The organism is Neptuniibacter sp. UBA6509, from assembly GCA_002435145.1.
Taxonomy (GTDB): Bacteria; Pseudomonadota; Gammaproteobacteria; order Pseudomonadales; family Balneatricaceae; genus Neptuniibacter.
This window is the reverse complement of record DJLT01000115.1, coordinates 1-87,555: the sequence shown is the minus strand read 5'-3', so window position 1 is coordinate 87,555 and position 87,555 is coordinate 1. Positions and strand designations below refer to the sequence as shown.

Sequence of the window (87,555 nt, the reverse complement as noted above, 5' to 3'; positions counted from 1 at the left end):
GATTCAAGAGCACTAGCGATTCAACAACGCATCATTTGTGGGGTACTTTTCCAGCAACTCAACTAGCTTTCTTGCACCGTCAACCGGCTTCAAATCGGTTAAACCACGACGTAACGCCCTAACCTTTTCAAGATCTTTTGCATTAATCAGCAACTCTTCTCGGCGGGTGCTGCTTTTTGCAATATCGATGGCAGGAAATATACGACGATCCGCTGCTTCCCTCGATAAAACCACCTCCATATTGCCCGTGCCCTTGAACTCCTCAAAGATCACTTGGTCCATCCGGCTGCCGGTATCCACCAGCACCGTAGCTAAAATTGTTAACGAACCTTCATTTTCGATCTTTCGTGCTGCGCCAAAAAGCTTACGCGGGATCTCTAAAGCCCTCGCATCAACACCACCCGACATTGTACGGCCACTGCTTTTGCGCTCAGCATTATGTACCCGTGAAAGCCTTGTAAGGGAATCGATCACAATCATCACATTATGACCTTCCCCTGCTTCTTTACGTGCTTTATCAAGCAACTGATCCGCCACACGAACATGGTGCGCGTAGCTTTCATCTGAAGAAGAAGCGTGCACCTCGGCCGACACACTTCGCTTAAAATCAGTGACCTCTTCCGGGCGTTCATCAATCAGCAAAGCATAAAGTTTTATCTCAGGGTACGCTTTCCCCACAGCCTGACAAATATGCTTTAACAGCGTTGATTTACCCGACCCCGGTGGCGCAACAATCAAACCACGCTGCCCCATTCCGATGGGCGCAATAAGATCAAGTGCGCGAATAGAGTACTGCGAAGAACCTCGTTCTAAAGGAATACCCGGCGTGGGATGTATTGCCACACCATGCATAAAGCGCTTTCGAGGATCATCATCTACTTGAGCGACAGCCTCATTTTTAGGCTTTATCTCTTTCTTTCTTTTAACTTTCAGCGACAAAATCTTTCGGGTCATTTGATTAATCTATAGCTCAGGTAAATTAAGTATTGTTCGACGCTACATCGCTGCCGAATAACATTTAAGCATTTCAGTTAAAAAGTGGAATTCAGACGAGTATAAACGATACAAAGCACAGACGGTGTTCTAAAAGAATTTAACCCAAAAAGAAAACAGTTCACTGATCAATATATTTCTAACAGGATATAAGAATAAAGGTTTTCTGTGAATCAAACTAAGCCTTGAATGTTATTAAATAATTTATTTCTTAAATTACTCTTAAGAAACCCTTAAGAAAGCAACGTTAATGTAGTCGCCATCAATAAATGGAGGCGGTATATGAGTGTTGCAACGCTTACGAGAAACGAACTTTCGACTCCCGAGTCAGATGTTTTGTTGGTGACCAACCCACAAAACAAAGAGAGAGTTAGACAGTTTGCTGAAGCACGTTTTAAAGCTGCATATGGCGCTGAAGTTAATGATTTTCTACCCAACGTTCTGGCGTTACTCGATAGTCAGCATGCGATAAAAGCATCAGCGGGTTATCAATCTGCTGATGCTTCAAGGCTGTATTTAGAGCATTACTTAAATCAGTCAGTAGAGGAAAGTATCGCTCATAGTTTAAATATCAAAGCCCCCCAGCGCAGCGAGATTTTAGAAGTAGGCAACCTTGCATCTTCTTCCCCTGGATCCACCCGTCGCTTAATTCTAAATCTTGCCTGCCACTTTGAGAAACTAGGTTACCGATGGCTTGCCATTACAGCTACTCCTCATGTTCGTAACAGTTTTGAAAAGCTAAATATTGGTTTTAATCTTTATCCTATTGCTAAAGCTGAAGCAGAGGCCGTAAAACACACCGATTCGTCTTGGGGGAACTATTACGATCACAACCCAGAAGTGTATGTAGGTGATATTCGCTTGGGTATTAATACACTCAGAAGCAATCCTATTTTATCAAAGTTACTGCAACGTCAAGGCCTCCCTCTTAGTGATCAGGGCATTTCCATTCAAACCTTGGAGAGTAAAAAATGAGCGAGCTATTATCGCGAATTAAGGCTTATTCTACTTCTAGGCCTACCAAAATCGCTTTAAGCAGTGAGCTGACTCAGCTCAGTTATTCAGAATTACAAAGTAAAATAGATAATCTGTCCTCTTCGCTTGAGACTATTAATTGTCATTCCGTAGGAATTTGGCTGGATAATTCAGTGGATTGGGCTGTCATACAATTGGCAGCGATGCATTTACATATCACTGTTATCCCTATTCCAACGTTCTTCAGCTCCTCGCAAATAGAGCATCTAATTTCATCTACACAGATGGATCTGATCATTGCGACATTTGAGTACGCAGAGCAAAATACCGATTTTCAATCGGTTGACTTAGAATTTCCAAATGCTCCACGTTGTAAAAAACTCTACAGTTGTTTACGTACAAGGCGGGGTAAAAACGAACACTTATTACCCGCTAACACGTCACTCATTACTTTTACATCGGGTAGCACAGGCACACCGAAAGGCGTTTGTATTAGTGATGATCTAATCGATCAAATGTGCTGTTCGCTCAATTCGGTTACCCAAACATTAGATATAAAAAAACACTTATCTCTATTACCTCTGGCGGTAATGTTAGAAAATATCGCTGGGGTTTTTCTACCTTTATTTGTTGGAGAAGAAGTCACAATCGATGCATCTACAAGTACGGGTTTAACTGGTTCATCAACACCGGATCTGCAAACGTTAGCCACCTATTTAGAAAAACACGATTTTAACAGCCTGATCCTGACACCCGAATTACTCAAGCTTCTTATTCTTTTAAAGCAGCAAGGTCTCTCACTTGAACATCTCAAATACGTTGCTGTTGGCGGAGGCAAAGTTTCACCAGCATTGCTTCAACATGCTCATGCACTGGAAATACCCGTTTATGAAGGTTATGGCTTAAGTGAATGTGGCTCTGTCGTTGCCCTAAATACCCCCGATGCTTGCAAACCAGGAAGTGCTGGCCAGCCCCTGCCCCATTGTAAGATAAACATATCAACACAAGGAGAGATACAGGTACAAGGTCCAAAAATGCTGGGTTACCTAGATAACAGCTTGCTCAACGATGCCTACATCGCTACAGGGGACCTTGGGTATTTAGACGATGATGGTTTTTTGTACATAACAGGCCGCCGTAAGAACGTTCAAATTAATAGTTTTGGTCGAAATTTCAGTCCGGAATGGGTTGAATCTGAAATTAACGGGTTGCCTGGCGTTATTCGTTCTGCCGTCTATGGTGACGATAAGCCTTTCATCACTGCAGTGATACAGATGTTACCTACGCTAAGTCATAACATGCTTTGGCAACGGTTAGCACACCTCAATGAGACCTTACCTGATTATGTGCAAATACAGCACGTCGTGCAGATGCACGATTCTGATATTGCCAATGAAGAATTACTAACTCCGAATGGGCGAATCAAACGCGACAACATTCAGAATTTCTATGGCCCCAAAATAGAGGCGGGTTACCTCGCTGAAGCATGTAACGATTAAGGGATAAATATGAGTTTTTTTAACACGCTACTTCAAGACACAATTCCGGCTCAACAAACATTGTTAAGTCGGCCAGTTATTCAGGAAACCTTATCCGGCGATATCTCTTTAGCCCGTTACCAAGCATTTTTGATTGAGGCTTATCATCACGTAAAACACACAGTACCGTTGTTAATGGCTTGTGGTTCTCGTTTACCTGAAGAGTATAACTGGCTTCAACAAGCGATTGCTGAATACATTGAAGAAGAGATCGGCCATGAAAAATGGATCCTGAATGACTTGGAACAAACAGGCCTTGATCCCTTAACAGTTAAATCTAGCTGCCCTTCCTTTGCAACAGAGTTAATGGTTTCCTATGCCTATGATCAGATCGATCGTATCAATCCACTTGCTTTTTTTGGCATGGTTCATGTTCTTGAAGGAACGAGTACCGCACTTGCAACACAGATTGCAGAATTAGTTCAAGCGAGCTTAGGCCTACCTGATAGTGCATTTAGCTACCTAACGTCTCATGGTTCTCTTGACTTGGAGCATGTGAAATTTTTTGAAGAATTAATGAATAAAATCGACAATCCGAGTTCGCAGGAAACTATTGTCCATTCTGCTAATGTGTTTTACTACCTATACGGCGAAGTACTTTCGTCTGTGGAAGGTGCTGAATGATAAGTTCGGACAAAAAAGTACTTGTCATAGGGGCTTCAGGAGGAATTGGCAGGACAGTGTCTCGACTTCTATCGCTTCAAGGTAGATCGTTAGTATTATCAGGGCGCAATTCAGCTTCTCTACAGAAAACTGTTGATGATTTGCATAATCCTGATGCACACGAAATTCTGGTCGCGGATATCACAACTGATATCGGAAGAATCGCACTCGCTTGTAGAATGGAGCAAGGTGATATTGAGCATCTCATCAATATTTCGGGAATCAACGAGCTCTCAGCTTTTACGGATCAAACAGCAAACTCAATTGAACAGATCATTAATACTAATCTAACCTCTATGATGTTGCTGACTCGTGAGATTTTAGTACGAGTAAATCATGAGAAACCATTGTCGATCACCTACGTCGGATCGACATTGGGCGCTATTGGAATACCAGGATACGCAACATATTGCGCTTCAAAATTTGCCCTGCGAGGTTTTTGTGAAGCACTCTCTCGTGAACTCTCAGACTGCGCGATAAAAATTAAGTACTTTGCCCCAAGATCGACTCAAACCACAATGAACTCAGACGTAGCAAGCGCAATGAATACTGAGCTTGGTAATAAAGTCGACAGTGTAAATCTAGTGGCGAGGGAGCTATTGAAATTTATAGATAGTTCTGCAGAGAGTTTACATATCGGGTGGCCGGAAAAGCTGTTTGTCAAAATTAACGGGGCCTTCCCTTTACTGGTAAGTAACAACTTAAAAAAACAACTCCCTATTGTCCGTAAATATATTGGTTAAGTGAGCTCCCTATGAAAAAAATTGTAACCGTACTATCCCTAGTTTTTTTTAGCTTCAATCTTTTTGCCGCACCAATGGATAAGGCAATAGTGTCCATGCAAACAGAATGGGCGCACATAAAATATGAAGTAGAGAAAGATCAGCAAGAATCAATGTTTGAGGCGCTGGTCGACTCTACAGAAGACACCTTAAAGAAATACCCCGATTCTGCTGAGGTGCTTATCTGGCGTGCCATTATTTTAAGTACTTACGCAGGGGAAAAAGGTGGACTGGGAGCATTGGGCCTTGTGAAAGAAGCCAAACGTTTGCTTGAATTATCGATCGAACTTGATCCTTTAGCGCTTCAGGGCTCCGCTTATACTAGTTTAGGCAGCCTTTATTACCAAGTTCCTGGTTGGCCAATTGGTTTTGGCAGTGATAAGAAAGCAAAGCAGTATCTTGCCAAGTCTCTTGAGATAAACCCCGACGGGATCGATAGTAACTTCTTTAATGCCGATTTTTTAATCGAACAAAACCAGAATGCTGAAGCGAAACAAATGCTTGAGCATGCACTCGAAGCAAAACCTAGACCTGGCCGTGAGATAGCGGATAATGGACGTCGTAAAGAGATCCAAGAATTATTAAGTAAGCTTTAATCTAGATAAGCGATTTTATGAAAACATTGTTAGTAGAAGACGACCCCTTGCTAGGGCAAGGGATCGCAGATGCTCTGGACCACCATAACCATGTCGTTGAATGGGTGCGCACGGGTAAAGAGGCCCTTAGCTTTGTCACAGCCAGTCAATATGATGTAATTGTCTTAGATCTTGGATTGCCAGATATAGATGGTCTAAATGTTCTTAAACAGTTTCGCAACAGTAAAATTACGACCCCCGTTTTGATACTTACAGCACGAAACGCTTCTGGTGAGAAAGTCCTTGGGCTAGATTATGGTGCCGATGACTATATGATCAAACCCTTCGACTTGCCTGAGCTAATGGCACGTTTAAGAGCCTTGCAACGCCGTGATTCACTTCAAAAAACTCAGATTATCTCTCATACAGATATAGAGTTAAATCCAGCTAACAATTCCGTCTTAAAAAGTGGTGTACCGATCGACCTCTCCCGACACGAGTATGATCTTTTACAGCATTTAATGAATAGACCTGAACAAGTATTTAGTCGAGAAATTCTTGTCGACAAACTCTATAACTGGGACAACGATGTAAGTAGTAATACGATTGAAGTTTATGTACATCACTTACGCAAAAAGCTCGGAAAAAACATAATTAAAACGGTCAGGGGAATTGGATACAGGCTAGGGGATGCAACTGTATGAATTCAATTCGTTCTTACTTAACTTATACGCTTGTGATCGGAATAGGTCTTGCGATAGCGATATCTATTGCAATGAGTTATCAACGAATAACCCATGAAACCGAAGAACTCTATGATGCCGAACTGGCTCAGGTTACACGTATTCTCGAAGCAGTGTTAAGTATTGAGTTTGAGTTCACCGGCGTTCAGATTTCCGATACTGTAAGCGAAAAACAAAAGCTCGTCATTCCACCTAACATTATTACCGATGGTGATTACGATAAGAGCGGCCATAAGTATGAAAAAAAACTCGCTTTCCAAGTCTGGAGCCGAAAAGGGGTCCCTCTTCTTGGAAGTAATGCAAACGATACCCTGCTGACCTTTAGCGACCAAGAGGGTTACAGCTATGAAACTATTCAAGGAAAAGAATGGCGCACGTTTGTACTTTATAGTGATTACCTATCAATTTGGATTAAAGTCTCTCAGTTGGTTGAAATCAGAGAAGAAGTCACTCACGAAATCGCATCGATAAACGCATCAATCTTGCTTATTTCGCTGCCCGTGATTTTTTTGCTGATTACATTCATTGTGCGAAGAGGCCTCGCGCCCCTTAATGAGATAAACCAACAAATATCTATCCGGAATAACAGTAATTTAAGCCCGCTCAGTTTTTCCAAAGTCCCCAATGAATTAAAACAAGTCGTAGATTCTGTGAACCGACTCATGTCTTCACTAGATAGCGCATTAGAAAGGCAAAAACGTTTTACCGGTAATGCTGCCCACGAATTAAGAACCCCGTTAGCTGCGATTAAAGTGCATGCCCAAAATATCTATCCCGACAATGAACGATTAACCAAAATTCAGGGACATATTGTGTCTGGTATTGATAAGTTAACACACCTATTTAATCAGCTAATTACGCTCAGTCAGGCCGAATGTAACCAAGACGAAGAAAAGAAAGAAACTATCAACCTTCTCTCATTTATCAGCGAGTTGATAACCGAGCTAGCCCCCACAATTGAAGAAAAATCGATAAACGTAGTACTCAAGATAGACAACCAAATCACGCTAGACGCGAACAGAGGTACCTTATCTATATTGCTACGAAACCTGATCGACAATGCGGTTAAGTATGTCTTACAAAACGGAAATATTGAGATTGAAGTGAGTAAGACCGACGATAGAATTAATATAGCGATATCTGATGATGGTCCCGGCTTAACCACAGAACAAAAAAAACAGGCTTTTGAACGATTTTATAGAGCCGCAAGCCAAGATACCTTCGGTTGTGGTATTGGTTTATCTATTGTTAAAGAAATATGCGAAGGCAGTCATTTTCGAATTGATCTTTCTGATTCCTGTATTGCTGAAACAGGCTTAACTGTCAGACTGTCAGGGTAGTAAAAAAAGCTACAGATGAGGAAAACTTCTCAGTTTTTTGTAAAAGCCTACGCATAAACTTTGATCTATCTACGCCGTCAATCTAATAACTTTATGACTGCATTTATCTTTAAATTTTTGGGTATTCGAAATACTTGGTTGGAATTCACAGTTAGGGGAATAGGACTACCTTGGACACAGTATAAACGAAAAAGTCAGCAATTACGCTGACTTCAGGACGGTATAAGATAAATTAAGACTTGGATATGGTGGAGCCTAGCGGGATCGAACCGCTGACCTGTTCGCTGCCAGCGACTTCAGGACAAAAACTTAACCACTTGAATTTAAATAGTTTATTTAGACTTAAGCGTACCTCACCTCTACCCCTTTATTTAACAATAAACCAGACTAATGAACCAGCATGTCGGATACAAGCAGCACCGTCATACCATCTATTATCTTATACGAGCAGCTGCGCTCACGATCTAAAGACCACGCCGACGCTGATTGCCGCATTTTTTTGCCAGTTAGGATTTCGCCTGAACTATCCTGCAACTCACCAATACCCAAGCGAGGCGCTAAGGCGCTGAGATATGTCCGGGCGTAACCCGGCTTGCTATATGTGCCATGTTTTGCATATTAAATTTCCTGAATTGCAGGCATAAAAAACCCGCTGGGTAGCGGGTTTAAGAATTTGAAATTACAAATCAATTAGTTATTGATACAACTGCTCTTGACATAGCAGCCGTCATATCGGGGGAATGACCATTAAAACGATAATCCAACTTCCCAAGATTGAAAAATTCCTTATCTAGCAAAACTTTTAACATAACCGCACCAGCCTTTTCACTGGAGTCAAAGCTTTCATCATAAGCATAAATATAGAGACACATAAAAACTTTCAGATCATTTGTTAGCGTACTTACTATAATCGACAGCAAGCGCTCATCCCCTTCCGACAAAATAATCTGCACAACAAGTTTATCTATCCACTCTTGCCAAAACCACTTTTCATCAAATAATAAAACAATACAATCCCGCTCTATCTCACCATCTATCAACATTAACCCGTTAAAAAAATGCGTCGTAGGCTTCAAATTTACACCGAACGACCCACGAGCTTTCATTTGGACCGAAAAATCAGAATAAGCCTTAAAATGCTCAAAAAAAGCATAGGCCCGCTGCTGTGACTCTTGCGTTGCAACTAATTCCAGCTGAGCATTTTTAGAACCCTCTAACTCATCACGCGTTAGCCTCATCTCATCTACACTAAGCTGAACCTGATCCTTAGTAAGCTCGAGCATTTCAACTGATTGATTAACAGAATCCCGTGTTGCATTTACCCCGTCCTGCGCTATCTGGTTTGTTTTTTGGGTTAACCGTATCGTCAGAATCAGCAAAACAATCGTAATAAAAGCCAACAACGGGTTAAGCAAACCACCGACCACATCACCTAGCGCACCCAGATTAGCCCGAACTTCTGCCTCATCCGTTTCACAATAACCAAAACAATTAACGACCTCTAAAGGCGAAGGCAATATAGAACCTGCCACAAACCAAACAACTGACAACACTAGCGCCAAGGCACCCGCAGAAAACCAAACCGGCCACCACGCTTTAAAATGATCCTTCATTAATAACCTCCCATGATTTAGGAGGCCATTATATTAGAGATCATATTTATTGATAGCTAAGCATCTTAATATTAAGGGCGAACCGTCGAGCCAACAAAACGCCAAAGTTTAGGAAAAAATGTGGTTTAAATACAAAGAGTAGGCTAGATCTAGAGTGAAAAAATCTAAAGAAATAATAAGTGAAATCAGTTTTTGTCCGGTGGACACAAATAATTCTTGTCCGATTAGTGATCACTAACCGTAGAAACCCCGTAGTATGGTGGAGCCTAGCGGGATCGAACCGCTGACCTGTTCGCTGCCAGCGTCTTCAGGACAAAAACTTAACTCATTGATATAATTATAAAAAACCATCTTGGAGCGTACTCTCTATTTAAGCCCCTATTACTCCTAGTTGGACATCACCTCTATACCCGGTAATATCAAATCAAACCTCAACGGAAAAGGACTTCAGTATGAGCAAAAAAGAAATGAAGAAAACAGAAGCTAGGTCTTGGATTAATAAAATTCAGCAGAGCCAATCTGAAGAATATCGCCAACTTTGCGCGAAGAAACTAGTTTCAGCAACATCACATCTAGCCTTCAGGTATACACAAAATACAGCCTTTAGAGCCTGTATCGTTGACACTCCTCCTCTAGAAGTAAGCAGAGTAAGCTATCCCCCAACAGATATAGTTCAGACATCTCTTGGAAGATGCAATAGAGCCGGTTCAGCTGTCTTCTACTGTACCCCACAACCCTATGTGGCAATCTTAGAAGTAAGGCCCCAAAAGGGTGATTTAGTGGCTGTATCCCAATGGGACATAAAAATACCTTTTGCAGCCAAACCAATAGGCTATTCAAACGAAGAGCTAATGATACGAGATCGAGGCATACCTGAAAGAATCGCTAGAAGGCAAGCAGCATACACCCCAACTTTTAGCTACATAAACAACCAATTTCGTAAATGGTTCACATGCACATCTGATGAAAAATACCACCTGTCATCTTTAATTTCCGAGGAAATGATGAGAGAGAACCTATCAACCCCTCGCACCCCAGATGACCACGATCGTTTTGCTATTATGTACCCTTCAATATGTTTCGATAAAATTCCAAACAGCATCGGACCTCAAGATAATTTTGCATTTTCTACCAAAGCAGTTGACGACGGAGTCCTTGAACTCTCACGAGTCTACATGGTCCACATTACAAATGTCATCGAGCAATTTAGCATCATTGAATATGAGACCGTGGCGCGATCAATCGGAATGCAGAATGGAAAAATTATTTGGATGCAAATAAAGCAAGGAGATAAAACTCTTGGCTATTGGAATGGTGGAAACCTAAATTCATATTCTAAATTAAAATAAACTCCTCTCTATCGAATGTAATAACCCCACCGCATCACCACTTCACTCCAGCACCAAACCAACGCATACATAACCCAGCGCCTAACCACATCTATCTGCAGTTCTTCCATCACGTCTAGGAACGCAGTATCAGCCACATGCCTATTACCAGGGTGCAGTTCTAGCATCCGGTCATGGATAACTGCAGCGACAAAGTAACGCCCATCAGGCGGGAACCATACAACACCCAGCGCTAAGCCAACGCCTAACCAGATCCACCAATCAGACCCAAACGCCGGAGCAAGCAAGATTAAGATAGCACCGATCAGGGACAAAAAACGGGGCACCGTGGCCCCGTCTGTTTCAAACCCTGCAGGGGCGGCATACCCCAATATAATCACCGGCTCTCTTAGCCTATACTTGCTACGCTTTAACCAGTGATCAGACCTAATAATATCGACAGCTATCGATTCCATATAACCTCACTTAATCGGCTTCACAAACATCACCCACCGCTTGTTCGGCGTGCGATGACCGTAAAACCAATAATAGTTAAATCCATTTTTTATTTTGTTAATTGTGTACGGTGGGTTTGCATATGTTGAAGCCTGATCATCAATATCACACAGCACATGCTTATAACCGAACTTCAAACGCGCCCCTGTTCGATACCACAGCGGGATCATAATAAACTCACCCAAGCCAATCTGAGGAACCTGTTGATAATTGGCGTGCTGCCCCGTGGTATAACTCCCCACATCAAGCATTGAAGGCGTATCTGTTGGTACATCGTAATACCACCAATAATAATTATCTGGCGTGCCGTATGAGCTTGCATTCACATGCGGTTGGTTAATCCAAAGCGTTGTATTAAATGAATCATACTTTTGTGCGTTTAACCGCTCACGGCCTGAATCAAACACCAGATCTTGAGCCGCGTTATATACCCGCATAGCAAACCTATCATTGCTTGGGCCTGCATGTTTATCTGATATAAACGCATGAACACAGCCAGCGGGTGGCGTGTAGTTAATCGTTGCAGCAACAACAACGCGATAGGAACCGTCACCGTTATCACTCAGTGAATAAATCCCAAGCGCTGGCCCCAACAAACTATCATCAGATGTATTTGGGATCTTTAAAAAGACAATGGGCATCGCAGGCGCGTCAATGTCGACATACCACATCTTTCTATAGTCCCAGCCACTACACCCAGGCACGTTGATTTTCTGAACGCTAAATTTACCCAACGCAACAAAACCGGGGTATTCATCATCAATTAGCGCAATGCCGTTTTCATTCACTGCTTTAATTCCATAACTCATAACGGCGCACCACTCACCCAAATCATCAAAATGCTTTTCCCCTTATTATATGACTCAGTCAACCATGTCCCTGTTGGGGCTTGGTATGCACCATATTCAGGATAGAAGTATCGAATTTTAGGCTCATCAGTTAACTGATCTTCTGCAGTGACCATGTGAAAAACCTTATGCTTCGATATATTGTCGAGTCCGCCAACAGGATAACTTACCGGCATAATCACCCGGCCCGCCAGCTCAGGAAATTTCAACACCCCAGACGATCCCGCGCTCAGTGTAATTTGCTTGAAAAAAAATGAGGTAGTTGCCTCTGTACCAAATACCTCATCACCCTCTTCATCAAAAATAGACAAGCCATAATTCACGCGTCTCTATCTCCTATCTGCACACGCAAGTTGCCATTATCATCAAAGACCTTAATTACATCATCTGTGATTTCAGTACGGGCCCCCGTGTCTGATGACTTAACCGCCAACTTACCTTTAAAGACTAAATCACCGCTGTCTTTATCCAGGTAAAGTAAACCGTTATCGGCATTTTTATTACCTTGGCCAATCCAAAACGGGTAAGTACCTGAGCTGTTCAGCTCTACACGCACACCATTAATTGTTGATGTTGTATAAGATCCGCTGGTTACCGCGCCCAAATTTGCACTGATTGCAGCAAGACTTCCCACACTCATTACATCAGCAGTGACAGCATCCGCAGCTAGATGAGGTGTTTTGATACTCCCTGGCGCAATCTCTGTTTCTGTTATTAAAGACTTCTTAACAGAAAACGCAGATGACACTTGCATTCCATCAGTACCCCACAGATCAAATGCAGCTACACGCACCCAGCGCTCAACATCATCATTAGGAAGCGCGATCATGATTAAGCGTTCATCAGCTTCACCCACTGCAATCAAATCATCTGCAGGCGTGAAGGTTTCAGAATCACCCAGCCAAACCCTAAAACCAGCAAAGTCGGTTTCAGTTGGGGCCGTCACTTGAATCATTGCAGTACGCTGCACAACATCCACAACAACAGAACCAAGCGCACCCATCTGGGTATTTGATACACTTATTTCAGCCGGATTTAACGAGGTATCACCAAACTCACTCACACCCCAAACCCGCACATCAAACACACGGCCAACACCATCATTCCGAGCATCCAAATAGGTATATTCAAACCCTAATGAATCAACCTCAGTTGCACGCACAATCGTCCCATCAGGTTTAATAACCTCAATAAGATAACGCTCAGCGCCTTCAGCTGCAGACCAAGAAAGCTTGAGCACCGGCCCCTCAAATGCTTCAACCAATGCCAAATCAACCACATCATCAGGCCGCGGACTGATAGAACCAATGGTGAATTCCTGTTCAAACCAAGGCCCAACTGAAACAGCCATTGCAGCAATACGCAGATCAAATTCACCCGATGGGACATCAAGCCGCGCCCACACCTCAACAGTGCTTTCCAATGTTCGCCAGCTCACACGGTCATCAGTGCTGATTTGGATAATGTAACGCTCTGCATTCAGAACAGGGTTCCAACTTAAATTCAGCTCTGGAACTTGCGCAGTACCACCCCACTCCCAACGCAAACCGCTTACCTGTCCCAACGGTTTTTTGATGACATCTGCAGGCACAGGCACAGGCAATGAACCTGAATCTATTTGCTGATCAAATGTATGAACAATAGAGTTATCAATGACGGCCTGAACTTGGAAATCATGGCCACCACTATGCTCAACACCACGCACAATAAACTGCTTTGCAAACTTACTTGCAGGCCCCGCAACATATTGGGTTTTATTTCTTCGCCAGCCCGTATATAAATCAGCATTATGCGTTGAGCTAATCAAAACATGGTGTTCATCAGGCCCCGCAGTAATAACAAACGGGCCTTCTGACTTACCCTGCTTATTTCTGAAAACAATATGCCAATCTTCATCTTCTGAAACTTGTAGGGGCTCACTTAACTGCAGTAACTGATTTGAATCATCACCCACGACAACATCAAGCAGATCACCACCCACGCCCCACTCTGCAAGCCCATGACTTAAATGAATAGCATCACCGTATAGCGGCAACGCGCCATCCAACTCAGTTTTAAAGCGAGCTGCACGATTGCGATAAACCATATCAGCCAACATAAAGACACCTTCACGGAACGCCTGCAAGCGGTTAGTAATACCTTCTTTCTTGATACGCTTCGGGCGCACAGAATCACAACCAGGTAACACACAAAGCACCGTTGTATATTGCCAAGTAAGATCATCCATATACTCCAATTCAATAGAGTCATAATCATCTTGCTCAACATTGGTCCAACCAAGGCTAAACGATCCTGCCTTCATGTTTCGCATACTAAAAGGATATTGCGCCGTGCGCGGCTCATCACGCACCATACCGAACTTCGGCAACTGCACAGGCTTAGCCCGCCCAACTGCACAAATGATTTCCAGCGCTCGCCAGAAGCTGCCACGGGTATCAAACTCATAATCAAAGTGATCACCGCGGTCATAAAACACATCAGCAAGGCGCTTAAGCTCAAACAAATCTAGATGACTATCATCATAAGCACCGCCCCACTCACCCTTTACCACATCGCAAAACGCCCAAGCCGGGTTTCTTGTTGGCACTGGATCGGTCCACTCTATACCCGTCCACGTTGGCAACAATCGCTGACGCATTACATTAATTTTTCGTTCTGAACGGGTAGAGATCTGATCTGTAACTTTAATTTTTACAGCCCAAACAGATTCATCATAAGTTTGATCAGTTGCCATATGCGATCGCAATTCAGCCCATACAATGTGATCTTGATGACGCACGGAATCGGCCAAAGGAGTTGCTGAAGTTCTACGCATTCGCACTTGATAGCGATCTTCATCAAGCCCTACCTGATATGTACGACGAACAGGATCAACGGTTTTCTCTGATACGGTAAAAGTTCCACCCGAAACCCAACCGCCCACAGGTGCATCCAAGTCATCAATCACTTGGTACTGCAGCTCAACCGTCACCGAAACAGAGGAAAGCGCCCCCGTTGTTTCGCTTTGATGATACATACCACCACGGCTTACTAAATCGAACTCAACACCATCAACCGTTCGACCTGCATCACACAGCACATGCGCAGCTGTCCAGCCGTCATACTCTGTTTCATTGGGCGCAAACAGCTCAATATTCCCTACCGTATCAACCGTTGTAATATCAACAGGGAAAAGATCAACACGCTCACCAGGGCCATAAAGCTGATGTTCTATACCCTCAAAATTCCCAAAGCCAGTATCACCCACTTGCGGATCACTCAGCTCATACAACCCCTCACCTATCGAGAGAATATGGAAAAGGTATTGATCACCCCCGATATAACGCCGAAAAGGCTGGCTGGCAAAGCTAGGCCAAACACGATGCAACCCATAACCGACTGATACAGGCTGCCCAAGGCGTGCCGTATTACCCTGAATTTCAGCATTATAGGTAGGTGATTGATCAGGCAGATCAAAGAAATTAGGCGCGGAAGGCACCGCAGGCTGCATCATAGACGCCATATAAGACGCCGCAGCAATGGATACAACCGCGATCGCAATTGTAAATGGATCAAAACCAAACGGACGCGGGACCACAACCAAATGATCAGCCGCTTTTAACTGATAACGCCCCCATGCTTCAGGCTTAAATTCAGCACCGTTAAGCAGCACATAAATAGGCTGAAGTTCACCAGGTAAATACCCCTGAACCGCTTCAGCCAAATACTCTTCAAACGTTATGCTATTAATGATCTGCTCTGCAGCTGAAGAACGGTCATAAATAGAACTCTGCATTACTAATACTGTCATCGCACCGGCAACCAATATTCAAATTTCTTCATACCTTGCAACTGCAGTCGATGGATATTCTCCAACACAACCCCAGCACCCCGCCGCGAATGCAATACACACCCACCATTATGCGGCACCCATAGCCCAACATGATGAAACATTCGCGCCTTACTCATTAACACCACAGCACCCGGAACCGGCCCCTGCAGCTGCCGCCAATTACCGCTTTCCTGCTCTGCTAGCACCGTATTATGAAAAAGCGCCCAATCATCACCATCAACCTCCAAATGACGATCAGGCAAGCAACCCAAGTGACCTAAACCCTTATAAACAACACCAAAGCAATCATAAGAATGCGGCCCCGTGGCGTATTTCTCCCAGGGTAAATACAAGTATTCCTGAACCCATTCAAAACCTTCTAGCGGCTCCATGATTTCACCTATTCAATAAGACCGGGATGCGTTGATATGTCATACAAACGGCGCGGGAACTGCATATTTACAGGATCTAAAAATACGGCAGAAGCCGTCACTTCCTGCGAATTGGCTTGAGGCTTAGATATCACCAATTCCTCAACCTCTGCCGGGTAACTTAAATCAGTGCTGGCATACTTTCGCAGAATGCAGCGGATCGGCACCCGCGGCGGTGGCATATCAGCAACACGCTCAAGCTGTTCAATCACCTTGCGAGACACCGCACTTATCACCAACCGAGCATCACGCCGCCCCTGCACACCTTTCTTTGGCCAACGTACTGACCAAGGACCGGGCTCAAAAACAGCCGTATCACCCGTTTCAAGCGTTACCTGTAAAGAATCAACACTTTCACGCACCATACGCCAGCTTCCATACACCCCGTCATCAGTCAGAAAGGCCGGATGCTTTAGCTCTAACAGCTCATAAACGATAGAGCCTTCAGGATTACTCGCGTAAATCTCACGCAACAACTCTTCTGCAGTTGGCATCACTCACCCTCGACAATCTCAAACCAGTTGCCATCACCATCGCCCAAACGCAGAAACTGATAACCCGAATCAATCAGCTCAGTATTGGCCACCACTTCAGCGCAACGGTTATCAAGAATCCAACCTTCAACCGACAACACCAAATGACCAACACGGTTTTCAGTAAAGCAATAGATAAGATCAGACTTAACGCCTTGCGTGTTCAAATATTCACGACACCACAGTGCAAAGTCTTCACAATCACCCATTAGCCCAGGCTCCCAATGCTCAGCTTTTCCATACTGCTCAGCATCGGACACATATACATGGCGTTTTTTCGCTTCTGAAAAGACTTGCTTTAATAGATCTACATTAACCATTAGCAATGCCCTCCACGTTTTCTAAGCTCCACACACCCCGGCAACGGCTCAACCTTCACGCCTGTTTTAAAGGGCACCGGTTCATAAGATGCAGGCTGTTCTTCAACAGCACTACAACCACTCATCGGCACTAAAATCAAAGCAAAAAAAAGGGCAGCTAATAGCCACCCTGTTGCTCCGCCCAAATGCTCAATCTCAAACGGTTTCATCAAGTACCACCTCAATTTCAGGAGGATCAAGTTCTAACAGCAACCGAGCCTTTTCATCTTCTAATGATTTACGGCGATCAACTGAACCTAAACCCTCACCTTCAACATAGGCTTTCAATAAATCATCCGTGGGCAATATGCGAATCACCGCAATGCTTAGCTCAATCGCATCTTCAATCACCGCACCCGATGACCGTTGAGCAAGCAAACGCCAATCTTCAGCGGTCATCGCTGTTAATTGACCCAGGCTTTCATCAAGCACCGCCACCGCTGCACCATAGGCAGGGCTTGGAATGGTTATCTCAATCCCCTCATCATCTAAAGACTGCACCGTCTCAGGCAATGGATTTTCACCATTCAGCAAACCATCCATTTTAACAAACAGCCGCAGCGCATCTTGATGAGCAATCGCCACAATCAGCTTTTCATTGGCTGTTTTCATTTGTGCAGCAAGATCACCACCCGCAATTGCTCGCGGTAAATACTGCTCATTACGAAACGTCCGCTCGCCTTCTGTTAATGGACGCAAGCCCAGCAGCTCAGCATCATTAACACGCGCCAGCATGGTTTCATCACCATGCACTTGCTCTTGCTGTATAAACAGCTCTGCACGCTTTCTGATCTGGTTACGTGTCCAAGGCTTTTGATCTGTTATTAAATTAATCATGGGCTATACCTCCACCGCATCACAATCGATATCAAAAGACCCCGGCGCAACAGCAAAGCGGATAAACCAACGATAACCGTCATATTGAGCCGTCCAATCATCCTGTGAACCTTGACGTTTTTTAATGCCGCCAATGTAGGCACGCACAGGCTTCCACCCATATGAGAGATAGAAGTCTGTTTGTACTGAATCGCCTTCACCCAGCTCAAAAGGCTGTACTGACTTACCCGATTTAACAACCGGAGCACGCAAGTTCTTTTCAGGCTGCTTAACCCAAACACCTGCAGAGCCACCCACGGTAATCTCACCATCATCAACGGCTATACTTGAGATATCACCCACACCCGGATCAACAACGATCGACTCTTCAAACGTAGTACCCCGCTGAGTTAAACGATGCAATTGACCGTCATCACATGCAACCCAATCATCACCCCGCGCAGCATCATGCGCTAACGCTTTAACTGAGTCAGTTAGCATTGAAGGCTTTTTAAGCTTGTTGAGCATATCGCGGTGCATGTCACGTATTTGGTCGGGCGATGGGGCAGAGTATGACGCAACCACCATCGCCAAATCCCTAGAATGAGTACCCGTGTAAAAACCCGAACCAATTGTCAGATCTGCCGCTGAAAAAGACTTACCCGTAATATCAATCTCTTTAACTTTTTGACAATCAACCCAAATCTCAAACACATCCACCCGCACAACCAAACTTAGAGCCTGCGCATCACCAATTGGCAGAACCCCAATTATATCGTCATTGTTATACGTGACCCCATCGAGACTCAACTTAACTCTTTCACCATTCAACCACGCGTGCAGAATACCTGCACCGCCCGCAGACGATGTATCACCTACTGTGAAAAGCTCTCTGTCTCCCGTACCACCAGATTGCACAGTTGTCGTTAATGAAAACCCAGACTGAGAGGCATTAAAATCAGGAATAACCAAATAATTACTAACGTCAAACCCACTCCAAACCGCAATATCAGAGCCAGCAGGCTTGGAACGGTTGAGAGTGCCATGAATAATGGCATGATTGTTTCGACCTGAGTGATCATCCGTCTCTATGCCCGCCGACACATTAGAAATGGCAGCGTCAGCCCCTGCTGCATTCATAACCCACAACAAACTACTCGTGGCTGAGGCCGCAACAAAACTTAAAATAACTTCTTCATCTACAACCATTGAGCCTGATGCTGCAAGGGTACTTCCAGTCCCACCACCCAATGAACGGGCATACATAATTACCGATGCGTCATTACTATCTAATGTGCTTTTTACAAAATAACGCTGCCCAACTATCGTGGAAATATTAACCGTCGCCCGCGTCTGATCACTTAATTGACCATCCATTGTAAAACTCGATAAAGATACCTCGTTTACTACAGTGTCATATGAAGCTGGCGCAGCGTACCCGCCAATCACCAGCTCACCACCGACAATCACCCCTTCTTCTGCATCACACATCACTGCGGATTGAACATCGCCTGCAAGGAAAGGGGTTGTGTAATCTTCAGAAACAGAAGCAATCATGCCTGCATCTAGCTCTGAAGGATTCTCCGCAAGCACCGAAACACCATTAGACCCCGCGACTAGAGCAGAAGAAATCACAGTTCCACCCGTTAACGGCTTGACAACAACCTCTGTTGAATAAGTGGTATTAGAGCTAGTTAAAAGCACACCGGCTGATATTCCACCTAAATCGTAAATCCGCCCCTCATAGTCTCGCTTCGCCAGTAACCGCCCATCTTTTGTGTAAGCAACCCCATATACAAAGCCCGTCGAAGGCCAATTACTTACCAACCACACCCCCTCATTATTCGGCACCAGTTCTGAAACACCACCATCAGTCGCAACAGCAATACGCGGCATTGGCAAGCCAGATACTGGGTGCATAGGAGCATCGTCGGCAATGCGAGCAGCTATAGCATTAACAAACTCATCTACAATAACCACGGAATGCGATAATAAACTTTTACTAAAATCTATCTCCCCTAAGTAACCGCCATGCGCCGTATTGGCCGCTACTCTTCGCTGAGAATTAGAAGCATAATCCAAAACAATTAACCCTGACGCTCCATCAGTAGTCCCATCCCTCAAGCTTACAGCGATACACAAACTACCGCCGACTAGAGCAATAGCGTCCGTAGTCCGACCACCTCGCCACACGTTGCGCTCCCACTCTGCTATTGTTTCATTAACATGCTCCCTCCAAATAGGCAGGCCAGGCTTAGTCAGATCATGCAACACAACCTTCATATCCAACGCCACAACCATCACCCGCTTAGGCGCTCCCCACTTATAAGAATGTTCAGCCCAGATATCATCACTTACCGCTATATCCACAACATCGGTATAAGTATCAAGCAGCGCAGTAACAGCAGGAATTACATAATCCTCATCCCCTATTAATGTTGCCGTTACGCTGTCTTTATCCGTGGCAACCTGCGCTGCCAGCGCTTGCACTTGGCTTAGCTCATCTGTAATAGCCCCTTGCGCCGCAACTGCACGATCAGCATCCGCTTTGGATGCACCCGCCGATACAGCTGCACCTGATTCTGCAGCAACAGCACCGGCTTCAGCTGTTTCAGCCGCGAGCATGTTGGCTTCTGAATTGTTATTGGGTATACGGATATGCTCTTCTAGCTCACCCTCTAAGGATTTACGGGGGCCGTTGTCAGTTTCAAAGGTTGCATCTTTATCACCTGCAATGAACGTATCCCATTTTTCATCATTCGCAACGATGCGCTCTACCGCTTGTTTAATATCAGTCATTTACTCAACCGCCTTATTTAACTGTTCATCTATGTATTGAAGTTCGTATGCACCAAACTCCAACATATCGTTGATCTGTTCTTCAGAAAGATTCACCACCGGATTACCCCGCGTCACCACCTGCACGGCAATACGAAACCCGGCACCATCCACCCGTGATTCACCCAGCTTTACAAACTTGCAAGGTTGTTCAGCACGCCCGCCCCCGGTTCTTAATTCCATCTTGAACCAGCCATGCCCGCGGTTGATGGTGTTATGCACCCACCACCTGAAATAACCTTCTTGCTCCAAGGAGAAACGCAAAGTAAACCAGTGATCAACCAGCACATCCAAACTTGTGATTCTTGATGAGGGGAGCCCCGCTTCCATTTTGGTTGTCACGCTAAAATCACGGGGCTTAGATCGATAGTTCGCCAGTAAACCCAGCGGTAAATGCTCTCGCGGCCATGCCGGGAGAGCTTCATTAGTTTCTGCCATGAATTTACCTATCTAATATGAATTTACCTAAGCGATTGCCGCTGTAAGCCAAAGGCACCTTCAACTGCATCTGATGTGGAATTACCACCTTCAACAACTCGCCGCTCTAGCTCATCCATTGCAGCACCCACGTAGATATGCAGATCACCGCTTTCATCTGTTTGCTGCTCTGTTTGTTCAGTTGTGTGGATATGAATGACAGGCTGGGCAGCTGCAGCAACACCGGAACCGCCTTTTAAGTTGTTGCGATGCCGTGGGTCGCTTTGAGTGATAACCTCTTCCCCTACAATAAGCTTGGAATACATCTCTCCTTGCTTCAGCCGATCGCCATAGTTATCAGAGGGCTGACCCGCTATACCGCCCGTGTGATAGGACGGCATTTCTGTACCTGAGATTGTCGAAACAATACCCGCCGTGGCACTGATCACCGTGCCGATGGCCGGTATATTTGTGGGAAAAGGCAGGCTTGCAGCTTCTGCAATACCTTGTTGAATTTTGATAATGGATTGAGCAATTGCGAAGGCTTTACTTGCAGCGAACATTATCCGGTAGATACCCGACTGTTCACCGGCTGCAGACTTCATTACACCGGCAATACCATCAAATAAATTCTCATAGTTTTGCAAACGTTCTAGCTGTTGTTTTTGCTCTTGTTGCTGAAGGTCTTTTTGATATTTTTCCCAGTTTTTCAGGCTGGCCGCACGGTAGGCATCCTCACTAATGGCACGTACTGACAGCGCATTATCGAGTTTTTCTTGACGCTCTAACCATGCTTGGTCTTCAAGCTGTGCTTTGGTCATAAATTCCTGCATGACCAATTCATAATCTGTTAGGGCTTCCTCTTCACGCTTAAGCCTTTGCTCTTCAAGTTTGGCTTGGCGATCCTGCTCTGCTTTATCAGCATAAGCAGCCCGCAGCGTTTCAATATCTTCAAAACCTCGGCTTTCTATTTCAGCCTGGGAAAGCTGCAGTGCTTCAATTTTTTGAAGACGCGCAGCGTGCTGAAGATCAAGCTTCTGCAGCTCAGAAGCAAACTGCATATCTAACTGCGAAAGGTATACAACTCCGGCCTCTCTTGCCTGTTCTAGCTCTGCCGTTTTATGGGGGGAACTACTGGGCAATGTTGGCGGCTCATAATCACTCACCAGCGCACCGGAAGTACCTGAAGCAATGGCTTCCTCTATTTCTGCAATCTCTGCTTTGATGATACGAATGCGGGACTTACGCCGCGCTACACGCTCACCTTTGGTGCCAGTTTCACCCATAAGGGCATCCATCATGCCCGTAAAACCGCCGCCGTACTTTTTACCGTTTTCCTCAAGATCAACTATCTCTTCAGATAGACCACCCATCTCCTCCCTGAGTTCTTTCAAACGCTCTGTTCGCGTTGTCCCCAACAACGACTGCATATATTGAGCACCATCAGCAAGCACACCCACAAAAGGGATTACAGTGTTGCGCGTTAGGTCATCCCAAACTGCCTGCAGGTCTTTAATATCTTGATCGTATTCTTTAAATTTTTGTAATTGTGAATCTGTGAGCGCAACGTCCATTTCACGGTAGCGCTCTACCATTTGGCGAAACTGCTCACCGTTATTAGCAAGCAGAGGTGATAGCTTTGATGCATCATCCGCTAGAGATTCCAGATAGAAAACCTGCCGATCGGCGCTAACATTGGCATCGTCCATTGCCTTTTTAACTGCGATTAGAGCATCAGGGCCGGACATTCTTGCCAGCTCATCAGCTGTTAGGCCAACTTTGTCGCCTACTTGCTCAAAGAAATCAGCAAATTCACCCGCCCCAGTTGAGCGGAAATCACCAAGTTTGTCTTGCCAATCTTTAAATATATCTGCAGCTTTCTCAGCGTCGATCCCTACCTGCTCAGATGCATAGCCGATTTCTTGAAGGGTTTGAATAGAGAGCCTAGCGGCTACCGCTTGGGCTTCTAACTCACGCCCCAACCTTGCCGTATTCACCGCAACCAAATGCGTACCTGCAGCAGCAATAGCCGCCCCCGCCGATACAGCACCCATGCCACCTGCTACTAATGTAAGCCTACCTGCAGCCCCGGTCATCGGTAGATCGGTAGAGTCGAATCCATCAGCCATTAACTGAAGCATTCCGGTCATCCGCGTCCCGTGCTTTTCAGTTTTGCCAGCTTCCTTGCCAAATTGCCGCGTTTTCCCTCGCGACTTATCCATCCGAACATCGTAGTTATTACTGATTAAATCCAGATCAACCGACAGCGTTTGAAGCTTACGCTTCTTACTCATAACCTTCCCCCACAACAGCCTTGATATAGGCTATTTCCTCTTCTACCGATTTCGCTTGCACAGAAGATTTTTGAACCGGCAAACCATCTGGATGCATGGATTCCAAGCGCTCAACATCGTACTGATACCACTCGAATAATTCTGAAAGTGACATTTCAGCCAGTACGCGATGAATCACCGGAATCCCCCAGCGATCAGCTAATCCGCGGACGTATCTTCTGTTAGGGAGCCCTTTCCCCGCAAAAGCTCCAAGCGCTCAGCTATGCCGTTTACTTGATCTGCAGCTTCAAACAGCTCAACAATCAATGCCGCAGGAAGCTCTCTTATTTCCTTATAGAGTTCATCAAACGGCCGATCAGCACCGGGCTCAATGGAAGCAGCACTCACACGCGAGAAATAATCATAATTTGATGATGTGATTTCCTTTTGGTTGCGATCCTTCTCAACCGGATTATCACGCATCACCTTCTCAATCCACGCCAAGGAAGAGATCTCATGGAACGTGTATTCCTGACCTCTTACCTTCAGTGTCTCTTTTTTAATTAGCCCCTGAAACATTAGGTCCAATTCCCCCAAACAGGTTCGCCAGACCAATCAAGCGTGACATTGGCATAAATCTTTTCACCCACCTCATGCGTGATTTCAAAGCCTGACACAATGGCATCTGATTCCACTTGAGTTTTAGCAGCATCCGGCCAGTTGAACCCAAACTTGCGCGGATCATCGCTATTAAAATCAGCTTGCAAATCAGTGTGGTAGCCTTCTGAACGATCAAACTCCATTTTGAATGTAGATTGACCGCCATCACGCATACCACCAGTTTTCTTTTTCCAGTTGGTATCATCGCTGTAGCGGTTATCGTCCCTTACCTCTTTTGAAGGCGCGAATGAACCAAGCTCTACAATGGCACCGCCGATATCAACCATCACTTGCGGGTCAGAATCATCACCACGTACAAACCGTGTTCCATTACCAAATGACATAGTTTTTCTCCTAGTTAATCATCATATTTAAGCTGATACGCCAGCTCTAACGCCGAGTAAGTACCCGATGGGGAATCTGAATATGCAAAGCTTTCCATGAAGCTGTAGTACACCAAACCATCTAATAAGCGCTGCTCTTCCATAGCGGCTTCAATCCAGCTTGAAATTTTATCTAAGCGGTCATCCGCTCTTTGTGCTGGCGCTTTGGTATTGATGCGGATAATCAACGGAGCATCAGCTTGTGCGCCGTTGTTGACGTGTTCCCGCTCACCTGTTTCAAAATAGATATTGATAAAGTCTTCAGCTTTTTCAGCCTCTCCACGCGCTGTAAAAACATGGTGATGCGGTAGTTCTTTAACCGCACCGCAGACAATATCTTTCACTTTGTGACGGATAGCCTTGCGCCGTGCTGCAGATGTGTTTTCTAGTGGCATTACTTAACCCTTAATTTTGTTAATCTATGATTAATTTCATGCTGCAGAAGGCCATCAAAGCGCGAATTCATTAAGCGTCGAACGGTACGCGGGGCAATATCCTCAAGGGTTTTATCAATAGCAATACGCACTACATCAACATGGTGATAATTTTTGCCATCGCGCCTTGATACCTTGCCTGTACGCTCAAACACATGATCTTGAGCATTTCTACCCTTTGCGATAAACGCATTAGGAAAATGATGACCACCCCTTGCTTTGACACCCTTACCTTTGCGCATTGACCACCCACCACGCCCAGTATCACGGGGCTTTAAGCGGATAGCCGATAACCCCCTGACATATGCAGCAATCGATGCCACTTGCCGCCTTGGCGTAGCACGCCGGACGTAAATGCGTTTTCTGATGGACTTCTGTTTAATTGATAGCTGTTTAGAAACACCACGAATAATGCGCGTTCTACTGAGTGAAGCCGTTTTGTTAAGGGCAGATGCCGCCGATCGCGGGAGCACCTTGCGGCTTATATCCCGCATTAACAGATCCAACCTCACTATCTCTCTATCAAAACCCGACATCAGATATCCTCATGCACAACACGATGAAACGAATCGTTAACCTGCTCGATCATTTCGTGGTCTTCACTGACTAACGGCGTCACCAAATAATTAACCAATAAGCCATCATCAGAAACGGGCTTTACAATCCGCCAGCGCTCATCAACAGTCCAAATTTCATTACCAGGAACAACACCTTCAACCCGTGGTATTTTTATATAAGTCACCACGTCCTGAACATCACCGCCCAGCGTTAATACCTCAACATCACGTGTGATTAACGCCACCACTTCGATCAGCTCACCGGCTGGCTTCATGCCAACCAGCTCGCCAAAGTCATCAGCGTCAAAGAAGGTATCCAGATCTTCTTTAATCAGTTTCCGACTCATCAGATTCTTCCTCTTCAGAATCAGAACCTTCTCCGTCTTCAGAATCAGAAGCTTCTTCAACCGGATATGCTGCCTGCCCCGTACCCACTAATGTTTTTGAATCAGACTCCGATAATCCAACAGACTCACCCTCTTCAATCAGCTCACCACCGGCCCAAAAGTCCGACTTTGCAACTACTTCAACCAACTTAGCCATAATCAAAACCCTTAAAAAATTTACGTTGTTTGCACAAAAAAGGAGGGCCGAAGCCCTCCCTTTTTCTATAAAGCCGGTTTAAACCGTTTTACGTCCAACAGTGAAGGATTCAGGACGACGAACACCTCCATCACAATCTTGGAATACACGAAGGATCAAGCCATCAGAAGCGGCCTTGGTAGATGTATCCACTTTAAGATCCAACACACCCCAAAGCGCGATCATCAACTGACTCCAATCACCAAACGCCCAAGTATCCGCAGGCATTTGGCCTGTTGCGTGTGCCATATAGCCGTTTACTTCATTGTTCTGCCATAGGCGCTCGCCAGTGCCATCAAACACTTGTTTGGTCTTAGCCGCACCACGCTGAACCGCATTGGTCAGATAAGCCATGTTCTGAATATCTGCATTGTAGGTAGCAATCTTTGTTTCCATGGAAACTGCAGAATTAAAGTCCATACCCCCTGCAGGGTAGGTCACCGCATTTGTACCCACTGCATTAAGGATACCTAACGGCTCTTTAACACCATCACCCAGCAGTAATGCCAGATCGATAGCAACGCCGATGCCCGTTATGAGGTCTTCACGGATCAAGTTTTCCACATTCAATGATGATTGCTTGCGTAGCTTACGCGTCACAGGAATTGCACCTGCAATACACTTAGGCGAAAGCGGTAGTGTGGTGAAATCAAAATCACTATCAGACACGTCTTCATCTTCAGACAACCAATAGAAGTTACCTGAAGAGGTCTTTTTAGGAATATCAACATCACCTACCAAGCCGCTCATAATTTTAGCGCCTAGCTGTGCCACCATCGCTTTATTACGCAGGACATCAATAAACTCATTGCCCATCAGCTCAGTGGCTACCAATTCACCGCCTTTGCCTGATGTTTGTTTTTCAAGCTGACGCTGAACCATGACCTCTGCAGGCATGAAGAAACCACGCGCTTCTTTGCCACTTGCATCAGCAATAGCCAAACTAACTTCACGCTCTAAACCAGCCTTGGACCAATCATTATTGGCTGCAGCGTTAATTGCACGCATCAATGAGTAATCACCTAGTTCTTTCTCATCAATACCAATTTCACGGGCTGAATGCAGACCGCCTTTGTCACCTTCTTTTTCATAAGTAGGTGGTGCAACAGGCTTAACACGCTCCATCACTAGCGCACGGAACTGATCAACCGTATGGCCACCGGACACAGATTCTTGAGCTAAGGAACGCTGACCGAATTGACGACCAATTTCATTGATCTCCATGATTCGTTTACGCTCACCTGCAGCAATATCTTCTGCACTTGGACCTTGCGGCTCAGCACCGGAACGCTGTGAACCCTCTGCACCAGCAGCTGGCGCTTTTACTTCTTCCTTCTTTTCTGGCTTAGCCATTTTTTCACTCCTGATAGTGATATTGCTTACTGCATGAGAGCGACCAACACCCACCGTTGGATCTGCCGCAACTGATACAAAACTGATTTCATAGGGCTCCCAGTCCGTGACGCGGTAAACCTCACCGCTTTCATCTTGAGACTGAAGAACCATTTCAAAAATTTGATACCCAACCGAAACATTCCGGCGAATACCATCCACAACGTCTTGCCAAACGGGTTCAGCACTTTCATTGCGGGAAAAACGCACCCGTGCCCGCAATCGCCCGCTTTCTAACCAGGCGTCTTCAACAACGCCGATCTGCTCCCAGCGACTATGCATTTCTAGTAAAGGGGCCCCTGCCTTCATTCGGCCTAAGCGCACTGCATTTGGAGAGTGATCCAAAATCTCTTCACCAAACCAGCGAGGGACGGGGTATTCACTAGACGCTGCAATTTCTACTGTTCGCGTTTCTTCATTGATGGAGTCAGAAACCACAGCTAATTCACGCTGCAGCTCTTGCCCTTCAATCTCCCTCAGAACCGCTAGGTTGCTCGTCTTCACTTTCTTGCTCATCGCCTTCCGACTCCGAATTCTGCTCTGTTTCATTCAACAGCCCGCGACCTTGCAGCAGCTGCTCTTCCCACTCAAATTCATCAAATACTTCTTCAGGGTCTTCACCGGCCTCCCTGATAAATGATGAGCGTGTTCGCGTTCTGTTATTGATGTCTTCGGTGTGAGCCTTTGAATCATTTTTAGGATCAACCCATCCCCAGCCCCGCGGTTGAAAAGACGGTTGGCAGATGTGATCAAACTCCAACATGGAGAATGGAAGCGCCTGCGTTAACAGCGACATTCGCATCCAATTTCTGTTGATTCGCTCTTCTAACTCTTCAATGACAAAGAACTGCAAAACCTTGTACATATCCCTTTCATCCAGCTCACCGGATCGAAGGGAGCTGAAATTCACACCTTCCAAGTCATTTGCAAGCCGGTTATAAGAGACACCCCACGCAGAGGAAACGCCCCGAACCGCATCCTTTAAAAAGGCCCCAAAGTTAGCCCCTGCACGGTCTGCTTTACGATCATTAAAACGAACGCCATAAGGTAAAAGGTGATAACTTCCGGCCTCTACTTCATGGACAATTTCGCCTTGATCATTCTTCGGCGCGTCTTCAAATGCTTCTGGATCTTGCTCAAAAAAACCGCCTGATTTGGCGGTTTCTTCTGCACTGGTTAACTCTGCTTTTCGGTATTCCCCTATGTGGTACAACTCCACCATTCCGGCGTGTGTCCAGGGGATGCCCCTTGTTTGATGGGGCCGCCACGGTATGAACGTGTGGATAATCTCTTCTGCAGGAACCCTTTCATATTCATTGCCCTGCCAGCTGTATGTGCTATCCCCTGGATGATTCACCAAAAGATGATAAGCAACGGGCTTTTCCCACTGATCAAGCTCCACACTCATGCGGATTCGATTGCCGTTTTTAAGGTCTGTGTTGTAGTTAAGATCAAGCCGGTCACATTCAAGGATCTGGACCGAGTAGCCCCATTCGTTATCATGGCCGAAGTGCTCACGCACCAAGACCTCACCATCACGCGCAAGCGTTTCAATCCAGAGCTGTTTGAACGTTACGTGGTGATAACGCCCCGTAACATCAAATGACCCTTTTTTGCAGAAGCGTTTCCAGCTTTCTTCAATGGTTTTGTTTCTTAGGCGGTCCGGCTTCCCATCCGGTAGCTTTACTCGGCTTTGAAACTTCATCCCCCGTGGCCCAATTACGTTATTTTTCAACAGGGTGTAATAACGTTTTGCATAAGGCTGGTTAACTGACTGCTCACGCGCATATTGAACCAAAGCCCCAAGATCGCGGTATATATCCTGATCTGCACTTTGGCTTGAAGCACGGCCTGACCATCCAAGCCTTAAGCGGTCACTTTTTGCTGCTTCAAAGGCTCTAGCCATTCCAGTTTTTTCAGATGGGCCGACATATCGATGCCACGCCCAATTGATCAACCGCTGAGCAACGCTAGGCTGTTTATTCATCGCATTCTCACTTTTATTAACCGTTGACGTTCGGGCACGATTCCAGCCTGCTCTTGCTCCCGTCTATATTCTCGACGGTAGCGATCGCGCAGTTTAATTAGTTCAGGTATGGGAATTCTTTCAATCTGCATACCGTCAATTTGATACGCTTGCTGATCTTTGGTTGCCCGTTTTTCAAGCGTTGCCTGAATAGCTTGAAGCATCTTCTTTGCATGGCTTTGGGAATCATGTGAGCCCTGCACCAAATCAGGCAGAACAATCAAGCGGCCTGTAGCAAGGGTGATACGTTCATCACCTCGCTTAACAAAGCAGCTGTAAATATATTCACCTGATGTCCATGCTGCAGACTTTGATGCACCAACCGATACAGTGAAAACTTCAGCTTCACCACTTGCTTCAAGGTCAATTTCTGACGCACCCCGCAGGGCATAACCAAGCACCCAACCATCAGCTGAAGAATAGCCCGATGCGGTGCGACTCCAACTAACGCTATCACCTGCCTGAATCGTTTTAGGTTCACTCATCGTCTTATTTTCTTCTTAACTTTGAATCGTTGATTTTCGCTCGCTGGCGGTTCAGGTTGCGGCTTATCTTCGCGATCTTCTTTGGCCGTTATGATTTTGGCCTGCTTAACACCAGCCCTTGGCTTGACGCCTGCATAGTCTTTATTTTCAGGATGCTCATCGATGTGCTCTATAAAGTCAGAGTCATACACCGCACCGCCTAGCAAATCACCTTGAAGCAACTCAGCTTCACGGTCATCCCATGCATAGCTTGGTATGTGGATTCTGAGCACTCGCCCCGCATGAGTGGCATACACAATGCCATCCCACGCCTCCACGTTTGCCCCTGATTTACGGGTCCAAATAAGTTTGCCTTGATGCTTACGCGATGGAATTTTGCTTTCACCCGTAATCTGAGCATAAAAGTCAGGGCGGATATCATCAGGCCAATGCATTCGCCCCGGACCTGAGCCAGTTAACTTCATACGCCCACTGATCAAATCCTTTGCCCGGTTTACACCAATCATCCAGATCCTTAACCCCCACTTGGCAGCCTTGGTCTTTCCGTTGATATCAACCTTTTTGGGAATTTTGACTATCTCAGCATCAATATCATTTGAGCCTTTAATAGCCATCAGCTTTGGACCTATGCCGCCCTTACGAGTACGGACATAGTTATAAACCGCGTCTTGAGTATTACCGTCACCAGAGTCAATACCGGCTGCAGCAATACGAATAGGAGCCCCGCTTTCATGGCGATAGACACCATTCAAAGCCCTATCCAGTTCAAACCAACACGGATCATTTATGTCGTTTACGCTGGTTTGAGCATGAATCTCACCCCAGTAAACTATCCATGATTCTTCACCACGGCCCCATGCCATCAACACAACAGCCAATCGATCAGGCTGCACATCAATACCGGCAGTCATCACCAAGCCACTATTAGGAACTTGTAAAACAGGGTATTGCTCAGCCCGTTCCTTTAGGGTTTCTGCATCAGGTGAGCCGTCTTTATATTCATAGGCTTCACCTAATGTTGTATTGGTGAAGTGAATCATCTTGCCTTCATCACCTTGCTTAAGGCGATGTGTAGCAACTAGATATTTGATAGCCAATAATTCAAATTTAGAACCGGGAAAAGGTGAATACAGCTCATTGATATAGAACCCTGCAACACCTTTCGTTTCTTTCTCTGCTCGCCATTCACCACTTTTAACATTGATGTTCTTTTGGCGATCATCCCACTCCCCACCACAATGCGGACACGCATAAAATGCACGCTCCGGCACACAACAACCATAGGTTTCATGGTTGGCTTCAGGGTCTTCAGGAATAACAACGCAACCCCATGACAAAACATGGTAATCACCGCACTCATGGCACGGCACCCAGAACTTGCGTTGATCGCTATTTTTATAGGCTTCCTCTACTCTGGAAAAACCTTTGATGGTTGGCGTTCCACCAAAAATCAATTTACTGTCTTCAAACGTTTTTAATCGGTCACGCAAATGCTCAACCGAATCACCTTGTCCTTGCACATCACCCGCACAATCATCTGGCTCTTCGACACAGCCAACCGGAACTGACCAACTCTTTACGTTATCCGGGGAGTTAGAACCCACCAATGCAAGAAAACCATCACCGGGAAATTCCTTATAATCACGCGTATTCTCTGACGATCTAGATGTTAGATTTACAAGATCAGCCAGAACAGGCGTTGCCTTGATCATTGGGGTAAATTTGGTTCGTAAATACTTATTAATTGAACTGTCTTTAGGCATCAACATCAGGATCGGACACGGATCTAAATGTATCCGCTTGCCTAAATAGTTATTCCAAACACCATCGGTCCACGCCACCTGCGAAGACTTAACACCAACCACTTCACGAATAGTCGGATCATCCAACGCGTCCAACATACCTGGAACCCAAGGCGTTAAGTCAGAGCTGTATTTACCCGGCTTGGCAGAGGTGCCTTTTGCTAACCAACGATATTCGTTGGCCCAATCTGTACTCGACATTTCAGGCGGTGGAATAAACGCCTCCAACGCCCTATCAACTACTACATTCAGATTGCTTATTAATTTTTGATAAAGCGGTGAGGATGTTTCGAGAATGCTCATTCAATACCCCCACATCAATCTGCACGTCATACAGCGAATCCAAATCAGCCTTTAACGAACGGTTACCGCTTAACATCGTGCTTCGGATCGTTGTCGCAATCCCTGCCAACAACTTTTCTGTTTCTTCAGATGGAACCAACTGCTCAATCTCTTTCGCTATTACTATTTCCTCCTTATCACCTCGCAACCGATCAAGCCGATCCTTCGGTGATTCAGAGGATTTCCCCATCTCTCGACGGAGCAACCAAGCGAATACCTTTTCCGTGTCATATATATTTTCACGACCACGCCCTCCCTTCTCCTCTATAGGAAAGGAAGGATCTTTCTGAAAAGCTGTAAAACTTTTCTCTGACCAAGGAAAAAGCTCAGCCAGCTGCTTCTTATTGACCAGAGACACATTAAAAAACCTTTATAACCAACAATTTAACTAAGGAAGGAAGTCCTAAGAAATTCTCAAATCTGGGAGAAATCCGCGAGCAGCTGCCCCGTATGATTCAGATCCCTAGGGAGGACCCAAAAGCCTGCGAAAGCCACCGCATCACCGAACCGCGAGCACAAAAAAGGGCGAGGTTTCCCCCGCCCAAGCTCTGCACTAGCACCCACCAATAAATCATCTAAGTCTCAGGAACTTTCAGTGCCTCAGCCTCACCACCTTCATCAACTACATACTCACTCAATGCTATTGCTAATGAGTCAGTCTCAGAACAAATACCCTCCGGCGGATAGTCCGGCCACAACGAACGCACCAGCGTTAACAGCAACACTCTTGCTGTCTGATCACCTTCAACACAATACTGATGTCGATAATCAGCAACCTGATGAATCACACCCAAAGTAATTTGAGTGCCATCACCAAACTGATAACCATCAGCTAACTCTTCAGGTTTGTTACAACCCGTCATTGCAACACAGACCGCAACAGCCGCTGCAGCCAATAAGACCTTGAACTTACCCATCGCTCACCTCGCTTAATCGTTTCCAGAATTCCTCTCGCTCAGACTCAGAACGTAGAGGGTAGATATATCGCCCCTTATAGCGCATCCAAACCACGCGCTCTTCACGGCCATCTAAATGCAACATGGGTTGAGGCGTGCCGTCATTCCCATTTGTATCCAGATACACACCAATGCCGCCCCACCAGTCACAACCCATTGCAACCAATAACGCATCACGGATATCACATTGCGGGAATACATCACCCGCATCAGAAAGCCGCTCAATTGCATAATGTCGGCTTCCTTTCCTTCCACCCTGCCTATACCAGCCAGCAACAACGCTTGAGGGCTGTACCTGCTTACCCAACCGCTTCCTGTACTCGCTAAGGCCAAGAACCAAATCAGACTCAACGTGATTAAGAACATCGCCGGGAAACTCCCCGCGACTAAAGTAATCAACAAGGGAGAAATCCAAATCACTTGCAGGCATTACCACCGTTTCCATTCCCATATTTTGTTTTCCACCACATCACAAATAAATCAATCAGCTTCGTATTTGCCCAGCCTGCGCCACCTGCTACCGCCCCAGCAACCTCAACTGAATAACCCAACCCAACAGCTAACAACGCAGCCAGATACCCAACAAACACCGCAAATCCTAAGTGGATCAAATAGCCCACCAAAGACCAAACCCGCTTACCTTTTTTAACCGAATACAAATAATCAAAGGTTGCGCCAACCACCGCCAGCAGCCCGGCTGGCATTAAATTAACCATGCTCTCCAACAAACTGCTTTCACCGTTCGGCATCCCTTCCAACCCTCAAATTACAAACATAAAAAAACCCGGCACAAAGGCCGGGTTCAAAACTCAATTAATCACAAATTGCAGACACAAAAAAACCGGAGCCCATACGGATTCCGGTTTGATTTACTTACAAATTTTGCAAGATAGCTGAACTCTACCCCCTCAGCGCACCATGCGTCAACAGCCCATCACGCATATTGACAAATAAACTCACCCATATTCACGGAATCCCGTGCATTTACTGGGTTTCAACTGCACAAATATTTTTTGATGAACCTTAGCAACCCGCTCATTAAACGCCCGCGCCTTAACACAAACTCGCTCAGCACGCTCGGCCATCGACAGCGACAACTCAAGATATTGCAAACTCACAACCTGCCGCTCACCCTCTTCCAAACCCATCACAATCCGATCTACATCATAAATATCATCAGGCATCGACCCTGCCGCCGGGTTAGTCCCCCGAATACTCTCCCCCATGTTCTCCATAATCGAATACAGCGGCGACCGTCCGCAAACCATTCCATCACTTCGGCCCTCACTCAACACCCACTCACCCCACGCCCTCAACCGACGATCAACCAACGCTATCATCGTAGGTCTAACACGCTTACGCCTAGCCTTTCTCAAATCCTGCTTAGTCAAATCAACCGCCGCCAAACGATCAACCTGCTCCTGCACACTCACATTCTCCATGCCTGATATCTCCATACCAACGCTAATTATTTACAACCGGTACACGCCCCTGGCGCCCCCAGTATTCAACAGATCTTAGAAACCTATGCTCCCACCCCTCCTGAGTATCAACCCCTTCTGCACCTAACTGATAACGCACAAACTCTTGCCTGATCGCCTCCCTGTCCAACTGATTAACTTTATCCCAACACAAATTCATCATTGCACATGACTCAGAGAACTCATCCTCATCAAACACACCCCACTCCATATACATTGGAAACTTTTTATTCACAGCCCCCACAGAGAGAGAGTTATTACTCGGATACTCGGATGTGTGGCGTTTATCATGCACCTGCATTGTGGCGGATATATGCCGCGAATCCCTCGCCGCCACTACACCTCCCCGTGGCGCTTTACCCGTGGCGGTATTGTGGCGGTATTCCAAAGGACGGACTAAATCACACGCGGCCAAAGGCAAAAAATACTCAACAGGTACCCGTTGAGTTTTATCATGCAACGCACGAATCAAACCCGCATCCTCAAGCCTTTTCAGCAACCGCTTTATCTGATCTCTAGACAAAGCAACCCGGTTATCCATACGCCCACGCTTAGGAATAACCTCCAATTGCTCCTGCATTTGCTGATAGCTCAACCGCCGAGTACGGCCAACAATCCCCGTTGAATAATCCATCCAACGCCTCAACACCCGGATATACAGCAACTGAGCCGAATGAGGCAAAGCACACTCATCGTCAGCAAAACTATCTAACTCTTCATCTGTCAGAAAAACACCAGGCATTACTACTCCTGTACAGCAGCCCAATAGCCGCTATAATCAATCCCGTTTTGATAGGCCTCTCACTCCATGCCGAGCAAGGCCTATCACTACACGCCCCTTTTCTACGCCAATAGAAAGGGGCACCCATCCCTCACATAAAGCCACAGCATTGCGCGCTCACGCAGCCAACACCTCTCTTTGAGTCTTATATGGGTTATTAGCTTTCGCTATTGCTGCCATCGGAGGAGGGCTTACACTGTTGCCGCACATAAAGACCTGCTGAGTCTTTGTGAATTTTCGCCCGTCATGACCATGTGTAATGATGTAGTTTGGTGGAAATCCTTGCGCAGCGTACAACTCATGCGGCTGTAGCATTCTCATGAGGATATCGACAATCACAAAAGGGGCGCCTCTGATAAACACAGTGACAAGAGCAAGCCGGTCCTTGGTTGTAATAGTGTTTACAGGCTTATCAAGACTGTCTGCATTTGTACCACTACCATAGTAGCGACTTAGAAAAGCCGCACATCTTAGAGCGCCATCTTCATCTTCTCGGGAAAGCTTCAATTCCACCAAAGCCGTCTTACCGCAACCTTGAGTCATGATTGTTGGTGCTGGCTTATCAACTGCCTGACCCGTGTTTGAACTAAATTGCCGAGATAAGAAAGCCGTTACCAGCTGCTGCTGACTATCGGTGTTAGTAATGGTTGTAACTGGGTCACTCATTGATTTTGAGTGAGTAGTATTAAATCCACCATTAGCCTGAGCAAGAAACGCAGTCGCAAGTGCAAATCTATTTTCTGTTGTCTGCGTGCGCAGCGGATCGCCAATAGAATGCGCCCTATTGCCTTTTTTCTCACCACCATAAAAAGGAGTGAGCACCGGAGCAACAATAGAGAACGCGCCGCCTTTAGGCCAAGCGGTAATAGTATTTAAAGGCCGATCAATTGCGTGAATACTTTCTTGACTCCAGTTAGCTATAGGCACAATAAAAGGCTCGCCTCTCCCCAAAACTTCGGCCTTAATACCTTTAGCGAAACGCTTCAGAGTTGCATCAGCTAGAGGCTTTTTTCTACCAAATATACTTTTTCCCGGAATGCTCCAATCAATACATTCAGCGGCCGTCCTGTATGCCTTCTTTGTTTTAGATGGCTTAGCCGCGTGAGTTGGGGCAGGCCATTCGATAGCCTGCCCATCGCAGCGAGCAATAAGAAACAAACGCTCTCTACTTGTCGGCGCGCCATAGTCACACGCTTTTAATAAACGATGCTCTACTGTGTAACCAAGATCCTCAAGAGTGCTAATAAACTTATTCCACGTTTGTCCTCTACGCTTTGGATCGGGAACAAGGTGTTGATTATTGCGTGGGACGCTTTCACCTGGCTCAGCCACACGGTTTGCCTTTTTGCCTGTCTTTGGACATTCAATGACCTCTAGCGTCACTACTCGGCCAGTGCTTTTACAGCGCTTAGCAATGAGCGGGCCCCATTGACGAATCTGCTTAACGTTCTCAAGACTGATAACGCGAGGCCTTCCAATTCCCGCCCATTTATTAACGACCCATGAGAGGTTGCGTATTTCTTTTTTACGCGGCTGACCGCCTGCAGCTTGGCTATGATGAGTGCAATCCGGCGAAGCATGAAACCACCCGATATTGCGGCCTTTAAGCACCGTAACAGGATCAACCTCCCACACATCAGTTTTCAAATGCAAGCACCCCGGATGATTTGCCTCATGCATGCTAATAGCTGCAGGGTTGTGATTTATTGCAAGATGAACAGGCCTTTCTAATCCAATCTCTAGGCCCGTACTCGCACCACCGCCACCTGCGAAGATATCAACATTAATTTCATGATCGAACTCTTCCAAAGGAAGACCATACTGCGTTAAAAAATGCGCGTTAATTGCATTCATATCTGCACCTTTCCTGAATAATCACAAACCAAATTAAGAATTATTCCTATATCCATACTCAACCACTGCCTGTAAATTCCCTACCAAGAGAACGGGGAATGAAATTCCCAACCAGGCCAAGGACGGCCGCTCTGTGCCACCCTTCGGGGTGGCAACTTAACCCCTCACAAACCGCGAGCACTTAACCACCTTCACCCGCTCGACCTTATCCACCTGAATCACCCGGCACCGCCTAAAATCAATATCCGAGCAATTCCGGTCCCGATACACACAAACCGCACACATCCCGCCTTTAGGAATACATTGAAACTCAGCCATCACTACACCCGCACCCAAACAACAGCCCCTTTCGGATGTTTATAAGGCACCGGTTTTTCATACCGCCTAGCACCACTCAAAACCCAAGGCACATGCCACTTATCAAGCAACTCCAAATCACCAATTTTATGAAGCTGATAGCCATACCCGATGTTGAAATTCTTAATCGACTCACCAACACCATCCAAACAGCACTCACCAACAATCAACCCCGAACCCTGCTCAATTAAACCAATCTGCCCCCTTACGCTGGTTGACCGACTGCGCATCTCCCACGACTTCTGGCCGTTTAAAATCAAATCAATCCACGGCTTACGAACGACCAATGCTCGCTCAATAGCCATCACCCCACCCCTCTCACAAGCACAGCATTTACAGCCGCCTCACGATCAATCAACAATACATCCTGCAACAGAGCCTCATCCAACCGCTGCATAGACGGCATCAAATGCTTAAACGCCTTTCGGGCCACCTCAACATCAGGGCACAACACACAAACCTGCCCAACACCCGGCACCTCAACCGTAAGCGCCTTACTCTCAGCACCCACAACCGGATAAGAAACAACAAACTCACTAACCGGAAAATCCGTTGCCTGCCTCCCCATCACACAGCCCTCTCAAAACACTCACCCACACCATAAACAGCAGGATCAAAGGGCAACGCCGAACGCAACCAATCATCAACGTTGTAACGCGAATGCCACTCAAGCCCATAATGATTAGCCTCGTTATGCAACCGACCACGCACCCGCTCATAAGAAACACCTGTACGCTCAAACCCCGGTCGAATAACCTCAACCAGCACACCCAAATCAGCTACAAAATCAGCAAAATCCAACCGTTCAGCATCACTAAACACCACCAACTCAGGCAGCGGCTCACCCTTTTCTAAAGACTCAGCCACAACCAACTCAAGTTCACGCCTTGCACGCTTAACCAACAAATCAGGCCCAAATAAAAGCTCAAGCCTAACCACCACATCTCGCATTAAATCCGAAGCAGAAAGCCCAAAAGCAGGCATAACATCATCAACCAAATCGTCATTACACAAAGACGCCGGGTTCAACAAAACCTCTCCAGCCAAACAACGCTCCAACTCATCACCAAAACGCTGATACATCAAACGCGTAACGTGATCATATAATTGCGAAGGAGACGCCAACCAAAGCGGATCAACCACATCACGCTCCTCGCCCCACCAATCTGCTCAAACGTCAAACCAAACAACTCACGGGTAGCCACAACCAAATCAGCATTACCAAACGCCGCCAACAAAAAACGCCTAACCGGCGAATAAAACTCACGGCAATAGCTATTTTCAGTAACCTCAACAACCACATCAGCAACGCAAGATTTGCCCACCCCGCGCCCTCCAACCAGACCTATAACCTTCATTTTCAATCCCTCAAATAATGAAATTTACCCAGCAACAAACTGATCAGCCGTTTGACGAATAAGCTGCATATCTCGCTGCAAGTCGTGAATCTTTTGCCGTACCCGCGCCATCTCATCAGCATCAAGCTCACCATCCGCCAACCCCTTCACCAACTCATCAATCACTGCAGACGCAGAAATCATCAATCTAGATCCACGCTCCAGCACACCCAAATCACCCTGAACCTCAGGCAACTCATCGCGGAAGTTCCACGCAGCCCCAACCGGCTCACAAACTGCAGTCAAAATACGCGGGTCTTGCGTACCATCTAAAATCAACTCAAAATCCCGAAGCGTAGGGCTAGCCGTCTCATCACGCAGATTAATCTTTTGACCAAAATACGCAGCCGACCCCACACCCAAATCAGCACAAAAAGAAGGCAACCCCGCCCCGTTTCGGTAATCATGCACCGCGTGGTACAAAGCCTGACGTATGGTCAAGACCCCACCATGATCCTTATGTCTTTTCTTAGCTGTCATTTCCCAAAACCTCTTTACCTACCCTGCACAATTTTAGATACACGCATGTTTCGACTAAGCCGCCGATACATTAGAGTTGCCACTTATTGATGGAAAAAGTCTCTCGACCGAAACATCAAGCACCCTTGCATAATGCAAAGCTTGATAAACATCAGGAGTCCGCACTCCAACCTCATGATTGGAAACCGCCGACTGCCTTAACGGCGGATCAAACGAACGACCCAACTCCGCCTGAGACAAACTTTTTAGCTTTCTAAACTCAGCTATTTTATTCATAGGGCATATAAAAACACACAACGTGTTTTACGGTCAACACATTTCGTGTTTTATAACATAACACATAGCGTGATAAGATTAGATTTATGAATTTTGGCGAAAAGATTAAATCAGCGAGAACCGAGGCAGCGCTCACACAGGAGCAGCTGGGTATTAAGTGTGGCTGGACAACAGGCAACCCCCAAAGCAGAATCGGTAATTACGAAAAAGACGTAAGAAGCCCCTCAGCATCCGATATTGCAGTAATCGCTAAAGCGCTAAACAAAAACATCCTATTCTTCTACGGCCAAGAAGCCCTCACACACGCCTCAGCCGAAGAAAGCCAACCCTCATACGAATCACGCAACAAGCTATCAGCTGCTCAGATAGAGCTGCTTCGAGAAGTCATTTTACAAACAGAAAAGATCAGCCTAGAAGAAGGCCTAAAACTGAACGCAGAACAACGCGCAAAAATGATAGCTGCAGGCTTTGCCGCATACACAGCAGAAAACCTAACAGCCAAAGACATATCAAACTCAAGAGAAGCCGCACTCGCCTCCCTATACACCGCTATTTAACCCCCCACCGCTTCGCCCAGGCACTCTCCTGCGCACGCAACTCCATTGCTAGGCGAACATACTCATCATCCGGCACACCCGTTAGAGCAGACAGACCAATCCTAGCCCTCAACAAACCCTCAGCCTCAACCATCCTCTGATGGGCAGTACCAATATCAACCACACCCTCATTCCGTACAACCTCAAACATACAACTGTCCCTGTCTAACTAACAGATCAAGCAGGTACACAACCCGTCTGATACAAAGCAGAATTAATACCCGAACACACGTTCAGACCGAACCCCGAAATATACCCAACAACCGCATTAAAACACCAACAACAGACGCACTACAGATACCAAATGCCAACAAAGGTCGCTTTAAAACAACCTTTCTTGCAAGCAACACCACAAACACATTAAAAACAAACAGTGAAAAACAAAAGCATTCGACTCAAACAAGCGAGAATAGCGACAGGGAAAACACAGTCAGAAGTGGCAAAAGCATTACATATCGCCGTTTCAACATACAAAGGCTGGGAAGCCGACAAAGAACCGCGCACATTAGACACTGCAGCGAAGTTATGCGGTGAGCTGAACATCACGCTTGATTATTATGTGACAGGACGAGAGAGAAAACAGGGGCTGCTAAAACAAGAATATCAACTGATAATGAAACTAAGAAAAATGCCATCCTCAATAAGAAAGACCATATGCACACTAATAAAAAACATCCAATAAAAAAACCCGCAAAAGCGGGCTTTTTAAAAATGTTAGTAATCAATGACTAAGAGTTTGGCTTTCCAAGCCTGCCTGAATCTGCATAAAGGCATTAACAGCCCCCGCATCATCAGCACGCACTGCATTTATACCCAGGCTATTTAAATCACTTCTGATCCGCTTTAAATACCCACCAACCAAATCATTGTCAGCTTTATCAGCCAAGCAAGGATCAGCCATACTTACAAGCAACATCTCTGGGTCAATAACATTAGCATCAACCAAACTTCTTAGCTTCACATACCACTGATCAGCACTTTCAACGACACCCTTCTTTGCTTTTTGATCAAAAGCCAAAGGCTTGATCGCCCCTAATGGATTAACAGATTCCCCACGAACAAAAGGAAAATTCGCCTCATGCAAACCATCTGTCAGCTTACTTTGCTTAAACGCTTTCTGAAGATCAAAGCGCTGCAAAGTGTCTCTTAAACGCGTCACCATATGCTGTTCACGATGAGTACGAGTGATAAACTTCCGCTGAACATGGTGATCATAAAGACCATTCAATGCATCGTCCATGTCCTCTGTAAGCAATACAGCCATATCAGAGAAACGAAGTATTGAACCCTTCTCCCTCATAAGATCACCAAACACCTGCTTAGCCAAATCCACCGGGGTATCTACGTCCACAAAACGCTGGAAGCGGCCCAACTCTGCGTTAAGGTGATCTATTGTTCCTTTATAAACTGCAGGGTCCATAGCATCAAAAAAGCTGGTAATACGACCGAAGCGCTTCGGAGCAAGCTTAAATTTCAGATCACGGCTCGCAGGACAAAACAAAGCCACACCAATATTGGCGAACTCTCCCGTTTCATCGTAAGGCGCAAACCTTATTATTTTGTACTGGCATGCATATTTACTCATGACAGCAACCCCCAAAAACAATCTTGTTTATAATTCCCCAGCCTTTGAGAAATCTTCTTTAAATACCCATCAGGATCAGGTAGAGATTCTAACCACTCAGCCGGTATTAGATCAAACACTTCATCCAAAATAATTAGCGCAGCATCAAAGCGAACCGCATAATCAGCCTGCTCAGGCAATTGCACTGGAAGCTCTTTAAGCACCCCCGCAAAAACATGCATCTGCCTAAAATCTACCTCATTGAACCCATCATCAAACGCCAAATTATGGTCAATAACCATAAGCTCTTTGCCAGGCAAAGTAACTAACAAATTAGGATTACCATCAAGCTCAGTTAACGATCGATCTTCATTCCGAACCCACGCATCAAAAACAATTAAATCCCTACGCAACTCAGGAGCAAAAATCCCCACATCCGAAAGCGTAATCTTCTCACAAGGCACAACCGAAGCAGAACCAAATAGATACTCATATTGTAGATCAAATGCCCAATCCGGCGAAACAACATCCTTCAGCAACTCATCCATTCGAAGCACTTCGAAATCCGGTACCGGAAGCCCAAATGCACGCGCCAAGTGTGCACACACCAGCTCATTAATAAGCCCTACCGCTAATGTGTTCGAGCCCTTCGCATAAAAAGAGCGCCCACCCGCCGTACAAACAAAAGGCATAACCATACCCTTGTCTTCACTCAAACGCCCTTCAATGGAGGTTATTTCTTCAATCAACAGCATTTACCTCAAGAATAAACAACAGCACGAATCACTTGGCAACAACCGCCATTTAAAAATCCCAGCGCCATCCACTTTTAAAAATTACCATCCACACTCTTTCCGCAGAGGCTTTATCGCTTCAGACAAGCCACGCACATCAAAAATTGCAGTCAGAGGGTTATCATTATAAGGCACCACCTCAGCGACATACTGATCCGCCTTAATCAATCTTTTAATCGTAGGTATAGGCCGCAACTTAAAAGCAGCCGTTTTGTCTGTGGAAACACTCCACCGCTCCCTTTTTGCCTTTGCCGCACCAACTCGCGAAGTGATCCAGACATCACCACCCAAGTAATCATTCCACGAAATAAACATTTCTGTCTTATTGCTTTTACAGCGAAGCCCAAGGGAAATAGGCCTTCCACGCTTATCAATTCCTTGATCGGACTTAATACGCAAATAAACAATATTAGTATCATCTAACGGGTTAACACTTCTCGACGCCATCCACTTTCCCGAGCCCACATAGGGAGAAGAAAACCCTAGCCTCGTATCGACTAACCAATCAAAGCATTGCAACCTAGAGCCATCATTTTGAATTACGGCACAGTCAGTCAAATCCTTATTAGAAACACCTGCCGCGATACTATGCACAGGCACTACCACCAAAAACCAAAAAACTAATCTAATAACCACCAACCACTCCCTGTTTCAAGACTCCATTCGCGACCATTGCAGACACAAACCAAAGCTTAACCACTTCAAACAAAAACCAAAAACACGATTTGTGTTGACTAAACACGATTCGTGTTTTAAATTATTCACAAAATGTGATTCTGATGAAAAAACATGCAAAACCTACAACAAATATCCGAAACCCGCTGGAAATTTACCGGCAAATACACCCAAGGACTGATCACCTATGGGCGTTTCGGATTGACATGGTGCTACGAAGCAACCAACAGCAACAACAAACACCATCTGGCGGGCAACCTCAATAGCGCAAAAGCCAGATTAATAAAAAGCGATAAACCACAGGAGCCAACACAATGAAAAACCAAAAGCACATAGTGGACGGCAAAATGGACATGCTTGAAGCAGCCCGCCGCACAAACATCAAAGGTGGTCGCAACGCTCTTTATAAGCTCCTGCGGTTAAAACGGCAATTCAACACCGACAACACACCCAAGCGCCCACTTAAAGACGCTGGTTTTTTTACAGTGGAATTCACAAGCGCTCGTCAAAAAAACGGGATACGCCGCGAATACTCAAAAACATGGGTAACACCGGACGGCCTCACCTGGCTTCATGAATTTGTTGAAGAACACGGCGAAAAGAAACCTGACAACAAAAACGCAGCGTAGGGGAAAATCACATGGACGTATTTATGAATGACTCATTCTTCCTAAGCATCGCTGCGGCAATATTCCTCAGCGTCATCTGTGGAACCTATCTGTTCATGCTCACAGTAGTGATCATTAACGCTGCTATTACCGGCCAAAACATTAAGGACGCAACACAAGAACTACGGGACCAGTTTTAGTGAAAGCCACAAGCACAGAAAAAGAAAACAAAAAGCGCGCCCTAGCCCGTGACCGTCAAAGAAGAAAGCGAGCACGAGACAAAGCGCACAACCAAGCCCTAGGTATTAAAACTTTCAAAATAGACATGTTCAGCGGCACACAGGAAGCCCTGCGCAATATCCAAGAGTTCGGAGTGCTTGAGGAATGGCAGGAAGCCATCACCCTCATGATCCACAACGCCGCCGAACTCATCGAGCGTGACCCGTCACAACTTCGGGATTTATTAAATTCTAACGCCACAAGGAAAGCCGATTAATGGACACCAAGCAAACAAATAACAACGAAACAATCCGCTGCCTCTTAGCAGACAAGGCACACCTAAACGACCACATAAAAAAACAAGAAGCTGAGATCATAGAACAAGCAAAAATGCTGGGCCGCTTTGAAGCACGAGCCCTGCTAGCAATAGAGCAATTTAACATTGCAAATCCACTGCTAACTGAACAACCAGAAGAAGCAATTAAATTCCTAGAATCAGCAATAAAACAGCTCCACTCAATAAACCCAGATAACGAAACCGATAACAAGAAATGCAGCCACCAAAACTGCAAACAACCAGAAACCGGCGGCCCCTGCGCCCTCTGCTACGAATAGAAAAGGACTAAAACAATGACAACACCAACCACACACCCAGCAACACACACGCTAAATCAGCAACCGTACCGCCAAACCCAGCGCGCAATATTCCGCTTAAGCGCCTGCAACGAATGGGTACGTAGTAACGTAAGCCCCAATGAATTCCGCCGCCAAGCAAAAGCCAACGGCGAAGCAGAACAAAACAAAAGCAACCTAACAAGAGAGGAGCGCTACCTAAAACAAATAGAAGAAACCGCTGCAGAACTCCGCGAATACTACACCGTCGACACCCTGCCCAGCCCAAACACAATACGACTAAAACACGGCATAAGCGAAATATCAGCACGCCGCGCCTGCCTAATGTTCACAAAAGGCGTAACCGCAAAACAAGCACGGGATACATACAAAACATCACGCAAAAGCAAGACCAGACACTAAAGCTCATGCAAAAAAGCACCACCAAAAACGCCCCTTAACTGGGGATTTTGGGTGTAAGAGGACAACGGGTAGCTAAACGGCTACGAGGTTACGAGCTGTCCGCATTAGCGGAGTGTTATACCCAACAATTAAACAACTGAAAGTTAATATCAGGATAAGCAATGCAGCTTCAAAAATGGTCAACCGTCAATCGCAGACTCTTTGCAACAGGCTCCGGCCCAAGTCGCAAAGAATGGATGCAGCTAATAACCGAACGCGCCATAAACGGCCGCATAATCGGAGATATGGTATTTATTGATATTGACCAGCTAGCTGCAAACACTGTGTTATCAGAAAAAAAACAGGATGACATGCCCGATTTACTCAGCTAACTTTTAATGAAATCGATTATAAAAATGAAAAATATGGCCCGCCCAAAGAAAATAAGAACATTCAACGGCATTACGCTTGTGGACAATCTCTACCCTGATAACAAGGGTAGAGAGAACCACTGGCGCTATAAACGCCCGGACGGCACCTTTAAACATTTTCATGCAGACTCACCAGAAGCCGCCCTCAAAATTGCTATATTCAACAATGAGCGCCGCGAAAGCTACACCGCTATTTCAGCAAAGAAAAATCGAATGTTTGGCACCTTAGCCCACTATGTAGAAGAATATATAAATTGGAGAACTAGCCAATCACCAGACCTGCTTGAAAAATCCAGCTGGCAAAAACGCTGCTATGCACTCCACCAATTCTGCAGAGAAATCACCCTCCCATTAGGGCAGATCGAGCGAGCTGATATACACATATGGTGGGATACACTAACCGGCCATCAACAACGTCAACGCCATGCTGAATTAAGAAAATTTTTCAACTATCTAATGGGCCGCGAACTTTTACCACGGCTAGACTACAACCCATTTACACTTGCAGACGATCGCCCTCGCCTATACAAAAAAAGCCGACCCGCAAGAAAAACAGCCCGCTTAACCAGAGAAGGTTTTTGGAATATATACCACTCTGCAGGCGAACTAGGATACCAAGGCTTACAGATAGCGATGGGTATCAGCCTATTAACGTTCATGCGCGAAGGTGACATTCTCACCCTCAAGCTAGATAAAGACATTGAAAACGACCTGCTAAAAAAGACGATCGGCAAATCAGAAGAACAAAAAGGGGCCGCTAACGCATCACGGTTAAAATGGGACCTGGGCAACTACAATCTTCTGAAGCAACTGATACATAAATCGCGAGAACTCTCATTACAAAATAGGCGTTGCCCTTTCGTCATAAGCCATTGGCCCAAACAAAAAAGGCTAGGTCAACACAAAGAGCACATGGCACAAGTAACACCACGCCGATTAATATCCATGTTTGATGAAGCCAGAAAGCACGCAGGATTTACACAGCGCAATGCGCCAACATTCCACAGCATTCGATCGCTATCAGACCTGCTAGCAACTGAAGCCGGATATGACATCAAAGAAGTACAGCACGCAATGGCTCACTCTTCTGAAGAAATGACAAAAGCCTATCTTGAAGGCCACGATCTACCCTTTGAGCAAGTAAACGTGCAATTTAGTGAAAAAGAAATTGGCGGAAGCTTCTAAAATCATAGCCCCCAGAAACGACAAAACCCGCTATATGCGGGTTTTATTTTGCCTATACAAAAAAGCTAACACAGAGTTTTTGTCCGCTTTTTTGTCCGGTTTTTGTCCGGTTAGTAACTCCTAACCCTACAAGTCACGGCATATGGTGGAGCCTAGCGGGATCGAACCGCTGACCTGTTCGCTGCCAGCGAACCGCTCTCCCAGCTGAGCTAAGGCCCCATACAGAGTGGCGCTATAGTAATTAGAACTCATATGACTGTCAACTGATTGATAACGATGCGGAATCTTTAAAAAGCTTAAGTATCAAATTCAGATTGAATAATCATTAGCGCCGGCTAAATAGATGTATTGTTGCAGATCGATCTCATCATATGGAATAGGCTTACTAAAAAGATAGCCTTGCACTAGATCACAGCCCGCCTTGTCGACAAAATCCAATTGGTACTGATCTTCTACCCCTTCAGCAATAACCTCTAAACCTAAGCTATGCGCCATGGCAATGATCGCTTCGACAATCTGTCGATCATGATGATCGTGTTCTATATCTCGGACGAAAGACCGATCAATTTTTAGTGAATCCACAGGCAGTTGTTTTAACTGTGCAAGCGAGGAATATCCAGTCCCAAAATCATCGATTGAGAAACGACAGCCAACCTCTTTAAGTTCATTCAGCTGCTTTAATGCATCTTCCATGTTTTCCATTATGATTGATTCAGTAATTTCCATTTCTAGCATGGCTGGATCGATCGAGTATCGCTCTAATCGTTCTTTAACTTCGCCTGAAAAATTTTGATTCAGTAGCTGTTTAGCGCTAATGTTAATTGCAATCGGCACACAGGCTTCTTGGTGTTGCACCGCATTAGCGATCGTAGCGCAGGCAGTTTCTAATACCCAATCACCAATAGAGATAATCAGCCCTGACTGTTCAGCAATAGATATAAATTGATCCGGCGGTATAAAACCTTTTTCAGGATGCTTCCAGCGAAGAAGCGCCTCCAACATAACAATTTGTCGGTTATCTAAACGGATAATGGGCTGGTAGTACAACTCAAACTCATCATTTTTTATTGCGTGCTTTAGAGCATTTTCTATTTCGATACGCTCAATGGAACACTGCTGCATCTGATAATCAAAGAAAGTAACTCTATTCTTACCTAAGCGTTTAGACTCATACAACGCCATATCAGCATTGTTTAAAATCTCTCTTAGATCCATTGAGTCGTCCGGTAGGATAGTAATACCTATCGATAAACCTATATTAAGGCTGCGACCTTCTATAAGAATCTCCTCTCTAACTCTTTCGATAATTTGGTTCGCAACTATTTTACTGTCGTTTGAATTCTGTATGTTCATCATCAAAATGGCATATTCATCACCACCCAAGCGACAAATGATGTCACTTTCTCTCATGGTTGTTTTTATGCGGTTAGCGACTTCGATAAGGAGCTGATCCCCAGCACTATGACCTAAACTATCATTAACATTTTTGAAGTCATCCATATCAAGGTACATTAATGCGGCTTTATTTCCTGAACGACTTAAAAGCTTAAGCTCGCATTCTAACTGCTGCATAAAAAGGCGACGATTAACCAAGCCCGTCAGCACATCATAGAAGGCTAGTTCATTAAGCTGCTCTGTTTTCTCCGCCACTATTTGACGAAGCCTTTGCGGCTCTTTAAGAATATAGGAAAGTAATAAGGAGACAATAAATCCGATAATCAAACTAACAACCACCGCATGCCACAAAGTTAAAGGCCTGTTAGGTAATGGTCGGCTGAGAGTGATTTTCCATTCTGAATTTGGAACTTGTATTGGAAACGTAACCTGAAGCCGGTCTAATGGCTCGACCGAGTGAGCAAAACGCTCCCAATTTAGAGTATCAGGATGTTGTCTTGTTAATTCGTAATGATAACCTTTAAGTTCAAGCTCATTCAGATCTGTCACTTCAAGTAGCGTATCTAAGAAGATCAGTGCAGAGGCGAAGCCCCAAAATTGCTCCCCCCCCTCCTGCTTAATAAAAATTGGATTACGACCGATAACGGCAACACCACCTTGAACAAGTGCAAAGGGGCCCGCCATAGTGAGGCTTCTTTCTTTAATAGCTTTATGCGCTTCAGCTTTTCGTCGATCATCAACAAGTAAATTATGACCGAGTGCCTTTTCATTGCCTTGGAGCGGATAGATGTGGCGAATAATTCCATCGGGGGCTAGTTGAAGATTCGATATGCCACCAATAGCCGTTATGGTTTCCTTAGCGAAGTCATCGAACGCGCTAACATCTCCTTGATTAAAACGGACTTGATGGGCAAGTAGATGCGTTGCGGACAATGAGCGCTCTAATCGCCTCTCTATTGCGGATGCTTGAGAATTAGTGATCTCTGTAAGATGTAACTGCTGTTCACGCTCCCATATATTTTCATACAGAAAAGCGCCATAGCCACCAATAAAGGAGATTATTAAAAAAACCAAACAACAAACAGAGAAACGAAAATTGGTCACATAAAACCTCAGTAGAAATACAGATACATCTCTTTAGAAATGCACGCATACCTATAACTCACTCACAAATATTAAGTGATATTAAACCAGTATAGATAATCCCAACGCAGAGTTAAAAAAAAACCGCAAGAAAGCGGCTTTATTATTGAATTTATTAATAAATAATAAAATTACAACGAGCTCTAGCCCTGTATCTGACTACTTAAACTACGATACTCTTTTTCCCAACGCTTAGCTTCTTTCTTAGAAGGGCCGCCTAATACATTAACGGCATGACGTAAACGCGCACGCGTCATATCTGGACCTAGAATCGCCATGGAATCCATAACCGATACTGTCTGGTTAATACCTGCAACAGCAATAAACAGTGGGAATAGGAAATCACGAATTTTAAAGCCCATCGCTTCCGCTAACTGCTTAAGCTGAGCAAACAAACGATCTTTGCTCCAATCATCTTCTATATCCAGAAGCCATACAGAGTATTGCAGCATGCGACGAATATCATCTTTCTCTAAAGACTTATGCTCAAAATCAGCTTCGCTAATATCTAACATGCCCGCCAAAAAGAAGCTTGCGAGGGGAGCAACATCAGAAAGTTTCTCTACACGTTGCTGAATCAGTGGAACGATCTGCATCAGGTATTCTGGGTTTAATGCCCATTCCTGATATTTCGCTGCAAACTGCGCAGGATCTAGATCTTCACGTAACCACAACCCATTCAACCAGCTTAGTTTTTCCTGATCGAATATTGGACCACCCAGAGATACACGCTGAATATCGAAGTTATCGAACATCTGCTGGCGTGAGAACTTCTCGCTCTCATCCGGCATAGACCAGCCCATACGTGCAAGGTAATTAAGCAGCGCTTCCGGCAAAAAACCCATACGCTGATAATAAAGAATACTCGTTGGATTTTTACGCTTAGACAGTTTTGATTTGTCTGGGTTACGCAATAATGGCATGTGGCAAAGCTGCGGCATATCCCAACCAAAATACTGATATAACAGCTTGTGCTTAGGCGCAGAGTTAATCCACTCTTCACCGCGAATCACGTGTGTGATTTCCATTAAATGGTCATCCACTACGTTCGCCAAGTGATACGTTGGCATTCCATCTGATTTAAGTAGAATCTGAGCATCAACCATGCCCCATTCCAACTCAATGGAGCCGCGTAGCATATCGTCTACAACACACACGCCATCATCTTCAGGTACACACATACGTACAACGTAAGGAGCACCCGCCGCTTTACGTTTTGCCACTTCCTCTTCAGGTAGTGCAAGGTCGCTTTGCTTAAGCGCTGTATGGCCACCCGCAGCACGACGTGCCGTTCTTAATTCGTCTAGCTCTTCACCTGTACGGTAGCAAAGGAAAGCTTTGCCCTCTTCCACAAGTTGCATCGCATATTGAGCATAGTTTTCTTTGCGCTCACTCTGTCGATAAGGACCGTGAGGACCGCCGACATCTGGACCTTCATCCCATTCCAAACCTAACCAGCGTAAGGAATCTAATATCTTCTGTTCAGACGCATCTGTACTACGTGTTTGATCGGTATCTTCAATACGTAGAATGAACTGACCGCCGTGCTGGCGGGCAAATGCTAAGTTAAACAGAGCAATGTAGGCAGTACCTACATGAGGGTCACCTGTTGGTGAAGGTGCAACACGAGTACGAACAGTCGTCATTGGTGTCCTTGGAGTGCTTTAATTCGAAGAAAAATAATTGGAGGGAATTATATACTTAGCAGCCCATTGCGAGCCACTAAGAAATGTAACAGATCGTTATATTTAAGCAGAAAAAGTAAGATCTACCGAGAAAACCTTTATAAGACCACAAAACTCTATAGATAATTTTCCCAAATGACCGCCCCCCAGATAAGAGCCCCCATGATTAGAGCAACCATCACTACCGCAGAACCTAAATCCTTAGCTAAGCCTGCCAGTTCATGAAATTCAGTCCCTGCACGATCAACCACCGCCTCAATTGCGCTGTTAACTAATTCAAAGGCAAGCACTAGCAGGCATGTACAGATAAGCGCAGCCAGCTGCATTGGACTCTGAGCCACGACAAAAGATAACGGTATAAGCACAGCGCTAGCCCAAATTTCATAACGAAAAGCAGGCTCCTGCGCATAGGCTGCTTTAATCCCCTGCCACGAGTATTTTGACGCGTAATAAAAGCGTTTAAATCCGGTATTTTTAGCCGTAAAACCCTTTTCTGACTCACTCATGACTCTTCTAGATTCCTTTAATTCACTCAAAATTAGATAGATGCTTACTTAAGCCAAATAGGTCTAGATCATGCATCTGCGCATAGGCTAACACTTTTAAATCTAACCCCCAACTAGTTAAGAACCCGCGATAAGCTAAGAAAATTGCACTATGTGCAGCGCAAAAAACTGAGACAGTATATAATCGCGTTTAAGTTAGTAATGTCACCTGTTTGATATCCCTACTCCACATTAAATTCAACATTATAAGCTCCGCATATTAATGACCGATTTCAAAGACACACTTAACAGACGCTTCACCGTTGCCCCTATGATGGATTGGACTGATAGGCATTGCCGTTATTTCCATCGTCTCCTCAGTAAGCAAGCGGTTCTTTATACTGAGATGGTAACAACAGGCGCGCTGATCCATGCGGAAGCAGATCGTTTTCTTCGCTACAACGCAGAAGAAAAGCCGGTTGCACTGCAGTTAGGAGGCAGTAATGCTGCTGACTTAGCGCAATGCACTAAAATGGCTGAAGATTATGGTTACGATGAAGTTAACCTCAATGTCGGGTGCCCAAGTGATCGCGTTCAAAACAATATGATTGGTGCCTGTTTAATGGCCCATCCGCAGTTAGTGGCGGATTGTTTAGAACAGATGCAAGCTGCGGTAAGTATTCCTGTGACCGTCAAACACCGTTTAGGTATTGACGATATGGACAGCTATGACGAGCTAAAACAGTTCGTCGAAACGGTACGTCAATCGGGTTGTAACGTATTTATCATCCATGCGCGCAAAGCGATTCTTCAAGGTTTAAGCCCGAAAGAGAACCGTGATGTTCCGCCCCTCAAATATGAGTGGGTTTATCAGATTAAACAAGAATTTCCAGAGCTAGAGATACATATTAATGGTGGCATTAAATCAATAGAGGAATGCCACACACATCTGCAACATATAGATGGTGTAATGTTAGGGCGTGAAGCTTACCAAAACCCTTACATTCTCGCAGAAGTGGATCAGCAGTTTTATGGCAGTGATGACCCTATCATTGGACGCAAACAAGCTGTACTGGATATGATCCCTTACATAGAGCAACAGTTAGCCCAAGGCGCTTCGTTAAATCACATCGTGCGCCATATGTTGGGTATTTTTCATGCTCAGCGCGGCGGAAAACAGTTTCGTCGTTTTATTAGCGAAAATGCGCATAAACCTGGCGCCTCAATTGAGGTACTCTTAAACGCATTGGAACGTGTACCCGATTAGAAACGGAATAAATAAACATATGACTACCCAGTTAGAGCAGTTGAAACAGATTACTACCGTTGTAGCCGATACGGGCGATATTGAAGCAATCGCTCGTTTTACACCCGTTGATGCTACGACAAACCCTTCCTTGTTATTAAAAGCCGCAGCATTACCGCAATACAAAGATCTGCTGGTTACCGCTAAAAACTGGGCCGAATCCAAAGGCGGTGATGAACAAGTTCAGTTAGATAATATGACTGATCGCTTAGCTGTAGAGATTGGCCGTGAGATTCTTAACATTGTCCCTGGCCGAATCTCTACTGAAGTTGATGCTCGTCTCTCTTTTGATACTGAAGCAACCCTTGAGCGTGCACGTAAATTGATCGGCCTTTATGCGGAAGCAGGCATCGGTAAAGAGCGTATCCTTATTAAGATTGCTTCAACTTGGGAAGGTATCCAAGCGGCGCGTCAGTTAGAGAAAGAGGGTATCAACTGTAACCTAACTCTACTGTTTAGTTTTGCTCAGGCTGCGGCTTGTGCTGATGCGGGTGTTTTCCTTATCTCTCCTTTTGTGGGTCGTATTCTTGATTGGTTTAAAGCTAATGAAGAGGGTGATTTCACCGGTGCTAATGACCCAGGTGTACAGTCAGTTACCGGTATCTACAATTATTACAAAGCGAACGGATACAACACCATTGTGATGGGCGCAAGCTTCCGGAACATTAATGAGATTCAAGAGTTAGCCGGTTGCGATCGTTTAACAATCGCACCTGCATTAATGCAAGAGCTTGAAGATACAGATGCTCCACTAGAGACAAAACTGTCTGCCGACAACGCTACATCGTCTCAAGGTAAACTTTCCCTTAACGAAGCAGAGTTCCGTTGGATGATGAACGAAGACCCTATGGCGACAGAGAAACTTGCCCAAGGTATTCGTAGTTTTGCTGCTGACCAAGTTAAGTTAGAAAAACTACTCGCTGAAATCTAAATTTTAGGCGGCTTAGACACGCCAGCTTGGATGGCCACCTAAGACATTAACACTGTGTTCAACGGATTACCCTAATCAATTGAACACAGTGTTCTCATTCAAAATAATTTCAAAAAAATCACCTTCCGTTACCTACCTTTTCCTTTATTAATCAAGATCCTGACTATACTAATCTCTATGTCATCAATTTTGACCGTGGAGATATCAGATGGGCAGCGCAGTACTCCCCCTTCCTAAGATAATGTTGTTTGATTGGCACGGCACGCTGGTTGATACGCATGGCGCTATGTACCAAGCGATTGAAGAGATGCTGGCTCAACTTGATGAGCTTGATCTCGTAAGACACTTACTTCCAGAAGAAGACGCCAAAACAGAAGATGATGAAAAGCTTATCCGCTACATTCGAATCTATCGCCACCTTCATCCGCGGGTTTTAGCCGAGCAACGTATCTCCAGAACAGATGTTTTTGACGCGATCTTTGGTGACAATGATGAAGCCAATCAGATTGCGCATAAAGCCTATAATGATTGCTACCGAAACCATTACGGAAGTGTTAAACCTTTCCAAGATGGTATGTATGAGTATCTCACTTACCTAAAAAAACTAGGGATCAAAATAGGTGTAGTCACTAACCGCAGCCGCGAGTTTTTAGACCCTGAACTCGCCTGTGTTGAAGGAGGACGCTGGAAAGAGCTTTTCGATGTCACCCTGTGCGGCGACGAGATGCTACGCTATAAGCCTGCTGCAGACTCTATGATACAAGCAGCTAAGCATATCAATGAACTTGCAGATCAACATTTATGGTATGTAGGTGACAGTGTCACCGATATGATGACGGCGACTAAAGCAGGTGTTACCCGTGTCTTTTACAATGGCGCGCTCTGGTCCCCCCATTGGTTTGAACAGGTTTTTGCTGCCAATGCACATCACCACTACGATCCAGATATTATCGTCGACGACTTTGATGAGCTACTTGATCTGGTGCTTGAAAGTGAAGGCTCATCAATCGCTCAAACCTTAAAAAAACAACGACCTGCACGATTACCGGCTCGTCAACTTCAACCTAAGCGCCAAGAGCCCGACTGGCACCCTGCTCTTGCCAAACTAACTTACCCTAAAGTGATCCTGTTCGATTGGCATGCCACGCTGGTTGATACACTTGATGCGATGTATCACGCAGTCGATGATATGTTAAAAGAGTTAAAAGAGCTGGGCCTTTTAGAACAGCTAGTAGACTCTGCCCAATGCAAATCTCCCGATGACCAACGCTTAGTTGAATATGTAAGGGATAACCTAAGCTTGCACCCCAAGATAAAAATGGACCGCAAAATATCACGCACGGATATCTTTGAGATTCTATTTGCTGACAACCATGTGGCGAAGACTCTCGCGCATAAAGGCTTTACTGATCATTATCGTAAATATTATGGAAACGCACTCCCTTTTGAAGTCAAAGTTAAAGATATGCTCGAAGGGTTACGCAAGCTAGGTCTCACTGTAGGTGTTATTACTAACCGTGATCGTGAGTTTTTTGTCCACGAATTAAATACTGTTGACGGCGGCTGGGCGCATCTATTTGATACTGAGATCTGCGGTGATGATACTGAACAACGTAAGCCTCACACTGACCAAATATTAAAAGCAGCAGAAAATCTAAACATGCCCTTAGGCGCAGACATCTGGTATGTAGGCGACAGTACAACCGATGTGATCGCAGCCAAATCAGCCAAAATCACGAGTGTCTTTTTTAATGGAGCTCAGTGGGACCAACCTTGGTTAAACAAGATTTTTCCGGGGAATGCACGTTACCCCTACAAACCGGATGTTGTTGTAAATGACTTTTCAGAATTTTGGGCGATGGTCCTTTCATGCAGAAAAGCCAGTAAGCGTTAAACACTTACCCCTCTTTTTGTACTAGGTTCATTGCTAGCAAAATCAGAAAAATACCGGGTAGAAGTTTGAAATCAAAAACCTCAGCACCTAAAAATATATTCAAAATAGCGACCAATACCGGAGTCAAAAAACTATAAGCAGCCACCCTTGTAGCACCGATTGATAACGTCCCGAATTGCAGCAGAAAAAAAGTCACAACGGTAGTGAATATGGCTAAATACAGCACACTTAAATACACACCAATGCTCACTTCTTGCCAAGTAACCAACTTAAAAGAAGGTATAGATAACAGCAGTAACCAAACACTTCCGATTGCGATGACCCAAAATGTCATCACTTCCATCGCTTCCCCGACATAGAACTTCTTAATCAGCGGATTGTAAGCCGCTAAAAACAGACAACCGAGGAAAAACAGTGAATCGCCATAGTTAAACTGTAACGTTAACAGATCCGCCAGATCTCCACGAAAAACAATCCAAACAGCACCTAAAGTGCCGATTAACAATCCAATAGATCGACGTTTACTGGTTTTCTCCCGATTAATAAAAAACACATAAACCGCCGTAATAGCCGGTATGACCGTATAGATTGCCCCCGTATTCAATGCACTGGTATAGCGCAACCCTTCAAACATACACCAGAAAAATACCACCAGCGGGATGCTTAGAATCGTATAGTTTTTTGACTGACTGATACTCGGCAGATGTAGCCCATGCTTAAGAAATACATAAGGTGCAAACAGGCTAGCCGCCATGAAAAAACGTATAAACATCATTACCTCAGGCGGCATGGCTGTTGTTATTAGTGCCCCCACAGGAAAAGAACTTGCCACGAATGTCACCATCAGCAGCATCAACCCGTGAACGAGGTACGAAGGATAGGTTTTAGTTAATACTTTCATAGCTCTCACTCACTTTTGGTTTCTGCTTAAGTGCTTTAACCTCAGTTTTGCCTGGAAGCAAAAGTGCTTAAATTAAGTGAGAAGACTAACCTGTTTCTAGTTGACCGATAATCCGCTATTTTGGAGAATAACTGTTGAGTATAAGTAAACGGTGAATCTCATGGATAACATTGGCGCTATTCCAGTTTTTGTCGCGGTCATTGAGTGTGGAGGCTTTTCGCCCGCTGCTCGATTTTTGGGTATTTCTAAATCAGCGGTGAGTAAACGGATCACTCAATTGGAAGAACAGCTGGGCGTAAAGCTACTGCATAGAACCACCCGTAAGCTCAGCTTAACAGAAGCGGGTGAGCATTATTTTGAACACGCATCTAGAGCCAATAACGCAGCAAGAGATGCGGAAGATGCGGTCGCTCAACTACAAGGCGAACCACAAGGACGCCTGCGTATTAATACGCCCATGTCATTTGGACGTTTGCATATGGCCCCGATGATTCCGGAATTTCTAAAGCGCTATCCTAAGATCAGCATAGACTTGGTTATGGATGACAAAGTCGTAGATCTGGTAAAAGGTGGTTTTGATATTGCAATTCGCTCTGGAACACTGGCTGATTCAAGTTTAATTGCTCGCCGTTTAGCCCCTTTAAACAGTGTTCTATGCGCTTCGCCTGAATATTTAAAGAATAATGGTCATCCAGAGCATCTAGACGACCTTCTACAGCACAACTGTTTACCCTTTAGCTACTCAAATGACCTTAAGGAGTGGACATTTATTAAAGAGAACCACTCTCATAACGTTGTTGTGACAGGTAACTACCAAGTTAATAACAGTGAAGCCCTTAGGGATGCGGTACTACAAGGATTAGGGATTGCACGGCTACCAACCTTCGTCGCTGGCGCTGATATAAAAGCGGGCCGGATGGTCCAGTTGTTTTGCGATTATGAGATGCCCAGTCAGGAGATTAACGCCGTACTGATTGAACGCCAATTTATGCCCGCGAAAGTCCGAGCGTTTCTAGATTTTGCAATTGAGTATTTCGGTACCGAGATACCCTATTGGGATAAATAAATATCAGTTGGACATTACTGTTTACTTTTTCTCAACTTAGTCTTTCTATTTACCCTAATTATCATCCATTTCAAAACCAATTAAGCTTTGACTCATCAACTTGCATCAATTCAGCCGGCTACTTGATGAGCCCGCCAAACCTAATAAAGCTTAAAGGATTGTTATGGAACTTTTTAATGCCATTAAAGAACGTCGTGCCGTTAAACACTACGATAAAGAATCCCCTGTTAGCGAAACGGATTTCAAGCAGATTATGAGTGCCGTTCTACTTTCTCCGACCTCATACAATATTCAGCATTGGCGCTTTGTCCGCGTAACCGATCCCCTACTACGCGATCAGATCCAAGAGGCGGCTTGGGGACAAACACAAATTACCGAGGCCGCTGAACTAATCATCTTATGTGCCGATACCCAAGCATGGAGTGATAACCCGCAGAGATATTGGGCGAATACCCCAGAAGATGTTCAAGCCATGATGCTGCCTATGTTGGAATCTTTTTATAACGGCAAAGAGCAGTTACAGCGTGATGAAGCGATGCGCTCATGCGGCATGGCGGCTCAAACACTGATGCTATCCGCCAAAGCACTTGGCTATGATACGTGCCCGATGATCGGCTTTGACAATGAGCAGGTGGCGAAGATCATTAAGTTACCTGAACACCATGTTATCAGTATGATAGTCACCTTAGGCCGGGCGGCAAAATCAGCCAATAAACGTGCAGGGCAGCTCCCGCTTGAGGAAGTATTAAAGGAAAACAGTTTTTAAGGATAGCGTTAAAATCTAGCTTTTAAATAAATAGAAAGCCTGCTTAAGCAGGCCTCAACTCTCAGAAACCTTAAATCCAACTATAAGTCAGGATCAAGAATTAAAGGTCACAACATACGCGGCAAAACCCAGCCAACTGACCAGTAGAAGGCCCCAGCTCAATTTGCTTTGCCGATAGATGACAGTAGATTCAGTTTCTACCTCATCAGTCTCAGTAATAGAGCGTTGCGCTTGCTGTAACTTACGCTTCTGTTTATCTAATGCGCGGGATTTCTCTTTATTGCGCTTTTTATACTCTTCAATCCCTTTTTGAATACCTTGGGCAATTAACTTTGTTTGTTCTTTTGTTTGCCCCGGACGCTGCGTAGCTTTAGCAACGTGCATTGCCTCAGCAACTACTTCATCAGACACTTTTTGCTTCTTCGCCATGTGTACTCCTAATTAATTGACCTATTATCACATGAGTATCGACCCGAAGAATATGCTCCACACTTAAATCTAGGCACTTCTACCTAAACACGTATATCTAAACACTAAATTTAAAGAATAGAATCAAAAGCTCTGATTATGAGACAGCAGTTATGGGGCAGCCGTTATGGGACAGTGATTATAAGATAACAGTTTGAGGCCGCTTACTTGAAATAAAGATCGTATAAACGCTGGGTATCACCCTGTTTTTGTAACTGTAACAAGGCCTCAGAAAAGCGGTAAGCGACACTTTCCTTATTAACGATCGAGGTAAAATTACTGATGCTGACCCGGACACCTGGATCATATTCTAAATTTGGCCTTTCAGAAAACAGTAAAGAATTACGCGCAAATCCCATGTACATAGGAATAGACTCACGATTAATTGCATTGTGATGAATTCGAATACCTATATCTGCAAAACGATTTATACCGTTTCGCCTTTTATAATCATCTACAATTTCAATATCAGCGATGTAGAAATCCCCCCGGCCTACCTTTAGAGCCCTTATAACGGACTCCATGGACAACTTGCTCATTTGTGTAAGCGAAATTTTAGGGTAAATATCATCCCATTCAGATTTACTACTTCCTAACTCGATAATGAGCGTGCCTTCAGCCTCTTCCATATCACTGATTTCAGGTATTGAGTCCAGAGAAACAAGTACCTCCTTTGTTAGCAGTCCATTAGGCAAATAATAGAGATATTTTGCGCGATCTGTGGAAAAGGAGGAGCCCGGGTAGAAATCAATATTACCTAAAGCTAGTTCCTTATGAAGCCTTTTTTTAGGAATTCTGACGGTCTGCAATCGGTAACCTATTTTCTCAGCGGCTTTTGAAAATAGATCAACATATAAACCTGAATTATCTCTCGCATCACCAATTAATGGAGGCTTAGCAATCGCTTTATAGCCCATCACAATAACCTTTTCATTCCCCGTTACACTCAACGGAAAAATAAGGATCGCGACCAACCAGATCAAATTAAAAAGCTTCACAGCAATTGCCTTTTACTGTTATTGAATCTAAGTGCAGATACCTAATTATAGATGGCATCATCATTATTGTATGTGAACATACCCGCTACTTTATGCTATTAGTCTAGCGATTCCCCACCCCTCACTCAGCTCAACAATTAGATAAAAAACTCTTCTTATGCAATTCCCCTAAATTAAGAAAATTTCTTATATTTCAACTGTAAAATAAAGCGTACCATTTGCGTCTAATACACACGCCCACTCAATATATTAGCTGTTATTGATAAATTCGCCCTACAAGGAATGTAGTGAATCATGTCTGCAAATTCACTTAAATTAATAAAAGACTTAGATAACTATAAATTCATCTATTATTGGGCTTGCCCCGAGAGCGGTAAAGTCAGCCCAGATTTGCCGACATTGCTACATGCTGGTGAATGGATTTGTGAATATCAAACAGCGCAATATAAACATCGCGAACGCCGCAAAGTGATGAAAGACCGCCGTAGGAATACTGTTCAAAAAAACACACCAGAATTAGATCTAGTTTATTCCAGACGACTTAAACCAGAAGGGCGTCGGGTAACAGACACGCTTCCAGTTATAGACCTTGATATGACGCCTGAAAAATTCAACGTAATGAAAGATCAATTATTAAACTGATCACTCAAAACGTAAAAGGGGCTCGTATACTATATCTCTTCCCTAATCAGAGACATGAGTTCAGCACCTAACGTTAAATCGTCTAGATGGCCCAGCTTAACTTTGCGTAAACTGCCCTGACGATCTATCACAATGATAGATGGCGTGCCTTCTAATTGATAAGCATCTAAAGTCTGAGGAATTCGCCCGCCTTTATTCTTACTCGGCATATCAATAGCGACGGGAAAGCTAACTTTGAACTCATGTAAAAATGCTTTTAATGAAACCTCTGTCATCGCATCATGATGCTCAAACACACTGTGCAACCCAATTACCGCTAAATCATCCTTTGGAAATAAAGCAGAGACTCGCCGTGCCTGAGGAATGGAGTTTAAAATACAACTCGGGCATAACATCTGAAATACATAGATAACCACCACTTTCCCTTTAAGCTTCTCTAGTGAAAGCTCTTCTTCAGTGTTTATCCATGTTTGAACATTTAATTTAGGGGGTGAATTAATACTTTTAATCATATTACTCTCCAAATTAAAGGCGTATGTAAGCTTTACCCGTCTTAGCTATTAAGCCACATTACTAGAGAATCTAACTACAGCGACTTAACTAACTTATGACGCTCTTAGGCTACAAGGTTAGAAAAAGGGTCCGTTCATGACCGGCTCAATAACGTTGATGGCCCTTGTCTCATGACCCTATTCTTAGCCTTTCTTAGTCCAGCTCTTAATACAGCTCTCAGCTCACATAGCCCTAGGCTTTAGACATACTAACTATGGCACAAATAAGCAGTTCTCTTTTAAAGAGGAATAAATTCCTTAGTAGATTTGAAAATGACACAGCAAAAATAACAAAAAAGCCCGATATAAATATCGGGCCTTTCGTTATGGCTGAAGTTATGACTGAAGTTATGGCTAAGTTACGGCTTATGAAAACACAGCAAAATTATGCAATTCAATTAAGCAACCTGTGCAGCCCTCTCTTGGTCGGCAATATACTCATCATAAGTGCCTTGGAAATCGATGACTTTTTCATCTTTAATTTCCACAATACGAGTAGCAAGAGAGGACACAAACTCACGGTCATGACTTACAAAGATGATGGTGCCATCATAGCCAGCCAAAGCATTATTTAACGCTTCGATACATTCCATATCCAAATGGTTGGTTGGCTCGTCCAAAATCAACACGTTGGTTTCAGACATCATTAACTTGCCAAACAACAAGCGGTTCTTCTCACCACCTGAACAAACCTTGGCTTTCTTATTCGCATCATCCGCTGTAAATAAAAGACGGCCCAACATGCCACGAACAGCCAAATCATCATGTTTAGGTGTACGCCACTGGGACATCCACTCAAACAAGGTAAGATCAGAATCAAAATCATCAGAACTGTCCTGTGGGCAATAACCAATCTCTGCATTTTCCGCCCACTTAACATCACCTTGATTTACATTAAGTTCGTTCAAAAGGCAGCGTAAGAACGTTGTTTTACCGACACCGTTTTCACCGATAACAGCCAGCTTAGCGCCCGCTTCTAAAATCATATTACCGCCGCTGAAAAGCGTTTCGCCATCAAAGCCATGAGATACATCTTCGATCACTAGCGCCTGACGGTGAAGCTTCTGATGCTGCTTAAGAGCGATATAAGGTGCTACACGGCTTGAAGGCTTCACTTCATCAAGTTTGATTTTATCCATGCGCTTAGCACGTGATGTCGCTTGTTTCGCTTTCGATGCATTTGCTGAGAAACGGTTAACAAACTGCTGAAGGTCTTCTATCTCCGCTGCTTTTTTAGCATTATCAGCATGTAACTGATCACGAATAAGCGTGGATGCGGCAACAAAGTCTTCATAGTTACCGGGGAAGATACGCAGTTCACCGTAATCGATGTCTGCCATGTGCGTACAAACAGAGTTTAAGAAATGACGGTCATGAGAGATGATGATCATTGTGCATTTACGCTGGTTAAGTACATCTTCCAGCCACGTAATGGTATGAATGTCCAAGTTGTTGGTAGGCTCATCCAAAAGCAAAATATCAGGATTAGCAAACAAAGCCTGCGCCAGAAGCACACGCAACTTCCAACCCGGTGCCACTTGGCTCATTAAACCAAAATGAAGCTCTTCAGCAATACCAGCAGATAGCAGAATCTCGCCTGCACGGCTTTCTGCGGTATATCCATCCATCTCTGCAAACTCACCCTCTAGGTGAGCAACCTTCATACCATCTTCTTCAGACATTTCAGGTAAAGAATAGATACGATCACGCTCTTGTTTAACTTCCCAAAGGCGCGTGTCTCCCATGATTACCGCATCAATTACGCTGTACTCTTCAAATGCAAACTGATCCTGACTCAAGGTACCTACAGTATATCCTGGTGTGATAGATACATTACCTGAGGTCGCTGCCAATTCACCGCTTAGAATTTTCATAAACGTCGATTTGCCACAACCATTTGCACCGATTAAACCGTAGCGGTTACCGTTGCCAAATTTGGCTGAGATGTTTTCAAACAGGGGCGTAGAGCCAAATTGCATGGTGATGTTTGCGGTAGAAATCAAAGAAGTGTACCTGAGCGCTAAATTGAGAGGATAAACCAAGTAAAAAACGGCCTACATAAGGGACGCGAACTATAAAGAGTTGAAGCCAAAATGTCGAGAAAGAACTGTACAAAAAACAAACAAATTCCGTTTAATTAGGTGCTCTGCTATTTATGTAATAAAAAAACGCGATTTGGTATTAAAAAGAGCTACTTAAATGTAGCCAAAAAGAGCACGTAGAAATTCCTTTATCGCTTCAGTCCCAACTAATACGACCAGAGCAATCCATACAGCCACTCTCAAATGAATCTTCGATATCACCTGTCTGTATGGTTTCACACTCTTCGCAACAGCCCGGTGAGCGGTGTTCCTCTAAACAGTTTAAACAAAGCCACTGATGATCAAATTCGAACACCGTATGTTGCTCTTTACGGCAGATATGGCAGTGGGCTTGAGCCTCGTCATAAGTATCCGGGGGTTCCTCTCCACATACTTTGGGTTCGTTTTGACTTACAACGAGTGAATACGAAAAAGGCTCCTTACAGCTTGTACATTTTTGATGACGGGCACCATCATAGATTCCCTTTGCACCACAAGAACACTCTATCCGAACATACCGAGTCTTAGTTTTGCATAATAGACAGTGACTAAAATAGATTGGTGAGAAACCGGGCTCTTCCACAGCCGCTTCATAACCACATGAAGGACAATTTACTATTTTGGCACCATGAGATCGATGACAATCAATCTCATTTTCTAACAGGCCAAAACGATCTCTTGTAGGTGGACTCAAATTAACCTCAAACAACAATTAACCTCAAACAGCAATAAGCCTCCAGCAACCATAAAACCGAATAACTGTATGAACATAGTAGCTGAGACTTTATTCTCATTTACGCAACAACTCTGTCTATTATTCGTACAGATTATCTTTATACAACAATCATACGGGGATAAAGCTTAGAAAGATTATAAAGGAACTCTTTAACGGGTGGGCAAAAATTGGCGCAACTTCCATCGAGCACGACCTCAAAAGACATATTTTAGGTGGGGTTTATAGCTACTTTATACCTAAAACACTCGCAACTCTTTGTAAAAACAATAAGTTAATTGTTTAATTAATGTATGACTAGTCAATTTAGATAAATTACTTCTATAGTTATGTGTATCTAAACTACTGTTGTTTCCATATTCTCATTAAGGATGTTGTGCATGCCTTCATTTCTTCGTAATTCATCAATCGTCAATCAGCTTGTCACAATACAATTAACAATCGTACTGTTTGTATTCACAGCATTAGCTCTTTTCGTAAACCATGAAGTTAATCATGGCGTTATCGAAACAGTTGAGCATTCCATTGTAGAACATGCAGAACAACTATCAAAAAATGTTGATTTTTATAACGCAACATTGCAGCAACAAACAGACCGAATTGCTGATGTCTTTGTTCAGATGTTCACTGAAGAGATGACCACGTCACTCTATGAAGAAGTAACCGTTGGTAAATTCCAAGTGCCTGTTCTCATGAATGATGGGGAGGTGATCACTAATAATTTTGAAAAACCGGACAGGTTTACCGCGATGACCGGCGGATCGGCGACTGTCTTCATGCGTGTAGATGATGATTTTTTGCGTATTAGCACTTCTTTGCGTAAAGCTGACGGAACACGTGCATTTGGTACGATGTTAGGTAAATCCCATCCAGGTTACAAAAAATTAATAAATGGTGAAGAGTATCGTGGACCCGCTGCGCTTTTTGGCCGCAACTATATGACCAAGTACGTCCCATTTAAAGATACTAAAGGCGAAGTTGCTGGCATTCTTTACGTTGGCTTTGACTACACAGCAAGTTTGGCCGAACTAAAGAAAAGCATCTCCGAGTTAACAATCGGTGAAACAGGATTTGCTTTTATTGTTGACCTAAAACCCGGTAAAAACCAAGGCACCCTAATTCTTCATCCAAGCGAAGAAGGCAAAAATATAACCACCGCTATTCAAAATGGTGACCAAATTCTAAATGCGATCACATCCGCACAAAAGGGAACGATTAACATTCCAACCACATCAGCCAATGGTGACACAAGAAATCGTCTACTCGCTTTCTCACAAGCAACAGAGTGGAATTGGGGTGTTGTTGTCGGCAGTTACGAAGAGGAATTTACGAAGGCCGCTGATAAATTGCATCTACAGATGATCATATTGTCGATTGTTTGTGCAATTATCATCATAGGTCTGCTATTCATTACACTACGTATAAAGTTAAAACCTATCAGCACTATCTGCGGTTATATGCAGGCAATAGGTGACGGTGATTTAACAACGCGAATTAACACAGATATGGGTGATTCTGCTGATACCAATAATGAGATTCATCAACTAAGCCGAAGCGCTAAAGCAACCGTGGGTGGTTTACGTAAAGTAACTAAACAACTCAACAATACAATGAACACAATCAATACACATCTACATACTGTGTCAGGTGGAGTTGATCGTTTAAATTCAGACTTAAATAGACAGCAGCAAGAAACAGAGATGGTCGCCTCAGCCATTTCCGAGATGACTTCAACCTCTGAAGAAGTTGCAAGCAATGCAGCGTCAGCAGCTCAACAGACTCAACTCGCCAGTGCCGAAGCTAATAATGGAGACCAACTTGTTCAAGAAGTTGTTAACTCAATCCAGAGCATATCTAGTGAAGTTAACGAACTCACCAACATGATCGAACAGGTTGAACAAAACAGTAACTCTATTGGTACTGTTATGGATGTTATTCAAAATATTGCCGAGCAAACCAACTTGCTCGCTCTTAATGCTGCGATTGAAGCCGCACGTGCTGGCGAAGCGGGTAGAGGATTCTCAGTTGTTGCTGACGAAGTGCGTAACCTTGCCCAACAAACGGCCAAATCAACCACTGAGATACGTGAAATGATTGAGCGCCTACAGGGTAATACTCGTAGCGCAGTCCAACGCATGGAGCTAAGTAATGACAAAGTGAAAAGCAGTGTTGAGATGACGTCTCAGGCAGGTGAAGCATTGAGTGCAATCACTAACTCTGTTTCCAGCATATCTGATGCAAGCGTGCAGATTGCCTCAGCAGCGGAAGAGCAGACATCAGTAAGTGAAGACGTCAGTCGAAATATTGAAAACATAAGCACAATTGCTATCGAAACATCGAGCTCCAGTAACAATATGGCACAGGCGATTTCTGAACTTGATAATGCAGGAAAAGAACTACAACGTGTTATTGGGCTGTTCAGAACTTAAAAAAGTAACTGAAAGCTAATTTTGATTTTTACATTTAACTGTACACACTTGCATGGCTCTTCGGAGCCATGCTTCATTCAGGACAATGTGAATCTATTTCACATCCAATCAATACAATAATCGCCCTTCCCTTTTATAAACCGTACAACTTAATGAGTCATTATCTCTATAACTACTTCAGTCTTTACTGAATTTGCAAGGAAGCACTGCTCATGGGCCTGATGATGCATCTCCTCTAGCTGTTCAAGACTCGGTTGAAGTTCACCACTTAAAATAACCTCAGGCCGCAGCGTCACCTTAGTTATCGCTATTTTTCCGTCGGCACCCTTTCCCATCACGCCGACAGCCCTATCAGAGTATTGATCAATAACAAACTTAGCCGCTGCGGCAATTGAAAGAAAAAACAGCATATGGCAACTAGACAACGAGGCGATAAACGCCTCTTCTGGATCTACGTTCTCGGCTACTGAATAAGGCAGAGGTACTACGTGAGGGGAAGACGATGCAGGCACCGTAAAACCCCCATCAAAGCGCCATTCATGCGCACGACTGTAACGATTATCTATATAAGTTTCATTACGACCACGCTGCCAGACTATTTCAGCTAAATGCTCGGACATAAATACCACTCCCGCAAATTTCAGAAGGCTGACTGTCGCATAACTGCCGTATAACAGTCACTTAGAAAGCGCTTCTGTTGCTATTCTTGTTCATTAGCTTTTATCCGGCAGTCTTTAATTCAACAACTGTTTATCCCTCTACCTTTATTCCTCTACCTTTATTCCTCGGCTTTCTATTCATCAACAAGCTGGTCGCATTTATAGATCAACTCATCCGATTCGCCTAAGGTCTTGGCTAATTTTGGCAGCAGTTTTGACATTTTGTCGAACAGCCCCCAAGGCGGATTCACTACAATCATGCCTGATGAGGTCATTCCATGTTCATCCGAATCAGGGCGTACACCTAGTTCAAAACATTGGATATTCTTAATACCGCTGCGGATAAACTTATTCTTTAATTTATTAATCGTTGGCCGATCCACCACTGGATACCAAAGGGCATAAGTACCTGTCGCAAACTTTTTATGCGCCTTTTCAATGGCCGAAAAAACTTGGTTGTATTCGGTTTTAATCTCATACGAGGGATCTATCAAAACCAGCGCACGACGGCTTGCAGGAGGCATCAAACCATCCAACCCTTTTAAACCATCACTGCAAGCTACTTTTATTTTTCGCTGCCGGCTCGTGTTCATACAAAGCGTTTTAAAATCTTCAGGATGCAGTTCAAACAACCAAGCGCGATCTTGAGGGCGCAAAAAATACTTAGCAAACAAAGGTGAACCGGGATAAAAGTTTCCCTGCCCCTTATCATTATAAGAATTAACCACATCAAAATAGCGAGTTAACTCAGGGTATTCCTTTTGTTGTAACTTACCAATTCCACCTGCATGCTCCTCAAGTTTACGCGCCTGCGCAGACTTAAAGTTATAAAGCCCCGTGCCTGAATGCGTATCTATATACTCGAACGGTTTATCTTTCTTAGTCAGGTGTTCGAGTATCTCTACCGCAACAATATGCTTAAGGATGTCGGCAAAGTTTCCTGCATGAAATGAGTGTCTATAACTTAACAAAAGGGAATCTCTTTTTATAAATCGATTAAGAAAAAGGCTCTACGAATGTGAGTAGTTTACGTGTAAAAACAAAAACAAAAAATCAAAACCTAAACAATTACCCTTTTTATAAGTACGTACACCGCTTAAATAAAAAAGGGCTGATAGATCTCTCTATCAGCCCTTTAAAAAATCTAGACTGCTATTTATTTCTTCAACGGTACGATAAGCACAGGTCGCTTAGCGTTATTCATAACCTTAGTCGCTGTAGAACCCATCAGTGCATGACCTATTCCAGAGTGTGGGCGTGTACCCATCACAATAACATCTGCATCAATCTCGTTAGCAACTTCAACAATAGTTTCCCAAGGCTTGCCTTCACGAATAATAGAATTCACTTGAGCATCAGATAGCATCTCATTTTCTTCCAGCTCATCTGTGCAGAACTTATTAATACGTGTCTCTAACTTAGCTTTAAGGTCTACCAAGCTACTTTCATACATCTCACGCATACCCTCTTCTTTTAATAAAGATTGCAGCGCCATATTTTGTTGATGCTCACTTTCAAGTACGTGCAGGTAAGTGATTTGAGCATTGTATTGCCCACACAAACTCACTGCAGCACGAAACGCTGGACGAGAGCCTTTTTCAATATCGGATGCGTAAAGAATTTTTTTAACGTCAGGAATCATGTTTAACCTCATTCGATCTCGAATGGTTATTTAATCAGACCAAGCAGGCGCATAACCTACTTGGCCTTTTGATGATCTAAGAACGATAGAGTAGTTCTGGTAAGAACAAGGAGATTGATGAGAAAGCAACAATCAGCGCTAGACGGAAGATATCCGCACACCAGAAAGGAGTCACTCCTTTGAAGATAGTACTGGCTTTAACATCACGCAGTACCGCACTGAGCACGAACACATTCATCCCCACGGGAGGTGTTATCAAACTAATTTCTGTCACGACAACAACTACAATACCAAACCACACCAGATCAAAGCCGAGACTCTGAACAAGCGGGAAGAAGATTGGCACTGTTAACAGCAGCATCGATAAACTCTCGAACACCATACCAAGTACAATGTAGATGCCTAGAATAACTAAAATAACCATCATTGGAGATACATCGAGGTTTGTAACAAACTCAAGTAGCTCAGCAGGCAAACCTGCACGGTTAATAAAGTTAGAGAAGATCAGTGCACCAATCACTACACCGAACAACATAGTCGTTGTCCGCGCTGTGTCTGAAAGGATATCGAACATCGCTCCCCATGTTAGGCTCCTACGCAGCAATGCGATAAAGAAAGCACCACCTGCGCCAATACCTGCAGCTTCGGTCGGCGTGAATACACCTAAGTAGATACCACCCATAACAATCGTAAACAGAGCTAGAACACCCCACACACCATTCAGTGCTTGAAAGCGCTCAGGCCATGTCATTTTCTCGCCACAAGGTCCTGCAGAGGGATCACGCCATACAACATAACGCACAGCAACCAAGTACAGAAGAATACCTAAGAAGCCAGGGATGAAACCCGCTGCAAACAGTTCACGAATACTCGTTTCGGTTAACAAACCATAGATAACCAAAATTACACTTGGTGGAATTAAGATACCTAAGGTTCCGCCCGCTGCGATAGAAGCCGTTGCAAGTGAATCTGCATAGCCATATTTACGCATTGGAGGCATAGCCACTTTAGCCATCGTTGCCGATGTTGCTAGGCTAGATCCACAAATAGCAGAGAAACCACCACAAGCCACAACTGTCGCCATGGAAAGACCACCCTTACGATGCCCCAAGAACGCATAAGACGCGCGATAAAGCTCCTGAGACAAACCTGACTTAGTAACAAAGTTACCCATCAGAATGAAGAGTGGGATGACAGAAAGGCTGTATTCTTGTGCTGTATCGATAACACGCTTAGATGCCATCGAAAGCGCACCATTCCAGCGGAATTCCATAATATTATCGAAAGACAATCCCTGCATGTACGCGAAACCAAAAAAGCCCACAAGGCCCATCGCAAAAGCGATTGGTACACGTACAACTACGATAATCAGCAGTAATATAGCAAAGCCGGTTAATGCAGTAATCATACTGAAAATACCTGTTGCGTTAACAACGCATAATAAACATTAAACTGTACTTAACAAGTTAAGTATTTGAAGTAAATTCAAATCACTTCTTATCTAAGAACAGGATTCGGTATACGCCGTAGGTAATCATGGCGCCAGCCGTTACCCAACTCATTATGGCAATATACTGAACAATATAAGCTACCGGAAACTGAAGGTACTCTGACACTTCACCACGACGAAGTGAACGTTCAGCAAGTTCGAAAATACGAACAGCTAAGAAATAGAGTGAAGTTGACATAACAAACGCAGAAAATAGCGCCAATGCCTTTATCAACTTACTACCTAAAGCTTTATCAAGAATATCAACAATGACATGCCCACCACGCCAAGTGACAATCGGCATCTCAGCGAATACGATGATGGCGATCCCCATCTCTGTCAATTCGGTAGTACCGTCAACAGCGTTACCCATGAAATACCGACCGAATACATCAGCACAGGTCAGCATCATTAAGAAAAACAGTGTTAAGGCCGCAATCAACTCTAGAAAAAAGGCCAGCCATACGACTGGCCCTTTTTCTTCGTAGTGCGCTGTAACCCAGGCACTAAAAGCCATAAAAGACTCCTACTTATTTACTAAAAGCGAGTATGACTTACTTGTAGCTGCGCGCAACTTCACGCAGTTCAGTCAATGCAGCTTTTGCATCAACACCACGATCAGCTACAGATTTCAGGAACGCTTCATCCATACCTTTAGTTAAAGCGACAAATTCATTTGCAAGTGCATCGCCTTCTTTAACCATAGTGATGTTTACGCCTGCGTCTTTAGAAGCTTCCAGACCTGCTGCATCACCTGCATCCCAAGCTTTACCAGCCATCGCAGATAGTTTCTCGCCAGAAACACTCATGATCGCGTCACGATCTTTAGCATCAAGGTCAGCTAGGAAATCTGGATTCATGAAGATACCGAAACTACCTAAGTACATGCCACCTGGTAGTGCAACAACGTTAGTTGCAACTTCTTTAAGACGTAGAGACTTCTGCTCACCCATTGGGATGAAGACACCGTCGATAACACCTTGCTGCATCATTTCGTATACTTTCGGTGCAGGTGCACCTACTGCAGTAACGCCCATACGGTGACCGATTTCACCCTGAACACCACCGCCTAAACGGATCTTCTTACCTTTAAGATCAGCAAGGGATGTAACAGGCTTAGCCATTTGAATCTGGCCTGGTCCATGTGTGAACAAACCGATAACTTCTAGGCCATCATGCTCATTCGCTTTTGCGAAGTATTTGTTATGAATCTTCCAGTGAGCAACAGATGCCGCTTCAGCGCTTGTACCTAGAAGAGGCTGTTCAACTGCTTGAGTCAGTTTAAAACGACCCGGCACATAGCCGTGGTAGGAGAACGATGCGTCAACTACGCCATCTTCTACTAATTCAAACATTGTTTTTGGGTGTCCCATGCCGTACTCAATGGCAACTTTTACGCGACCTTCAGTCGCTTCTTCAACCCATTTAGACCATGTTGGCCAAACAACCGCGTTCTGTGGATGTGTAGGTGGTAACCAGCTAGCGACACGTAATGTAGTCTCTGCTGCAGCCTGACCTGCAACACCCATGAACAAACCGATCGCAAGCGCTTTCTTAAAATTCATATTATTTCCTCTATTTATCATTTTTTATTATTAAGTGCTAAATATGTTAACTATCTAAAAAGCAATAAACACCTCTCGGCATCTCTTAATCTTTAGACTAATACCCTTAAACCATGCTAGCCGTCTCATCTTACTTAACATGGCTTACGGCTATCTAAATTAACTATCTACTGTTGAAAATAGGATCAGTATTTAAAGAATAACTGATTTAAATCATTATATCCTGATACTTTAACGATACACAATAATACTATTTATGTATCACTTATCTTTTTTTGCTAATTTCTCATGAATGTTGTTTTTACGATAGTTACGCTCAGGGTGCAGCTCAACCATCTCAAATCCGATACTCATATAGCGTCGATCAAATACAGGCTGTAACACTTCAGTAAAAACATCGAACACTTTATCCGACGCTTCCTTTAAAACTTCCGCCTCTCGCCCTGCACCTACTTTAGCGGTCAGATGCACGAACGTATTCTCAGGGTCGCCTTCAGCAACACGAAAATGCTCACAGCGTACTGCACGTGTACGAATCCCACCGATAGGAAATACTCCCGTTGCTATCGCCGCAGCATTGAGTTTTTCAAAAAGCGCTGGAATATCCAGATCGTCATCAAGGTTCGCAGAATACTCCATTATAAAATGCGGCATTTACGTCTCCTTTATAGATAGATGTCACGATAGTTAAAAAGCCGTGGTCCGGTTTACCAGACCACGGAACGCACTATCGAACAATAAACTGTTACTTAAACCTTAACGGCCTAATACCGGTACGGAGTGAAGATCGTGTGCGATGCAGACGTTTTTAGTTTCCATATAGAAATCAAAACTCCAGTCACCACCATCGCGACCAATGCCCGACATTTTCACACCACCAAACGGTGAAGGTAGGTTACGGTTATTTTCGGAGTTAACCCACAACATACCCGCTTCAACTTTGTCAGCCATACGCATTGCACAGCCTGTATTACTTGTCCAAATATAACCGGCAAGACCGTAAATAGTGTCATTAGCCAGAGCAATCGCCTGCTCTTCAGTCTCAAACTCAATCGCAGTTAGCACAGGACCAAAAATCTCTTCTTGCGCAATACGCATGTTGTTTGCTGCTTCAACAAACAGAGTCGGTGTCACATAGTTACCTGGACCCATCTCATCACGTAGTGACTTACCGCCAACAGCGACAGTCGCACCATCTTCTTTGGCAATATCAAAGTAACTTGTTACTTTGTCATAATGCCCTGTATGCACTAACGGACCCACTTCTGTCGCTGGATCAAGAGAGTGGCCTACCGTCAAATTAGCAACACGTTCTTTCAATGCCGCTAAGAACTTATCCTTAATACCGCTCTGAACCAACAAACGGCTTGAGCTTGTGCAGCGCTGGCCATTTAAACTATAGATCATGAAAACGACCGCATCTAAAGCACGGTCGAAATCAGCATCATCAAACACGATCACTGGGTTTTTACCACCCAATTCAAGGTGCAAACGCTTCAACGTATTAGCAGTTTGGGCTTGAATCTTTTTACCTGTTGCAGAATCGCCCACTAAAGCTACTGCTTTAATTTCTGGGTTCTCTGTAAGCGCTTTACCTACAACTGTGCCGAAACCATTAACCATGTTCCAAACACCTTTTGGCAAACCTGCGGCTTCCGCACATTCAGCCAAAATTGCCGCTGTCAGAGGGCTTAGTTCTGCTGGTTTATGAACAACTGTACAGCCCGCTGCCAATGCTGGCGCTATTTTCCATGTGGATAACATGAAAGGAGTATTCCAAGGCGTGATAACCGCCACCGGACCAATCGGGTTACGAACAGTATAGTTAGTGTGCTGATCTTGATGTAAAGATAGACCATTACGTGCTTCAGGCGCTTTATCTGCGAAGAAGCGGAAGTTAGCAGCACCACGGATAGCCGCTTGACGCATAAAGCGAATTGGCTGACCGCAATCCATAGACTCAACCATTGCGATCTCTTCTGCACGCTTTTCTAGCTCATCACCCAACTTGTGTAGGATTTTCTTACGTGCAGCACCTGGCATTGCGGCCCAATCCGCAGCTGCCGCAGCAGCAGCATCACAGGCAGCGTTTACATCAGCTTCACTACCCTGAACGACTTTGCCTAGAAAGCTCTGATCAGTTGGTGTTGTGTTATCAAACGTCGTGCCTTCACTACCTAGCGTCCATTCACCATTAATGTAGTGACCTAAAGTATTCTCTTTAAAACGAGCTAAGTAGCCTTCGGCTTTAGCGACATTCTGTTGAAGTTGTTCACTCATCTGTTATCTCCTAACTCGTCTTAGTATTTGTCGCCGTAAAATTCTTGTTCAGAAACAATATACGTTTCTAGAGCACCAATTTTTTCAATTTCACACACAACCTTATCACCAGGCTGCATATCTTTAAGACCTTCTGGTGTGCCTGTCGCAATCATATCGCCCGGCTTAAGCGTCATGATTTTACTTAGATATTCGACCAAGAATGGAACATCAAAAATGATGTCAGCTGTAGAACCGTCTTGTGTTAGCTCACCATTCACATGCGTAGTCACACGCAGATTAGTGATATCACCTACATCTTCTTTATCGATCAACCAAGGGCCGATCGGCAGCAAAGAGTCGCGACTCTTAACACGAAGATTTGGACGGTAGTAATTTTCTAGGTAATCACGGATCGCAAAGTCATTACATACGGTATAACCCGCTACGTAATCCATCGCATCTTCACGAGAGATGTTTTTACCCTCTTTACCGATAACCGCCACCAGCTCACATTCGTAATGCTGAAAATCGATGTTATCTGGACGGTAAGCGTTCTGCTTATGACCCGTAAGCGTATTTGCACCTTTAAGGAAAACAAGCGGCTCTTTTGGTGGTTCAAACGCTAGTTCACGAGCATGATCGGCATAGTTCAAACCCAGCGCAAAAATAGTGCCCGGTTCTTTAATAGGACTTAACCAAGTAACATCGGATTCATTTATCAATTGACCATCAGTTTTAGATTTAAGCTGACCCGTTGTTGCAAAAGAATCTTCTACAGTAACGTCAAGTTCAGCGCCGTTAAGCTGTCCAGAACCAGTAAATAGTACGCGTGCATGTTTCATCGTTTATCCCCTTAAGCTCGGCCAACAACGTTATTCAGTTCAATCACACCTGCAATAGCAGAACTTACTTTGTCACCCTGCTTCACTGGTGCACGCTGACCTGGGAAACCAATTGCGATTACATCGCCTGGCTGCAACGTCATAATGTATGAGATTGTGCTAATCAGTTCTGCAACACTGCGTACCATCTGAGAAACCGGCATTTCATGCACCGTTTCACCATTAACTTGAGTCGTTACTGTTAACGCCTGCGGATCAGAAATATCAGACGCAGGAATAACAACAGAGCCGATCGGGGCACTACCATCAAGGCACTTACCTTTGATGTCTGGACGGTAGTAAGTCAGTTCTGGTAAAGAGAAGTCATGAACCAGTGTATAACCACCTACATACTTAAGGGCTTCGTCTTGACTCACACGACAGCACTCTTCACCAAAAACAACAGCTAAAGAAGCACCAACAACCATGCTATCGACAGCCTGACCTTCATTCGTCGCCCACTCAACAGAAGCACCATCCGTACTCCATGTATTGTGTGTCTTAAAATAAAGAACCGGCTGCGTTGGCGCGCTTTTGTAGGGCGCTTCATTAAATTCAGCTTGCATCGCTTCGAACTGATTAGCATCGTTCAACGCAACACAGACCAACTTTCCTTTAACAATTGGATTGTTTGTCATGATCTAAAAACCTATAAAAATAATCTGTTAAAAAATGCTGTTAGTAACCACTAGACTGATTCTTATCAGCATCTGTCTGGCTAACTTTATTCGAGCCTGACTTAAAGCTTTCAGCTAGCTGTTTAGCAGCATTACCTAGCAAAATAGTATCCACTCCAATGCCAACAAATTTCGCGCCTTTCTCAACATAGTCGTGAGCCTTGGCAGGATTAATACAAAGTAAGCCACCAGCTTTCCCTGCATCATTAATAATCTGTAAACCGTTCTCGATAGCTGCGACAACTTCTGGATGATCAGGATTACCTATATGACCCATTGAAGCTGAAAGATCAGATGGGCCAATAAACACGGCATCTACACCATCCACCGCTGCAATATCTTTGAGATTTTTCATTGCTGTGACGGTTTCCGCTTGAACAATCAGGCAGATCTCGTCATTAGCTTTTTGCAGATAACCTGGAATGCGATTCCAGTTAGCGGCACGCGCTAGGGAACTACCTAAACCACGAACCCCCTGTGGCGGATATTTAACCGCTTTAACTAACTCTTCTGCTTGTTCCGCCGTATCGCACATTGGTATCAACAATGTTTGTGCACCGATATCCAATAAGCGTTTTAGCAGCGCTGTACGCCCTTCTTCAGGACGTACAATTGCTGGCACACCGTAAGGTGCAATCGCCTGTAAATGGCGCATCGTCGAGTCAAGTTCAAAAGGTGCATGTTCGCTATCTATCAGCAACCAATCAAAACCAGCACCAGCAACAATCTCTGCACATGAGGAATCAGGCAAACCCAACCAAAGACCCCACTGCGTATCATCACCTTTAAGTGCTTTCTTAAATTTATTAACTGGAAGTTCCATTACGCTCTTCTCTATCTACGTTTGATCGCGAAATTAACTTAAACAAACTTAACCGAGATACCGCCCAATGGGCCGTAATCCGCATGTACCGTATCACCCGCTTTCACAGGAACAGGACGTGTAAATGAACCCGCCAACACAACCTGACCTGGCTCTAATGCAACACCGTGAGGGGCAAAACGTTTACATACCCAGCAAATGCCGTTAGCAGGATGACCTAGCACACCAGCAGCCACACCGGTTTCTTCGATTTGGCCGTTTAAGTAAAGCAGTGCTCCCGCCCAACGCAAATCAATATCCATCGGTTTAATAGGACGACCACCTAAGATGATGCCTGCATTGGCAGCATTATCAGAGATAGTGTCTAGTACTTTGCGGGTATAGCCTGTTTCAGGGTCAGTACGGTGACAACGAGCGGCAATCAACTCAATCGCAGGAACAACATAATCAGTCGCATTAAGAACGTCGAAAATGGTTACGTTCTCGCCTTCAAGACGATCTTTAAGAACAAACGCTAATTCAACTTCGATACGAGGATCTAAAAAGTCAGATGCTTTAATCTCTGCACCATCATTAAAGAACATATTATCGAGTAGAACACCGTAATCAGGCTCATCAATATTCACGGCCATCTGCATAGCACGCGATGTGAGACCAATTTTATAGCCTTTAACAGAAGCACCTTCCTCAATCTTGCGGTCAACCCATGCTTTCTGAATCTTATAGGAATCGTCCATAGTCATTTCAGGGTATTCAAGCGTCAGCGCCGCAATCTGCTTACGTTCGTTCTCAGCTTTATAAAGGCGATCCGCTGCGTTCTTAATCTGTTCCGGAGTTAACATAAACGTCCTCGTTTCTCTAACTAGGTGAAGCATATAAGATGTCGCTTCAAAGCAATTCAGCTACCTATTTATCGTCTATTGATTTACCTAGACGCAAAACATAAGTAACATGTTAATTACAATATACTTAATATATTAACGAATATCCAGCACTAATTTTTAAGTACTTAGAAAGTTTCACTTTTATCCTGCGTTTACTGCGAAAGGCTTCAAAAAATAATGAGCATATTAACCCTAAGGGAATCAGCCCTAACCCATTGGCCAGGAAGAAAAATATCTGGCCTAGTGCTCTTTATGATGTGGGTATTTTCACTCGCTAGCAATTTTCTATCCTCAGAGTTAATCCCCATTGCAACAGCATTGGGCTGGCTATTTGTAGCAATAGAACTGCCTAGGCTGGGAAAAAAACAACGCCCCCTCATTCTTATTTTGCTAACCGCTGGCGGCTTATGCACCCTACTTGCTTGGTCATACGGCTCCACCGAATCACTTTTAGAATTGCTAGATGAACATCTAAAACTGGCGATGCTATTAACAGCTATCACATTTATAAGCATGGCTATCAAACCCGAAGCCAGTACCACTCAAAAAGGATTTAAGAGTTTCATCAGTACATTTTTAGGTATGCACTTTTTCTCTTCCGTCGCTAACTTCTCATCAATACCCGTCGTCGGGGATCAGGTCATGCGAAAAGGGACTATAGATAGACTTTCACAAAGCATACTGTCTCGGGGCTTCAGCTTATCTGTATTATGGTCACCCTTTTTAAGTATCACGCCACTCGTTCTGGAACAGGTTCCGGGAGCTGAAGTTAAGAGCATCTACCCTTATTCAATTCCTTTAGCGATTATCGGTATTTTATTCACGGTCTTTGAAGCACGTTATCGTTATAAGAGCCGCTTTAACCTGTATCAAGGCTATCCGATGAAACTGTCCACGCTTCATCTACCTATCTTCCTTATTACCAGCGTATTAATATTGACCTGGTTATTTCCAAATACTTCAACCGTTGTGATGGTTTCGATCGTGGCTGTTTTGATCCCACTTATGCTTATTACAATAAAAGAAGGTTTAAGCAATGCAGGTGTTAAAACCCATCAACACATTTTCACCCGCCTCAGTGAAAGCCGAACTGAAATTTCACTCTTCTTAAGCGCGGGCCTTCTCGCTGCAAGTGTAAAAGCTTGTATAACTGTCGGCTTAATCAGCCTTCCGTTTACCGAGACCAATGCTACCGTCGCCTCGACTATACTTGTCGCTATCATTGCTATAGCGTCACTGGGGATAAACCAACTGGCTGTAGTAGCGATTTTTGCAGGCTTATTAGCTGATGTAACGACTACACCAACGCTTATGGCTGTGACATATATTTATGCAACCGCGTTGTCGATGTTTACCAGTGTATTCAGCGGCACCAACATGATTTTGCGGGCACGCTACAGCTGCACAACAAAAGAGATTTTAAGAAACCAGCTCCCATTTACCTTAATAATGATACCTATAGGCATATCAGTGTTATTCCTTATGGAGTCTCTAGGTGTAAAGTAAGCGGAAGTGAATGAAATCCACAAAATTTAGATAGCCTTCTAAGCGAAGTTAAGTAACTTTCATTAGGCTTTAAAATCGGTTCCATTAAAAATCAATCACTAACTGAAAATAATAATTTATACGACGACTCAGAGGTCAAAATGATAAAAGTATATGGCAGCGTTTATTCTCGCGCGTGTATGGTTATGTGTGTACTGGAAACATTAGGTTTGGAATATGAAATCATTCCACACCTTCCGAAAGGAACAGAGATCAAAGAAGACGCCTACCTAGCAATGAACCCTGCAGGTAAAGTTCCTACGCTAATCGATGGCGAATTAGTCCTTTGGGAAACTCAAGCTATCCTATTTTATCTTGCTGAAAAATACGGCCAAGGCGAACTATGGGGCAATACCCCTGAAGAGGTCGCTGATATTTATCGCTGGTCTCTATTTGTCAGCAATCAGCTAGAACTGTTTGCACTGGATCTGTTTTTACAACACAAATTTGTGAAGGAAGAGGATAGAGATGCGGCCATTATCGATCGCGCTAATAACGAACTTGATCGTTTCATGCCTATTCTAGAGACTCACTTAGACGGAAAAGAGTTTGTATCGGGCGGGAAACTAACGGTTGCTGATATTCATGGTGCAACGATTCTATCTTGGGCAAAATTAGTTGGTTACAACTATAAACGCTTCCCTAATGTTGATGCTTGGATCAAACGCCAGATCAAATCAGAAGCACAGCAAAAAGTTAACGCCAAAGCGTAAGCTTCTCAGGACGGCTCAAAACAAAAAAGCCATCGTTAATACGATGGCTTTTTAAAATACTCATAGTGCAAACAAGCTTATACGTCTTTATCTTTCCCTAAAGACAATAGCCATAGCGAAACCATTGCTACGCCAGCAAAACCAGCAAGAACAATGAGTGGCATAGCGGCATAGCCTAGAACATGCCAGATGATTGATTCTAAATTACTCATTCGGTTGCTCCCTTAATTACCAGCCGTCTACTTCGCTCATGTCAGGCAGTTTATGTGCGATACCTTTATGACAATCAACACACGTTTTCTCACCTTTCGCTAAAGCTGTTGAGTGCTGTTTAGCACTACGTGGGCCTTGCTCAGAGAAATCCATGTAATCGAATTCATGACAGTTACGACACTCTTGTGAATCGTTTTGCTTCATACGGTGCCATTCACGACCCGCAAGATAACCACGCTTAGCCTTGAACTTTTCTTCAGTATCAATAGTGCCAATTGCGAAAGCAAATAACTCTTTTGATGCCTGCACTTTACGTACAATTTTGTCGCTCCAATTATGAGGAACATGGCAATCAGAACAGATTGCACGTACACCCGAGCGGTTAGAGTAATGAATAGTCTCCTGTATCTCCTTCACAATCGGAGCGTGACAAGAGGAACAAAACTCTTCCGAGTTAGTCGCTTCCATTCCAGTGTTAAATGCCCCCCAAAACAGAAGCCCTCCAAGGAAACCCATAAACAAAACCACACCTGCGGCGGCTTTACTCGGCGTACTCAGCCGCTTCCAAAACGCTTTAAAAATCTTCATATATAGCCTCTCTCGTTATCTCGGCTATTGATTAGCGCAAAGAATCAACACGTTGGAAGGTGTTCTCAATCAAAGGCTTCGCATCTGCTTGAGGTACATGACACTGCAGACAGAAGTAACGACGAGGAGAAACATCAGACAACACTTGATCTTCACGGTTAACGTAATGAGTTACACTAATTTTTGTCGCGTTCATCTCTTTAGCATTTTTCCAGCTATGACAAGCTAGGCATTTATTCGCATTTAACGAGACTTCGTAATTACGAATAGAATGCGGTACTAAAGGTGGCTGATAAACGTAGTCGCTCTCCAATGTATGATCTTTTGGGTAGCGTTTAAAATCATCCGCTGGGCGCGTAGTTTCCAATTCACTGGCACCACGAAGTGATTCCACTCCACCAATACCACCGGGGTTGCTGTTGACAGCATCTTCCGCTTGTAGCACGCCAGTAAACAGCACTCCGGCTGACATTAGCGCAATAATGAATTTTTTCATCTTTGTTTCTCCGCCTTATGGCTAATTCTTTATATTGGCCATACCAAACCTTAAGTTGAGTACAGCCAATATGATCTGATTAACAGGGCTAGCAATTAACCGATAGGGTTAAGCAACCTTAGTAATTTTTACTGGGCACTTTTTGAAATCCGTCTGCTTAGACAGAGGATCGGTAGCGTCCAGAATCAACTTGTTAATCAAAATACGTGCATCAAAGAATGGTACGAAGACCAACCCTTTTGGTGGACGGTTACGACCACGTGTTTCAACACGCATGCGTACTTCACCACGTTTGTTGGCAATCAATACCTCATCACCACGACGTAAACCACGAGATTTAGCATCTTCAGGATGTATGTAACAAAGCGCATCTGAAACCGCTTTATACAATTCAGGAACACGACGCGTCATTGTGCCGGTGTGCCAATGTTCAAGCACACGACCTGTACATAACCATAAATCATGTTCTGAATCAGGCACTTCAGGTGGTGCTTCATAAGGCGCTGAAATAATTAGTGCTTTGCCATCAGGTTTACCATAAAACTCAAAACCAGCACCCTCACTAACATATGGATCAGAACCTTCAGCAAAGCGCCAAAGCGTTTCTTTGCCGTCTATTACAGGCCAACGCAAACCGCGTACCTGATGGTAAGTATCGTAAGGCGCTAAATCATGTCCATGATCACGACCAAATTCTGCATACTCTTCAAACAGACCTTTCTGAACATAGAAACCCTGAGAATGAGCATCATCGTTCAGTTCTTTCGCTTCAGAGATTGGAAACTTGTCGACCTGACCGTTTTTATAAAGCATGTCGTACAATGTTTTGCCACGATATTCTGGGGCAGCAGCTAACAGTTCTTCGCTCCAAACGTCTTCCATAGTGAAACGTTTAGAGAACTCCATCAGCTGCCATAAATCAGATTTAGACTCTCCGACCGTACCCACCTGCTGATACCATGCTTGAGTACGACGCTCTGCGTTACCGTATGCGCCCTCTTTCTCTACCCACATCGCTGTAGGAAGAATAAGATCCGCAGCCTGAGCCGTTGCTGTTGGATAAGGATCAGAACAAACAATGAAATTGTCAGGATTACGGTAACCCGGTAGACGCTCATTATTAATATTTGGACCGGCTTGCATGTTGTTGTTACACATAATCCAGTAAGCATTCAACTTACCGTCTTTTAGCATGCGGTCTTGTAGTACAGCGTGATAGCCTGGTTTTGGTGGAATCGTACCTTCAGGTAGCTTCCAGATTTTTTCTGCATAAGCACGATGCTTCGGATTTTTAACAACCATATCCGCAGGTAAACGGTGCGCAAATGTACCCACTTCACGTGCAGTACCACACGCTGACGGCTGACCAGTCAATGAAAACGGACTGTTACCCGGTGTTGAAATTTTGCCTGTTAACAAATGAATGTTGTAAACCAGGCTATTCATCCAAACACCACGGGTATGTTGGTTCATCCCCATTGTCCAAAGTGACATCACTTTGATATTTGGATCCGCATACTGCTTAGCAAGCTTAATTAGTTTCTCAGTTGGAACACCTGAAATTTCAGATGCTTTTTCAACTGTGTAAGGCGCAACAGACGCTTTGTATTCTTCAAAATCAATTGAAGTCATCGCGCCTTTATTCGGGTTTTTAGCCTGTTTTTGTAACGGATCATCGTCACGTAGACCATAACCAATATCCGTAGTCGCCTGCTTAAAATTGGTATGTTTATTAACAAACTCCCAATTAACCGCATCATTTTCAATGATGTAGTTAGCTATAAAGTTAGCAATAGCTAAATCTGACTGAGGTTCAAAAATATAACCGTCATCGGCTAGCTCAAACGAACGATGCGTATAAGTAGAGAGTACATTTACTTTAACGTGAGGATTACTTAAACGACGATCAGTAACTCGCGTCCACAGAACTGGGTGCATCTCGGCCATGTTCGACCCCCAAAGAACGAAAGCATCAGCATGCTCAAAATCATCGTAACAACCCATCGGTTCATCAATACCGAAGGTACGCATGAAACCACCTACAGCAGATGCCATACAGTGACGTGCGTTTGGATCGATATTATTTGAACGGAAACCTGCTTTCATCATTTTTGCAGCAGCGTAACCTTCCATTACAGTCCACTGACCTGATCCGAACATGCCTACGCCCGTAGGGCCAATATCTTTAAGCGCTTTCTTCCACTTTTCAGCCATTACATCGAAAGCGGTATCCCAAGATACCGGCGCAAAATCACCATCTTTATGATATTGGCCATCTTTCATTCTCAACAATGGCGTATCCAAGCGGTCCTTTCCGTACATGATCTTTGAAAGGAAATAGCCTTTAATACAGTTAAGGCCTTTGTTTACCGGTGCTTCAGGATCGCCTTGAGTCGCGACAACACGACCATTTTGAGTTCCCACTAGAACCGAGCAACCCGTACCACAAAAACGACAAGGGGCTTTATCCCACTTTATTGCAGTTTCTTTTGAACTTGCGATCAAGTTAGTAGCTGACGCAGGTAATGATACACCTGCGACCGTTGCCGCGGATGCAGCTGCGTTTGCTTTAACAAACGCACGTCTTGTCATTTTCATGCTTTCCCCTCAGTACTTACAATTTCTTGATCAAATGTTTCTAGGTCCGATTCAATTTGATGAAAAACCAAAGCGGTATTCAGGACATTTGGTAAGTTATTTATTACATCAATGGTGTCGGTTACATAACCTTGGTTTTCGGTCTCAAGCACGACAATAATCTTGCCCTCTTTGCTATCTCCGTAAACCTCTGCACCATCTAACTCTTCAATAGTAGATTTAGTTTCCGTTAAAAACTCAGGCGGAACATGTACTACTAAACTGGATATATGCACTTCATTTAGTGCCATAAACTATTATCTCTTTTATTTTTGATGTTCAATTAGGATAGCCGTGCTTGGACAAACCGCCACACACGCCCCACAACCATTACAATCCTCTAAGCTAATTACCGGCATGGCGACACGCCCCGCACTTAACTGAAATTGAATAGCCATAGGCTCACACATATCACCACAGCTACGACATTCAACTTGCTGATGCGCTAAACACCCTGCTTGTATATTCGCTTTTGCATTCCAAGGGCGCTGTTCTACAGCAGTGAATAACTGTTCAGGGCAGGCCTCTGCACAGCGATAGCAGAACGTACATTCCCCTCTGGAGAAATCGATTGTCGGAAATCCACCATCACCCTTCACAATAATGTTGGTCTCACATGCATCGCTACAGTCACCACATCGTGTACAACCTTGAATAAACGACTCAGTATCCTTTAGCCATGGCAACCTTATTGAATCTTTATCAACTTCCTGACGAGTAAAGAGTCGTCTTTTAGTGAGATCTACCACTTATTGCCTTTAACCTTATTTTCTTTCATTGATTAAAGAATATAGAGATCAGAAACGATTGATAGCATTATCATCGCGCGCAGCACTAGTAATAGCTTTCTCTTGATATACATCAAGATTGATCACTTATTAACCACACATAAAGAAGGGTAAAGCATTGATTTGAAAGGATCTTATTAGAAACTCCTAATATATGTAATACTTATACATATTGAAAATTATAGTGCAATCAAATGGCAATTTAAGAGCGAATTTTGGAAGAAATTCCTGATCGCAAAAAGCATGTTTACCTATGCTCCCCAACTCCCAGTAGCACACTGCTTACATACTTTAAAACAGCATATACTGGAATTCAGTCTGCACTCTCGCTCTAGTTAAACAATCATTGACTACACTGTTTTTATCGCCCCCCCCTTTAACGACACTCAGTAAACAACATACTAAGGAGTCACCTATGCTCACTAGCAACTGGATTCTAACGGCTCAGTGCCCCAGTCAGTTGGGCACTGTTGATGATGTAATCGGCCATCTATATCAAAACCAACACTACATTGATGAACTGCACTCTTTTGATGACAGCAGTAGCCAACAATTCTCTATCTGCGTTAATTTTCGGGTGCAGAGGGGTTTGATGAAACTACATTTAAACAACCATTCGCGTTAAAGGCCGAGCCTTTTTCTATGCAGTGGACTCTCACTCCCCAAAGCCAAAAAACCAAGGTCATCATATTAGTATCTAAATTTGATCACTGCCTAAATGACCTCTTGTACAAATACAAAATAGGCCAACTAAATATTGAGATTCCAGCCATAATCTCTAACCACCCTGATTTAAAACCGCTCGCCGATTGGTACAACATTCCCTTTCATCACCTACCCATTAGCAAAGAGACTAAACAGCAACAAGAAGAGAAAATATGGGAGATTATCCAGAAAACAGAATCAGAGCTCGTCATCTTAGCGCGTTACATGCAGGTACTTTCACCCGCTATGTGCAAAAAACTTGAAGGCTGGGCTATCAATATTCATCACTCATTACTGCCCGGCTTTAAAGGCGCAAAGCCCTATCACCAAGCTTACGAAAAAGGGGTTAAAACAGTCGGAACCACTGCTCATTACATCAATGACGACCTAGATGAAGGCCCCATCATCACCCAAGGAATTGAGGCCGTAGACCATAGCTATTATCCAGAAGACCTTGTAGCTAAGTGGCAGGATATTGAGAGTAAAACCTTATCTAAAACTGTTAAATATCATACAGAAAGGCGCGTTTTTCTTAATAAAAACCGCACTGTAGTCTTTGCTGATTAATACCTTATAGGACTGACCAATGACTTCTGCACCAATATATGCAATTGACTTAAGGCCAGCCTCACATCTTTACCTTAGCTTAGTATATGCTTAGCAAAATCCTGCACACGTATTTTTTCAATGTAAGCCAGCACATTTGGATGCTCAGCAACCTTAGCCTTTGCGACTTCAGATTTTTCAATATAATCAATAATTGGAATCAAAATCAGGTCAGCTGCAGTTAGCTCGTTACCACAAATATAAGGATTATCCGCTAGTTGATCGGCAACAACAGACAATGCGTTTTGGATACCCGGTATAGCAGCTTCCACTTTATCCATTCTTACTGAGCCGTTTTCCCCTTTAGGAAAGATAAATTCAAGCAGAACCTCACGCACTATTTCATGATCAACATAGATACCGCTGATACCACTCCACGCTTCAACTTGAGCTTGAGCATAAGGATCTGATGGGTATAGCTGTGTACCGCCATATTCATTTTCTAAGTAGTGCAGAATCGCAACGGTTTCAGGAATAGGACCTTGCTCGGTCAACAGAACTGGGAACTTTGTATATGGGTGAATCGCTTTATGACCCGGCGTATGGAAATCAACCGCTTCACCATCCACTTGAGTTGTGACTTCATAAGCTAAGCCTTTAAGCTCACACGCCATCATTACACTACGTACAAATGTGCTAAAAGAGGGGCCATAAATTTGAATTGGTTTTGCCATGATAGAACTCCCGTTTAATAAGTAATTGGCAACCACTTTATTCACTGACACAATATGTTCAAGAACATATTTTGAACCTATGCCATACTGCCGTTAACAAATACAAAGGAGTGTCTCCGGTGGGCTGGACAGCAGAACAGAAACAAGAAAGTCGTGAAAAGATAATCAACAGCGCTGCTGAACTTTTCACGAAAGATGGATTTGATAAAATCGCCATTAATGATGTAATGAAACATGCAGGCCTTACCCGTGGCGCTTTCTACAACCACTTCAGCTCCAAAAGTGAGCTCTATGCGGAAGCGATTTTAAGCGCTGCACATCAAGCTAAAAGCCATACACTTGATCGTTCAGGCTTCCAATTATCAGACATTATAGAAACCTATCTAAGCGATGCTCACCGCCAAGGTGACTTTTGCTGCCCCCTCGCCTTCCTTACAACAGACATACACCAACGGGACGACAAAGTCAGAGCGACCTACACCCGCGTGCTAAAAGGGTTCATCAATAGCATCCATGAATTTGACGAAACAGAAGGTAACATAGAAGAAGCAGAGGCTATAAAGAAAGCCGTACTCATGATTGGCGGTGTAGCAATCGCGCGCGCGGTTAACGAAGACGACTTCGCAGAACAGTTACTAAGCGCCTGCCGCGAGGGAGTGAATAGCCAATAGTAATAGAGGAAATAACTTGAACAGAAAACGGCCTCAAATGAGGCCGTTAACAGTAGATACTCATGCGCTTTAAGGCTCTATTTTCCCCAAGAGTCTCGCAAGCCAACAGTACGGTTGAAAACCAACTGCTCTGGCGTTGAATCCGAATCAACGCAGAAGTAACCGGTACGCTCAAATTGGTAACGGCTTTCTACAGCGGCATCCGCTAAACCAATTTCACAACGGCTGCCAGATACAACAACGAGCGATTCTGGGTTGATAAACTCGTGGAAATCACGTTCTTTATCACCATCCGGGTTCTCTTCAGTAAACAAGCGATCGTATTCACGTACTTCACAAGGGGCAGAGTTATCAGCAGACACCCAATGAACCACACCTTTCGCTTTGTAACCTACTGGCTTCTCACCTTTGGTCGCGGCATCATATGAACACTTAAGCTCTATGACATTACCTTCATCATCTTTAATGACTTCATCACAGGTAATAACGTAAGCACCACGCAAACGTACAGCAACACCTTGCGTTAAACGCTTCCACTTACGCGGTGGCACTTCTGCAAAATCATCCTGTTCAATTAGGATATTACGAGTGAAAGGTACTTTGCGCATACCCATCGTTTCATCTTTTGGATGATTAGGCAGCTCAAACCACTCTTCTAAAGCTTCATCATAGTTAGTAAGCGTAACTTTCAATGGGCGAACAACACACATGGCACGCGGTGCATTTTTATCTAGGTCTTCACGGACAGCGGCTTCCAGCATGCCCATATCCACCACACCATTTGAACGAGTCACACCGACCATTTCACAGAAGTTGCGCAATGATTCAGGTGTATAACCA

Annotated in this window: 97 protein-coding genes, 1 tRNA gene and 2 pseudogenes; 28 read left to right on the top strand and 72 right to left on the bottom strand. The window is 44.3% G+C overall.

The window, feature by feature from the left end:
* Positions 1–12: 12 nt before the first annotated feature.
* Positions 13–954, bottom strand: coding sequence for a transcription termination factor Rho (gene rho, locus B4K11_RS14685; RefSeq protein WP_292953448.1), 942 nt, complete (start codon positions 952–954; stop codon positions 13–15).
* A gap of 321 nt (positions 955–1,275) precedes the next feature.
* On the opposite strand from rho, the gene B4K11_RS14680 reads away from it, so the two are divergent.
* The 7 genes from B4K11_RS14680 to B4K11_RS14650 are packed head-to-tail and all read left to right on the top strand — an operon-like array spanning position 1,276 to position 7,609.
* Complete coding sequence (locus B4K11_RS14680; protein WP_292953451.1) at positions 1,276–1,968, top strand: thermostable hemolysin; 693 nt, start codon at positions 1,276–1,278, stop codon at positions 1,966–1,968.
* Entirely contained in the window at positions 1,965–3,467 is a 1,503-nt protein-coding gene (locus B4K11_RS14675; RefSeq protein ID WP_292953454.1) for an AMP-binding protein, read from the top strand. Before B4K11_RS14680 ends, B4K11_RS14675 begins: the two co-directional genes overlap by 4 nt.
* A gap of 9 nt (positions 3,468–3,476) precedes the next feature.
* A complete protein-coding gene (locus B4K11_RS14670) occupies positions 3,477–4,130 on the top strand; it encodes a TenA family transcriptional regulator (RefSeq protein WP_292953457.1) in 654 nt (217 codons plus the stop codon).
* Positions 4,127–4,912: an SDR family oxidoreductase gene (locus B4K11_RS14665; RefSeq protein WP_292953460.1), complete on the top strand. Its 786-nt coding sequence runs from the start codon at positions 4,127–4,129 to the stop codon at positions 4,910–4,912. The genes B4K11_RS14670 and B4K11_RS14665 overlap by 4 nt, the downstream gene beginning before the upstream one ends.
* A gap of 11 nt (positions 4,913–4,923) precedes the next feature.
* On the top strand, positions 4,924–5,547 hold the full coding sequence (locus B4K11_RS14660) for a tetratricopeptide repeat protein (RefSeq protein WP_292953463.1): 624 nt from the start codon (positions 4,924–4,926) through the stop codon (positions 5,545–5,547).
* Positions 5,548–5,564: 17 nt separating this feature from the next.
* A complete protein-coding gene (locus B4K11_RS14655) occupies positions 5,565–6,230 on the top strand; it encodes a response regulator (RefSeq protein WP_292953466.1) in 666 nt (221 codons plus the stop codon).
* Positions 6,227–7,609, top strand: a complete 1,383-nt coding sequence (locus tag B4K11_RS14650; RefSeq protein ID WP_292953469.1) for an ATP-binding protein — start codon at positions 6,227–6,229, stop codon at positions 7,607–7,609. Before B4K11_RS14655 ends, B4K11_RS14650 begins: the two co-directional genes overlap by 4 nt.
* A 686-nt stretch (positions 7,610–8,295) precedes the next feature.
* On the opposite strand, the gene B4K11_RS14645 is transcribed toward B4K11_RS14650, so the two are convergent.
* Positions 8,296–9,222, bottom strand: a complete 927-nt coding sequence (locus B4K11_RS14645) for a hypothetical protein (protein WP_292953472.1) — start codon at positions 9,220–9,222, stop codon at positions 8,296–8,298.
* A 452-nt stretch (positions 9,223–9,674) separates the two neighbouring features.
* On the opposite strand from B4K11_RS14645, the gene B4K11_RS14640 reads away from it, so the two are divergent.
* Complete coding sequence (locus B4K11_RS14640) at positions 9,675–10,571, top strand: hypothetical protein (RefSeq protein ID WP_292953475.1); 897 nt, start codon at positions 9,675–9,677, stop codon at positions 10,569–10,571.
* Positions 10,572–10,579: 8 nt separating this feature from the next.
* Here B4K11_RS14640 and B4K11_RS14635 read toward each other — a convergent pair whose 3' ends face one another.
* The 36 genes from B4K11_RS14635 to B4K11_RS18630 all read right to left on the bottom strand — a co-directional run bounded on the left by B4K11_RS14635 (position 10,580) and on the right by B4K11_RS18630 (position 39,637).
* Positions 10,580–11,026 (bottom strand): DUF1353 domain-containing protein, encoded by a 447-nt coding sequence (locus B4K11_RS14635; RefSeq protein WP_292953478.1) that lies wholly within the window; start codon positions 11,024–11,026, stop codon positions 10,580–10,582.
* A gap of 6 nt (positions 11,027–11,032) precedes the next feature.
* Positions 11,033–11,875: a hypothetical protein gene (locus B4K11_RS14630; RefSeq protein WP_292953480.1), complete on the bottom strand. Its 843-nt coding sequence runs from the start codon at positions 11,873–11,875 to the stop codon at positions 11,033–11,035.
* Positions 11,872–12,237, bottom strand: coding sequence for a hypothetical protein (locus tag B4K11_RS14625; protein ID WP_292953483.1), 366 nt, complete (start codon positions 12,235–12,237; stop codon positions 11,872–11,874). Before B4K11_RS14625 ends, B4K11_RS14630 begins: the two co-directional genes overlap by 4 nt.
* Positions 12,234–15,704: a host specificity factor TipJ family phage tail protein gene (locus B4K11_RS14620; protein ID WP_292953485.1), complete on the bottom strand. Its 3,471-nt coding sequence runs from the start codon at positions 15,702–15,704 to the stop codon at positions 12,234–12,236. Before B4K11_RS14620 ends, B4K11_RS14625 begins: the two co-directional genes overlap by 4 nt.
* Positions 15,701–16,117, bottom strand: coding sequence for a hypothetical protein (locus B4K11_RS14615; RefSeq protein ID WP_292953487.1), 417 nt, complete (start codon positions 16,115–16,117; stop codon positions 15,701–15,703). The genes B4K11_RS14620 and B4K11_RS14615 overlap by 4 nt, the downstream gene beginning before the upstream one ends.
* A gap of 8 nt (positions 16,118–16,125) precedes the next feature.
* Positions 16,126–16,650, bottom strand: coding sequence for a DUF1833 family protein (locus tag B4K11_RS14610; protein WP_292953490.1), 525 nt, complete (start codon positions 16,648–16,650; stop codon positions 16,126–16,128).
* Positions 16,650–17,009, bottom strand: coding sequence for a transglutaminase-like cysteine peptidase (locus B4K11_RS14605; protein ID WP_292953493.1), 360 nt, complete (start codon positions 17,007–17,009; stop codon positions 16,650–16,652). Before B4K11_RS14605 ends, B4K11_RS14610 begins: the two co-directional genes overlap by 1 nt.
* Complete coding sequence (locus B4K11_RS14600) at positions 17,009–17,218, bottom strand: hypothetical protein (RefSeq protein ID WP_292953496.1); 210 nt, start codon at positions 17,216–17,218, stop codon at positions 17,009–17,011. Before B4K11_RS14600 ends, B4K11_RS14605 begins: the two co-directional genes overlap by 1 nt.
* Entirely contained in the window at positions 17,205–17,885 is a 681-nt protein-coding gene (locus B4K11_RS14595; protein ID WP_292953499.1) for a hypothetical protein, read from the bottom strand. The genes B4K11_RS14600 and B4K11_RS14595 overlap by 14 nt, the downstream gene beginning before the upstream one ends.
* Positions 17,886–17,888: 3 nt before the next feature.
* Positions 17,889–20,663 carry a hypothetical protein gene (locus B4K11_RS14590; RefSeq protein WP_292953502.1) on the bottom strand — a complete coding sequence of 925 codons (2,775 nt, stop codon included), beginning with the start codon at positions 20,661–20,663 and terminating at the stop codon, positions 17,889–17,891.
* Complete coding sequence (locus tag B4K11_RS14585; RefSeq protein WP_292953505.1) at positions 20,664–21,140, bottom strand: hypothetical protein; 477 nt, start codon at positions 21,138–21,140, stop codon at positions 20,664–20,666.
* A 23-nt stretch (positions 21,141–21,163) separates the two neighbouring features.
* Positions 21,164–23,413, bottom strand: a complete 2,250-nt coding sequence (locus B4K11_RS14580; RefSeq protein WP_292953508.1) for a hypothetical protein — start codon at positions 23,411–23,413, stop codon at positions 21,164–21,166.
* Positions 23,406–23,591, bottom strand: coding sequence for a hypothetical protein (locus tag B4K11_RS14575; protein ID WP_292953511.1), 186 nt, complete (start codon positions 23,589–23,591; stop codon positions 23,406–23,408). Before B4K11_RS14575 ends, B4K11_RS14580 begins: the two co-directional genes overlap by 8 nt.
* 20 nt (positions 23,592–23,611) lie before the next feature.
* Positions 23,612–23,971 carry a hypothetical protein gene (locus B4K11_RS14570; protein ID WP_292953514.1) on the bottom strand — a complete coding sequence of 120 codons (360 nt, stop codon included), beginning with the start codon at positions 23,969–23,971 and terminating at the stop codon, positions 23,612–23,614.
* On the bottom strand, positions 23,971–24,396 hold the full coding sequence (locus B4K11_RS14565) for a phage tail tube protein (protein ID WP_292953517.1): 426 nt from the start codon (positions 24,394–24,396) through the stop codon (positions 23,971–23,973). Before B4K11_RS14565 ends, B4K11_RS14570 begins: the two co-directional genes overlap by 1 nt.
* A gap of 14 nt (positions 24,397–24,410) precedes the next feature.
* On the bottom strand, positions 24,411–24,830 hold the full coding sequence (locus B4K11_RS14560) for a hypothetical protein (protein WP_292953521.1): 420 nt from the start codon (positions 24,828–24,830) through the stop codon (positions 24,411–24,413).
* Positions 24,830–25,405, bottom strand: coding sequence for a phage tail protein (locus B4K11_RS14555; protein WP_292953523.1), 576 nt, complete (start codon positions 25,403–25,405; stop codon positions 24,830–24,832). The genes B4K11_RS14560 and B4K11_RS14555 overlap by 1 nt, the downstream gene beginning before the upstream one ends.
* Complete coding sequence (locus B4K11_RS14550; RefSeq protein WP_292953526.1) at positions 25,405–25,773, bottom strand: hypothetical protein; 369 nt, start codon at positions 25,771–25,773, stop codon at positions 25,405–25,407. Before B4K11_RS14550 ends, B4K11_RS14555 begins: the two co-directional genes overlap by 1 nt.
* The gene (locus B4K11_RS14545; RefSeq protein ID WP_292953529.1) at positions 25,754–25,969 is read right to left on the bottom strand and encodes a hypothetical protein; all 216 of its coding nucleotides are present in this window, start codon (positions 25,967–25,969) and stop codon (positions 25,754–25,756) included. The genes B4K11_RS14550 and B4K11_RS14545 overlap by 20 nt, the downstream gene beginning before the upstream one ends.
* A 78-nt stretch (positions 25,970–26,047) precedes the next feature.
* Positions 26,048–27,916 carry a phage major capsid protein gene (locus tag B4K11_RS14540; RefSeq protein WP_292953532.1) on the bottom strand — a complete coding sequence of 623 codons (1,869 nt, stop codon included), beginning with the start codon at positions 27,914–27,916 and terminating at the stop codon, positions 26,048–26,050.
* Positions 27,867–29,387 carry a phage portal protein gene (locus B4K11_RS14535; protein ID WP_292953535.1) on the bottom strand — a complete coding sequence of 507 codons (1,521 nt, stop codon included), beginning with the start codon at positions 29,385–29,387 and terminating at the stop codon, positions 27,867–27,869. The genes B4K11_RS14540 and B4K11_RS14535 overlap by 50 nt, the downstream gene beginning before the upstream one ends.
* Positions 29,384–29,911 carry a hypothetical protein gene (locus B4K11_RS14530; protein WP_292953538.1) on the bottom strand — a complete coding sequence of 176 codons (528 nt, stop codon included), beginning with the start codon at positions 29,909–29,911 and terminating at the stop codon, positions 29,384–29,386. The genes B4K11_RS14535 and B4K11_RS14530 overlap by 4 nt, the downstream gene beginning before the upstream one ends.
* A complete protein-coding gene (locus tag B4K11_RS14525; RefSeq protein WP_292953541.1) occupies positions 29,908–32,016 on the bottom strand; it encodes a phage terminase large subunit family protein in 2,109 nt (702 codons plus the stop codon). Before B4K11_RS14525 ends, B4K11_RS14530 begins: the two co-directional genes overlap by 4 nt.
* Positions 31,949–32,413, bottom strand: coding sequence for a terminase small subunit (locus B4K11_RS14520; protein ID WP_292953545.1), 465 nt, complete (start codon positions 32,411–32,413; stop codon positions 31,949–31,951). Before B4K11_RS14520 ends, B4K11_RS14525 begins: the two co-directional genes overlap by 68 nt.
* Positions 32,414–32,630: 217 nt before the next feature.
* Entirely contained in the window at positions 32,631–32,972 is a 342-nt protein-coding gene (locus B4K11_RS14515; RefSeq protein WP_292953548.1) for a hypothetical protein, read from the bottom strand.
* Positions 32,965–33,462 carry a hypothetical protein gene (locus B4K11_RS14510; RefSeq protein WP_292953551.1) on the bottom strand — a complete coding sequence of 166 codons (498 nt, stop codon included), beginning with the start codon at positions 33,460–33,462 and terminating at the stop codon, positions 32,965–32,967. The genes B4K11_RS14515 and B4K11_RS14510 overlap by 8 nt, the downstream gene beginning before the upstream one ends.
* Positions 33,428–33,760, bottom strand: coding sequence for a phage holin family protein (locus B4K11_RS14505; protein WP_292953554.1), 333 nt, complete (start codon positions 33,758–33,760; stop codon positions 33,428–33,430). Before B4K11_RS14505 ends, B4K11_RS14510 begins: the two co-directional genes overlap by 35 nt.
* Before the next feature lie 207 nt (positions 33,761–33,967).
* On the bottom strand, positions 33,968–34,453 hold the full coding sequence (locus B4K11_RS14500) for a hypothetical protein (protein WP_292953557.1): 486 nt from the start codon (positions 34,451–34,453) through the stop codon (positions 33,968–33,970).
* A gap of 22 nt (positions 34,454–34,475) precedes the next feature.
* Positions 34,476–35,234 (bottom strand): hypothetical protein, encoded by a 759-nt coding sequence (locus B4K11_RS14495; RefSeq protein WP_292953560.1) that lies wholly within the window; start codon positions 35,232–35,234, stop codon positions 34,476–34,478.
* A 156-nt stretch (positions 35,235–35,390) separates the two neighbouring features.
* Complete coding sequence (locus B4K11_RS14490; RefSeq protein WP_292953563.1) at positions 35,391–37,127, bottom strand: DNA cytosine methyltransferase; 1,737 nt, start codon at positions 37,125–37,127, stop codon at positions 35,391–35,393.
* Positions 37,128–37,447: 320 nt separating this feature from the next.
* On the bottom strand, positions 37,448–37,789 hold the full coding sequence (locus B4K11_RS14485) for an ASCH domain-containing protein (protein WP_292953566.1): 342 nt from the start codon (positions 37,787–37,789) through the stop codon (positions 37,448–37,450).
* Positions 37,789–38,052, bottom strand: a complete 264-nt coding sequence (locus B4K11_RS14480) for a hypothetical protein (RefSeq protein WP_292953569.1) — start codon at positions 38,050–38,052, stop codon at positions 37,789–37,791. Before B4K11_RS14480 ends, B4K11_RS14485 begins: the two co-directional genes overlap by 1 nt.
* On the bottom strand, positions 38,052–38,627 hold the full coding sequence (locus tag B4K11_RS14475; protein ID WP_292953572.1) for a hypothetical protein: 576 nt from the start codon (positions 38,625–38,627) through the stop codon (positions 38,052–38,054). The genes B4K11_RS14480 and B4K11_RS14475 overlap by 1 nt, the downstream gene beginning before the upstream one ends.
* Complete coding sequence (locus tag B4K11_RS14470) at positions 38,567–38,842, bottom strand: hypothetical protein (protein WP_292953575.1); 276 nt, start codon at positions 38,840–38,842, stop codon at positions 38,567–38,569. Before B4K11_RS14470 ends, B4K11_RS14475 begins: the two co-directional genes overlap by 61 nt.
* A 24-nt stretch (positions 38,843–38,866) precedes the next feature.
* The gene (locus tag B4K11_RS14465) at positions 38,867–39,361 is read right to left on the bottom strand and encodes a phage regulatory CII family protein (protein WP_292953578.1); all 495 of its coding nucleotides are present in this window, start codon (positions 39,359–39,361) and stop codon (positions 38,867–38,869) included.
* Positions 39,362–39,415: 54 nt separating this feature from the next.
* Positions 39,416–39,637 carry a helix-turn-helix transcriptional regulator gene (locus B4K11_RS18630; RefSeq protein WP_414689241.1) on the bottom strand — a complete coding sequence of 74 codons (222 nt, stop codon included), beginning with the start codon at positions 39,635–39,637 and terminating at the stop codon, positions 39,416–39,418.
* 86 nt (positions 39,638–39,723) lie between these two features.
* On the opposite strand from B4K11_RS18630, the gene B4K11_RS14460 reads away from it, so the two are divergent.
* On the top strand, positions 39,724–40,194 hold the full coding sequence (locus tag B4K11_RS14460) for a helix-turn-helix domain-containing protein (RefSeq protein ID WP_292959447.1): 471 nt from the start codon (positions 39,724–39,726) through the stop codon (positions 40,192–40,194).
* Here the strand turns inward: B4K11_RS14460 and B4K11_RS14455 are convergent.
* Complete coding sequence (locus B4K11_RS14455) at positions 40,187–40,384, bottom strand: hypothetical protein (RefSeq protein WP_292953584.1); 198 nt, start codon at positions 40,382–40,384, stop codon at positions 40,187–40,189. The genes B4K11_RS14460 and B4K11_RS14455 overlap by 8 nt on opposite strands.
* A 222-nt stretch (positions 40,385–40,606) precedes the next feature.
* On the opposite strand from B4K11_RS14455, the gene B4K11_RS14450 reads away from it, so the two are divergent.
* The gene (locus B4K11_RS14450; protein WP_292953587.1) at positions 40,607–40,915 is read left to right on the top strand and encodes a helix-turn-helix domain-containing protein; all 309 of its coding nucleotides are present in this window, start codon (positions 40,607–40,609) and stop codon (positions 40,913–40,915) included.
* A 39-nt stretch (positions 40,916–40,954) separates the two neighbouring features.
* On the opposite strand, the gene B4K11_RS14445 is transcribed toward B4K11_RS14450, so the two are convergent.
* The 3 genes from B4K11_RS14445 to B4K11_RS14435 form a co-directional block, all read right to left on the bottom strand.
* The gene (locus B4K11_RS14445) at positions 40,955–41,818 is read right to left on the bottom strand and encodes a DUF3037 domain-containing protein (protein WP_292953590.1); all 864 of its coding nucleotides are present in this window, start codon (positions 41,816–41,818) and stop codon (positions 40,955–40,957) included.
* The gene (locus B4K11_RS14440) at positions 41,815–42,546 is read right to left on the bottom strand and encodes a HipA family kinase (protein ID WP_292953593.1); all 732 of its coding nucleotides are present in this window, start codon (positions 42,544–42,546) and stop codon (positions 41,815–41,817) included. The genes B4K11_RS14445 and B4K11_RS14440 overlap by 4 nt, the downstream gene beginning before the upstream one ends.
* An 87-nt stretch (positions 42,547–42,633) precedes the next feature.
* Positions 42,634–43,227, bottom strand: coding sequence for a type VI secretion system-associated protein TagO (locus B4K11_RS14435; RefSeq protein ID WP_292953596.1), 594 nt, complete (start codon positions 43,225–43,227; stop codon positions 42,634–42,636).
* A 153-nt stretch (positions 43,228–43,380) separates the two neighbouring features.
* Here B4K11_RS14435 and B4K11_RS14430 point away from each other — a divergent pair, with 153 nt between their 5' ends.
* From B4K11_RS14430 to B4K11_RS14400, 7 genes are all read left to right on the top strand, one after another.
* Complete coding sequence (locus B4K11_RS14430) at positions 43,381–43,584, top strand: hypothetical protein (RefSeq protein ID WP_292953599.1); 204 nt, start codon at positions 43,381–43,383, stop codon at positions 43,582–43,584.
* Positions 43,581–43,895 carry a phage antirepressor KilAC domain-containing protein gene (locus B4K11_RS14425; RefSeq protein WP_292953602.1) on the top strand — a complete coding sequence of 105 codons (315 nt, stop codon included), beginning with the start codon at positions 43,581–43,583 and terminating at the stop codon, positions 43,893–43,895. The genes B4K11_RS14430 and B4K11_RS14425 overlap by 4 nt, the downstream gene beginning before the upstream one ends.
* Positions 43,896–44,073: 178 nt before the next feature.
* Positions 44,074–44,370 carry a hypothetical protein gene (locus B4K11_RS14420; protein ID WP_292953605.1) on the top strand — a complete coding sequence of 99 codons (297 nt, stop codon included), beginning with the start codon at positions 44,074–44,076 and terminating at the stop codon, positions 44,368–44,370.
* Complete coding sequence (locus B4K11_RS14415) at positions 44,370–44,708, top strand: hypothetical protein (protein WP_292953608.1); 339 nt, start codon at positions 44,370–44,372, stop codon at positions 44,706–44,708. The genes B4K11_RS14420 and B4K11_RS14415 overlap by 1 nt, the downstream gene beginning before the upstream one ends.
* Positions 44,709–44,723: 15 nt before the next feature.
* Entirely contained in the window at positions 44,724–45,128 is a 405-nt protein-coding gene (locus tag B4K11_RS14410) for a hypothetical protein (protein ID WP_292953611.1), read from the top strand.
* Between the two features lie 161 nt (positions 45,129–45,289).
* Entirely contained in the window at positions 45,290–45,499 is a 210-nt protein-coding gene (locus tag B4K11_RS14405) for a hypothetical protein (protein ID WP_292953614.1), read from the top strand.
* Positions 45,500–45,505: 6 nt separating this feature from the next.
* Positions 45,506–46,723 carry a tyrosine-type recombinase/integrase gene (locus B4K11_RS14400; RefSeq protein WP_292953617.1) on the top strand — a complete coding sequence of 406 codons (1,218 nt, stop codon included), beginning with the start codon at positions 45,506–45,508 and terminating at the stop codon, positions 46,721–46,723.
* A gap of 143 nt (positions 46,724–46,866) precedes the next feature.
* Here B4K11_RS14400 and B4K11_RS14395 read toward each other — a convergent pair.
* The 4 genes from B4K11_RS14395 to B4K11_RS14380 form a co-directional block, all read right to left on the bottom strand.
* Positions 46,867–46,942 (bottom strand) — tRNA-Ala (locus B4K11_RS14395).
* A 90-nt stretch (positions 46,943–47,032) separates the two neighbouring features.
* Positions 47,033–49,222, bottom strand: a complete 2,190-nt coding sequence (locus B4K11_RS14390; protein WP_292953620.1) for a putative bifunctional diguanylate cyclase/phosphodiesterase — start codon at positions 49,220–49,222, stop codon at positions 47,033–47,035.
* A 182-nt stretch (positions 49,223–49,404) separates the two neighbouring features.
* A complete protein-coding gene (gene gltX / locus B4K11_RS14385) occupies positions 49,405–50,907 on the bottom strand; it encodes a glutamate--tRNA ligase (RefSeq protein ID WP_292953623.1) in 1,503 nt (500 codons plus the stop codon).
* A gap of 155 nt (positions 50,908–51,062) precedes the next feature.
* Positions 51,063–51,452: a diacylglycerol kinase gene (locus B4K11_RS14380; RefSeq protein ID WP_292953626.1), complete on the bottom strand. Its 390-nt coding sequence runs from the start codon at positions 51,450–51,452 to the stop codon at positions 51,063–51,065.
* Positions 51,453–51,714: 262 nt separating this feature from the next.
* On the opposite strand from B4K11_RS14380, the gene dusA reads away from it, so the two are divergent.
* From dusA to B4K11_RS14365, 3 genes are all read left to right on the top strand, one after another.
* A complete protein-coding gene (gene dusA, locus B4K11_RS14375) occupies positions 51,715–52,698 on the top strand; it encodes a tRNA dihydrouridine(20/20a) synthase DusA (RefSeq protein WP_292953628.1) in 984 nt (327 codons plus the stop codon).
* 19 nt (positions 52,699–52,717) lie between these two features.
* Positions 52,718–53,668 (top strand): transaldolase, encoded by a 951-nt coding sequence (gene tal / locus B4K11_RS14370; RefSeq protein ID WP_292953631.1) that lies wholly within the window; start codon positions 52,718–52,720, stop codon positions 53,666–53,668.
* 208 nt (positions 53,669–53,876) lie between these two features.
* A complete protein-coding gene (locus B4K11_RS14365; protein ID WP_292959446.1) occupies positions 53,877–55,562 on the top strand; it encodes an HAD family hydrolase in 1,686 nt (561 codons plus the stop codon).
* A gap of 4 nt (positions 55,563–55,566) precedes the next feature.
* Here B4K11_RS14365 and B4K11_RS14360 read toward each other — a convergent pair whose 3' ends face one another.
* Positions 55,567–56,463: a DMT family transporter gene (locus tag B4K11_RS14360; RefSeq protein ID WP_292949998.1), complete on the bottom strand. Its 897-nt coding sequence runs from the start codon at positions 56,461–56,463 to the stop codon at positions 55,567–55,569.
* A gap of 160 nt (positions 56,464–56,623) precedes the next feature.
* On the opposite strand from B4K11_RS14360, the gene B4K11_RS14355 reads away from it, so the two are divergent.
* Both B4K11_RS14355 and B4K11_RS14350 read left to right on the top strand, forming a co-directional pair.
* The gene (locus B4K11_RS14355; protein WP_292949997.1) at positions 56,624–57,529 is read left to right on the top strand and encodes a LysR family transcriptional regulator; all 906 of its coding nucleotides are present in this window, start codon (positions 56,624–56,626) and stop codon (positions 57,527–57,529) included.
* Positions 57,530–57,692: 163 nt separating this feature from the next.
* Positions 57,693–58,295 (top strand): nitroreductase family protein, encoded by a 603-nt coding sequence (locus B4K11_RS14350; RefSeq protein ID WP_292949995.1) that lies wholly within the window; start codon positions 57,693–57,695, stop codon positions 58,293–58,295.
* Positions 58,296–58,388: 93 nt separating this feature from the next.
* Here B4K11_RS14350 and B4K11_RS14345 read toward each other — a convergent pair whose 3' ends face one another.
* Both B4K11_RS14345 and B4K11_RS14340 read right to left on the bottom strand, forming a co-directional pair.
* Positions 58,389–58,724 carry a DUF2956 domain-containing protein gene (locus B4K11_RS14345; RefSeq protein ID WP_292949993.1) on the bottom strand — a complete coding sequence of 112 codons (336 nt, stop codon included), beginning with the start codon at positions 58,722–58,724 and terminating at the stop codon, positions 58,389–58,391.
* Positions 58,725–58,927: 203 nt separating this feature from the next.
* Complete coding sequence (locus B4K11_RS14340) at positions 58,928–59,761, bottom strand: substrate-binding periplasmic protein (RefSeq protein ID WP_292949991.1); 834 nt, start codon at positions 59,759–59,761, stop codon at positions 58,928–58,930.
* Positions 59,762–60,055: 294 nt separating this feature from the next.
* On the opposite strand from B4K11_RS14340, the gene B4K11_RS14335 reads away from it, so the two are divergent.
* Positions 60,056–60,403, top strand: coding sequence for a hypothetical protein (locus tag B4K11_RS14335; protein ID WP_292949989.1), 348 nt, complete (start codon positions 60,056–60,058; stop codon positions 60,401–60,403).
* Between the two features lie 29 nt (positions 60,404–60,432).
* Here B4K11_RS14335 and B4K11_RS14330 read toward each other — a convergent pair whose 3' ends face one another.
* The 3 genes from B4K11_RS14330 to B4K11_RS14320 form a co-directional block, all read right to left on the bottom strand.
* On the bottom strand, positions 60,433–60,915 hold the full coding sequence (locus B4K11_RS14330) for a redoxin family protein (RefSeq protein ID WP_292949987.1): 483 nt from the start codon (positions 60,913–60,915) through the stop codon (positions 60,433–60,435).
* A gap of 437 nt (positions 60,916–61,352) precedes the next feature.
* Entirely contained in the window at positions 61,353–62,957 is a 1,605-nt protein-coding gene (locus B4K11_RS14325) for an ABC-F family ATPase (RefSeq protein WP_292949985.1), read from the bottom strand.
* Positions 62,958–63,192: 235 nt separating this feature from the next.
* Positions 63,193–63,729 carry a hypothetical protein gene (locus tag B4K11_RS14320; protein WP_292949983.1) on the bottom strand — a complete coding sequence of 179 codons (537 nt, stop codon included), beginning with the start codon at positions 63,727–63,729 and terminating at the stop codon, positions 63,193–63,195.
* 419 nt (positions 63,730–64,148) lie between these two features.
* Between B4K11_RS14320 and B4K11_RS14315 the strand changes: the two genes are divergently transcribed.
* Positions 64,149–66,197 carry a methyl-accepting chemotaxis protein gene (locus tag B4K11_RS14315; protein WP_292949981.1) on the top strand — a complete coding sequence of 683 codons (2,049 nt, stop codon included), beginning with the start codon at positions 64,149–64,151 and terminating at the stop codon, positions 66,195–66,197.
* A 149-nt stretch (positions 66,198–66,346) separates the two neighbouring features.
* Here B4K11_RS14315 and B4K11_RS14310 read toward each other — a convergent pair whose 3' ends face one another.
* From B4K11_RS14310 to hpaH, 12 genes are all read right to left on the bottom strand, one after another.
* Complete coding sequence (locus tag B4K11_RS14310) at positions 66,347–66,817, bottom strand: OsmC family protein (protein WP_292949979.1); 471 nt, start codon at positions 66,815–66,817, stop codon at positions 66,347–66,349.
* A 173-nt stretch (positions 66,818–66,990) separates the two neighbouring features.
* On the bottom strand, positions 66,991–67,827 hold the full coding sequence (locus B4K11_RS14305) for a 23S rRNA (adenine(2030)-N(6))-methyltransferase RlmJ (RefSeq protein ID WP_292949977.1): 837 nt from the start codon (positions 67,825–67,827) through the stop codon (positions 66,991–66,993).
* A gap of 185 nt (positions 67,828–68,012) precedes the next feature.
* On the bottom strand, positions 68,013–68,498 hold the full coding sequence (locus B4K11_RS14300) for a universal stress protein (protein ID WP_292949975.1): 486 nt from the start codon (positions 68,496–68,498) through the stop codon (positions 68,013–68,015).
* Between the two features lie 76 nt (positions 68,499–68,574).
* On the bottom strand, positions 68,575–69,906 hold the full coding sequence (locus B4K11_RS14295; RefSeq protein WP_292949973.1) for a TRAP transporter large permease: 1,332 nt from the start codon (positions 69,904–69,906) through the stop codon (positions 68,575–68,577).
* Between the two features lie 82 nt (positions 69,907–69,988).
* A complete protein-coding gene (locus B4K11_RS14290; protein WP_292949971.1) occupies positions 69,989–70,504 on the bottom strand; it encodes a TRAP transporter small permease in 516 nt (171 codons plus the stop codon).
* Positions 70,505–70,541: 37 nt separating this feature from the next.
* Positions 70,542–71,552, bottom strand: coding sequence for a TRAP transporter substrate-binding protein (locus tag B4K11_RS14285; RefSeq protein WP_292949969.1), 1,011 nt, complete (start codon positions 71,550–71,552; stop codon positions 70,542–70,544).
* A 261-nt stretch (positions 71,553–71,813) separates the two neighbouring features.
* Complete coding sequence (locus B4K11_RS14280; RefSeq protein WP_292949968.1) at positions 71,814–72,206, bottom strand: 5-carboxymethyl-2-hydroxymuconate Delta-isomerase; 393 nt, start codon at positions 72,204–72,206, stop codon at positions 71,814–71,816.
* A 102-nt stretch (positions 72,207–72,308) separates the two neighbouring features.
* Positions 72,309–73,832: a 5-carboxymethyl-2-hydroxymuconate semialdehyde dehydrogenase gene (hpaE, locus tag B4K11_RS14275; RefSeq protein ID WP_292949966.1), complete on the bottom strand. Its 1,524-nt coding sequence runs from the start codon at positions 73,830–73,832 to the stop codon at positions 72,309–72,311.
* Between the two features lie 20 nt (positions 73,833–73,852).
* The gene (locus B4K11_RS14270) at positions 73,853–74,656 is read right to left on the bottom strand and encodes a fumarylacetoacetate hydrolase family protein (protein WP_292949964.1); all 804 of its coding nucleotides are present in this window, start codon (positions 74,654–74,656) and stop codon (positions 73,853–73,855) included.
* A gap of 11 nt (positions 74,657–74,667) precedes the next feature.
* Entirely contained in the window at positions 74,668–75,333 is a 666-nt protein-coding gene (locus B4K11_RS14265; protein ID WP_292949962.1) for a fumarylacetoacetate hydrolase family protein, read from the bottom strand.
* Positions 75,334–75,373: 40 nt separating this feature from the next.
* Complete coding sequence (gene hpaI, locus B4K11_RS14260) at positions 75,374–76,195, bottom strand: 4-hydroxy-2-oxoheptanedioate aldolase (RefSeq protein ID WP_292949961.1); 822 nt, start codon at positions 76,193–76,195, stop codon at positions 75,374–75,376.
* A gap of 38 nt (positions 76,196–76,233) precedes the next feature.
* A complete protein-coding gene (gene hpaH, locus B4K11_RS14255; RefSeq protein WP_292949959.1) occupies positions 76,234–77,037 on the bottom strand; it encodes a 2-oxo-hept-4-ene-1,7-dioate hydratase in 804 nt (267 codons plus the stop codon).
* 219 nt (positions 77,038–77,256) lie between these two features.
* Between hpaH and B4K11_RS14250 the strand changes: the two genes are divergently transcribed.
* Positions 77,257–78,585 carry a hypothetical protein gene (locus tag B4K11_RS14250; RefSeq protein ID WP_292949958.1) on the top strand — a complete coding sequence of 443 codons (1,329 nt, stop codon included), beginning with the start codon at positions 77,257–77,259 and terminating at the stop codon, positions 78,583–78,585.
* 140 nt (positions 78,586–78,725) lie between these two features.
* Positions 78,726–79,337 (top strand): glutathione S-transferase family protein, encoded by a 612-nt coding sequence (locus tag B4K11_RS14245; RefSeq protein WP_292949956.1) that lies wholly within the window; start codon positions 78,726–78,728, stop codon positions 79,335–79,337.
* Between the two features lie 77 nt (positions 79,338–79,414).
* Here B4K11_RS14245 and B4K11_RS14240 read toward each other — a convergent pair whose 3' ends face one another.
* The 6 genes from B4K11_RS14240 to napF all read right to left on the bottom strand — a co-directional run bounded on the left by B4K11_RS14240 (position 79,415) and on the right by napF (position 84,020).
* The gene (locus B4K11_RS14240; RefSeq protein WP_292949954.1) at positions 79,415–79,549 is read right to left on the bottom strand and encodes a TIGR02808 family protein; all 135 of its coding nucleotides are present in this window, start codon (positions 79,547–79,549) and stop codon (positions 79,415–79,417) included.
* A 16-nt stretch (positions 79,550–79,565) separates the two neighbouring features.
* Entirely contained in the window at positions 79,566–80,138 is a 573-nt protein-coding gene (locus tag B4K11_RS14235; RefSeq protein ID WP_292949952.1) for a NapC/NirT family cytochrome c, read from the bottom strand.
* Between the two features lie 31 nt (positions 80,139–80,169).
* On the bottom strand, positions 80,170–80,634 hold the full coding sequence (locus B4K11_RS14230; RefSeq protein ID WP_292949950.1) for a nitrate reductase cytochrome c-type subunit: 465 nt from the start codon (positions 80,632–80,634) through the stop codon (positions 80,170–80,172).
* Positions 80,635–80,742: 108 nt separating this feature from the next.
* Positions 80,743–83,232 (bottom strand): periplasmic nitrate reductase subunit alpha, encoded by a 2,490-nt coding sequence (gene napA / locus B4K11_RS14225; RefSeq protein ID WP_292949948.1) that lies wholly within the window; start codon positions 83,230–83,232, stop codon positions 80,743–80,745.
* A complete protein-coding gene (locus B4K11_RS14220) occupies positions 83,229–83,522 on the bottom strand; it encodes a chaperone NapD (RefSeq protein WP_292949946.1) in 294 nt (97 codons plus the stop codon). Before B4K11_RS14220 ends, napA begins: the two co-directional genes overlap by 4 nt.
* A gap of 15 nt (positions 83,523–83,537) precedes the next feature.
* On the bottom strand, positions 83,538–84,020 hold the full coding sequence (gene napF / locus B4K11_RS14215) for a ferredoxin-type protein NapF (RefSeq protein ID WP_292949945.1): 483 nt from the start codon (positions 84,018–84,020) through the stop codon (positions 83,538–83,540).
* Between the two features lie 454 nt (positions 84,021–84,474).
* On the opposite strand from napF, the pseudogene purU reads away from it, so the two are divergent.
* Positions 84,475–85,331 (top strand): annotated as a pseudogene (gene purU, locus B4K11_RS14210) (formyltetrahydrofolate deformylase).
* Positions 85,332–85,405: 74 nt separating this feature from the next.
* On the opposite strand, the gene B4K11_RS14205 reads toward purU, so the two are convergent.
* Positions 85,406–86,044, bottom strand: coding sequence for a glutathione S-transferase family protein (locus B4K11_RS14205; protein WP_292949943.1), 639 nt, complete (start codon positions 86,042–86,044; stop codon positions 85,406–85,408).
* Positions 86,045–86,163: 119 nt separating this feature from the next.
* Here B4K11_RS14205 and B4K11_RS14200 point away from each other — a divergent pair, with 119 nt between their 5' ends.
* Positions 86,164–86,715 (top strand): TetR/AcrR family transcriptional regulator, encoded by a 552-nt coding sequence (locus B4K11_RS14200; protein ID WP_292949941.1) that lies wholly within the window; start codon positions 86,164–86,166, stop codon positions 86,713–86,715.
* 77 nt (positions 86,716–86,792) lie between these two features.
* On the opposite strand, the pseudogene B4K11_RS14195 reads toward B4K11_RS14200, so the two are convergent.
* Positions 86,793–87,555, bottom strand: a pseudogene (locus B4K11_RS14195) (glutamine--tRNA ligase); the annotation flags it as partial.

Coding starts and splice junctions, on each gene's coding strand:
- B4K11_RS14650 (WP_292953469.1), top strand. CDS start 6,227: ATGAATTCAATTCGTTCTTACTTAACTTATACGCTTGTGATCGGAATA.
- B4K11_RS14515 (WP_292953548.1), bottom strand. CDS start 32,972: ATGGGTAAGTTCAAGGTCTTATTGGCTGCAGCGGCTGTTGCGGTCTGT.
- B4K11_RS14640 (WP_292953475.1), top strand. CDS start 9,675: ATGAGCAAAAAAGAAATGAAGAAAACAGAAGCTAGGTCTTGGATTAAT.
- B4K11_RS14345 (WP_292949993.1), bottom strand. CDS start 58,724: ATGGCGAAGAAGCAAAAAGTGTCTGATGAAGTAGTTGCTGAGGCAATG.
- napA (WP_292949948.1), bottom strand. CDS start 83,232: ATGAAAATGACAAGACGTGCGTTTGTTAAAGCAAACGCAGCTGCATCC.
- B4K11_RS14585 (WP_292953505.1), bottom strand. CDS start 21,140: ATGGCAGAAACTAATGAAGCTCTCCCGGCATGGCCGCGAGAGCATTTA.
- B4K11_RS14550 (WP_292953526.1), bottom strand. CDS start 25,773: ATGAGTCGGAAACTGATTAAAGAAGATCTGGATACCTTCTTTGACGCT.
- B4K11_RS14540 (WP_292953532.1), bottom strand. CDS start 27,916: ATGAGCAAGAAAGTGAAGACGAGCAACCTAGCGGTTCTGAGGGAGATT.
- B4K11_RS14455 (WP_292953584.1), bottom strand. CDS start 40,384: ATGTTTGAGGTTGTACGGAATGAGGGTGTGGTTGATATTGGTACTGCC.
- B4K11_RS14630 (WP_292953480.1), bottom strand. CDS start 11,875: ATGAGTTATGGAATTAAAGCAGTGAATGAAAACGGCATTGCGCTAATT.
- hpaE (WP_292949966.1), bottom strand. CDS start 73,832: ATGAGTGAACAACTTCAACAGAATGTCGCTAAAGCCGAAGGCTACTTA.
- B4K11_RS14620 (WP_292953485.1), bottom strand. CDS start 15,704: ATGACAGTATTAGTAATGCAGAGTTCTATTTATGACCGTTCTTCAGCT.
- B4K11_RS14405 (WP_292953614.1), top strand. CDS start 45,290: ATGCAGCTTCAAAAATGGTCAACCGTCAATCGCAGACTCTTTGCAACA.
- B4K11_RS14500 (WP_292953557.1), bottom strand. CDS start 34,453: ATGGAGAATGTGAGTGTGCAGGAGCAGGTTGATCGTTTGGCGGCGGTT.
- B4K11_RS14230 (WP_292949950.1), bottom strand. CDS start 80,634: ATGAAAAAATTCATTATTGCGCTAATGTCAGCCGGAGTGCTGTTTACT.
- B4K11_RS14600 (WP_292953496.1), bottom strand. CDS start 17,218: ATGAAACCGTTTGAGATTGAGCATTTGGGCGGAGCAACAGGGTGGCTA.
- B4K11_RS14490 (WP_292953563.1), bottom strand. CDS start 37,127: ATGAATGCAATTAACGCGCATTTTTTAACGCAGTATGGTCTTCCTTTG.
- B4K11_RS14535 (WP_292953535.1), bottom strand. CDS start 29,387: ATGAATAAACAGCCTAGCGTTGCTCAGCGGTTGATCAATTGGGCGTGG.
- dusA (WP_292953628.1), top strand. CDS start 51,715: ATGACCGATTTCAAAGACACACTTAACAGACGCTTCACCGTTGCCCCT.
- B4K11_RS14560 (WP_292953521.1), bottom strand. CDS start 24,830: ATGCCACTAGAAAACACATCTGCAGCACGGCGCAAGGCTATCCGTCAC.
- B4K11_RS14380 (WP_292953626.1), bottom strand. CDS start 51,452: ATGAGTGAGTCAGAAAAGGGTTTTACGGCTAAAAATACCGGATTTAAA.
- B4K11_RS14290 (WP_292949971.1), bottom strand. CDS start 70,504: ATGGCTTTTAGTGCCTGGGTTACAGCGCACTACGAAGAAAAAGGGCCA.
- B4K11_RS14350 (WP_292949995.1), top strand. CDS start 57,693: ATGGAACTTTTTAATGCCATTAAAGAACGTCGTGCCGTTAAACACTAC.
- B4K11_RS14595 (WP_292953499.1), bottom strand. CDS start 17,885: ATGATTAATTTAATAACAGATCAAAAGCCTTGGACACGTAACCAGATC.
- B4K11_RS14315 (WP_292949981.1), top strand. CDS start 64,149: ATGCCTTCATTTCTTCGTAATTCATCAATCGTCAATCAGCTTGTCACA.
- tal (WP_292953631.1), top strand. CDS start 52,718: ATGACTACCCAGTTAGAGCAGTTGAAACAGATTACTACCGTTGTAGCC.
- B4K11_RS14240 (WP_292949954.1), bottom strand. CDS start 79,549: ATGAGTAATTTAGAATCAATCATCTGGCATGTTCTAGGCTATGCCGCT.
- rho (WP_292953448.1), bottom strand. CDS start 954: ATGACCCGAAAGATTTTGTCGCTGAAAGTTAAAAGAAAGAAAGAGATA.
- B4K11_RS14570 (WP_292953514.1), bottom strand. CDS start 23,971: ATGTTTCAGGGGCTAATTAAAAAAGAGACACTGAAGGTAAGAGGTCAG.
- B4K11_RS14470 (WP_292953575.1), bottom strand. CDS start 38,842: ATGAAGGTTATAGGTCTGGTTGGAGGGCGCGGGGTGGGCAAATCTTGC.
- B4K11_RS14265 (WP_292949962.1), bottom strand. CDS start 75,333: ATGACAAACAATCCAATTGTTAAAGGAAAGTTGGTCTGTGTTGCGTTG.
- B4K11_RS14460 (WP_292959447.1), top strand. CDS start 39,724: ATGAATTTTGGCGAAAAGATTAAATCAGCGAGAACCGAGGCAGCGCTC.
- B4K11_RS14660 (WP_292953463.1), top strand. CDS start 4,924: ATGAAAAAAATTGTAACCGTACTATCCCTAGTTTTTTTTAGCTTCAAT.
- B4K11_RS14670 (WP_292953457.1), top strand. CDS start 3,477: ATGAGTTTTTTTAACACGCTACTTCAAGACACAATTCCGGCTCAACAA.
- B4K11_RS14400 (WP_292953617.1), top strand. CDS start 45,506: ATGAAATCGATTATAAAAATGAAAAATATGGCCCGCCCAAAGAAAATA.
- B4K11_RS14235 (WP_292949952.1), bottom strand. CDS start 80,138: ATGAAGATTTTTAAAGCGTTTTGGAAGCGGCTGAGTACGCCGAGTAAA.
- B4K11_RS14615 (WP_292953487.1), bottom strand. CDS start 16,117: ATGGAGCCGCTAGAAGGTTTTGAATGGGTTCAGGAATACTTGTATTTA.
- B4K11_RS14280 (WP_292949968.1), bottom strand. CDS start 72,206: ATGCCGCATTTTATAATGGAGTATTCTGCGAACCTTGATGACGATCTG.
- B4K11_RS14430 (WP_292953599.1), top strand. CDS start 43,381: ATGCAAAACCTACAACAAATATCCGAAACCCGCTGGAAATTTACCGGC.
- B4K11_RS14270 (WP_292949964.1), bottom strand. CDS start 74,656: ATGAAACATGCACGCGTACTATTTACTGGTTCTGGACAGCTTAACGGC.
- B4K11_RS14590 (WP_292953502.1), bottom strand. CDS start 20,663: ATGACTGATATTAAACAAGCGGTAGAGCGCATCGTTGCGAATGATGAA.
- B4K11_RS14365 (WP_292959446.1), top strand. CDS start 53,877: ATGGGCAGCGCAGTACTCCCCCTTCCTAAGATAATGTTGTTTGATTGG.
- B4K11_RS14525 (WP_292953541.1), bottom strand. CDS start 32,016: ATGAGCATTCTCGAAACATCCTCACCGCTTTATCAAAAATTAATAAGC.
- B4K11_RS14505 (WP_292953554.1), bottom strand. CDS start 33,760: ATGCCGAACGGTGAAAGCAGTTTGTTGGAGAGCATGGTTAATTTAATG.
- B4K11_RS14610 (WP_292953490.1), bottom strand. CDS start 16,650: ATGCCAACTGCAGAAGAGTTGTTGCGTGAGATTTACGCGAGTAATCCT.
- B4K11_RS14680 (WP_292953451.1), top strand. CDS start 1,276: ATGAGTGTTGCAACGCTTACGAGAAACGAACTTTCGACTCCCGAGTCA.
- B4K11_RS14580 (WP_292953508.1), bottom strand. CDS start 23,413: ATGAGTAAGAAGCGTAAGCTTCAAACGCTGTCGGTTGATCTGGATTTA.
- B4K11_RS18630 (WP_414689241.1), bottom strand. CDS start 39,637: ATGAATAAAATAGCTGAGTTTAGAAAGCTAAAAAGTTTGTCTCAGGCG.
- B4K11_RS14355 (WP_292949997.1), top strand. CDS start 56,624: ATGGATAACATTGGCGCTATTCCAGTTTTTGTCGCGGTCATTGAGTGT.
- B4K11_RS14555 (WP_292953523.1), bottom strand. CDS start 25,405: ATGTCGGGTTTTGATAGAGAGATAGTGAGGTTGGATCTGTTAATGCGG.
- B4K11_RS14220 (WP_292949946.1), bottom strand. CDS start 83,522: ATGGCACTAAATGAAGTGCATATATCCAGTTTAGTAGTACATGTTCCG.
- B4K11_RS14410 (WP_292953611.1), top strand. CDS start 44,724: ATGACAACACCAACCACACACCCAGCAACACACACGCTAAATCAGCAA.
- B4K11_RS14675 (WP_292953454.1), top strand. CDS start 1,965: ATGAGCGAGCTATTATCGCGAATTAAGGCTTATTCTACTTCTAGGCCT.
- B4K11_RS14480 (WP_292953569.1), bottom strand. CDS start 38,052: ATGGGGAGGCAGGCAACGGATTTTCCGGTTAGTGAGTTTGTTGTTTCT.
- B4K11_RS14300 (WP_292949975.1), bottom strand. CDS start 68,498: ATGATTCCTGACGTTAAAAAAATTCTTTACGCATCCGATATTGAAAAA.
- gltX (WP_292953623.1), bottom strand. CDS start 50,907: ATGACGACTGTTCGTACTCGTGTTGCACCTTCACCAACAGGTGACCCT.
- B4K11_RS14665 (WP_292953460.1), top strand. CDS start 4,127: ATGATAAGTTCGGACAAAAAAGTACTTGTCATAGGGGCTTCAGGAGGA.
- B4K11_RS14245 (WP_292949956.1), top strand. CDS start 78,726: ATGATAAAAGTATATGGCAGCGTTTATTCTCGCGCGTGTATGGTTATG.
- B4K11_RS14205 (WP_292949943.1), bottom strand. CDS start 86,044: ATGGCAAAACCAATTCAAATTTATGGCCCCTCTTTTAGCACATTTGTA.
- B4K11_RS14330 (WP_292949987.1), bottom strand. CDS start 60,915: ATGATTAAAAGTATTAATTCACCCCCTAAATTAAATGTTCAAACATGG.
- B4K11_RS14415 (WP_292953608.1), top strand. CDS start 44,370: ATGGACACCAAGCAAACAAATAACAACGAAACAATCCGCTGCCTCTTA.
- B4K11_RS14605 (WP_292953493.1), bottom strand. CDS start 17,009: ATGGTTAATGTAGATCTATTAAAGCAAGTCTTTTCAGAAGCGAAAAAA.
- B4K11_RS14285 (WP_292949969.1), bottom strand. CDS start 71,552: ATGAATTTTAAGAAAGCGCTTGCGATCGGTTTGTTCATGGGTGTTGCA.
- B4K11_RS14295 (WP_292949973.1), bottom strand. CDS start 69,906: ATGATTACTGCATTAACCGGCTTTGCTATATTACTGCTGATTATCGTA.
- B4K11_RS14655 (WP_292953466.1), top strand. CDS start 5,565: ATGAAAACATTGTTAGTAGAAGACGACCCCTTGCTAGGGCAAGGGATC.
- B4K11_RS14465 (WP_292953578.1), bottom strand. CDS start 39,361: ATGACAGCTAAGAAAAGACATAAGGATCATGGTGGGGTCTTGACCATA.
- B4K11_RS14485 (WP_292953566.1), bottom strand. CDS start 37,789: ATGGCTATTGAGCGAGCATTGGTCGTTCGTAAGCCGTGGATTGATTTG.
- B4K11_RS14545 (WP_292953529.1), bottom strand. CDS start 25,969: ATGGCTAAGTTGGTTGAAGTAGTTGCAAAGTCGGACTTTTGGGCCGGT.
- B4K11_RS14530 (WP_292953538.1), bottom strand. CDS start 29,911: ATGAGTGAACCTAAAACGATTCAGGCAGGTGATAGCGTTAGTTGGAGT.
- B4K11_RS14445 (WP_292953590.1), bottom strand. CDS start 41,818: ATGAGTAAATATGCATGCCAGTACAAAATAATAAGGTTTGCGCCTTAC.
- B4K11_RS14645 (WP_292953472.1), bottom strand. CDS start 9,222: ATGAAGGATCATTTTAAAGCGTGGTGGCCGGTTTGGTTTTCTGCGGGT.
- hpaH (WP_292949959.1), bottom strand. CDS start 77,037: ATGTTAACTCCGGAACAGATTAAGAACGCAGCGGATCGCCTTTATAAA.
- B4K11_RS14360 (WP_292949998.1), bottom strand. CDS start 56,463: ATGAAAGTATTAACTAAAACCTATCCTTCGTACCTCGTTCACGGGTTG.
- B4K11_RS14425 (WP_292953602.1), top strand. CDS start 43,581: ATGAAAAACCAAAAGCACATAGTGGACGGCAAAATGGACATGCTTGAA.
- B4K11_RS14250 (WP_292949958.1), top strand. CDS start 77,257: ATGAGCATATTAACCCTAAGGGAATCAGCCCTAACCCATTGGCCAGGA.
- B4K11_RS14310 (WP_292949979.1), bottom strand. CDS start 66,817: ATGTCCGAGCATTTAGCTGAAATAGTCTGGCAGCGTGGTCGTAATGAA.
- B4K11_RS14510 (WP_292953551.1), bottom strand. CDS start 33,462: ATGGGAATGGAAACGGTGGTAATGCCTGCAAGTGATTTGGATTTCTCC.
- B4K11_RS14495 (WP_292953560.1), bottom strand. CDS start 35,234: ATGCCTGGTGTTTTTCTGACAGATGAAGAGTTAGATAGTTTTGCTGAC.
- B4K11_RS14635 (WP_292953478.1), bottom strand. CDS start 11,026: ATGGAATCGATAGCTGTCGATATTATTAGGTCTGATCACTGGTTAAAG.
- B4K11_RS14565 (WP_292953517.1), bottom strand. CDS start 24,396: ATGTCATTTGGTAATGGAACACGGTTTGTACGTGGTGATGATTCTGAC.
- hpaI (WP_292949961.1), bottom strand. CDS start 76,195: ATGGAACTTCCAGTTAATAAATTTAAGAAAGCACTTAAAGGTGATGAT.
- B4K11_RS14335 (WP_292949989.1), top strand. CDS start 60,056: ATGTCTGCAAATTCACTTAAATTAATAAAAGACTTAGATAACTATAAA.